The following is a 115343-nucleotide window of genomic DNA, read 5'->3' as shown; positions in this document are numbered from 1 at the left end:
ACGATCGCTCAGGCCTCCGACACCGTGACGGACGTCTCCTACTTCGGCACCCTCATGGTGCACATGGGACTGGCCGACGGAATGGTCTCGGGTGCCGCGCACACGACGGCCCACACGATCCGCCCGGCGTTCGAGATCATCAAGACGAAGCCCGGCGTGTCCGTCGTGTCGTCCGTGTTCCTCATGGCGCTCGCCGACCGCGTCCTCGTCTACGGCGACTGCGCGGTGATCCCCGATCCCACCTCCGAGCAGCTCGCGGACATCGCGATCTCATCGGCCGCCACCGCCGCGCAGTTCGGCATCGATCCGCGCGTCGCGATGCTGTCGTACTCGACGGGGGAGTCCGGCTCGGGTGCGGAGGTCGAGAAGGTCCGCGCGGCGACCGCACTCGTGCGCGAGCGTGCGCCGGAGCTCCTCGTCGAAGGGCCCATCCAGTACGACGCGGCGGCCGACGTCGCCGTCGCCGCGGCGAAGATGCCCGGCTCGCAGGTCGCGGGGCGCGCGACGGTGTTCGTCTTCCCCGATCTGAACACCGGCAACAACACGTACAAAGCGGTGCAGCGCTCGGCGGGCGCGGTGGCGATCGGCCCGGTGCTGCAGGGCCTCAACAAGCCGATCAACGACCTCTCCCGCGGAGCGCTCGTCGAGGACATCGTCAACACGATCGCGATCACCGCGATCCAGGCGCAGGGTGAACCCGCTGCGGCGTCGGAAAGTGCGGTGCACGCATGAGCGTCGTCCTCGTGGTCAACAGCGGCTCGTCCTCGTTCAAGTACCAGCTGATCGACATGCGCACCGAGACCGTGCTCGCATCCGGGCTCGTCGAGCGCATCGGCGAGCCGGTGGGGCGCTCGACGCACACGGTCGTCGCGCCGCCGGCGGACGGGGCATCGCCGACGCTGCTCGACGCGACGTACGAGCGCGAACTGCCGATCCCCGATCACACCGCCGGATTCGGCGTCATGATCGACGCCTTCGCCGAGAACGGTCCCTCACTCGCCGAAAACCCGCCGACGGCCGTCGGCCACCGCGTCGTGCACGGTGGCGCCCGCTTCTTCGAGCCGACCGTGATCACACCGCTCGTCGAGATCAACATCGACGAGCTGTCCGTCCTCGCCCCGCTGCACAACCCGGCGAACCTCGCGGGCATCGTCGCGGCGAAGAAGGCCTTCCCCGACGTCCCGCACGTCGCGGTCTTCGACACCGCCTTCCACCAGACCCTTCCGCGGGCGGCCTACACGTATGCGATCGACGCGGAGCTCGCCGCCGCGCATCGCATCCGCCGCTACGGCTTCCACGGCACCTCGCACAAGTTCGTCAGTGAGGCCGCGGCTGCCTTCGTGGGCCGGCCCCTGACCGAGCTGAAGCAGATCGTGTTCCACCTCGGCAACGGAGCCTCGGTCACCGCCATCGACGGCGGCAGCTCGGTGGAGACGTCGATGGGTCTGACACCGCTGGAGGGCCTCGTGATGGGGACCCGGTCGGGGGATGTCGACCCCGCCGTGCTCTTCCAGCTCGCCCGCCGGGCGAACATGACGATCGACGACCTCGACGACCTGCTCAACAAGCGGAGCGGCCTTCTCGGAATCGCGGGCTCTGCGGACTTCAGGGACGTCAGTGCCGCGGTGGAGCGCGGCGACGACGACGCCCTCCTCGCGTTCGAGGTCTACGTGCACCGTCTGCGCGCGTACGCCGGCGCTTACATCGCCCAGCTCGGCGGGGTCGATGTGATCTCCTTCACGGCCGGCGTGGGGGAGAACGCGCCGGTGGTGCGCGCCGCAGCTCTGGAGACCCTCGGCTTCGCGGGAATCGAGATCGACCCCGAACGCAACGGTGCGCGCGGGCGCGGCATCCGGCGCATCTCCACCGACGATTCGCAGGTGGTCGTGCTCGTCGTGCCCACGAACGAAGAGCTGGAGATCGCCCGGCAGACGCTCGTGGCCGTCGCCGGCTGAGCCCTCCGCCGCGGGCGGCGATCCGGTCACCGGGGCGGGGCGCGTCCGACTACGCTTGCACCGCGGCACGACGCGCGCCCAGCCCTCATTTCTCACCCTCGCCCGGAGGTCCTGCGTGGCTCACGACTCCCTGCCCGATCTGACCGCGTACGACGCGGTCCTGTTCGATCTCGACGGCGTGCTGACCCCGACCGCCGAAGTGCACATGCACGCGTGGCAGAGCATGTTCGAGGAGCTGTTCGCCGAGTGGGGCATCCAGCCGCCCTACACCGAGCGCGATTACTTCGATTACCTCGACGGCAAGAAGCGCTACGACGGCGTCGCGAGCCTCCTGCGCAGCCGTGACGTCGAAGTCCCGTGGGGTGACCCGTCCGACGACCCGAGCGCCGACACCGTATGCGGAATCGGCAACCGCAAGAACGAGGTGTTCTCCCGCGTCCTGCGCGCGGAAGGCATCGTCGCGTACCCCGGTTCGGTCGCGCTTCTGGACCGGCTCGATGCGGTCGGCATCCCGACCGCGGTCGTCTCGAGCTCCAAGAACGCCGAAGAGGTGCTGCGCTCGGCGGGGCTCCGGGAGCGTTTCACCGTCGTGATGGACGGCGTGATCGCCGAGCGCGACCATCTCGCCTCCAAACCCGCACCCGACGTCTTCCTCGAGGGGGCGCGCATGCTCGGCGTCGACCCCGCCCGTAGCGCGGCGATCGAGGATGCGATCAGTGGCGTGCAGTCCGCCGCAGCCGGCGGCTTCGCGCTCGTCGTGGGCGTGGATCGCGGCACCGGGCCGGACGAACTGCGCGCGGCGGGAGCCCACGTCGTCGTGGCGGATCTCGCCGAACTCGTCGGCGCCGCGTCGCACGATGCCCAGAGCTCGACCGGGGAGGGCCGGGCATGATCGACCGCGACCGGTTCCCGATCGACCCGTGGTGCCTGATCGAGAGCAGCTTCTCGCTGGATGACGTCGGGGTGACCGAGACCCTGTTCTCCGCGGGCAACGGCTACCTGGGCCTGCGCGGCAACCACATCGAGGGGCGCTTCGCCCTCGAGCACGGCACGTTCATCAACGGCTTCCACGAGACCTTCCCGATCCGCCACGCCGAGCAGGCCTACGGCTTCGCCGAGGTCGGCCAGACGATCATCAACGCCCCCGACGCGAAGATCATGCGCGTCTACGTCGACGACGAGCCGCTGTCGCTCGACGTCGCCGACGTCCGCGAGTACGAGCGCGTGCTGGACATGCGGGCGGGCGTCGTGCGCCGCCGGGTGCGCTGGACCACGCCGTCCGGCAAGGACGTCCTGATCGAGGACGACCGGCTCGTGTCGTTCGAGGAGAAGCACCTCGCGGTCCTCCGGCTCGAGGTCACGGTCCTGAACGCCGACGCGCCGGTCACGATCAACTGCCAGGTGCTGAATCGGCAGGACGGGGAGAACGTCTACGGCGGCAGCCCCAAGGCGACCAAGAAGGCGGGCTTCGACCCGCGCAAGGCCGAGCGCATCCAGGAGCGCGTCCTGCAGCCGGAGGAATACTGGCAGGACGGCCAGCGGTCGGCACTGTCGTACCGGGTGACGGAGTCGGGCATGACGATGGCCGTGGTCGCCGACCACATCATCGAGACCGACAACGAGTACAACGCCCGGACGCTCGTCGAGCCGGACATCGCGAAGAACGTCTTCCGCGTGCAGGCCAAGGCCGGCGTCCCGATCCGGATCACGAAGCTCGTGAGCTACCACACGTCCCGCGGGGTTCCCGCGCGCGAGCTCGTCGACCGCTGCCGCCGGACGCTGGATCGCGTCGAGGTCGAGGGCGTCGAGCGCCAGTACGATCGCCAGCGCGCGTGGCTCGACGGGTTCTGGGACCGCTCCGACGTCTGCATCGGCGGACACGACGACCTGCAGCAGGCCACCCGCTGGTGCCTGTACCAGCTCGCGCAGGCCGCAGCGCGTGCGGACGGACAGGGCGTCCCGGCGAAGGGTGTCACGGGCTCCGGCTACAGCGGTCACTACTTCTGGGACACCGAGATCTACGTCCTGCCGTTCCTGGCGTACACGACGCCGCTCTGGGCGCGGAACGCGATCCGGATGCGGTACCTCATGCTCCCGGCGGCGCGCCGCCGGGCGCATCAGCTCAACGAGCACGGCGTGCTGTTCCCCTGGCGCACGATCAACGGCGAAGAGGCGTCGGCGTACTACGCCGCCGGCACTGCGCAGTACCACATCAACGCCGACGTCAGTTTCGCGCTGGCCAAGTACGTCCGCGCCACGGGTGATGTGGAATTCCTCCACCGCGAAGGCGTGGACATCGCCGTGGAGACCGCGCGGCTGTGGGCGACGCTGGGGTTCTGGCGCACGAACGACAGCGACGGCGAGGAGTCCTTCCACATCCACGGCGTGACCGGGCCCGACGAATACACGACGGTCGTGAACGACAACCTGTTCACGAACGTCATGGCGCGCTTCAACCTGCGCTTCGCGGCACGAACCGTTCGCGAGATGGCCGAAGACGATCCCGAGGCGTACCGCCTCATGGTCGATCGGCTGCGCCTGGATCCGTCCGAGGCGGAGTCCTGGGACCGTGCGGCCGAGGCGATGCACATCCCGTTCAGTCCGGCGCTCGGTATCCACCCTCAGGATGCGGTGTTCCTCGAGCGCGAAGTGTGGGACCTCGAGCACACTCCGAGCGAGCAGCGACCGCTGCTTCTGCACTTCCACCCGCTCGTGATCTACCGCTACCAGGTGCTCAAGCAGGCCGATGTCGTGCTCGCGCTGTATCTGCAGGGCAATCACTTCTCCGATGAGGACAAACTCGCCGACTTCGAGTACTACGACCCGCTGACCACCGGGGATTCCACCCTTTCGGCGGTCGTGCAGGCCATCCTCGCCGCCGAGGTGGGATACCAGGATCTGGCGCTGGAGTACTTCCGCGAGTCGATCTTCGTCGACCTCGGAGACCTCCACCACAACGCCTCGGACGGTGTGCACGTCGCGTCCGCGGGAGGTGTGTGGACCGCGCTCGTCGCAGGTTTCGGTGGCATGCGCGACCACTTCGGTGAGCTGTCGTTCGACCCGCGCCTGCCGGCGGACTGGCCGGAGCTGTCGTACACGCTGCGGTGGCACGGGACGGCGCTGCGGGTGCGGCTCACGCGCGACGCGCTGAGTCTCACGGCGGGGGAGGGTGAACCGCTCGTGTTCAGCGTGCGGGGCGCGGCCTACGCGATCGGCCCCGGCGAGGAGGTCGTCGTGCCGCTCGCGGGACAGGGTCCGGTGATCCCCGGACGTCCGTCCCTCAAGCAGTTCGCCGACGTGCGCCGCGAGGACGGCACGCTGCTGTCCGCATCCGTGCCGACGGTCACCACGACGATCCCGGTGATCGGCTCGGCATCCGACGTGGAGCACGGCGCGGACGCGTGATCGGCGCAGCACCGCAGGCGACGACGGCGGCCCCCGCGATGTCGGGGGCACGCCGTAGGGTGGTGATGTGACGACCGCTCTGTACCGCCGATACCGTCCTGAGGCGTTCGGCGAGATGATCGGACAGTCGCAGGTGACCGAGCCGCTCATGACGGCTCTGCGCAGCGATCGCGTCGGGCACGCCTACTTGTTCTCCGGTCCGCGCGGCTGCGGCAAGACGACGTCGGCGCGCGTCCTGGCGCGGTGCCTGAACTGTGCGCAGGGACCGACCGATGTGCCGTGCGGCGTGTGCGAGAGCTGCGTCGAACTCGGCAGGGACGGCGGCGGTTCGCTCGATGTCGTCGAGATCGACGCCGCGAGCCACAACGGTGTCGACGACGCGCGCGATCTGCGTGAGCGCGCGGTGTTCGCCCCCGCGAGGGACCGCTTCAAGATCTTCATCCTCGATGAGGCTCACATGGTCACCCCGCAGGGCTTCAACGCCCTGCTCAAGCTCGTCGAAGAGCCGCCCGATCACGTGAAGTTCATCTTCGCCACGACCGAGCCCGAGAAGGTCATCGGCACGATCCGCTCGCGCACGCACCACTATCCGTTCCGGCTCGTTCCGCCCGCCCCGATGCTCGAGTACGTGCAGCAGCTGTGCGAGGCGGAGGGAGCGTCGGCAGAGCCGGGCGTGCTGTCGCTCGTCGTGCGGGCGGGCGGCGGGTCGCCGCGCGACACGCTGTCACTGCTCGACCAGCTGATCGCCGGCTCGGAGGGCACGGTCGTGACGTACGCGCGCGCGGTGGCCCTTCTGGGCTACACGCACGCCGAACTGCTCGACGAAGTGGTGGACGCTTTCGGCGCGGGCGATGCGGCGGCGGCCTTCACCGCCGTCGACCGCGTCGTGCAGACGGGGCAAGACCCTCGGCGCTTCGTGGACGACCTGCTCGAGCGACTGCGTGATCTCATCGTCGCCGCGGCGACCGGTCAGGGGGCCGCCGCCGTTCTGCGCGGTGTCCCCGCCGAGGACCTCGCCCGGATGCTGCGTCAGGCCGACACGTACGGCACCCTGCGCCTTTCGCGCACGGCCGACATCGTGATCTCCGCGCTCGACGAGATGACCGGCGCCACCTCCCCGCGACTTCAGCTCGAGCTCATGGTCGCCCGCGTGCTCGCGCACACGGGCGCTGACGTCGGTGCGCCTGCGGACCGGCCGGCGGCGGCTGCTCCGGTGGCGACCGCACGCGAGGCGGCGGTCGCGCCCGCGGCCTCCGCGCCGAGAGCCCCCGCGACCACAGCCGCCGCCGCACCGACAGCCGCCGCACCGACAGCCACCGCGCCGACCGCCGTCGAGTCCGGCGGCAAACCGTCCTCTCCCGTGCCCACACCTCCTCTGGCGGACCCGGGCCCCGCTGCGGCGGCGCCCGTCGCCCCGGGAACACCGGAGCCCGCGCCGGCCGCCGCCGCACCGCCGTCGGGTCCGGTCACTCTGCAGCACATGCGCGATTCCTGGCCCGAGGTGCTGGGCCGTCTGGAGGCCGCGAGCCGCTCCTCGTGGCTCCTCGCCTCGAACGCGCGCGTCGTCGATCTCGACGGCGATGTGCTCACTCTCGCTTTCCAGAGCCAGTCCGATGTCGCGAAGTTCAAGAAGCTGGCCGCCGGCTCCGGTCCCAGCGAAGACCTCCGTCAGGCGATCCTGGCCGTGCTCGGCATCCGCGTGAAGTACCTGGCCAAGCACGACGGCGGCCCGGCATCGCCGCCGCCCTCGGCACCCCCGCCGTCGGCCGGCGCGGTGCCGCCGCGCGGCCCCGCGACCGTGCCCCCGCGGCCCGTCACCGCACCCGCCGCCGGGCCCGTCACCGAATGGGCGGTCGCGACGATCCCGAGCGACGCCGACGCCCCGCCGGTCGACATGCCCGAGTCGCCCCGCGCGCTCGGACAGTTCGCGGTCGACGACGAGCCCGAAGAGGCGGGCGCCGTCCGTGCAGGGGTCGCCACGATCGCGCCGCCGCGCGAAGGCGAGGTGCTGCCCGATCGCGAGGTGGCGCCGCCCGTCGACGCCGACGACGAACCCGACGACCTGGATGCCGCTCCCGACGCGGTGCTGCCCCCCGTGGTCGCCCCGCCGCTTCCGCCTACGACCCGACCCGCGCCCGGTGCGCAGAAGTACGGCGAAGCGGTCGTCCGACAGGTGCTCGGTGCCAGGTTCGTGCGTGAAGAGCCCTACCAGCCGCCCACGAGGTTCAGCTGATGTACGACGGCATCGTCCAAGACCTGATCGACGAGTTCGGCCGGCTGCCCGGCATCGGCCCGAAGTCCGCCCAGCGCATCACGTTCCACATCCTGCAGTCACCGTCCTTCGACGTGTCGCGGCTGGCGGTGCTGCTGGGTGAAGTGCGCGACAAGGTGCGCTTCTGCGACATCTGCGGCAACGTGTCCGAGCAGGATCGGTGCAGCATCTGCCGCGACCCGCGCCGCAATCCGTCGGTGATCTGCGTGGTCGAAGACGCGAAGGACGTCGCGGCGATCGAGCGCACGCGGGAGTTCCGCGGCCTGTACCACGTGCTCGGCGGTGCGATCAGCCCCATCGCCGGGATCGGACCCGAAGATCTCCGTATCGCACAGCTCATGCAGCGCCTCGCCGACGGCACGGTGCAGGAAGTCATCCTCGCGACGAACCCGAATCTCGAGGGCGAAGCCACCGCGACCTACCTCAGCCGTCTGCTGCACACGCTCGAGATCGCCGTGACGCGCCTCGCCTCGGGGCTCCCTGTCGGCGGTGACCTCGAGTACGCCGACGAAGTCACCCTCGGTCGTGCCTTCGAAGGTCGCCGCGCCGTCTGACGACGCCGGCCCGTGAGCACCATGACGGCGACCCTGACGCGCTTCGACGGCCGCGCCTGGCTGCTCTTCTCGGCGATGGCGGTCCTCTGGGGGATGCCGTATCTGTTCATCAGCATCGCGGTCGAGTCCCTGTCGCCCCCGGCGGTCGTGGCCGGACGCACCCTCATCGGCGCCCTTCTCCTGCTGCCGTTCGCGTTGCGACGGAAGGCGCTGCGTCCGGCGTGGTCGAAGTTCGGCTGGGTGCTGGCTTTCGGGGCGATCGAGATGGCGGGCCCCTTCCTCCTGCTCGGCCACGCGGAACAGACGCTGCCGTCGGGGCTCACCGGGCTCCTCGTGGCCACCGTGCCGCTGTTCGCGGCGGTCATCGCGTTCACCGGCGGCGACCGGGCGGTGCTGCGTCCGGCCCGACTGATCGGGCTGATCGTCGGCTTCGTCGGCGTCGGCATCATCGTCGCGGGCCCCGGCCTGGCCGCCGGCGGAACGGCGGGGCTGATCGCGATCGGCGAGGTGCTGCTCGTGGCGCTGTGCTACGCGATCGCGCCGTTCATCGTCGCGCGACAGCTCAAGGGTGTCCCGGCGCTCGGCACGATCACCCTGTCCCTCGCGGCGGTCGGCGTGTTCTACCTGCCGATCGCCCTCCTCACCCAGCACGAACCGCCCACCGTCCGCAGTTCGCTCTCGCTCGTCGCCCTCGCCGTGCTGTGCACCGCGGTCGCGTTCATCGTCTTCTTCGCCCTCATCGACCGGGTGGGCCCCGCTCGCGCTCCGCTGTTCACCTACGTCAACCCCGTCGTGGCGATCCTGCTCGGCGTCCTGATCCTCGGCGAGCCGATCACGATCGGACTCGTGATCGGCTTCCCGCTCGTGATCGCCGGGTGCTGGCTCGCGGCGACCGGCGGAACGCTGCGGACCAAGCCGCCGTCCGAAGACCTGCCGCCGGTCGCGTCCGGCTGAGTTCAGCGCAGGACTTCCACCAGCGCCACCCACGACACGATGATCGCCGTGATGATCGCCAGGATGCAGCCGGCCGCACAGAAGTAGAGCGCGGCCGGATCACCGGCCACGGCCAGGACGCCCGCGGCGGCGTAGGCGGCGACGGGCAGGAAGCCGACGGCGGCCTTGACCGCCTTGGCCCGCGCGGAGGGGTTGTGATCGGCATAGATCTCGCGCGTCGCCACCACCTGGAAGACACCCGCAACGGCGGCGGCTGCCAGCAGCGCGCCCCCGAACCAGACCGCACTGATGGCGGGGACGAGCCCGAGACCCGACCCGATGATCGCCAGCACGAGCGAGGAGATTCCGGCCGCGAGGCGAGCCGTCAGCGACCGGGCCTTCACGATCTCGCCGATGTTGACGCTCGCCGCCACGATGACCAGACCCGCGAGCGCGGCAGTGCCGCCGACCATCGCGACGTTGAATTCGCTCCACAGTTCGAGTTCGTCGCCCATGGCCGCGATGCTATCGCCCTGCCGGAGGCGCCACCGCCGCCCGGCCCGTGGGCAGAGCCGGCGTGGACACATGACCGAGGCGGCATGGCCGCGTCCCTAGAATGATCCCTTGGGGCGCGGCATCCGATCGTCCGCCCGTCATCCACCCGCGTCACCGCAGTGACGCCCCCGGGAGTCTCATCGTGGCGTTGTTCGTGCAGAAGTTCGGCGGATCGTCGGTCGCCGACGCGGAGAGCATCAAGCGGGTCGCCAAGCGCATCGTCGATACGCGTCGCGCCGGTCACGACGTCGTCGTCGCGGTGAGCGCCATGGGCGATACGACCGACGAGCTCCTCGACCTCGCCGGCCAGGTGGCACCGATCCCCGCGCCGCGAGAGCTCGACATGCTCCTCTCCAGCGGCGAGCGCATCTCGATGGCGCTGCTGGCGATGGCGATCCACTCGATGGGCTTCGAGGCGCGCTCGTTCACCGGGTCTCAGGCGGGCATGATCACCGACGCGACGCACGGGGCGGCGCGCATCGTCGACGTCACCCCCGTCCGACTGCGCGAAGCACTCGACGAGGGGGCGATCGTGATCGTCGCCGGGTTCCAGGGCTTCAACCGCGACACCCGCGACATCACGACGCTCGGTCGCGGGGGGTCCGACACGACCGCCGTGGCGCTCGCCGCCGCTCTCAAGGCGGACGTCTGCGAGATCTACAGCGACGTCGACGGCATCTTCACCGCCGACCCCCGGGTCGTGCCCCGCGCGCAGAAGCTCACGCACGTCTCGAGCGAGGAGATGCTCGAGCTCGCGGCGAACGGCGCGAAGGTGCTCTACATCCGCGCCGTCGAGTACGCGCGCCGCCACGGCGTGCTGATCCACGCCAGATCCACGTTCAGCTCCGGTGAGGGGACGTGGGTGCTCGGTCCCGGAATGTCCCTGCCCGCGGGCACAGAAGGAGCAGAAATGGAAGAGCCGATCGTCGCCGGGGTCGCCACCGACCTCAGCCAGGCCAAGATCACCGTCATCGGCGTGCCCGATGTGCCCGGCAAGGCAGCCGAGATCTTCAAGATCGTCGCGAAGTCCGGGGCGAACGTCGACATGATCGTGCAGAACGTGTCCGCCGCCGCCACCGGTCGCACCGACATCTCCTTCACGCTGCCGAAGGAGGACGCCGCGCTGGCGCTGCGCGCCCTCGCCGCCGAACAGGGCGAGGTCGGTTTCGAGAGCCTCGTGCACGACGATCAGATCGGCAAGCTCTCGGTCGTCGGCGCCGGGATGCGCACGCACTCGGGTGTCTCCGCGACGCTGTTCGAAGCGCTGAGCGTCTCTGGCATCAACATCGAGATGATCTCCACGTCCGAGATCCGCATCTCGGTCGTCGTCAGCGGCGACGAGCTCGCCGAGGCGGCGCGGGTCGTGCACACCGCGTACGGCCTGGACGGGGATGCCGAGGCCGTCGTCCACGCCGGCACCGGGCGCTGAGCGCCTCGTCAAGAGGTTCTCTCCCATTCGTCCTGATCTCGTAATCTGATCGCCCGGCACTTTCCGGGGGACCGCCGTACGCTCGGTTCGTCGGAGGGGGCACGATGAGCAGAACGACGCTGTCGACGAGGGCACGCTGGCTCTGGGGGATCGGGGCCGCACTTGCGGTCTCCGCGGTCGTCGGCGGGGCACTCGTCTTCCAGCCATGGCTGCTGTTCATCGACGTGCGGGTCGACGACGAGATCCCGGCAGCCGTGGCGACGGCGACGCCGGAACCCACGCCGGCGGCGTCGGCGAGCGTGGAACCCGCGGAGCAGATCACACCTGCTCCGCCGGCGGGTCCGGTCGACCTGCTCACCGGATCCTTCATCAGCCACGAGCACACGACGTCCGGGTCCGTCCGCGTGATCGAGAACCCCGACGGCACCCGCCAGCTCGCGCTCGTGGGGCTGGAGACCTCGAACGGGCCCGACGTGCACGTGTGGCTGAGTGCGGGTCCGGTCGTGGAGGGCACCGACGGGTGGTTCACCGCCGCCGGGTACGAGCACATCGATCTCGGTCCGATCAAGGGCAATATCGGTGACCAGCTCTACGACATCCCGGCTGACGTGGATCTGACCGTGTTCCGCACCGTCGACCTGTGGTGCGTGCAGTTCTCCGTCTCCTTCGGCGCGGCGGCGCTGTCGTAACACCGGACCCGGGGCGCGGCATCCGTTTCGGGTGGCCGATAGAATCTGGATTTCACCCTCGACCCGCAAGGAACCGCCATGACCCGCATCTCCGATTCCGGACTCTCCGTCGCCGTCGTCGGCGCCACCGGCCAGGTCGGCACCGTCATGCGCGAGATCCTCGCCGAGCGGTCGTTCCCGATTCGCGAGCTCCGCCTGTTCGCCACGGCGCGCTCCGCCGGCACCGCGGTCGAGTTCGGTGGGCAGACGGTCATCATCGAAGACGTCGCCACCGCCGATCCCGCGGGCATCGACATCGCCCTGTTCTCCGCCGGGGCCACCGGCAGCCGCGCCCACGCCCCGCGCTTCGCCGAAGCGGGAGCGACAGTGATCGACAACTCCAGCGCGTGGCGCATGGACCCCGAGGTGCCCCTCGTGGTGAGCGAGGTCAACCCGCACGCGATCCGCGAGGCGCACAAGGGCATCATCGCGAATCCGAACTGCACCACGATGGCCGCGATGCCGGTGCTGAAGGTCCTGCACGAGGAGGCGGGCCTCGAGCGCCTGATCGTCAGCACCTACCAGGCCGTCAGCGGGTCCGGGATCGCCGGCGCGGAAGAGCTGCTCGGACAGGTCGAGGGGGTGCTCGCGCAGGGCGACACGCTCCGGCTCGTGCACGACGGCTCCGCGGTGGACTTCCCCCAGCCCGAGAAGTACATCGCCCCGATCGCCTTCGATGTCATCCCGTTCGCCGGCAGCCTCGTCGAGGACGGCCTGAACGAGACCGACGAGGAGAAGAAGCTCCGCAACGAGAGCCGCAAGATCCTCGAGCTCCCCGAGCTCCGCGTCGCGGGGACGTGCGTGCGCGTTCCGGTCTTCACCGGCCACTCGCTCAGCATCAACGCCGAGTTCGCCCGCGACATCACGCCCGAGCGCGCCCGTGAGGTGCTTTCGGATGCCGCCGGCGTGCGCCTCGAGGAAGTGCCCACTCCGCTGCAGGCTGCCGGCACCGACCCGAGCTATGTGGGTCGCATCCGCGCCGACCAGTCCGCTCCCGAGGGCAAGGGTCTCGTGCTGTTCATCAGCAACGACAACCTCCGCAAGGGCGCCGCGCTGAACGCCGTGCAGATCGCCGAGCTGGTCGCCGCCGGTCTCGGCGTGTCCGCCTGACGCCCGCCGTCGCATCGTCTCGGCATGCCGAGGGGATAAGAAACGCGGACTTTACGGGCGCAGGAGCGTTCGGCCGTGGCGGGCGGGGTCGGAGCGAGAACTACACTTGACGGGTGAGTGAAACCGTCGATGTCGTGCTCATCGGGGGTGGCATCATGAGTGCCACCCTGGGCACCCTCCTCTCCGAACTGCAGCCCGACTGGAAGATCGTCGTCTACGAACGGCTCTCCGACGTCGGACTGGAGAGCTCGAACGCGTGGAACAACGCCGGCACGGGCCACGCGGCCCTCTGCGAGCTGAACTACACGCCCGAGTCCTCCGACGGCACCGTCGACCCGGCCAAGGCGATCTCGATCAACGAGCAGTTCCAGCAGAGTCGTCAGTTCTGGTCCGCGCTCGTGGACGAAGGCGCCCTGGATGCGCCGTCGACGTTCATCAACTCCACGCCGCACATGACTTTCGTCCGCGGCGAGAAGGATGTCGCGTTCTTGAAGAAGCGCTACGAGGCGCTGAAGGACCAGCCCCTGTTCGCCGGCATCGAGTACTCCGAGGATTCCCGCATCATCAACCAGTGGGCCCCGTTGCTCATGCAGAAGCGCCGTGCGGGCGAGCCGTTCGCCGCGACCCGTGTGCCCGCCGGCACCGACGTCGACTTCGGCGCGCTCACCCACCAGCTCTTCGACAACCTGCGCGAGCGGGGTGCCGAGATCGTCACGAACCGCGAGGTGAAGCGCCTGAAGCGCCGGGCCGACGGCACGTGGGACATCTCGTGGCGGAACTCCATCGGTCGCACGCCCGGAAAGACCAACGCGCGCTTCGTGTTCGTCGGCGCGGGCGGCTGGGCGATCAAGCTCCTGCAGCGCTCGGGGATCCCGGAGATCAAGGGGTACGGCGTGTTCCCGATCGGCGGGCAGTGGCTCAAGACCTCGAACCCGGCGCTTGTCGCCCAGCACAAGGCGAAGGTCTACTCCCAGGCCTCGGTCGGGGCGCCGCCGATGTCGGTTCCGCACCTGGACACCCGTGTCGTCGACGGGGAGACCTCGCTCCTGTTCGGCCCGTTCGCGACCTTCAGTCCGAAGTTCCTCAAGAACGGGTCGATGCTCGACCTGTTCGCCCAGATCCGACCGAGCAACATCTTCGTGATGCTGAAGGTCGCGGTCGACAACCCGTCGCTGATCACCTACCTCGTCAGCGAGCTGCTGAAGAACCACAAGAAGAAGGTCGACAGCCTCCGCACGTTCATGCCCACCGCGAAGGACGAGGACTGGGAGCTCCTGAACGCCGGTCAGCGCGCGCAGGTCATGAAGAAAGACCCGAAGAAGGGCGGCGTGCTGCAGTTCGGCACCGAGGTCGTCACGGGCGCGGACGGCTCGATCGCCGGACTCCTGGGCGCATCGCCGGGTGCGTCGACCGCCGTGTCGATCATGCTGGGCCTCCTGCAGTCGTGCTTCCCCGATCGGATCGACGAATGGGAGCCGCGTCTGCGCGAGCTCATCCCGAGCTACGGCGAGAAGCTCAACCCGCGCCCCGAGCTCGCGCAGGAGATCCTCGCCGAGACCGCCGAGACCCTCGCACTGACCGCCTGACCCACCGTGCCCGCAGGCCCTAGGGTGGGCTCATGCGGGTGCGCGGGGGGCGCCGGTCCAGGCTGGCGGGTGCGGTGGCCGTCGCGCTCGCCCTGCTGCTCGCGGCGCCGCCCATGGCCTCCGCCGCACCGCGGACGCCCGCGGATTCCGGTCGCGCGGCATCCGTCGAGGACTTCACCTACGACTCGTTCACGGGCGAGTACTACCTCGTGCGCGGCACGGGCGGGCGCAGCGAGCTCTACACGGTGGAGACGCTCGTCGCGCGCTTCCCGGAGTTCGACCAGAACAAGGGCATCATCCGATCGATCCCGAAGGCGGACGGGGAGATCGAGCACGACACGCAGGTGCTGGACGTCACGGGTGCCGCCGGCGCCCCCATCCCGTGGTGGACCGAGCAGGACGACGACTACGTGTACGTGCTCACCGGCGACGACAGCTACGTCCGGGGCGTGCAGACCTACGTCATCACCTACACGATGAACGACGTGGTGCTGCGCTACGAGGACACCGCGGCCGACGAATTCTTCTGGGACACCGTGGGGACCGACCACGCACAGCCGTTCGGATCGGTGACCGCGCGCGTGCACGTGGGCGGGGATGCCGCATCCGGCGTGCTCGATGACCGTGCGTACTGCTACGCCGGACCGTACGGGTCGTCGGATCCGTGCGGGATCCAGCGCGTCGGCGCCGAGGCGTGGCCGGCCGAGATCGCGTCGTGGGCCGGGGCGATGGGGTCCTCGGCGGAGCCTCGGGTGTCGTTCACGGCGGCCGAGGACGACCTCGGCGCGGACGAGAACGTCTCGGTGGCGATCGGCTTCGAGCTCGGCACGTTCTCCGCCCCGGAGCCGCCGCCCTACCCCTGGTGGCTGTGGATCCTGCCGGCCCTCGCGCTCCTGTCCGGCATCGGGGGGCTTCTTTTCGTCCTGGTCATGAAGGTCGCGCTGCGCCGCAATCCGGACCGCTCGCCCGTCATCGTGCAGTACACCCCGCCACCCGACGAGTCGCCGACCCTGTCGGCCGGTGTCCTGGACGTGCCCGAGCGCGCGCTCGCCGCGCACGTCGTCGACCTCGCGGTCCGCGATGCGGTGGAAGTGCGCGCCTCCGGCGACCGTGATGATCCGGACGACTTCGAGGTCGTCCTCGTGAGCAAGGAGGGTCTGGACGCCGACGACCTGCGCGTCGTGTCCACTCTGTTCTCACGCAAGGCGGAGCCGGGCGCGGACGTCGATCTCGGCGCGTTCGCCTCTTCGCCGCCCGTGCGCGCGGTGACCTACGTCCGACGCATCGACGAGTCGACGGTGCAGCGCGGCTACCGTGCGAAGGTGCCCGGATGGGTCGCCGCCGTCCGGGGCCTGTTCCAGATCGGCGGGCTCGTGCTCGCCATCGGGATGATCTTCTTCGGAGACGGCGCGTTCGCCGTGCTCGCGCCGCTGGCGCCGCTCGGCAACGTCCTGTACATCGGGGCGATCGTGAGCGGGTTCTTCGCTTTCCTCGTGCTCCCGTTCTTCCGCCTGCCCAAATCCACGCTCACGCTCGCGGGCGGCATCCACAAGACATATCTGGACGGCATCCGCGAATACCTGCGCCTCGCGGAGGAAGATCGCCTACGCGCGGCGCAGTCGCCGCGCACGGCCGACCTGGTCTCGTCCGGACGCCGCGCCTACGGGGATGTGCCGAACGCTCCCGGGGCGGACATCGTGAACGTGTACGAGCGGCTGCTGCCGTACGCGGTCCTCTTCGGGATGGAACGAGAGTGGTCGCAGGTCATCCGCAGCGCCGTCCCCGTCGCAGCTCCCGCGACCCTCTCGCTCCTGGACGCGGTCTCGTCCCGATCGCTGTCCGAAGCGTCCTCGTCGATCGGACGGCTGGCGAGCACTCCGGTGAGCAGCTCCGGATCATCCAGCAGCTCGTCTTCGAGCTCGAGCTGGTCCTCGTTCGGCGGTTCGTCCGGAGGCGGATTCTCCGGCGGCGGGGGCGGTGGCGGCGGTTTCGGGGGTCGCTGAAGCGGCGACTACGCTCGGCACGTGGCCAAACTGTACTTCCGCTACGGTGCGATGAACTCCGGCAAGTCGTCGGCCCTCCTGCAGGCGGCGTACAACTACGAGGAGCGCGGGCAGCACGTGCTGCTGGCCAAACCCGCGATCGACACGAAGGAGTCCGACAAGATCTCCAGCCGGCTGGGGATGTCGCGGGCCGTCGATTTCCTGATCGCGCCGGATGCCGACCTGCGCGCCCTGTTCGCCGAGCACCGCGCGCGCGTACAGGCATCCGGCTCGGAGGCGCTGTTCGACGAGCAGACCTCTTTCGGCCGGCCGGTGGACGTGGCGTGCCTCCTGGTCGACGAAGCCCAGTTCCTCACCCCGGAACAGGTCGATGATCTCCTCCGGATCGTCGTCCTGGACGGGGTGCCGGTCCTGGCGTACGGCATCCGCACCGACTTCCGCACCGAGGCGTTCCCGGGATCCCGGCGACTGCTCGAGCTCGCCCACAGCCTGGAGGAGCTCAAGACGATCTGTCGGTGCGGGCGCAAGGCGATCTTCAATGCGCGCCTCGTCGGTGGCCGGTTCGTCTTCGACGGCGATCAGGTCGCGATCGACGAGCTGTCCACCGACCGGGTGACCTACGAGTCGATGTGCGCCGAGTGCTACCTGCGCGAATCGGGCGGGCGGCTGGACGGCCGCTGACGACCGGGGCCCGTCGCTAGGCTGAAGCCATGCGAGTTCTCCTTGCCGGCGGCGCCGGCTACATCGGCGCCCACACGGCGGTCTCCCTGCTGGATGCCGGTCACGATGTCGTCCTCCTCGACGACCTCTCGGGCACGAGCGCGATCGCCGCCGACCGCATCGAGACGATCACCGGCCGCACCGCTCCGCTCGTGGTCGGCGACGCGTCCGACGACGCCGTCGTGGAGGAGGTGTTCACCGCGTACGGTCCGATCGACGCGATCATCCACCTCGCCGCCTTCAAAGCCGTGGGGGAGTCCACGCAGAAGCCGCTGGAGTACTACTCCAACAACGTCGACACCACGTTCGCGCTCCTGCGCGTGGGCTTGGCGCACGGCATCCGCTCATTCGTGTTCTCCAGCACCGGCACCGTGTACTCCGACCCGGCGGACCTGCCGTTCACGGAGGAGTCGACGACGAGCATCGACCTGTCGAACGCGTACTCCAAGTCCAAGCGCATCAACGAAGTGGTCCTCGCCGACGTCGCGCGCGTGAACCCCGATCTGAACGTCACCGTGCTGCGGTACTTCAACCCGGTGGGCGCGCACCCGAGCGGCCTCATCGGGGAGGATCCGGCCGGCATCCCGAACAACCTCATGCCGTTCGTCGCCCGCGTCGCCGTCGGCAAGCTCGACCGCATCGGCGTGTTCGGGGACGACTACGACACCCCCGACGGCACCGGACTGCGCGACTACATCCACGTCGTCGACCTCGCGGAGGGTCACGTCACGGCGCTCGAGAAGGCCGAGCCGGGATACGCGGTCTACAACCTCGGCACCGGGCGTCCGGTGAGCGTGCTCGAGCTCATCGCGTCGTTCGAGAAGGCCGTCGGTCGTGAACTGCCCAAGCGGATCCTCGCCCGTCGACCCGGCGACGTCGCCGCGACCTACTGCGATCCGGCCAAAGCCGCGCGCGAGCTCGGATGGGTCTCCCGACTCACGATCGACGACTCGTGCCGCGACTACTGGAACTGGCAGTCGAAGAACCCGGACGGGTACGCGACCGTCTGACGGCTATGGCCTCCGCGGGGTGCGGCGAGGCGGCCACGGGATCAGCATCGACGTCGTGCGCCGGTAGTCGGCGTACGACGGATACTTCGCCGAAGTGATCGACTCGGTGAAGATCGTCGACCCGATGAACAGCACCGTCAGCAGCGCCGCCCCGATGATCGTCCAGTTCAGCGCACCGCCCCACACGCCCTCGCCCGCCGCGACCGCCGCGCTCGCGCCCAGCAGGTAGAAGACCCACCACTGGGCCTGTTCGAAGAAGAAGTTCGGGTGGCGGCTGAAGCGGAAGAGCCCGCCGGTGGCGAATCCCGGTTCGAGTCGGCCACCGGCGGCGGCCTTCGCCCGGTGGAAGTCCCACTGCTGCTGGTCGGCGGCGAACTCTCCGGCCAGGAAACCGAGGAACACCACCGCGAGCAGGACGTCTCCGATTCCGGGCGCACCGGGGTACTGCCAGGCCACGAGTGCGGGCATCGTGATCAGCACGAGGAGGGCGTTCTGGTACAGCACGATGAACAGCAGGTTGAAGATCTGGAACTGCCACGGCTTCATCCGTCCGCGCAGGATCGCCCAGCGGTAGTCCTCCATGCCGGTGTATCCGCCCTTGCGGGCGAAGTTGAAGGTGAGCCGGATCGCCCACGCGGAAACCAGCACGGCCATCAGGACGAGACGTCCGGATTCCTCGCCGGCGGCGATCGCGGCGCCCGCGAAGATCCAGACGTAGATCGCGGGGACGATCGACCACACGCGGTCCACCCACGATGTGTCTTTCGTGATCAGCGAGGCGATCCAGCAGAACAGACAGGAGAGCGACGCGACGACCAGCACGACGGCCAGCGGATCCATGGCCACAGCGTAGAACCGCCCGCGGGCTGGGTGTCCGCGGATCGCCGTACATGGTTGTGATGGGGATGTCTACCCATCGGAGGCGTTTCGGGGCGAGGTTAGGATGAAAAACCGTGCTGGTTGGGGCAGCACGGAACAGCAGAAGCGGCCAAGCCAGGGAGTGACCAGGGGATGAAGGCTTTGTCGTGGATGCGTGCGCGCCCCAAGGCGCTCGCGTCGGCGGCGGGCGTGACGATCGGCGCGGTGGCGATCACCACGATGGCGTTCGCCTACGAGGGATTCCCCACCACGAAGGTCGACCTCAACGACGGCGGGGTCTGGATCACCAAGACCTCCGCGATGCTCGTCGGGCATTTCAACCACGAGTCGACGGTGCTCGACGGCGGACTGCGGACGACCGGCGAGGACTACGACATCCTCCAGGATGCCGCCAACGTACTCGTGGTCGACTCGGGTGCCTCTACCCTCGCTGCGGTGGACCCGGCCCGGGTGTCGCTCGGCGATTCGGCGAAGATCCCCGGTTCGGCCAAGGTCGCCCTCGGCAATCAGACCGCCGCCGTCCTGGACCGCAAGTCCGGCGCCCTGTGGGTCGTGCCGGTGCGCGGCATCGCCGCCTTCGAGATCGAGGCGGCCGACCCGGTCGCCGATCTCGGGGCGGATGCGGATGTCACGGTCGCGAAGGACGGAACCGTCTTCGCCCTCTCCAGTGAGCGCAACGAGGTCGTCACGGTTCCGGTCGACAACGAGGGGCAGGCCGGCGAACCCTCGACGGCTTCGCTGGGCGAGCCGGCGTCGTCCGGCGGCGCGACCATCACGGCCGTCGGGACGACCCCCGTCGTGCTCGATCCGGTCGCCGGTGCGGTCATGTCACCCGGTGGGATGCGGACGGAGGTCCCGAACCTCGACGGCGCGGTTCTGCAGCAGGCCTCCGAGCAGACCGACGCCGTGGCCGTCGCGACCGGGTCCGAGCTCGTGCGGGTTCCGCTGGACGGCGCGGATCCGGTGATCGTCCCGGCGAAGGGACAGGGCGCTCCTGCGGCGCCGGTCTGGCTCCGCGGGTGCACGTACGGTGCCTGGGCGGGCTCAGGGGCGTTCCTGCGCGACTGCACCGGAACCGACAGCGACGTCTCGGCCGCGATCGAGGACGCACAGGACGTCGGAAGTCTCGTGTTCCGCGTCAACCGCGACGTGATCATCCTGAACGACGCGGTCGGCGGCGCGGCGTGGATGGCGAACGAGAGCCTCCAGCGCGTCGACAACTGGAACGATCTCACGCCGCCGGAAGGCGAGACGGAGAACGAGGACGACTCCACCGAGGAGACCGTCGAGACCACCCTGCCCGAGCGCAGCGAAGTGAATACGCCTCCCGTCGCGGAAGACGACTCGTTCGGCGTGCGCCCCGGCGCGTCGGCGCTCCTCCCGGTGATCGACAACGACAACGATCCCGACGGCGACGTGCTCGTGGCCACCGTCGCCGAGCAGAAGACCTCGATCGGCACGGTGCAGCCGATCTACAACGGCGCATCCCTGCAGATCGCGGTCGATGAGAACGCCACCGGGTCGGCGACGTTCTCCTACGAGATCGACGACGGCCGGGGCGGCACCGACACCGCCACCGTGACGCTGTCCGTGCACGAAGACGACCAGAACGCCGCGCCCACGCCCAAGCGCAAGACCTCCCTCACGGTGGAGACCGGTGGCACGGTCTCCTACAACGTGCTTCCGGACTGGATCGACCCGGACGGTGACGACATCTACCTGAAGGAAGTCGTCGCCGCCCCCGGCGACGAGGTCGATTTCAGCACCGATGGACAGCTCACCTACAAGGCGACCGCGAGCCTGCAGGGGCGCAAGGACATCCCGGTCACGGTCGCGGACGGATTCGGCGAGGTCACGACGACGACGCTCACCCTGGACGTCCGCCCGCAGGGCTCGACGAAGCCGAAGACGAATGCGGATCACGTCGTGACGCACGTCGGCGAGCAGATCACGGTCGCCCCGCTCGCGAACGACACCAGTTCCGGACGTGAACAGCTCCGGCTCGGGCGCGTCGATGAGGTACCCGGCGCGACGGTGCTGCCGGACTTCACGAACAAGACCTTCACGTTCACCGCCCCGACGGTCGGCGTGTACTACGTGCAGTACCTGGCGACCGCCGGTCCCGAGAACGGCGAGGGCATCGTCCGCATCGACGTGATCGAAGCCGCCCAGGTCGATCTGCCCCCCGTCGCGGTCCGGGACGTGGCGCTTCTGCCGACCGGCGGCGATGTGCTGATCGGTGTGCTCAACAACGACACGGACCCGGCCGGCGGCATCCTGGTCGTGCAGTCAGTGTCGATCGAGCCCGGGACCGGTGTGTCCGTCTCGGTGCTCAACCACGAGACCCTGCGCATCACCGACCAGGGCACGCTCGAGGAGCAGGTGCGGATCTCGTACCGGATCTCGAACGGCACGCAGTCCGCGGACGGCGAAGTCGTGGTCGTGCCGATCCCCGCGCCGGAGAAGATCCTCCAGCCCGTCGCGAATCCGGACACCGCGACCGTGCGAGCGGGAGACGTCGTGACCATCCCGGTCCTGGCGAACGACACCCATCCGAGCGATGACGCCCTGCATGTCGCCCCCGAGCTCATCGAGCCGTTCGTCGACCCCGAGGACGGGGAGGCGTTCGTCTCGCAGGACACCGTGCGATTCAAGGCCGGTCCCGACGCGAAGACCGTCTACCTCACATACGAGGCGGTCGATTCGCGCGAGCAGAAGGCCGCGGGCTATGTCACGGTGCAGATTCTGCCGGTCGTCGAGGAGACCAACGCCGCGCCGCGACCCCGGGACATCGTGGCGCGCGCGCTGTCGGGCACGTCGATCGACATCGCCGTGCCGCTGGACGGCATCGATGCGGATGGGGATTCCGTCGAGCTCCTGGACATCTCGTCGAGCCCGACGAAGGGTCGCATCGTCGAGGTCGCGCAGAACTACCTGACCTATGAGGCCTTCGACGGCTCGACCGGAGTGGATGTGTTCCGCTACCGCGTGCGCGACCGCCTCGGCAAAGAGGGCACCGCGACGATCCGCGTCGGCATCGCCCCGGCCGAGGAGGTCAACCAGGCCCCGTACGCGGTGAAGGATGCCGTCGTGGTGCGCCCCGGCCGCGAGATCGCGGTGCCCGTCCTGGTGAACGACTCCGACCCGGAAGGCGATGACCTCGCCCTCGTGAAGAACGGTCTCGAAGTGCCCGCGATCGACGGCCTGTCCGCCAGGGTCTCCGGTGATCGTGTGCTCGTCCAGGCGCCGGACCGGGCCGTGGAGACGTCGCTGCAGTACACCGTGAAGGACGCGCGCGGCGCGACGGCCACTGCGGTCCTGCAGATCACCGTGGACGAGAACGTGCCGCTGCAGGCGCCTGTCGCTCGCGACGATCGTCTGCGGCCCTCCGATCTCGACGCGGAGACGCTGTCCGCGGATCTGGACATCCTCGACAACGACGAAGACCCGGACGGCACGACCGACCGGCTCGGCGTCGAGGTCGGTGCGGGAGCGCGCCTCCTTCAGGACGGCAAGGTGCGGGTCACCGTGACGGACGAGCTCCAGCTCATCCGCTACACGCTGACCGACCAAGACGGTCTGCAGTCCTCCGCGTTCATCTTCGTGCCCTCCGAAGCCGGGTTGCGACCCACTCTGACCTCCACCAAGCCCATCGAGGTGCTCAGCGGAGAGACGAAGGAAGTGCCGCTGTCGAAGTACGTCACGGTCGCCGGCGGCGGCGAGGTCGTCATCACCGAGCACGCGAAGGTGAGCGCGGTCAATTCGAACGGCGCGGACCTCGTCAAGGACGAGCGCACCCTGGTCTACACGTCGGCCGACGGCTACTTCGGCCAGGACGCACTCACGTTCGAGGTCACCGACGGCTCCGGCCCGGACGACCCCGAGGGCCGCAAGGCGACGCTCAGCATCCCCATCAACGTCATCCCGCCGGACAACCAGCAGCCCTCTTTCGTCGGCGGCCAGGTGAACGTCGCTCCGGGTGAGGATGCGACCGTGCTGGACCTCGCCGCCCTGACGACGGACCCCGATCCGGAGGACAAGGGCAAGCACGAGTACACCCTGACCGGCGGTCAGGAGAAGGGCATCTCGGCGCGGGTGGACGGCGATCGTCTGCTGGTCGAGGCCTCCTCGAACGCCAAGAAGGGCGCCGCGACGACCCTCACGCTGCGCGTCTCGGACGGCGAGACGGAGCCGGTCGAGGGAACGGTGCTCGTCCAGGTCACGGCGTCCAACCGTGCGATGCCCGCGGCGAACACCGACACGCTGCCCGAGGCGGATCAGGGCAAGAGCGTCACGGTCCCTGTGCTGGCGAACGACTTCAACCCGTTCCCGGAGACGCCGCTCAAGGTCATCTCGGCTGCCGTCGAGACAGGTTCGGGCCAGGCGAGCGTGAACGGATCGGACGTCGTGGTCACCCCGTCGGCCGACTTCGTGGGAACCCTCGTCGTGCGCTACACGATCCAGGACGCGACGGAGGACCGTGATCGCGAGGCGACCGGACAGGTCGTGCTGACCGTCCAGGGCGTCCCCGAGGCGCCGGGTGCGCCGACGGTGACGAGCGTGCAGGACCGGACGGTCGTCGTCTCGTACGCCGCGGCATCCAACAACGGAGCCGAGATCACGAAGTACACCGTGCGCGCCGTCCAGGGCGGCGCGTACTCGAAGGAGTGCCAGTCGACGACCTGCACGCTGGACGGTCTCACGAACAACGTGGAATACGTGTTCCAGGTGACGGCCACGAACCGCGTCGGCGAGTCCAAGCCGTCCGGATCGTCTGCGGTCGCACGACCCGACGCGCGTCCGGACACCCCGAACCCGCCCACCCTCACGTTCGGCGACAAGTCGCTCAATGTGGCGTGGACGACGCCGACGACGCCGGGTTCGCCCGTGGAGCGCTACACGCTGGAGATCTCTCCGGCGCCGCCGTCGGGCATCACCCAGAAGGACGTGACCGGGAACTCCGTCACGTGGGAGGGGCTGGAGAACGGCGGCAACTACCAGGTCCGCGTGCAGGCCCACAACCGGGCACCCGAACCGTCGAGCTGGAGCAACTGGTCGGCGTCCGAAGTGCCCGCCGGGCCCCCGCTGGCGGGGTCCGCGCCGACGACGGCCGAACTCGCGCCCGTCGGAGACCAGGCCCAGATGCAGGTGAACTGGGCGACCCCGCCGAGCAACGGCGACGCGATCGACGGATACCAGCTCGAGGTGTGGCAGGGATCGACCCTGCAGCGGACGCTGACGCCCGGCGCCGGCGCGAACAGCCAGGCGGTCGTCGTACCGACGTCCGAGAGCGCATACACGTACCGCATCCGCGGGCACAACAAGGCGGGCTGGGGGGAGTGGAGCCCGATGTCCGCGCCGCGCCGCGGTGTCGTGGCGCCCTCCGCGCCGCGGATCGATTCCGTCACCGCCGGAGACCGCCAGCTCACCGTGGCCTTCACGCCCGGGTCGCGCGGTGGCGCGTCCACGAGCGAGGTCGCCTACCAGTACCGACTCAACGGTGGGGGTTGGGCGGGCTTCCCCGGCAACGGCGTGATCGGCGGGCTCGGAAACGGCACGGCGTACACGGTGGAGATGCGCGCCGTCGCCACGGTCGACGGCACGACGTACGCCGGCGCGGTGTCGAACGGTGTCCGCGAGACCCCGTACGGACAGCCGTTCGCGCCGGCAGCGAACGCCAGGAACCTCGGCCAGAGCGTCGAGGTCAGCTGGAACTCGGGCGGATCCGACAACGGCCGGCCGATCACGACGACGCAGATCCGGATCGACGGCGGCGGGTGGCAGGACGTCGGCGCGAACGGCTCGCGGACCGTCGGCAACGGCTACCAGCAGACGCATTCGATCGACGTGCGTGCACAGGACTCCACGGGTGCCTGGTCACCGGTCGCCTCCGCCTCGGCGCGGACGGACGACCCGCCGACGCCCCGCGCGTTCGTCACCCCGGGTGCCAGTGCGCAGGGTCAGCCGGGTTGCAGCAGCGCGTCGTGCGCCTACTTCGTCGTGAACACGCGCGACTTCAACGCCGGCACGTACAACATCGTGTGCCACTCGGACCGCGGCCAGATCAACAGCGGCTCCTCGTGGCGGCTCGACGCCAACGGCACGCAGCAGCTCGGGTGCTACTTCGGATACCCGGGAGTGAACGTCTGGGTGGAGATCAACGGCAAGGCCTACGAGAAACGCAGCTGGTAGCCGGCGCCCTTCTCCCCATCTGATTCTCGTCATCGCAGAGGAATGAACTGACATGAGCATGACCCCCGAACAGGCCGCATGGTTCCACCAGACCTTCGACCGGCTGGTGCAGAACATCGACAAAGCGGTCCAGGGCAAGCACGAGGTCGTCTCGCTGGTGCTGTCCTCGATGCTCGCGGAGGGGCACGTGCTGCTCGAGGACGCGCCCGGAACCGGCAAGACGAGCCTCGCCAAAGCGCTCGCCGCAACCGTGCAGGGCACGAGCTCCCGTATCCAGTTCACCCCCGACCTCCTGCCCTCCGACGTCACCGGCGTGACGATCTACGATCAGCAGACGCACCGGTTCGAGTTCCACAAGGGCCCGATCTTCGCTTCGATCGTGCTGGCCGACGAGATCAACCGCGCATCGCCGAAGACGCAGTCGGCACTGCTGGAGGTCATGGAGGAGTCGCGGGTCACCGTGGACGGCGTGACCCACGAGACCGGACGCCCCTTCCTCGTGATCGCGACCCAGAACCCGATCGAGCAGGCGGGGACGTACAAGCTCCCCGAGGCGCAGCTCGACCGATTCCTCATCAAGACCTCGATCGGATACCCCGACCTCGCGGTCACGGAGAGCATCCTCGCCGGTGCCTCCAACCGCAACCCGTCCGCGGGGCTGAGCGCGATCATCACGATGGGCGCGGTCGCGGACATGGCCGATCTCGCGGCGACGGTGCACGTCGACCCCGCGGTGCTGCGGTACGTCGCCCAGCTCGCCGAGGCGACGCGCAACGATCCCGCGACGCGCCTGGGCGTGTCCGTTCGCGGCTCGATCGCGATGGTCCGCATCGCGAAGGTCTGGGCGGCCGCGCACGGGCGTCACTTCGTCCTGCCCGATGACATCAAGACGCTGGCACGTCCGACGTGGCAGCACCGTCTGATGCTGGATGCCGAGGCCGAGTTCGCCGGCACGACCAGCCAGACAGTGATCGATCGCGTGCTCGACTCGGTCGCGGCTCCCCAGGCGCGAACGGCGGCCTGATGGTCGCCGAGGCACCCTCGGCGCCCGATTCGACGCGCGAGGCCGGATGGCAGGACGTCGCCGCCCTGATCGGGGTGCGCGTCCTCGCGCGCCTGCGCCTGATCACCGCCGCCGTCCGGCCTTTGGCGTGGGTGCTCATCGCGGCGTCGGCCGGCTCGTGGATCGTCGGGCAGATCGCGGGATGGTCCGAACTGACGATCGTCGCGATCGTGCTGGCCATCACGGTCGGGTTGTGCGCGCTCTTCCTGATCGGTCGCACGGCGTACGACGTGTCCCTCGACCTCGCGCGGACGCGCGTCGTCGTGGGTGAACGGGCCGTGGGCGCCCTGACCCTCGCCAACCGGGGTTCGCGGGCCATCCTGCCCTCCCGCATCGTGCTCCCCGTCGGCGCCGGTCGCGGCGAGTTCGGCATCCAGCGCCTCGCCCCCGGCGAAGAGGCGGAGGAGCTCTTCGCCATTCCGACGCAGAAGCGCGGTGTCGTGAAGGTCGGCCCCGTCAGCGTCGTGCGCGGCGATCCGCTCGGCCTCTTCGAACGCGCGCACCGCCGTGACGAGCCGGTCGACCTCTTCGTGCACCCGCGTACGGTGCTCTTCGACGGACAGTCCCTCGGTTACCTGCGCGACCTCGAGGGTCTTCCCGCCGCGGATTTGTCGCGCGACGACGTCTCGTTCCACGCCCTGCTCGAGTATCAGCCCGGCGACGACCTGCGCCACGTGCACTGGCGCTCGACGGCGCGCACCGGGACGATGATGGTCCGCCAATACGAGGAGACGCGTCGGTCGCATTTCGTGATCGGCCTCTCACGCTCCAGCGGGGATTACGACACGGCGGAGGACTTCGAGCTCGGCATCTCCGCCGCGGGCTCCATCGGACTGCGGGCGCTGCGTGACTCGCAGCGCGTGGACGTGCGGGTGCAGGGGCGAGAGCTCCCCGCCGGGACCGGCAAGCAGCTCCTCGATTCGCTCGCGGCGCTCGAGGCCAGCAAGCCGCGCGAGGGCGGCCTGGCGAACCTTGCCGGCGTCGTGTCGGCCACGATGCCGCTCGCGAGCGTCGTGGTGCTCGTCTGCGGGTCGAAGGTGCGAACCGAGGACTTGCGCCTGGCCTGCTCGCGACTGCCGTTCGGTGCCCGCGCGCTCGCCGTCGTCACGGACACCACGGCCTCCGCTCCCACGCTGCGCCGCATCGGCGAGGCTGACGTGATCACGATCGGCGCGCTCGAGCAGATCCCCGCGGCCCTGTCGAAGGTGCTCGCATGACCGACACATCAGCTGCACGCTCCGTGATCGCGCCGCGCCGGTGGATCCTGGACCTGGGAGCGACGGCGCTGCTCACCGCGACCGCATTGGTCGGCTTCTGGCCGACCTTCGCCGGGGCCTCCTTCCTTCCCGCGGCGATCGGCGGGATCCTGCTCGGCCTCGGCATCGCCGCACTCGCCGCCTGGCGCCGGTGGGGCATCCTCGTCGTGACCGGCCTCGTGATCGCCGCCTATCTCGTCTTCGGCGGTGCCCTCGCCATCCCGTCCACGACGATCCTCGGTGTCATCCCCTCATTGCAGACCCTGCAGAGCCTGGTGCTGGGCACGGTGACCGCGTGGAAGCAGATGCTCACCACGGTCGCACCGGTCGCCGCCGCCGACGGCCACCTGATCGTGCCGTTCCTCCTCGCGCTCGTGACCGCGACGGCGACGGCATCCCTCGCCCTGCGTCTGCGTCAGGTCGGGTGGGCGCTGATCCCTCCGGCGGTGCTCCTGATGCTCGTGATCGCGCTCGGCACCCCCGAGCCCGCCTTCCCGATCGTGCAGGGGATCGTGTTCGCCGTCGGTGCGACCGCCTGGCTCGCCCTGCGCCAGATCTGGGCCCCCCAGAACAGCGCCGTCTCGGTCGGTCAGGTCGATCCGGCCCGTGCGTCCCACATGCGCATGCGTCGCCTGCTCGCCGGCGCCGGTGTGCTCGCGGTCGCCGTCGGCGCGGGCGTGGCGACGAGTGCCGTCGCGGCGCCGGCGGAACCCCGCCATGTCTTCCGCGACGCGATCATCCCGCCCTTCAACGTCCGCGACTACCCCAGCCCGCTGCAGTCGTTCCGCAAGAACGTCCGCGACGACGCCTCCGACACGCTGTTCACGGTCGAGGGACTGCCGCGTGACGCGCGCATCCGCACCGCGGTCATGGACGACTACGACGGCATGGTCTACAACGTGGCCGACGGTGGCCCGACCTCGACCAGCGCCTTCACTCCGCTGCGCTCCGACATCTCACCCGATGCCGAGGGGATCCCGGTGACGCTGCGGATCGCGGTCGGCGAGTATCGCGAGGTGTGGCTCCCGGTGGCCGGAGAGCCCACCGAGATCCGCTACTCGGGCGACCGGGAAGACGAATTGCGCCGCGGCACGTACGTCAACCCGTCCACCGGAACCGCTGTGGTCACCCCGAAGCTCCGCCGCGGGGACGAATACACCGTCGACGCGGTGATCCCCACGATCCCCGATGACGACCAGCTCTCCGAGGTGGACTTCGGGAAGGTCGCGCAGCCCAAGCAGAGCAACGTGCCCGAAGAGCTCGCCGCGCTCGCGGCGGAGACCGTGGCCAGTGCGGAGTCGCCCATCGAGCAGGTCCGGGCGCTGGAGGCCTTCCTCTCCGAAGGCGGATTCTTCAGCCACGGACTCGAGGGCGAGGTGCTCTCGCGCGCCGGGCATACGTCGGAGCGGATCACGACGCTCATCGGCGGCGACCAGATGATCGGCGACGACGAGCAGTACGCCGCGGCGATGGCGCTGCTGGCCGGCGAGGTCGGCATCCCCGCCCGCGTCGTGATGGGCTACTACCCCGAGGAAGAGGACTCCGGCCAGGCGGTCTTCACCGCGACCGGTGACGACGTGCACGCGTGGGTCGAGGTGAATTTCGACGGCGTCGGCTGGCTCCCGTTCGACCCCACCCCGCCGGAGGATCAGGTCCCGAACGACCAGAACACCAAGCCCCGCACGGATCCGCAGCCGCAGGTCCTGCAGCCGCCGCCCCCGCCGCAGGAGCCGGTCGACCTGCCGCCCACGCTGCCGGAGGATCGCGAGTCCGAGGACGAGTCGATCAACCTCGCCGGCATCATCGGGACGATCCTGCTGATCGGGGCGATCTCGCTCGCGATCATCGCCCTCCTGCTGTCTCCCTTCATCCTGATCGGCGCGTGGAAGGCCGCGAAACGCCGTTCGCGACGCACCGCCGCCCGCCCGGCCGACCGCATCAGCGGCGGGTGGGAGGAACTGACCGATCGTGCAGTCGACTACGGGGCGCGCCTGGAGACGGGGGGAACGCGACCGGAGGAGGCCGCGGCCGTCGCCGTCAGCCTTGACGTCCCGCGGGTGACCGTCCTCGCCGAGCGCGCGGACGCCGAGGTGTTCGGGCCGTCGGATCCGACACCGGAGGACGTCGAGGCGTTCTGGACCGAGGTCGAGGAGATCGTCGGGTCGCTGGGCGAGCGGGCCGGGTTCTGGAAGCGCATGAAGGCCCGCCTGAGCCTGCGCTCGCTCTTGACCGGATCGGCGATCTCGTCCGGTCTGCGTGGACTCCGCGACGCCGCCACCGCGCGTGTCCGCGGCGGATCCGGCACGATCGAGGGGAAGGCCGCGAGCCAGTCGACGTCCGAGGAGAGTGAAACGCCATGACGGAGGATCCGTCCGCACCCATCGCGCCGATCTCTCGGCGCGCGATCGCGTACGTCATCGACGCGTTCATCCAGACGGCGCTGGTTTTCGTCCTCATCGGCGCGGTCATCGTGACGGCGACGGTCGTGGGCCCGCAGGGCATGCTCACGGCGCTTCTGATCGGCGGGATCATCGCCGCGCTCCTGATCCTCGGCTGGCTCGTGATCTACACCCTGATGCAGGCGGGCCGCGGCTCGATCGGCATGCGGGCACAGGGACTCCGGCTCGCCACGGCGACGGGCGACGCCCGCCTGGGGTTCGGTCGGGCTCTCCTGCGCAACATCGTGTTCTGGGCGGCGTGCGCGATCGTCGTCGGGTACTTCACCCCGCTGTTCGACGGTTCCGGCCGCTTCCAGGGGTGGCACGACAAAGCGGCAGGTGCGCTCATGCTCAACGCGAACGCGAATGCGAAGGCGAACGCGGACGTCGCCTCGGCGCAGACGGCGAAGACGGATGCTGCTCCCGCGATGACGAAGGCGGATGCCGCTGCACCGGCATCCGCGGACATCGCTCCCGCGGCGCAGGCACCCGCGACCCGCCCGGCACCGGCGCCCGCGCCCGCGCCGAGCAGCGCACCTCCGGTCGCCTCGACGGACCAGGGGGCGCTCATCGCCTTCGTCCCCGGGGTCAGCCGGAGCTCCGCAGCCCGGGAAGACGCGCCCGTGGCGCAGACGGGCGCCGACGAACTCGACGCGACCGTCCAGGCGCCGCCCGCCGCGACCGCGGCGCCGCCCGCACCGTCCCGCCCGGATCCCGCGGCGCCGTCTCCGGCCCCGGTCGCGCCGGAGCCCGACGACATCGAGGACACGCGCATCAGCATCCCGGGTCACCGACTCGTCTTCACGTGGGACGACGGCACCCGCACCTCGGTGTCGCGACGCACGATCTTCGGCCGCAACCCGACGCCCGAGGACGGGGCGGTGATCGTGTCGGTCCGGGACGAGACGCTGTCGCTGTCCAAGACGCACTTCGAGGCCGCAGCCGAGGCGTCCGGGGGATGGGTGCGCGACCGCCATTCCACGAACGGCATGACCCTGGTCCGCGACGGGCAGCGCATCGCGTGCCCGGCCGGCCAGCGCGTGACCGTCCGCCTCGGCGACGCGATCGAGATCGGCGACCGCATCGTGACGATCGGCGGTTACGCGTGAGGCCGGCGCTGGTCGTCTCGACCGGCTCCGCGACGCACGCGGGTCTGCGCCGCGCCCTGAACGAGGACGCGCACTTGGCGAGCGCGCCCGTGTTCGTGGTCGCCGACGGGATGGGCGGGCACGAGGCGGGCGAGCGCGCCAGTGCCGCAGTGATCGCGGAATTCGCGACGTCGGTGGGACGCACGTCGCTTCACCTCGACGACGTGCGTCTCGCCCTCGCGCGGGCCCGGGTCGTCGTCGAACGGCTCTCCCTCTCGGCGGACGGGCGGGCGGGCACCACCCTCAGCGGTGTGGTCATCGCAGCCGTGGACGGGATGGGGTACTGGCTCGCGGTCAACATCGGCGACTCCCGGACGTACCGGCTCGCCGACGGCGAGCTCGAGCAGATCAGCGTGGACCACTCGGTCGTCCAAGAGCTCATCGAGACCGGTGAGCTCACCCCGGAGGCAGCCCTCACCGACCGGCGCCGCAACATCATCACGCGTGCCATCGGCGCGAGCAGCACGGGGGACGCCGACTACTGGCTGTTTCCGGCGGAGCTCGGCGACCGGATCCTGGTGTGCTCGGACGGTCTGACCTCCGAGATCTCCGACGAGCGGATCCGCGCGGTGCTCTCGAGCGTGCCGGACCCGCAGGAGGCCGCCGACGTCCTCGTCGGTGAGGCGGTCGAGGCCGGCGGGCGCGACAACATCACCGTGGTCGTCGTGGACGCCGTTTCGGTCGCCTCGCGCCCGGGCACGCTTCTCGAGACCGATTCGGACATGGACATGGACACGCGTCCGCGGGAAGCCGCAGGAGGAGTTCGCTGATGCACACGACCTACCGACCGGGCCCGTGGTACCTCATCGCCCTCCCCGGTGTCCTCGTCGCCCTGCCGCCCGAGACGCCGGCGGACGTCGTGCGCACACTCTGGGACCGGATGCCGGACCAGAGGTCGCTCGCGACGGTCCTCGACGTCCTCGCCTCCCACGCGGGCGGTGACTTCGCCGCGCTTCCCCCGTTCGTCGCGGCGGTTGCGGATGGGACCGATCTGCGCATCGCGCTGCGCGGCGACGTGTCCGCGCACGTGGGCACCGCCGGGGGAGTGCAGCACTTCTCCGGCGCCGAGCTGACCACGTGGAGCGAGAGGTTCGTCGGCGGTGCCACCCGCGTGGAGATCGCACTGGGCGGGGGTGGCGACGGCATCGAGCTCCCTCTCGGGAGTGGGGTCGTCCATGCCGCGGCGGCGAGCGCGGACCTCGAGGAGTCCCGGCAGGCCGCGGCGCTCGTGGTCGCGCGCGAACCCGAGGTCGAGCGCCCTGCCGCCCGGGAGCCGGAGCGCGCGCCCGAGCCGGAGCCCGCACGTGCACCGGAGCCGGAAACCGTGCCCGAGCCCGCACCCGTGTCGGAGTCGGAGTCGGCGCCTGAGCCGGTGCCCGTCGAACCCTCCGTCCCCGACGCCACGCTCCTGCCGAGCGAGGTCACGCTTGCCCCCACGAGCGAAGACTTCGACCAGCTGTGGGGTGCGACCGTCCACTCCGCGCCGGTCGCCGGCGTCGAGCGGGCCCCCGCAGCCCCGGCATCCGCTCAGGGCGACCACGACGGTGCGACGATCTCCGTGTCCGAGCTGCGGGCGCTGCGCGAGCAGGCGCCCCCGGCGAGCGACGCGCCGACGGCGATCCTCCCGGTCGTCCCGGCGGCGAGCGGGCGCGTGCGCGTCTCCACCGGGCAGGTCGTGACGCTCGACCGCACGGTGATCATCGGTCGCCGGCCCCGAGCCGCGCGCGCCGGAGGCGCGAACCTTCCCCACCTCATCGCGGTCGACAGCCCGCAGCAGGACATCTCGCGCAGCCACCTGGAGATCCGTCCCGAGGGCGACACCGTCGTCGTGATCGACCTGCACACGACGAACGGGTCGACACTGCTGCGCAGCGGCGCCGAGCCCGTTCGCCTCCACCCGGGCGAACAGACGATCGTGCTCTCCGGCGACGTCGTGGACCTCGGTGACGGTGTCGAAGTCGTCTTCGAGGATCTGCCGTGAGCCGGCCGCCGTCCACTCCGCCGGAGCTGCCCGGCTTCCGCTATGTCGAGCCCCTGGGCACCGGCGGGTTCGCCGACGTCTTCCTTTACGAGCAGCAGATGCCACGCCGCGAAGTCGCGGTGAAGGTGCTTCTCGCCGACCGGATCTCCAGCGGCGCCGCGCAGGAGTTCGCCGACGAGGCCAACGTCATGGCGATGCTCTCCACGCACCCCGCGATCGTCACGATCTATCAGGCGGGCGTCGCGGGCGACGGCCGACCCTACCTCGTGATGGAGTACTGCCCCCGGCCGAACCTGCAGCAGCGTGCCCGCAAGGAGACGTTCTCGGTCGCCGAAGCGCTGCGCGTCGGCATCCAGGTCGCCGGGGCCGTGGAGACGGCGCATCGCGCGGGGGTGCTGCACCGCGACATCAAGCCCGCGAACATCCTCGTGACCGCGTACAACCGGCCGGCGCTCACCGACTTCGGCATCGCCTCCACGACGGGCGCGACCGGAGAGGCCGCGGGGATGTCCATTCCCTGGTCACCGCCGGAGTCCTTCGCCGAACCTCCGCAGAGCGGACCGCGCACCGATGTGTGGGCCCTCGGTGCGACGCTCTACACGCTCCTCGCCGGGCGCTCGCCCTTCGAACGGCCGGGGGAGCGCAACTCCAGCGCCGACCTGATCGAGCGGATCGAGAACGCGGCGCTGACCTCGACGGCGCGCCCCGACGTCCCGGAGAGCCTGGAACGGGTTCTCGACCGGGCGATGGCGAAGAGCCCGGACGATCGTTATCCGAGCGCCGTCGCGTTCGCGCGCGCTCTCCAGAAAGTGCAGATCGAGCTCTCCCACTCGGTGACCCCGATCGACATCGTCGATGACCACCCGCCCGCGGAAGACCTCGACGATGACGGCGACGGTCTCACGCGGGTCCGCGAGATCGTCAGCATCGACCCCGACGCGGGCTTCACCCGCCCGTCGGCGACCACGCAGCGCAAGGGCGGCCCTGCCGTCGCGGCGGATGTTCCGCGGTTCGATGCGCCGCCGGTCGCGGCGGCGGGCGACACGGGCGCGGTGGACGACGCCACGCAGATGCGGGCCCCCGCGACCCAGACGCCGGCGACCGATGACGAGCGCACTCTGCTGCGTCCGCCGCGAATCGTCGCGCCGTATCCCGCACCGCCGACCGAGAGTCCCGTGGCCGTTGCGTCCGCTCCGCCGCGCCCGACGCGGAAGGGTCTGTGGATCGCGCTGTCCGCAGCGGCCGCCGTACTGGTCGTGATCGGCGGCATCGTCGGACTGAACGTGCTGGCCTCGACGATTTCGACGCCCCCGGAGACGGTCGAGACGTCCGAGCCGCAGGATGTCGTCTCGGACTTCGTGCCGAAAGTGGCGGAGCTGACCGGATCGCGGCAGGGCGAGGTGATCGTCTTCACGTGGCTGAACCGCGACCCGCAGGAGGGTGACACGTTCATCTGGAGCCGGGTCCAGGTCTCCGGCGAGGTCGACCCGCAGCAGACGGAGGAGCCCGTGGCACAGCTCCCCGTCGCGGAAGGCACGCTGTGTGTCGACGTGATGCTGCGCCGGGACGACGGCCGCGTCTCCGAGCCCGTGCGTGGGTGCGTCGACGGATGATCTGGGACATCGCCGAGCAGAAGTCGACGATCGAGGGTCTCGATGCCGAAGGTCGACCGGATCCCGCGTACGCGCAGGCCCTTGGACTCCTGCGTGCGCCGTTCGGGCGCCGTGCACTGGCCTTCGCGGTGGATGTCGGGATCTGGGCGGTCCTTGCACTTCCCCTCCTGATCGGCGCCGTGCCGCTCGTGGCCAAGCTCGCGACCGGTGCGATCTCGCCCTACGGCTTCCTCAATCACCCGGACTTCCTCCTCGCCGCCGTGACCGCGGGCGTCTCGACGCTGCTCGGCGTGGTGTACCTCGTGGTGCAGCTGATCCTGCACGGCGTGAAGGGCGTGACGATCGGCAAGGCCGCGACCGGCATCCGCAGCGTCAACGTCCGCACCCTTGAGCGGCCCCGCGTCGGTGCGGTCTTCGTGCGCTTCGTGCTCCTGATCGCGAGCGCGATCATTCCCCTGCTGGGTCCGGCCTTCCTGCTGGTCTCGCCCACGTTCGATCCCGAGGGGCGCGGCCGGGGACTGCACGACAAGGCCACCGGAGTCTGGCTCGTCGATGTCCGACGCGGTCTGAACCCGTACGACCAGAAGCGGATGCGCGTGGCGCGCAAGGTCGTGAAGGCGGAGCCGACCCGGGGCCGCTCGGCACTGCCGTCGCTCGCGACGCCCGCGGATCCGGACGCGCAGCCCGAATACCGCCCGGCCGGTCGCGTCAGCGCCGGCGTCATCGGGATGGCCCGTCCGCACGACGCCCGCGATCGACCCGCGATCGGTCTGGCCACCGCGGCCCCGGCTGCGACACCGCTCGAGGTGCAGCCCGGCACCCCGGTGCTGGGCGGCTATCGCGAGATCGTGCAGGGACAGGAACCGACGGATGCCGCGGCACTGCCGACGGCACGGGATACGGAGTCCGCGCCGGCCGGTGCGCTCGGGTCGGACCCCGCGCCCGACTCTGTCCCCGAGCCGCCGCTCGCCCGCGAGCCGGAGCCCGAGCGTGCACCTGAGGCCGAGCGTGCACCTGAGCCCGCCCGTGCAGCGGTCTTCGGGCTCGTGTTCGACTCGGGCGAGAGGATCGCGATCGACGGCGCCGTGCTGCTCGGGCGCAACCCCGACACGGCGGATCACGCCGGGGCGCGCGCCGTCGCGCTGGCCGACGACAGCAGGTCCCTGTCCAAGACCCACCTGCTGGTGCGGTCGGTCGCGGACGGTGTGGAGATCACCGACTGCGGTTCGACGAACGGCTCGGGGTTGATCCGGGCCGGGACCGAATACGCGGTGGTCGCCGGGACACCGATCCTCACCACCGAGGGGGACTCGGTCAGACTCGGCGACCGTGTGGCCGCAGTGGTGCGGCTGTGAGCCGTCACAGACGGATGATGAACGCCGGCGCGGCCGGCAGGAGTGGGAGAGCGGCGTGAGGCTCAAACTGACGATGCGACGGCCGAGCGGAGACCCGGTCGACATCGTGATCACGGCGGACTCCACCGCGACCGCCGGTGACGTGGCGCGTCATGTCGCCGCGGCCGACCCGACACGCTCGACCCCGTTCTCGGACGAGGACGTGCTCACGCTCGCGGTCGCCCCGCCGACCGGGGACCGGCTCGTGCCGCTGCAGCCCGACGTACCGATCGGCGAGGCCGCCATCGGATCCGGATTCGCGGCATCCATCGTCAACTACGGGCCGGACTACGCCGTCGCCGACCGGCGCGAGACCGTCGGGGTGCTCGTTGCCACCGCCGGTGCGCTCGCCGGTAAGGAGTTCCCGATCGCGGCCGGCCATGCGACGCTCGGACGTGACGCCGCGAACGAGGTGGTCCTCGCCGACCCCATGGTCTCCAAACGCCACGCGCGGCTCGAGATCGGCACGCACATCGAGATCGTCGACCTGAACTCCGCCAACGGCGTTCTCGTGGACGGCGTCGCCGTGCAGCGCGTCCGCGTCGAGGAGGGCGAGCCGTTCGTGATCGGCGGCACGACCCTGGTGCTGCGCCGGGCGCGGTCCTTCGACGGTTCGGCGACGGAGGAGCCCATCATCGAACGCGGCGGCGGGCTGCTGTTCAACCGCAGCCCCCGCGTCGAGGTGCGGTATCCCGGCACGCTGTTCAAGGTGCCGCGCCTGCCTACCGAGAAGATCGGCCGACTGTTCCCCTGGCCCATCCTGATCGCCCCGATCCTCATGGGCATGGCGCTGTACGCGCTGAACGGCAACCCGCGCTCTCTCCTGCTGATCGTGATGACGCCGCTCATGGCGTTCGGCAACATCATCAACCAGTCCGCGCAGAGCAAGAAGGGCGAGAATCACGAGATCCTCCTGTTCGAGCGGCAGTACGAGCAGCTCGAGGAGGACTTCTTCCGGGGTAAGCCGGAGGAGGAGCTCGCCCGCAACGCCGAGGCGCCCCCGGTGGCAGAAGTCTTCGATCATGCGATGCGACTGGGGCCGCTCTTGTGGACACGCCGCCCGGAGCACTGGAACTTCCTCGCGTTGCGCCTGGGCAGCTGTCGCCTGCCGGCCCGCAACAGCATCGACGACGTCGACACGCCCGAGGGGCTGCCCGACTTCATCGACCGCGTCGACCGGCTGCGGGAGCGCTACGCCTTCGTGGACGACGTCCCCGTCTTCGAGACGCTCGCCGACGCGGGCTCGATCGGCATCGCCGGTCCCGAGGGGCCCGTCGCCGACACGATGCGAGGACTGGCGGTGCAGCTGTTCGGTCTGCACGCGCCGAACGACCTCGTCGCGGTCGCCTTCGCCGATTCGACGTGGACGCCCGAGCTGGACTGGCTGAAGTGGATGCCGCACACCTCGAGCGAGAAGAGCCCGTTCCGCGACCTGGCGCTCGCCGATTCCGCCCCGACGGCATCCGCACTCCTCAGCACGCTCGAGGAGTACGTGCAGCGCGCCGAGAGTGCCGGCGGTGGCGGTGAGCCCCGCGGCCCCTTCAAGGAGGACTGGAATCCGCTGCGGTACGGCACGGACGTGGCGCGGGCCGCGGCCGAGCACAAGAAGACGCCGCCGATCTCGGTCGTGGTCTTCGTCTCGGGCGACGCCCCCGTGGACCGCGGTCGGCTCACGGACGTCCTCGAGCGCGGTGCGGACCACGGCGTGCACGCGGTGTTCGTCTCACCCACCGTGGAATCCCTGCCCGCGGTCTGCCGGAGCTACATCGACGTCACCGCGGGCCTGCAGGACGCGGTCGTGGGTCTCGTCCGCAACGGCGAGAACTTCGAGCACGTGCAGGTCGAGGGCGTCTCCAACGCGTACATGCAGATGTTCGCGCGACGCCTCGCGCCCGTGGTGGACGCGAGCACGGTCGTGCACGACTCTTCCGACATCCCGACGTCGGTCATGTTCCTGCAGCTGGTCGACCCCGCGATCGCCGACGACCCGACCGTCGTGATCGAACGCTGGCGGCAGAACAACACCATCGTCGACCGTTCCCCGAACCCCCGCCCGCGACTGAAGAAAGCGGGCACCCTCCGCGCGATCATCGGTCAGGGTCCGAGCAACGCGATGGCCCTCGACCTGCGCACGCAGGGCCCGCACGCGCTCGTCGGCGGAACGACCGGTGCGGGCAAGTCGGAGTTCCTGCAGGCGTGGGTGCTCGGCATGGCCGCCGCGCACAGTCCCGACCGCGTGACGTTCCTCTTCGTCGACTACAAGGGTGGGTCGGCCTTCGCGGACTGCGTCGAGCTGCCGCACTGCGTGGGACTCGTGACCGACCTCAGCCCCCACCTCGTGCGCCGCGCGCTCACGAGCCTCCGGGCCGAGCTGCAGAACCGCGAGCACCTCCTGAACCGCAAGAAGGCGAAGGACCTGCTCGAGCTCGAGAAACGCCAGGATCCGGAGTGCCCGCCCGCGCTCGTCCTCGTGATCGACGAGTTCGCCGCGCTCGCCTCCGAAATGCCGGAGTTCGTCGACGGCGTGGTCGACATCGCCCAGCGGGGACGCTCGCTCGGCATCCATCTGATCATGGCCACCCAGCGGCCCGCCGGCGTGATCAAGGACAATCTGCGCGCCAACACGAACCTGCGCATCGCCCTGCGCATGGCGGACGAATCCGACTCGCGGGACGTGGTGGACGACGCGATCGCGGCGACATTCCCGGCGAGCGTGCCGGGGCGGGCGATCGCCAAGACCGGCCCCGGTCGCCTCGTGCCGTTCCAGTCCGCCTACGCCGGAGGCTGGACGACGGAGGACGATTCCGCCGCCGCCGAAGTGCGCGTCGCCGAACTGCGTTTCGGCGCCACGCGCGAATGGGAGCCGGAGGGCCTCGCCGAGTCGGACTCGCACGAGGAGGACCTCGGCCCGAACGACCAGAAGCGGATCGTGTCCACCCTCATCGACGCGGCCGACCGCGCGCGCCTTCAGCGGCCCCGCCGGCCGTGGCTCGATGATCTCGCACCCGTGGTGGACCTGCGCGATCTGCCGAACGAGGGCGACACCCGCATCCCGATCGCGCTCGTGGACGTGCCCGAGAAACAGCTGCAGCAAGCGGCCGTGTTCGCACCCGACCGCGACGGCTCGCTCGTGATCTACGGCACCTCCGGCTCGGGCAAGTCGACCCTGCTCAAGACGATCGGCACCGCGGCCGGCATGCGACCCGACCTCGGGCGGGTTCAGGTGTACTGCCTGGACTTCGCATCCGGAGCCCTCGGCGCGCTCGCGGCGCTGCCGCACGTGGGTTCGGTCGTCGACAGTGCGGACGTCGAGCGCATCCAGCGGCTGCTGCGCACCCTGGATGCCGAGATGGACCGTCGCGCGGCGGCCTTCTCGGCCGCGAGCGCCGCCTCGGTGCAGGAGTACCGCGAGCTGCGCGACCCGCGGATGCCGCGCATCCTGTTGCTGATCGACAACTACCCCGAGTTCAAGAAGGACTGGGAGGTCGCCCCCGGCCGCGGACCGTTCTACCGGATCTTCATGCGGATCCTCGGCGAAGGCCGCACGCTCGGGCTGCACACCGTGCTCACGGCCGACCGCGGCAACGCCGTACCCAGCGCGGTCGCCGCGAACATCTCGCGACGCGTCGTGCTGCGCATGGGCGATCCGAGCCAGTACATGCTGCTCGGAGCGCCACGTGACGTGCTGGATGAGCAGTCCGGTCCCGGACGGGCGATCGTGGACGGCCACGAGGCGCAGATCGCGGTGCTCGGCGGGACGATGAACGTCGTCGAGCAGACGAAGGCCCTCGCGGCGCTCGGTGAGCGACTGCGCACGGAGGGCGTCCGCGATCTTCCCGAGATCGGCGCGCTGCCGACCATGGTCGGTGCGGACGAGATGCCGGCGCAGGTCGACGGGATGCCGGTCTTCGGTGTCGCGGACGACACGCTGGCCGCGCACGGGTTCGAGCCGATCGGTTCGTTCGTGATCTCCGGTCCGCCGGCGTCGGGTCGCACGAACGCGCTCAAGGCTCTGATCGTCGCGATGGAGCGCTTCGACCCGCAGGTGAAGATGTACCACCTCGGCAGCAGGCGCTCCGAGCTCAAGGACTTCCGCCCGTGGGTGCGCAGCGCCACGCGGCCCGAAGACGAGAAGGAGCTCGTGACCGAGCTCGCGGAGCTCGTCGTCAGCGAGTCGCCCGGTGGACGCATCATGATCGTGGTCGAGGACATGCCCCACCTCGCGGACGGTGCGGCGGACCGGCCCATGCGGGCGCTCCTGCAGGCGATGAACGACAGCGATCATCTGCTGATCGGCGAAGCCGAGATCTCCCGCGCGAGCGGCAGCATCGGCGTGCTCGGCGAATGGAAGACCGGTCGCCAGGGGATCGTCCTCAAGCCGGACACCTACGACGGCGAGGCGATCTTCAAGACCGCATTCGGACGCGTGAAGCGCTCGGACTTCCCGGTCGGACGCGGCATCTTCGTGCAGGCGGGCCGTGCGGTGACGATGCAGATGCCGTTCGTCTCCGACACGCCGGCGATGGCGCGGGACGCCCGGCGCGCCGACGATGTGATCGCCGCGGGCGGCTGAGAGGACCGGAGCGGGTTGTTCTGCCCATCGACCGACGCCGACCGGCGCTCGTAGGGTCGGAGCGGAGGTGGCGCCGTGGACCAGACGATCCGAGCGGTAGGCAGATGAGCATCGGCAAGGCCGTGATCCGTCCGCTCAAGGACGCGCTCGATGACATGCCGGTGCACGTCCGGCAGCTGTCGGAGATGTTCCGCAAGCACGCGCAGAGGCAGAACCGCAACACCGGCGAGGTCACCGATCTCGACGCGACCCGCGTGCAGCCCCCCGACGGCCACGTGCCCGACGCGTCCCGCCCGGGTGTGGACCGTGGCGACGGCCGTGACGCGCGCGGGCGATACGCCACCGGCCAGGAGAACAAGCCCTGGGTGGACAAGGAGCAGCTCGGCCTGGCGCATTACGCGGAGGACAACGATGTCGAGGTCATCACGACGCAGGTCCGCGTCGACTATCCGGGATCGCCGCAGAACGGACGCAAGTACGACGGTCTGGTGGCCAACGGCGACGGGGAGAACACGTACGACGGGATCGAGATCAAATCGGGCGGCGCGCTGGCGAAGTATCTTCAGCCGGGCAACACCCAGTACCAGTTCGACAATGCGGTGAACGCGGGGGCGCCCGCACGCGGCACACTGGACGGCAATGAGATCCTGGTCACGAGGGTGATCATCCGGGAGGAACCATGACGACGTACGGCCCCTTTGCCGAGACCACGCCACGAGGACAGACGGGCTGGATCGATGAGCGCCGCCGGCCGATCGCCGAGCACGTGCGCGCCGTCCTCGGCAAGCTCGACGGTACGAGCAGGTTCACCTACACGCTCTGGCGCGGATCGAACCCGGAGAGCATCGTCGTCACGCGCGACGACGACGCGGAGACGTTCATCCAGGCCGCAGGCTCCGCCGAAGCGATGACGGTGGAAGCGCGACTGCGCGGTGAGGACGGCGATCACCACCTGTACACGATCGGCAGGAGGCAGGCCGCGGATGCAGGGACCGAGGAGACCGTCCTGGTGCCCATCGGGCCGGACCGCTCGGTGCGGGTTCTCCTTCGCGAGATCTTCACCGCCGACGAGGCGGCGGAGATCTTCGCCGCATTCGTACGGACCGACACGGTCCCCGACGCGTACGCGCGCCGCGAGCTGGATCTCTCGGTGGCGCAGTCCGAGCCTCGGTGATGGGCATGGGTACCCCTGCCCGTGTGCCGATTCGGGATCTTTGGCTAGCCTCGAAACACGAGAGGCCGCAGAGCCTCACCACGACGAACGCAGGAGGCGGTTCTCATGGCCGGACATGATTTCGGAGCAACGTACAGCGAGATGGAGAGTGCGGCAGCGCGCCTGCGCGATGGCCGCAGCACCGTCACCGACACCCTGAAGGAACTGCAGGGCGTCATCGACGACCTCGTCCAGGACGGCTTCAAGACCGAGAACGCCTCCGAGGCGTACTCCACCGCGTACTCCGAGCTCACGTCGTCGCTGGATGATGCGGCCGAGGCCGTGAACGACATGGCCCAGGCGCTGGACCGCATGGCGGACTCGATCCGCGACAAGGACGCCGAGCTCGCCGGCGGCTGAGTCATCGAGCTGACATCGAGGTCGTGGCGCCGGTCCGTGGACCGTCGCCACGACCTCTGTCGTGCGGGGTGCCCCGCATCGGCGCTTAGGATCGAACGGATGCGCGGAGGAGAAGAATGAGCGGCGGAGCGCCCTACTGGTACAACCTCACGACGCAGTCGGTGCAGCGCGCGGATCAGCGTCCGTCCGAGGACACGATCGGACCGTTCGACACGGCCGCGGAGGCGGAGGACTCGCCCGCGGTCCTGCTCGAGCACGCCCGCGCCTGGCTGGAGAGCGAAGAGAGCGAGCGCTTCCGCGAGATGGCCGAGGGCGACGACGGCTCCGACCTCGTCTGACCCTCTCGTCATGAGCGCACGACGCCGCATCGCGGCACCCTTGGCGGCCGCCCTCGCGCTGAGTGTGACGGCTTGCGCTCCGGCCCTCCCGGAGACCGTGGTGCCGGGTTCGGCGGTCACCGTGGGGTGGCCCTCCGCGTTCACCTCGGGGAACGCCGAAGCGGCGCCGACACCCGGCAATCTGGACATCGCGGCGATGACGCGTGCCGGATTCGGCGATCTCGTGGACGGCGAGTTCGTGGCGGACGACAGCTTCGGCACGGTCTCGATCGTCAGCGACGACCCGTTCACGGTGCGCTATGACCTGCGCGAGCCCGCCTGGTCCGACGGCATCCCGCTGGACGCCGCCGACTTGCTGCTGGGGTGGGCGGCAGCATCCGGATTCATCGACGTGACGCCGCCGGGCGCGGACGGCAACGCGACGGCGGGGGACGCTCTGCCGACGGATGCCGCGACGCAGGTTCCCCGGATCGACGAGTTCGCGCGTGCGATCGAGGTCACCTATCCGACGGCGATCGATGACTGGCAGAGCCGCCTCACCGTCGCAGTGCCCGCGCATGTCGTCGCGGCATCCGCGCTCGGTGTCGAGGATCCGATGGAGGCGAAGCAGGCGCTCATCACGGCGATCGAGCAGGATGACACCGCTGCCCTGGCATCGATCGCCGAAGTGTGGCGCGAGGGCTTCACGGTCGGCGGCAAGGTCTCCGATGGCGCGCTGATCTCGAGCGGGCCGTTCCGGGTCGACGAGGTCGCCGCCGACGCCCAGGGCCGCAGTCTCACTCTCGTCCCGAACGCCGCCTACCGGGGGGCTGCGACGCCCAAAGTCGCGAAGATCGAGCTCGTCCCCGCCGGTGCCGATCCGGTGGCCGAGGTCGGTGCCGGTGTGGACGTAGTGCAGGTCGCCCCCCTTGCCGCGAACCGCGAGGCGATCGACGACCTGGAACGCAGGGACTTCCCCGTCGACACGACCCACGACGGCACGGTGTGGACGCTCCTGCTCCGGCCCGGGGGTGTCTTCAGTGCGACGCCGGCGCGCGCGGCGTTCCTCCGCGCGATCCCGTCGGCGGCGCTCATGGAACGCGGAGCGGGCGCATGGGCGTCCGCGTACACCGCGAGCTCGGCGCTGCTCGCGGCGCCGGGAGGTCGCGCGTACGACATCATCGTCGAGGACGCCGGTTTCGCCGCCGCGCTGACCGGTGCCGACGACTCGGGCCGCGAGCGCGAAGCCGCGGGCATCGCCGCGGGGACCCCCGTGTGCATCGTCTTCGACCGCGCGGACGAGTTCGCCGCCGGAGCGTTCTCCGCCGCTCGGGATGCCGCTGCGGAAGCGGGCTGGAACTTGGGCGACTGCGGCACCGAGGACCTCGCGGGTGCGCTCGAGCAGGGTGGCTGGGATGCCGCACTCGTGCGCGTCACGATCCCGCAGACCGCCGACGAGATCGGCGCGCAATGGGGTACCGACGGGCTCGCGTCGCTGGTCGGCCTCGCGGATCCCGCGGTCGACGCACTCATCGGTCAGCTGGCGACGACGACCGATGTGTATGCCGAGCGGGATGTGCGCGCTCAGATCGAAGCGGCGATCATCCGCGACGCCGTCGCCCTGCCGATCGCGCTCAACCCGGTGATCACGGTCACGGACAAGTCGGTCGCGGGTATCGCCGCACGAGACGGTCGGGGAGCGTCACTGACCGCCGGCGCCGTGCAGTGGGAGGTCATCCCGTGAGAGCGGTGGGGTGTTCTGCCCATCGCGGGACGGAGCAGGGGTTCGTAGCGTCGAGGAAGGAGGTGCGGTCGTGGGGATGATGCTGCCGAACGAGCTCGTCTGGGTGATGGAGAAGCTCGGATTCGAGTGGCCGGACATCGACGAGGACGAAGTGCGCAAGGGCGCCGTCCTGGTGCGGAATCTGGGCCACGACCTGGAGACCGCGATCCAGGCGATCGACTCGCGGATGAACGGCGACGTGGCGGCGGCGATGAGAGGGCAGGCCGGTCCCGCGGTCGTGAGTGCCTGGAACACGAATCGGTCGCAGAACATCCAGAAGCTGGTGGACATCATGCCGCCGGCGGCCATGGCGATGGACATCGGCGCCGAAGCGATCCTCGCGCTGAAGATGAAGGTCATCGTCGATGTGACGACGACCATGATCGCGCTCGTGGCGATGCTGACGAATCCGGTCTCCGCGCTCGGCGCTGGGCCGATGCTGCTGATCAAGAAGAAGCTGCTCAACGCGGCCGTGGACATCGCGGTGGAGCAGCTGCTGAACCAGCTGTTGCCGATGGCGATCGAACCGATGTCGGAACAGCTTCCGGCGGTCGTGGATGCGATCCTCGATGCACCGATGGTCGAGGCGACGGCTGGCGACTCGGATGAGTTCTACGCCGATCTGCAAGCGCTTCAGGAGGCACAGACAGCGATGAAGCTGCACGGAGCCGACATCCAGACCGTGACGTCGACCTTTTTCGTGGAGTTCTCGGCGCTGGACTTCGGCGGTGACGTCTGATGAGTGGGATCAAGTCCGTCATCCGCGAACTGAAGGAAGCGGTCCTGAAGGGCCTCGGGCACACCAAGGACAGGCTTCCCGGGTTGGCGGACAGGCTCACCGATCAATTCGGCACGGTCCGCCGCGGCGTCGATGACGTCGACGTGTTCGAGGCACCCCCTGCGCTGACAGGCAACAGCACCGATCGAGTCGACCGCACATCGACGGAGCTGCTCTTCCGCGCCGACAATCGTCCGCCGAGCGTGATCTTCAGCGAAGGATTCCAGGTCCTGGACGCCGGCAACAACGACCTCGACCACTTCGTGCGCACCAACGCTCCATCCAACTTCGTCAGCACGTCGCGTGACGAGAATCTTTACCGTCGCTGGGGATCTGCGTGGCGGTACACCGTGGATGCCCCCGGTGGCATCGACGTCGATGCCACGATGCCCAATGGTCCGTTCGCTCCGCATCAACCGGCGCCGGAGTTCGAGATCGCGTTCCAGGGCGGGGTGCCCGCTGAGAACGTCGTCGGCGCGAACCCGGTCCGGCCGGGAGGCGACCTGGGCGAGTTCATTCCGAACCCCAATTACAGTGGTGGCAGATGACCGGCGACGACGGGAACACACAGATGACCGAACCGGCGAAGGCTCCCCCCGTGACGGACGCCCTGCGTGCACAGGCGAAAGCCAATCCCGGTACGTGGGTATACGCGATCGATCCCGGGTTCGACCCCGCGGGCACCGTGCCGCCCCACGGGATCGTCGGGGCATGGCAGTCCGACGCGCAGGGGGAATTGGGGGAAGAGTTCACCCCCAATCCCGACTACCTGCCCACGCCGCAGGCGCGCGGTTGGGCGGAGCCCTCGTCACCACTCGAGCGTGTCCTGCAGCTGGTGCTGTGCGGATACCTGCCCAACGCCAGACTCGCCGAAGAATTCGCCGCGTCCACGGTCTTCACCTACGGTCGTCCTGGCGACGGGATCTTCTTGGCGCCGGCCCAGGATGGCGGCCGGCTCGCGTACGCCTTCACGGACGCCGACAAAGCCGCAGCATCCGGCTCTTCCGATCACCAGGCCCTCACCGGCGCCGACCTCGCGGCAGCGTTGCCCGAGGGCGTGCGCATCGCGGTGAACCCAGGCGCCCACGTTTCGGCCATCGTCCTGCCGTCAGCGGTGCTCCGCTCGTGATTCAGAGTCCGCAGTCGATCCGTGTCGCCCGCGCAGGCGAACAGGCCGAAGCGGCGATCGCGTGGCGCTATGAGGAGCGCGGCTGGGTCGTGGAACTGAGCTCGCCGGCGTTCGAGACGGTGGTGGCGCGGGAGAGCGACGCGTTCGAAGCGCTGTGCCGGATCCGGCGACAGCTCGAGCCGGACGGGTGGCGTGTCGGTGTCGCCGGCGCGCTTCCGGGCGTGTGGCCGAGTGGTATGGCCCGTGACCAAGGCGGAGGCTTGACCGTCTATCGCCTTGAGCCCGGCGAACTCGCTCCGTACGTCGACACCTTCTCGCCCGTCGATCCCGCGACCGTGACCACTGTCGCGCTTCAGGAGGCTGAGGCCGATCGCGTCTGGGGTCTTTAGGGGCCGACCCGCGCAGCACGCGATGCCTACGGGGGGAGTACTCCCCATCGGACTGTCGCTGCCGCGACCGTAGGGTCGTAGGAGGAGGTGGAGCCGTGGGAATGATGCTGCCGAACGAGCTCGTCTGGGTGATGGAGAAGCTCGGGTTCGAGTGGCCGGACATCGACGAAGACGAGTTGCGTCGTGGATCGGGCATTGTGCGCGTGTTCCGCGACGATCTCGAATCGAAGATCCAGGTCATGGATCGCAAGGTCAACGGCGACCTGGCAGCCGCGATGCGCGGTCAGGCCGGTCCCGCCTATGTGGCGGCGTGGAACGCGAACCGCTCGCAGAACCTGCAGAAGCTCTTGGACATCCTGGGTCCCGTGCCGACCGGCGTCGACATCGCCGCGGATGCGGTGTTCGCGCTGAAGATGAAGGTCATCGCCGACGTGACGGCGACGATGATCACCCTCGTGGCGATGCTGACCAATCCGATCAGTGCCGTCGGTGCCGGTCCGATGCTGATCATCAAGAAGAAGCTGCTCAATGCCGCCGTCGACATCGCGATCGAGCAAGTGCTGAATCAGGTGCTGCCCATGGCGGTCGAACCTTTGGTCAACGAGCTTCCGGGCATCATCATGGCCGCGCTGGAATCGCCGATCGTGGAAGCGGTCGCCGGTGACCCGGACGAGTTCTACGCCGACCTGCAGGCGCTCGAGCAGGCGGAGGGCGAGATGGAGCAGCACGCGGCGGACGTCGAGACGCTCACCGACCGCCTGATGTCCGATCTTGCCGGCCTCAACATCGGCGGTGACTGAGATGAGTATCGGGAAGGCCGTGATCCGGCCACTCAAGGATGCCCTGGACGACATGCCGGTGCACGTCCGTCAGCTCTCCGAGATGTTCCGCAAGCACGGCCAGAAGCAGCACCGGAACACGAGCGACGTCCAGAATCTCGACTCCGCCGATGTCGTGCATCCGCTGCAGCAGGCGTGGCGGTCGGATACGGACTGGACACCGGATTCCGTGGTCAGCTGGAAGGGCGAAGCCCCCGACCCGAGCGATTACCTCGACTCCGACTACATCTCTCAGCATCTGGCGCGCTTCGACGACGGGGCGAGCCGCATCTACTTCTCGGATTCGCTGCATCGCTACGGACCGGGACAAGCCGACGGGTCGACGTTCGTCTTCCCCACCTCGGAGCTGCAGGACATCCTCGATCGGACCGGCGGACGAGCCGACGACGTCGCCGACGCTCTGGGAATCGACCGCAAATACTTCTATGGCCCGGACGGCAACCCGGTGGACGTGGAGATCCGACACTTCGATCCGAGTGAGCTCGAGAACCTCCGGATGCCGTCAGGCAACGAAGCGGGAGCGAACGAGAACTGGATCCCGGGCGGATACCTTCCGACCGGTGTCCCGGAGGCGGTCATGGATGTCCCCGGCAGCGCGACCGGCATCGGCAATCTGGACAGAGGTGGGACCGATTACAACCCCGGTCTCTGGCCGGGCACGGCGCAGAGCCTGACTCTGCACCGATGAGCGGCTTCGGTGACCCCGTGATCCGGTCGACCGCTCTCGCTCCCACGTCGGTGCAGACCGGGGCGGTGATCTCGTACAGTGCCGAGAAGCTCGTCGCGAGCGGCGAGGAGATCGTCGCCGCGATCGAGTCCCGGCTCACGCGTCCGGTGACCTCCGGTGGGGGGCGTGACGAGTGGCTGATGAGCGAGGTACCCGCCCTCTCGCGCGGGACCGCATGGATCGTGCCGCTCGCGTGGATCCCCGACGACGATGACCAGACGCTGCGCACCAGGGCCGGCGAGCTGTGGACGGCGATCCGGTCCGCGTGCGAGTACCGCCATGGTGCACAGATCGGGATCCATCTGGAGGGTGACGAGACCGCACCGACACCCTACGCGCGGGAACTCGTCCGTACGGACGCGCGGCGAGCCGACTGGTGGGAGACCGGTGATTCGGCGATCGTCCTCGTCGTGTACGGCGACCCGATCCCGGCGCCGGTCAGGCGCATGGCCGTCCATGTCGTGCCGATCGGCTGGGTGTCGCAGCGCCGACCGACGGCTGCGAAGAAGATGACGGGGCTCGATCTCGCGTGGTCCTGGCGGGACGTCATCGCGGTCGCGCGCACGGGCGGCGCGGAGGCCAGGGCTAGCCTTGCAGAAGAGGACGAGAACGAGAAGTGATGACCCCGGAGGACGTAGACGTGACCACCACCCCGCAGATCTACGGTGCGAGCGAGCTGGGCGTTCTCTCCATCACGGCACCCGGCTCCGCGCACCCGCGCGTCGAGTACGTGGGCGGCGAGATCTTCGTCGGCCTGGCGGAGGACGGCGTCGTCGTCACGCAGGGGCAGGCCGATGCGATGACGCGCCCGTTCGCCGCGGCCGTCGTCGACTCGCTGCCGACCGTCTCCTCCCTGCCTGACTCCGATGACGGCGTCGTCCTGATCCAGGACGAGGCTCTGGCGGCCGGCATCCTGATCGAGCCGGAGCGCATCGCCGAGGTGGCCCTCGCGGGTGATCCGGTCGTGTTCGCTCTGTCGCGCAGCGCGGTCGTGATCGTGGGTGCCGACGACGAGGCGGGGATCGTTCGGGTCCTCGATATCGCCGAGGCGCTGTTCGATGAGGGTGGTCCGCTCGTGAGCGCCCACCCGGTCGTTCTGATCGATGGCGCCTGGAGGCCGTTCCGCTGGAAGGAGCGTTTCGCGCAGCTCGGGCTTCGGATCGAGCGTGTCCTGCGTCTGTTCAGTGTGCGGGCATACGAAGCGCAGAGCGCGGCCCTCGCGCGCCCCGACGTCCACCTCGCCGACCCGAAGATCCACGTGAGGGAGGACGGCGTCACGCTGACCTTCGCGGCGTGGCCCAAGGGGACGGCCACCCTCCTGCCCGTGGTGGACAACGTGATGATCGCCGACCCGGCCGGTTCGGTGAGCGTCGCGACGATGCAAGAGTTCCTCAGCGCGGCAGGGGACGCGGTCGTGCGCACGGGGTTGTCCCCGATGCGCTACTTCGTTCCCGGCGCAGCTCCTCGGTGAAAGCGGCCGTCGGCGCAGACCGCGCAGGCATCGACGCGGGATGGTCGTCGGCCCACGTGGTGGATCTGCGCGCATCCGACCCTCGATGACGCGCGCGGCTGGCAGACTGTCGCCGGGGGAATGTCACGAGACCGACGTGAATGCTGAGAACCACTGTGAACAGAGCTGCTGCGAACACCGAGATGGAATCCACGGGCACCGACGCCGGAAGGCAAGCCGAAGCTGCACCCCTCCGGCTCGAGTTCGCCGGCGAGTGGATCGACGTTCCTCCCGACTCCGCGTTCATCATCGGCCGCGAAGGCGACCTCGAGATCGACGACAACCCGTACCTGCATCGCCACTTCCTCGAGCTGCAGTATCGAGACGGATTCTGGTGGCTGGCCAACGTCGGCGTTCTGCTCGCTGCGACGATCTCCAGCGCCGGGGGAGCGGTGCAGTCCTGGCTCTCGCCGGGGGCCCGGATGCCGCTCGTTTTCGAGCGCAGCGTCATCGTCTTCACCGCCGGCCCGGTCACGTATGAGCTGAGCCTGCACACGGACGAGGCGCCGTACGAGGTCTCCCGGCAGGTGCAGGCGACGATGAGCGGCGAGACGACGGTGATGCCGGCGAGCTTCACGCCGCTCCAGAAGCAGCTCATGGTGGCGCTGGCCGAGCCCATGCTGCGGCGCGAGGGAGTGAGCATGAACGAACTGCCCTCCTCGAGTGCCGCTGCGCGGCGGCTGGGCTGGACGATGACGAAGTTCAATCGGAAACTCGACAACGTCTGCGACAAGCTGGATCGGATGGGCGTACAGGGTCTCCGGGGCGGTGCGGGCAAGCTCGCCACGAATCGTCGCGCCCGGCTGGTGGAGTACGCCGTGACGTCTCAGGTCGTCACACGCGCCGATCTGCCGCTGCTGGACGATGAGTCGCTGCGAAGTCAGGTCGACTCCGACCGCGACTGACGGCGACCGAGGCGGTCTTCCGGTTGTGTGGTCTGACCATAGACGCTACTGTGGTCAGACCATAGAGAGGAGCGTCGTGCCCGAAGAAGCGCGCACCTGGCAGGTCGTCCTCGAGAAGATCGAATCCGACCTTCTCGACGGCGTCCTCGCGCCCGGTGATCGACTCCCGCCCGAGCGCGAGCTCGCCTCGACGCTCGGCGTCGGAAGATCCAGTGTGCGCGAGGCGCTTCGGGTTCTGGAGGTCATGGGCCTGCTCCGCACCGGCACCGGCTCGGGCCCGACGGCGGGAGCGATCATCATCGCGACACCGCAGGGCGGGATGTCGGCCCTCCTGCGCCTGCACGTCGCAGCGCACGGCTTCCCGCTCGACGACGTGGTGGCCACACGCCTCATCCTCGAGGCGGCGGTCGTCGAGATCCTGAGTGCCGACCGCACGAAGTCGACGCAGGCGGCGCTGGACATCGTCGACGCGATGGATGCCGATGACCTGAGTGCAGGAGAGTTCCTGGCGCTGGACGCCCGGTTGCACCTCGCCCTCGCCGAGGCGTCGGGGAACGTGGTGATCACCGCGATGATGGCGGGGCTCCGCACCTCGATCGAGACCTACGTGCAGGCGGGCGCCGCGCGCATCCCTGACTGGCCGTCCACGGCGGCTCGTCTGCGCGCCGAGCACCGCGCCATCCTCGAGGCCGTCGACAGCGCAGACGCGGCGTCGGCGCGAACCCTGATCCGCGAGCACATCTCCGGCTATTACGCCGAAGCCGGCCTGGCCCGCACCTGACGAAAGGACCACCGATGGTCAAACGCCAACTCGCCAAACCGACCGAGCTGCTCGAGCTGATGCAGTTCAAGAAGCCCGAACTGGACGGTCGGAAGCGTCGCCTCGACTCCGCGCTCACGATCCACGATCTGCGTGCGATCGCCAAGCGGCGCACTCCCAAAGCGGCGTTCGACTACACGGACGGCGCCGCCGAGGCGGAGCTCTCGCTCGCCCGGGCCCGCCAGGCGTTCGAGGACATCGAATTCCACCCCGGCATCCTCAAACCCGCCCCGGACGTCGACACGTCCGTCGAGATCCTGGGCGGCCCGTCCGCGCTGCCGTTCGGCATCGCACCGACCGGATTCACCAGGCTCATGCAGACCGAGGGAGAGAGTGCCGGGGCGTCCGCGGCCGGTGCCGCCGGCATCCCCTTCACGCTCTCCACGCTCGGCACGACCTCCATCGAGGACGTGAAGAAGGCCAACCCGCACGGGCGCAACTGGTTCCAGCTCTACGTGATGCGCGATCGGGACATCTCCTATGGGCTCGTCCGGCGCGCGGCGGCGGCGGGGTTCGACACGCTGCAGTTCACGGTGGACACCCCGGTCGCGGGTGCTCGTCTGCGTGACAAGCGAAACGGCTTCGCGATCCCGCCGCAGCTGACGGTGGGCACGATCATGAACGCGATCCCGCGGCCGTGGTGGTGGTACGACTTCCTCACGACGCCGAAACTCGAGTTCGCGTCGCTCTCGACGACCGGAGGGACCGTCGGCGAACTGCTCAACGCCGCGATGGACCCGACGATCAGCTACGACGACCTCGACGTGATCCGCAGCATGTGGCCGGGCAAGATCGTCGTCAAGGGCGTCCAGAACGTCGAGGACTCCGTCCGCTTGATCGACGCAGGTGTCGACGGCATCGTCCTGTCCAACCACGGCGGTCGGCAACTCGACCGCGCGCCGATCCCGTTCCACCTCCTGCCCCACGTCGTGCGCGAAGTGGGACGAGATGCGACGGTGATGGTCGACACCGGGATCATGAACGGGGCCGACATCGTGGCCTCGCTCGCCCTCGGCGCGAAGTTCACGCTCATCGGCCGTGCGTATCTCTACGGGCTGATGGCCGGAGGGCGCCAGGGCGTGGATCGGACGATCGCGATCCTGCGCAGTGAGATCGAGCGCACGATGCAGCTCCTCGGCGTCGCTTCGGTCGCGGAGCTCGAGCCGGGCCACGTGACCCAGCTCGCGCGCCTGGTGCCGGTGGGTCAGCCTCTCGCGGGCAGGGTCGGCGTCAACTGATCCAGGTGCTCGGCGGTGTCCTCCCAGCCCTCGACGGCCTGGCAGGGCACCCCGAGCGCGAGAACCGGATAGTCGTTGCCGTCCGGGTCGAGGCGGTCGCCGAAGAACAGCATGTCCGCGAGCTCGATGCCGGTCTGTTCGGAGAGACGGCGCATGCCGTACGCCTTGTCGATGCCGCGGTGGGTGATGTCGACGGAGGTCGATCCGCCCGAGCGGACCTCGAGGTCGGGAAGGACGGCGGCGACGGCCTCGCGGAGGGCGTTCTTCTTGCTGCCGGTGGGATCCCATGCGGTCTTGGCGTCCAGGGGCGCCCTCTGACCGAGCGCGGAGAACGTGATCTGCGATCCGCGGTCCTCGAGGATGTCCCCCCAGGTCTCTGACTCCCACAGACCGAGCCGGCGGGCCTCGCCCTCGACGGCCGCGAGTGCGCGGGCTTTCTCGTCGTCCGTCAGCGTGTGCGCGTAGACGGTCGTGATCTCGTCGTCCTCGATGCGGTAGTACTGCGTGCCGCATGTCGGCAGCAGGTGGATGTGCGAAAGCACGTCGGCGGATGCCGAGGGCAGGCGATCGACGACCTGCACGCGGAACTGCTCGAGCTGACCGCCCGAGATGATCGCCACCTCGACGCGCTCGGCCAGCGCGACCAGGAGTTCGCCGATCCGCGGATCGATCGCGCTCTTGGAGGGGGCGAGCGTGTCGTCGAGGTCGAAGGCGACGAGGCGGGGAGTCGGCATGCGGTGCTCCTGTCGTGTGTGGGGGAGGGACAGCGAAGGCTCCGTCTGCCTGGAGAAACCAGGCGGACGGAGCCTCTCTGCTGTCGGGGTGACAGGATTTGAACCTGCGGCCTCGTCGTCCCGAACGACGCGCGCTACCAAGCTGCGCCACACCCCGTGGCAACCAGTCGAGTCTACCCCGAAGCGGAGCGTGGTCCGAACCGCGGCGACTCACCGGCTGCGTGGACCCGTCCGGTGCCCGTGCCTCCGGAGCCCGAAAAGCGTTCCACCGGCGGTGAGGAGCGCGATCCCGATTCCGGAGACGGCGCCGGCCGGGACGGGAGTGCCCGTCGCGGCGAGTGCTCTCGGTGACGGCGGCGGGGGTGCCGTGCCGACGAGCGTCGTCTCGTGGGCGACGCCGCATGTCCCCCTGTGCAGGAGCGCGCCGGCGGCGTCGACGGCGCGCTCCTGCCAGTAGTACGTGCCGGCTCGGGACACCGCGGGCGACGTCACGACGTGTTCCCCCGGCTCGAGCATCACGTGCGCGTCACTCGTCCACACGAGGGCCGCGTCCACGCAGGCCTCGCTCGGCGGCACTCCGTCGGCGGCGAGGTAGACCGTCGATGTCACTGTCAGGCCACCGGGAGGGATCGGCCCTCTGACGATGATCTTGTCGCTCACCGGCTCACCCACCACCGCGGTGGCCTGCGCGAGCGACGAGACGTCGCTCCAGAGGCTGATCTGACTTGCTTCGCCGAAAGGCTCGCTCCACGAGTATCCCGGAGGCAGCGCATTGCGGACCTCACCGGTCTGGTCCTCCGCGCGGATGCGCCACACCGCGGTGTAGAACCCCGGCTCCGGCAGCTCCCACAGCGAGGACACCCGGTAGTCGGCCTCGGGTCCGGCATCCGTCGTCAGCGCGAGCGAGCCCACGCTCTGCGCACCCTCCGGGACGTGCTCCGAGAGGACGGGGGCGGAATCGGTGCGGAAGACCTCCGCGGTGGCGGTCACGGGAAGCGGCGTGCCGTCCTCCGCTCGCGGCCAATCGGCGAGCGACCCCGCGAAACGGACGTCGTCCACGAACCCGCCGCCGGTCACGTACGCCGATCCGACCTGGGTGGCGATCGTCGGTGCGAATCGTGGCACGCGGGGCGCCGCATCCGATCCGGCGACGTCGAAGCCGACCTCTCCGGCGGGCCCGGCGGTGTCCTGGCCGCCCGGCGTGGTGAAGTGGCGGACGGCGGCGACCGCGGTGAGTCGCATCCGCCCGGAGCCGCTGACGGCGTACGGGCGACCGGGGGTCGGCGGGACGGTCACGATGGGGTACTCGACGCCCGGAACGACGTCCGCAAGGGTCGGCGACCCGTTCGCCGCGAATGTGGCGCCGACGAGCGTGACGGTGCCGACCGCGGCGGTGGTGGTCGCCTCGACGAGGACCGAGCCCGTTGCCGGGTCGGCGTCGTCGGCGCGGAAGACGAGCCGACCGGATGCCGCCGCCACGCCCGCCGGGATCGACCGCGCTTCGTCGTAGTACGCGACGGCGAGTCTCTGGATCTCCGCGTCGTGCTCGGGGGCGAGGGCCGAGAACGTCCAGTGGATCGCGCCGGCCAGGGAGTCGCCTGGGTAGCCGAAGCTGTGAAGGGTCTCGTCCCAGTGCGCGATCGCCTTCACGGCCCATCCCACGGCGGCGGACTGCACGGCATCGCCGGATTGCCCGTAGACGGTGACCAGGTGGTTGATCGCGGTGAGCTGCTGCGGATTCAGGCCCGCCGCCCCCGCGCTCACCCCCTGGTCGGCGCTCGGACCCGTCGGGGCCGGGAGCCCCGGAAGGATGCAGTACGTGTGCACCCCGTCGACGAGCATCGACCCGTGCCATCCGTAGGTGGACACCGGAGCCCAGGAGCCGAAGCCCGCTCCCTGTGAGGCGGCGTGCGCGGCCGGCGCAGTGACCACCGACCCTGCGCCGGTCAGCACGAAGGCGGCCAGGAGCGCCGCGACGAGGCGGGCGAGGATGCGATGCGCAGGGGAAGCGGTGCGGCGGACGGTGGGGGACATAGCGGCTCCGATCGGTCGAACCGATCGTCGCCCGCGCCCAGCCGCGGCGGCGGGGGCTGCCGCGGATCTGTGGACGACCCGCCGGGTGAGGCGCTTGGGGAGGAGTCGCGGTCAGCGCGAGGTGAGCGTGATGAGCGACACTTCCGGACGGCACGCGAAGCGCACCGGGGCGTAGATCGAGTGTCCGATCCCGGCGCTCACGTTCAGGGGCACGATGCGTCCTCGGTGCGACCACTCGCTCAGGCCGCGCGCCTGCGGGAGGGGGATGTCGCAGTTCGCCACGAGCGCGCCGTAACCGGGCACGCGCACCTGCCCGCCGTGCGTGTGCCCCGCGAGGATCATGTCCGCGCCGAGGTCGGTGAACGAGTCCAGCACGCGCCGGTACGGCGCGTGCGTGACCCCGAGCGTCGCAGCGGCGGGGGCGATGTCGGCCTGGAGCCTCTCGAGCAGCCCGGGGAGCACACTCAGGTCATCCCATCCGCGATGGGCGTCGCTGATACCGAACGCGTCGATCCGCACGCTGGGCAGCTGCAGAGAACCCACCGTGTTGTTGAGGTCGAGCCAGCCCAGTTCGTCGGCGAGGTAGCCGTCCAGCGCCCGGGTGTCGAGGGGTTCGCTCGTGTGCTTCACCTTCGACGGTCCGGTGAAGTACAGCAGCGGATTGCGCGGGCTGGGCGCGGCGTGGTCGTTGGATCCGTGCACGAAGGCCCCCGGGATGCCGCGCAGCGGGTCCAGTGCGACTCGCAGGCCCTGCAGACCCCGCTCGTGGCCCATGTTGTCGCCGGTGTTCACGACGAGATCCGGTTGCCACGTTTCCGCGAGCGCGGCCATCCAGCTCTGCTTGCGGTGCTGCCACGGCGCCATGTGCGCGTCCGAGAGGTGCAGCAGGCGCACGGATGCGGATCCCGGCGGCAGCAGAGCGACCTCGTGTCGGCGGACGGTGAAGAGATAGCGCTCGATGCCGATGCCCCACGTCGCGGCTCCCACGCCGACCGCCCCCACCGCTCCGAGAGCGGCGAGGGCGGTCTTCACAGCGGAGGATGCCACTACGTGCACTTCGCGCGGCTGTAGTTGACCGTGATGGCCGCGTTGCGGTTCACGACGGTCCCGGCCGCAGGATTCGTGCTCGTCGCCTTGCCCTGCGGGCCCGCGGACTCGTCCTCGGTACACGTGCCGGGTTGGACGTTGCCGAAGCCGGACCCGCGCAGATCGCTCAGGGCCTTGTCGAGCTGTTTGCCGCTGACATCCGGCACCGCGAGCCCCTGGCCGTTGCTCGGGCTGATCGTGACCGTCGTCCCGCCGCTCACGCGGCCGGCGCCGGGGTTCTGCGCGGCGATGATGCCCTCGGCCTCGCCGGAGTCGACCGGGTCGCCCACATTCACGCTGAAGCCGGCGTTCTCGAGCGTCGCCGTCGCCTGATCGACGCTCATGCCGATCACGCTGGGAAGATCGCGAAGAATGACGCGGGTGAGGTTCGAGTCCGGCTCGGGGAAGTCGTCCCCCCCATAGGCGGAGTCCGCGGCCTCCTGGGTCTGACGCGCCAGGATGTAGCGGAGACCGCCGAATGGCTCGAAGACGTCGTTGAGTCCTTCGATGTTGCCGACCCACGCGGCCGTGGTGACCTTCGTGCTCGACTCGATCATCCACGTGTGGTACGTCTCGTGCGTTCCGGTCTTTCCGAGCAACGGCGTGCCGTCGTAGGGGTTCGCCTGCGACCCGGTGCCGCCGCGCTGCATGACGCCTTCGAGCGCGTAGGCGGCCGTCGCGGCGACCTTCGGGTCGAGCACCTGCGTGCACGTGCGGGCGGGTGGGGTGATCTCCACGCCGTCGGAGTCGACGACGCGGTCGATCGCCTTGGGCTGGCAGTAGATGCCGTTGTTCGCGACCGTGGCGTACGCACCCGCCATCGCGATGGGGGAGACGTTGCTGGATCCGATGATCGAGAACTGGGTGTTCACGTCGACCGGCTGGCCGGTGCTGGCGTTCGTGACACCCATCTTCGTGGCGACCTTCTCGATGTCGCACAGGTCCAACTGCTCGGCCATCGCGAAGTATCCGGAGTTCAGCGACTGCGCGGTGAACTGCATCGGCGTACCGGTGTAGCCCCCACCGCCGCCGAAGTTGCCGACGCGGTCATTCGTGGTGTTGACCCAGTCCCCGTCGCAGGAGTTGGTCATGCGCTTGATGACGCGCACCTGACCGTTCAGCGTCTCGTTGACCGAGTGCCCCTTCTCGAGCCAGTCGATCAGAGTGAACAGCTTGAACGTCGAACCGGGGTTGAAGCCGCCCGATGAGCCGTAGGTCGAGTCGCCTGCGAAGACGAGGGCGCTCTTGTTCGGATCGGATGCCGCGCTGGCGTCCTCGGCGAACTGCGTGTTCTGCGCGATGGCCAGGATGCGACCCGTCGTCGTCTCGATGCTGACGATCGTGGATCCGAGGCGCATGAAGTCGACGGACGACGGGACGTTCTCCTTCATCGCGTTCTCGGCGGCCATCTGGACGCGGAAGTCCAGTGTCGTGTAGATCTTCAGACCGCCGCGCTTGAGCGCCTTCTCGCGCTCTTCGGCCGTCGCGCCGAAAGCCGGGTCGTTCTCGACGATGTCGCGGACGTACTGGCAGAAGTAGGCCGATCCGCCCGCGGTGCTGCAGCCGGTGTCCGCCGGGCTCAGCACGGGCGTGATGGGCTCGATCGCCGCTGCGACGTACTGCTCCTGCGTGATCTTGCCATCGTCCAGCAGTCGGCTGAGGACGTACAGCTGACGCCCCTTCGTCGCGCTGTAGCCGTCGGCGGCGGCGAGCACCTGCTCGTCGGTGATCGTCCCCTCGTCGCGGAGGGTGATCAGAGCCTGGATGCTGCGCGGATCGACGTCGTCGATCGAGCCGTCCGGCGCCTTGTTGTAGGCGAGGTCGCCGTCGAAGATCGAACCGCCCGGGCGGTCGATGCGGTAGGTGTTCGGGTTCTGCACGATGCCGGCGAGCGTCGCCGCCTGCGCGACGGAGAGGTCTTTCGCGGACACGCTGAAGTACCGCTTCGCCGCGGCGTCGACGCCGTACGTGCGACCGCCGAAGTTCGCGATGTTCAGGTAGCCGAGGAGGATGTCGTTCTTGGAATACTTCTGCTCGAGCGCGATCGCGTACCGCATCTCCTGCAACTTGCGCTGAATGCCGTCGGCCCCCGCAGCGGTCGTCGCCTCCGTCCAGCAGTTCGCGAGCACCTCGTCGGTCTTCGCGCGGATCTCGTCGGCGGTCGGTGCGACGTACAGCGTCGCCGGGTCGACGGCGACGCCGTCCGCAGCTTCCGCCGTGGCCTTCTCGGCTGCGGCGACCGCGGCGTCTTCCGCCGTCGTGTTCAGCTCTGCGACGGCGTCGGCGTCGGCGTTGGACTCGCATCGCTGGATGAGGACGTTCTTGACGTACTGCTGGCTGATCGAGGATCCACCCTGCGTCTCGCCGCCACCGCGGACGTTCTGCAGGAGTGCGCGGGACGTGCCGATCAGGTCGACGCCGCCGTGCTGGTAGAAGCGCGGGTCCTCGCTGGAGAGGATCGCGTCGTACATGACCGGAGTGACCTGGTCGAAGGTGACCGGGGAGCGGTCCTGGTCGTAGAACGTGGCCAGCTCGACCTCGGACCCGTCGGCGGGGTTGATCGCCACGATCGTCGACGGAAGCATGAGCTTGTCGATGTCGAGCACGCTCGGGAGGTTGTCGAACATCGTGATCGCGTTCGTCGCGGCTGCACCCGTGAGGGCGATCGCGGGGGTCACGGTAGCGGTGATGAGGACACCCGCGGCGGCGCTCAGACCGATCAGGCCCAGCAGGCCCCCGGCCACACCGCTAGCCGTGCGTTTCTTCTCAGGCATAGGCTTGATCGTAAGGGTGCTAGCTGGGCGAACCCTTCACGGACGCGCCTGCGCACTGCGCTGCGCCCGCCATCGCACCCGACGCATCGGAGAGTCCATGACAACGTGGGAGTACCTCACCACGCCCCTGCTGATCCACAACACCGCCGCGATCCTCAACAACTGGGGCAAGCAGGGGTGGGAGCTCGTCCAGGTCGTGCCCGGCCCCGAGGGCGGGCTCGTCGCCTACCTCAAGCGGCCGAGCGGCGCGGGTTCGGCCAACGCGGGGCTGGATGCCGCGGCGCAGGCCGCCGCGCAGTTCGAAGGGACGGGTCGATGAGCGTCTCCGCCCGGCTCGCCGAGCTCGGCATCCAGTTGCCGTCCGTCGTCCCCCCCGTCGCCGCGTACGTGCCCGCGAAGGCGCACGGCGATCTGGTGTTCACCGCCGGCCAGCTGCCGATGGTGTCGGGGGCGCTTCCGGAGGCCGGCAAGGTCGGCGACGGCCCCGGACTCGTCGCGCCCGCCGACGCGCAGCGTTACGCCCGCCAGAGCGCGCTGAACGCACTGGCGGGCGCCGCCGCCGCGGTCGGAGGCGTGGACCGCCTGAGCGGCGTCGTGAAGGTCGTCGGCTTCGTCGCCTCGGTTCCGGACTTCACCGGGCAGCCGGGCGTGATCAACGGCGCGAGCGAAGTGCTCGGCGAGATCTTCGGCGACGCCGGCCGGCACGCGCGATCCGCTGTCGGCGTGCCGGTGCTTCCCCTGGACAGTCCGGTCGAGGTGGAAGTGATCTTCAGCGTCGCGGAGTGACTCCGGTGATCTCAGCGCACCTGCGCTGAGATCACCGACATCACCGCGGTGTCGGCGAGGGTCGTCGTGTCGCCGACCTCGCGGCCCTCTGCGACGTCGCGCAGCAGTCGACGCATGATCTTGCCCGACCGCGTCTTCGGGAGCTCTTCGACGATGTAGACGTCTCGGGGGCGCGCGATGGGGCCGATCTGCTCGCCGACCCAGGCCCGCAGGGACTGTGCCAGGCCGTCCGGCGAATGCGCCGCCAGATAGCTCTGCTTGATGATCACGAAGGCGGCGACCGCCTGGCCTGTCGTCTCGTCCGACGCCCCGACGACCGCGGCTTCGGCGACCGCCTCGTTCGCGACGAGGGCGGACTCGATCTCCGTGGTCGACAAGCGGTGGCCCGACACGTTCATGACGTCGTCGACGCGGCCGAGCAGCCACACGTCTCCGTCCTCGTCGAGCCGCGCGCCGTCGCCCGCGAAGTAGTAGCCCTGCGCGGCGAACTTGTCCCAGTAGGTCTCCTTGTACCGCTCCGGGTCGCCCCAGATGCCGCGCAGCATGCTCGGCCAGGGGCGGGTGATCACCAGGAGTCCGCCGTTGCCGTTGCCCACGTGCACGCCGTCGTCGTCGACGACTTCGACGGCCACGCCGGGGAGCGGCACCTGCGCGCTTCCCGGCTTCGTCTCGGTCACGCCGGGCAGTGCCGAGATCATGATCGCGCCGGTCTCGGTCTGCCACCACGTGTCCACGATCGGGGCCACCTTGCCGCCGATGACCTTGCGGTACCACATCCACGCTTCGGGGTTGATGGGCTCACCCACCGAGCCGAGAAGACGCAGGGACGAGAGATCGTACTGCTCCGGGATCGCGCGGCCGAGCTTCATGAACGAGCGGATCGCGGTCGGCGCCGTGTAGAGGATCGTGACGCCGTACTTCTGCACGATCTCCCACCACCGGCCCGGGTGCGGGGTGTCCGGTGTGCCTTCGTACAGCACTTGCGTCGCACCGTTGGCGAGCGGTCCGTACGTCACGTAGCTGTGCCCGGTGATCCAGCCGATGTCGGCCGTGCACCAGTACACGTCCGTTTCGGGGTGCAGGTCGTGCACGACCCTGTTGCTGAAGGCGGCCTGCGTCAGGTACCCGCCGGAGGTGTGCATGATGCCCTTGGGCTTTCCGGTGGTGCCCGAGGTGTAGAGGATGAACAGCGGTGTCTCAGCGGGGAACGCGCGGGCCTCGTGCTCGGCCGAGGCCTGAGGCACGACGTCGTGCCACCAGATGTCGCGGCCCTCGGTCCACTCGACGTCGTTCCCTCCGCGCCGGACCACCAGCACGTGCTCCACGCTCTCCTGCACGCCCGAGCCGTTGCGGTCGCTGAGCGCCATGTCGACGGCGGGCTTCAGAGCGCTGACCTTGCCCTTGCGGTAGCCGCCGTCGGCGGTGATCACGAGCTTCGCGCCGGCGTCGTCGATGCGCGAGCGCAGGCTGTCGGCCGAGAACCCGCCGAAGATGACCGAGTGGATCGCGCCCAGGCGTGCCACGGCGAGCATCGCTGCGATCGCCTCGGGGATCATCGGCATGTAGATCGCGACGCGGTCTCCCTCGCCGATCCCGAGGTCCTGCAGCACGTTCGCGAGCCTCTTCACCTCGTCCGTCAGCTCCGCGTACGTCACGTGGCGGGAGTCGCCGGGCTCGCCTTCCCACAGCAGCGCGACGCGCTCGCCGTTCCCGGCTTCCACGTGCCGATCGAGACAGTTGTACGCGACGTTGAGCTCGCCGTCGGCGAACCAGCTCGCGAACGGGGGGTTCGACCAGTCCAGCACCTGGGTGAACGGGGTGTGCCAGTGCAGTTCGCGGGCCTGCGCCGCCCAGAAGCCGGTGTCGTCTGCGGCTGCTTGCGCGTACAGGTCGGCGGTCGCGACGGCATCCGCGGCGAACTGCGCGGGCGGCGCGAAGCGCCTGCTCTCGGAGAGGAGGTGGTCGATCTGGCTGCTCATTGCTCGCTCCTTCGCGGGCCGTTCCGGGTACGGGCCTGCGGGACCCGTCTCTGCGTCACGGACAACCTATCGACGCGATCCCGGCCCCACTACCTCCGATAGTGGGGAGCCTCGGTCGAGCGGATGCCGCTCGGCCGTCCCGGCGATATATCGGTGAGGAGGAGATGAGAGCGTTTTGACCGGTCTGCGATTGTGCGTATGCTCATCCCCGGCCGAACTTCGATTCTGGCATTGCGGCACCCGACCCACCCCCGAAATGCGGTGTCGCGCGTGGCGGCATCCCATTCCCCCCATGGGATGCCGCCCCCTTTTCTTTCCGGCCCTGCGCGGCCGATGACCGACCGCTCCTCCCCAGGCGCCCTCCACGCTCCGATGTCCACGGATGCGCCTCCGTCGCGGGTGGCGGACGCGACGGCGACCTAGCGTCGAGCCATGTCCGAGCGATTCGTGGTCACCCCCCGCGTAGTCGCCGACGACGCCGCGCCGCCGCAGCCCGGCGCGCGACGGGCGAAGGGTGCGGCACCCGCCGTGCGCCCGGCAGCAGGGCCCCTTGCGGCGCCGCTCGAGCCGTTCGCCGCGTTCCTCGCGGACCCGACGGTGACCGACATCTTCGTCAACGGCGACTCGGGACTCTTCGTGGACCGGGGAGCCGGAGCCGAGCGCGCTCCGCACTGGCGGTCGAAGGAAGACGATGTGCGCGAACTGGCCGTCGCCCTGATCGGTCTCGGCGGCCGCCACATCGACGACGCGGCACCCGCCGTGGACGTGCGCCTCGAGGGCGGCATCCGCGTTCACGCCGTCCTCCCGCCGGTCGCCGCGGAGGGCACCGCGATCTCGATCCGCGTGCCGCGCCTGCAGCATCCCGATCTGCAGGCCTTGCAGCGGGAGGGCATGTTCGACGCCGAGACGCGAGCCCGGCTGGAGGACGCCGTCCTGACGCGGCGGAACATGCTGATCACCGGGTCGGCCGGCGCGGGCAAGACCACCCTCCTCACGGCCCTGCTCGGCTGCGTGCCGCACTCCGACCGCATCGTCACGATCGAGGACGTCGCCGAACTCGCACCGGATCACCCGCACCACGTGCGCCTGGAGGCGCGTCAGCCGAACCTCGAGGGCGCCGGAGCGGTCGGGCTGGCACGACTCGTCCGCGAGGCGCTGCGCATGCGTCCCGACCGACTGGTGGTGGGGGAGTGCCGGGGTGAAGAGGTGCGCGAACTGCTCACGGCGCTGAACACGGGGCACGACGGCGGGGCCGGGACCCTCCACGCGAACGGACTGCATGACGTCCCGGCCCGATTGGAAGCGCTCGGCGCGCTCGCGGGGCTGGGCGACATCGCCCTTGCCCGTCAGGCGTCCAGTGCGATCCACCTCGTGCTCCACGTGCAGCGCGACCCGGACGGCGTGCGCCGCCTGGTGGCTGCCGGTCGACCGGTCGTGGGGCCCGCCGGTCGTGTGGACGTCGAGGAGCTGCCGTGGTTCTCGGAATGACGGCCCGCGTAAGGGGCCTGCGTCGGAGGCGCGGTGGCCCCGGCGCTGGTGCGGGCGGGATCCCCGACACCGTGCTGCGGCTCGCGGTCCTCCTCCAGGCAGGTGTCACGCCGGAACGGGCGTGGGGATATCTCGCCGACACGGGCGACATCGCGGCCGGACGCATCCGCGACGCGCACACACGCGGCACGCCTCTCGCCCACGCGATCGCCGCTGCCGACGACGAGCCCGCGGGCCCGACCCGCAGACGGCGTCCCCCGCCGTCCGAGGCGACGGCACCCGTCGCCTGGCGTGACATCGCCGCGGCGTGGCAGGTGGCCGCTGCGGTCGGCGCGCCGATGGCGGAGAGCCTGCGCGCGCTCGCGGCGGCGCTGCGGGACGCGGCCGAGGCCGCCGACGACGTCCGGGTCGCTCTCGCGGAGCCGGCAGGGACGGCACGACTCATGGCGTGGCTCCCGCTCGTCGCAATCGTGCTGGGAGTCGCGCTCGGGTTCGACACGATGGGCACGCTCATCGGCAGTCCGGGCGGCATCGCGTGCCTCCTGCTCGGTGCGGCGTTGATCTTCGCGTCGCACCGGTGGAACGCAGCGCTGGTCCGACGAGCCCGACCACAAGGGGGCATTCCCGGCCTCCAGGCGGAGCTGCTCGCCGTCGCGCTCAGCGGGGGTGTGTCGATCGATCGGGCCCGCCGCCTCGTGCACGAAGCGACGGACGCGCCGTCGGATGCCGAGACCGACAGGGTCCTGATGCTCTCGCGGACCGCGGGCGTCCCGGCGGTCGAACTACTCCGCGCCGCGTCGACGCTCGCCCGGCACCGCGCGCGGGTCGAGGGGAGGCTCCGGGCCGCGCGTCTGTCGACGGCCCTCTTGTTGCCGCTCGGCGTCTGCACGCTGCCGGCGTTCCTGCTGCTGGGAGTGGCTCCCATGCTTCTCAGCGTCATGACGACGATGCCGTCGCCGGTCTGAGTCGCGCCCCATCCGTGTCCGGTCCCAAGGAAAGGAATCCCATGTCCCCGCACTCCGCCACACGCGCCGTGCCGCGGCTCACCCGCCGTCGCGCGCTCCGTCTCTACTACCACCGCGGCGCGGCGCCCTCGGACGAGACGGGCGCGGCCACCGCCGAATACGCGATCGCCACGATGGCGGCCGTGGCCTTCGCCGGGCTCCTGGTGGTGATCATGCGCAGCGACGAGGTGCGCGGCATCCTCACCGATCTGGTTCGACGCGCCCTCACCGTCGCATGACGGGCCGCGGACTCGGCGAGCGCGGGTCCGTGGTCGCCGAGTTCGCGATCGCGCTCCCCGCCGTGGTGCTCGTCCTCCTCTTCGGCGCCGGTGCGGTGAGCGCGAGCGGCATGTCGGTGCGGTTGCAGGATGCGGCGTCCGATGCGGCACGGATCGTCGCGCGAGGTGAGCCGGACGCGCGGGCGGCGCAGGTCATGCAGTCCGCCGTCGCCGGGTCGACGACCGGCGTCGAGCGAGTCGGAGACGTGGTCTGCGTCACGGCGAGCGCGGTGGCGCCGGTGATCGCGCTCACCCTCACGGCGCGGGCGTGCGCCCTCGCGGGTGGCCTCTGATGGCCGGTGCGATGCTCTCGCTCGGCGTGCTGGCGTGCGCCGCGACCCTGGTGGTCGGGGGATGCGGTGTCGGTGCGGCGGCCACGTTCTCGCAGCGACTCGCCGGGGCGGCGGACGCCGCCGCGCTCGCGGCCGCCGACACCGCATCCGGCGCTGCGGCCGGAGTGCCGTGCGCGCGCGCCGCGGAGATCGCCGCGACGATGGGCGCGACGCTCACGCGCTGCGATCTCGACGAGCTCGTAGCCACCGTGACGGTGTCGGCGGTCTTCGCACGGGTCTCGGCTTCGGCATCCGCCCGCGCAGGCCCAGCGCCGGGCTAGCCGTCGCGGACGGCTCCGTGGGGCGGAGCACAAGTTTTGTGTGTGTATGGTGTGCAACGACGAAAGGACGCCCCCGTTGGCTACAGGCAAGAAGCTCGTCATCGTCGAGTCACCGACGAAGATGAAGTCGATCCAGGGCTACCTCGGCGACGACTACGAGGTGCTCAGCTCGGTCGGACACATTCGCGATCTCGCGAGCAAGAAGGACATCCCGGCTGAGAAGAAGACCGCGTACGGCAAGTACTCGATCGACATCGACAACGACTTCGACCCCTATTACGTGGTCAACGACCGCAAGACCAAGACGGTCGCCGAGCTCAAACGCGCGCTCAAGGGCGCCGATGAGGTCCTGCTCGCGACAGATGAGGACCGCGAGGGCGAGGCGATCGCCTGGCATCTGCTCGAGGTGCTCAAGCCCAAGGTCCCCGTGCACCGCATGGTGTTCCACGAGATCACGAAGGACGCGATCCGGGCGGCGGTGGACAACACCCGGGAACTCGATCTCGCCCTCGTCGACGCCCAGGAGACCCGCCGGGTCCTGGACCGCCTCTACGGCTGGGATGTCTCGCCGGTCCTCTGGCGTAAGGTCGGCAGCGGCCGCGAGGGTGCCGCGCTGAGCGCCGGTCGCGTCCAGTCCGCCGCGACCAGGATGGTCGTCGAACGCGAACGCGAGCGCATGGCGTTCGTCTCGGCCGGCTACTGGGACGTCGAAGCGCTCGCGGGCAAAGCCGGCGAGTCGTTCACGACGCGCCTCGCCCGCGTCGACGGTGCACCGCTCGCGCGCGGTGGGGATTTCGACGACCGCGGCGAGCTGAAGAAGGTCGTCGTCGTCCTCGACGAGGCTCAGGCCCGCGCGCTTGCAGCCGCCGTCGAGAAGGTCGGCGAAGCCCTCGTCACCGCGCTGGAGTCCAAGCCCGGAACCCGCAGCCCGCGGGCGCCCTTCACGACCTCCACCCTCCAGCAGGAGGCCGGCCGCAAGCTCTCCATGAGTGCGAAGCACGCGATGAGCGTCGCGCAGCGCCTCTACGAGAAGGGCTTCATCACCTATATGCGCACCGACTCGGTCGCGCTGAGCACGCAGGCGATCCGCGCGGCGCGCGAACAGGCCGTGGCGCTCTACGGCGAGAAAGCGGTCCCGCTGAACCCGCGGGTGTACCGCAGCAACAGCAAGAACGCGCAGGAGGCGCACGAGGCGATCCGCCCCTCCGGTGAGCAGTTCCGCACTCCCGCCTCGGTGTCCGCGGAGCTCGACCGCGACGAGCAGCGCATGTACGACCTGATCTGGAAGCGGACGATCGCCAGCCAGATGTCGGACGCGAAGTACGAGACGACGACAGTGACGCTCGCCGTCGACGCACCGGTGGACGGAAAGGCGCAGCGCGCCGAGTTCACGGCATCCGGCACCGTCTACACCTTCAAGGGCTTCCTGGAGGCCTACGAAGAGGGGCGCGACGAGAAGCGCAGCGACGCGGACAAGGCCGACGACCAGTCGCTGCCGGTCCTGGCGGTCGGCGACACGCTGCGCATGAAGGACGTCGAGCCCAAGGGGCACTCGACCTCGCCGAAGCCCCGCTACACCGAGGCGAGCCTGGTCAAGGCGCTCGAGGAGAAGGGCATCGGCCGGCCGTCGACGTTCGCGAGCATCATCGACGTGATCCTCGACCGCGGCTACGTCACCAAGCGCGGGCAGGCGCTCGTGCCCAGCTGGCTCGCGTTCAGCGTCGTGCGCCTCCTCGAGGAGCACTTCGCCGACCTCGTCGACTACGACTTCACCGCGGCGCTCGAGGACGACCTCGATGCGATCGCCCGCGGAGAGCAGCAGCGCACGGCGTGGCTCAAGGAGTTCTACTTCGGCTCGGACGCGCACCCCGGCCTGCGCAACATCGTCGAGAATCTCGGCGAGATCGACGCGCGCGAGTTGAACGCGACCCGCATCAGCGACACCGTGACGCTGCGCTTCGGCAAATACGGTCCGTACCTGGACGTCGTGGACCCCGCGGCCCCGGACGCCCCGCCCCGACGGGTCAACATCCCCGAAGACCTCGCGCCCGACGAACTGACCCCCGAGCGCGCCCAGGAGCTGATCGACGCGCCGGTCGCGGGCAATCGCGTCCTCGGCGAGAACCCCGAGAACGGCAAGCTCGTGATCGTGAAGGACGGCCGCTTCGGTCCGTACATCGAGGAGACCGAACCCGAGGACCCCACGGCGGTGGACGAGAGCACCGGGGAGATCGTCGAGGAGGCGCCGAAGAAGAAGACCGCGGCGCGGGGCGCGAAGAAGGATGCCGCACCCAAGCCTCGGACCGCGTCGCTGTTCAAGTCCATGTCGGTGGACACGATCGACCTGGAGACGGCGCTCCGACTCCTCGAACTGCCGCGCACCGTCGGCACCGACCCCGAGTCGGGCGAGGTCATCACCGCGCAGAACGGGCGATACGGGCCGTACTTGAAGAAGGGCACGGACTCCCGGACGCTGGACTCCGAGCAGCAGATCTTCGACATCTCGCTCGAGCAGGCGCTCGCGATCTACGCGCTGCCGAAGTACGGAGCGCGCCGGGCGTCGGCGGCGCTCGCCGAATTCGACAACGACCCGGTCAGCGGCAAGCCCATCCGGGTGAAGGACGGCCGTTTCGGCGCGTACGTCACCGACGGAGAGACGAACGTCACGATTCCGCGTGGTCAGACCGTCGCCGACATCACGTACGAGATCGCCGTGCAGATGATCGCCGACAAGCGCGCGAAGGGGCCCGCTCCCAAGCGGACCACGACGCGCAAGACGACCGCTCGCAAGGCGCCGGCGAAGAAGTGACGGACGGCCGCGGACTGTTCATCACGCTCGAGGGCGGCGACGGGGCGGGTAAGACCACCCAATCCGCGCTCCTGGAGGAGTGGCTCCGCGCGCGCGGGCGCACGGTCGTGCGCACACGGGAGCCGGGCGGCACCGAGGTCGGCGTCCTCATCCGCGACATCGTGCTGCACCATCGCGGCGAGATCGCGGCGCGTGCGGAGGCGCTGCTCTACGCCGCAGATCGCGCCCATCACATCGAGCACCTCGTCCGCCCGGCTCTCGAGCGGGGCGCCGTGGTGATCCAGGACCGCTACCTCGATTCTTCCGTCGCCTACCAGGGCGCCGGCCGAGTCCTCGGGCGCGACGAAGTCCGTGAGCTCTCCCTGTGGGCGACGGAGGGGCTGCTTCCCGATCTCACCGTGCTGCTCGATCTCGATCCGACCGCGGCGCGCGAGCGGCTGGATGCCGACGACAAGCCCTTCGATCGCCTCGAGGCCGAGGCCTCGGCGTTCCACGACCGCGTACGGGCCGAGTTCCTGGCGCTCGCCGCAGCCGAACCCGGGCGGTTCCTCGTCCTGGACGCGTCGCGCTCACCGGCCGACCTCGCCACGGACATCCAGGGCCGCGTGCAGGCGCTGTGGGACGCCCGCGAGCGCGGCGGCACCGTCGGCGGCGCCGATTAGGCTGGGGCGATGAGCAGCAGTGCGGTCGTCGACGCCTCTGCGGCCATCCCCGCCGAGCTGCCGTGGGGTGCCGTGTGGGGGCAGGACGACGCCGTCGCGACGCTGCGGGAGGCGGCATCCGACCCGGCGTCGATGACGCACGCCTGGCTCATCACCGGGCCGCCCGGATCCGGCCGTTCCACCCTCGCCTACGCGTTCGCCGCGGCGCTGATCGCGGAAGACGGTGACGAGTCCGCGATGCGGCAGGTGCTGGCGGGCACGCACCCGGACATGACCGCACTGCGCACCGAAGGCGTCATCATCTCCATCAAGGACGCCCGGTCCCTCGTCGAGCGGTCCTACTTCAGCCCCTCGCTCGGTCGATACCGCGTGATCGTGATGGAGGACGCCGATCGCATGGTCGAGCGGACCTCCAACGTTCTGCTCAAGGCTCTCGAAGAGCCGCCCGAGCGCACGGTCTGGTTGCTGTGCGCTCCGAGCGAGGCGGATCTGCTCCCGACGATCCGCTCACGAGTGCGCACGCTGCGGCTGCGTGAGCCCGACGTCGCCGACGTCGCACGGCTCATCACCCAGCGCACCGGTGCCGACCCGGTCATCGCCGAGCAGGCCGCGCGTCACGCTCAGCGCCATATCGGCATGGCGCAGCGGCTGGCGACGGATGACGCCGCCCGCGCGCGGCGTGATGCCATGCTCCGCGGCGTCCTCGCGGTGCGGAGCGTCGGCGATGCGGTCGAGGTCGCCGGGCGTGTGGTCGCCGCGGCCACGGACGACGCGAAGGCCCTCACCGCCGAGCGAGACGAGGCCGAGCGGGCCTCGCTCCTGCGCACGCTCGGAATCGCGGAGGGCGCCGCGGTGCCCCCTTCGGTCCGCTCGCAGCTGAGCGCGCTCGAGGATGATCAGAAGCGTCGTGCGACCCGCAGTCTTCGCGACGGCATCGACCGCGTGCTGACGGACCTGCAGTCGATGTTCCGCGACGTCGTGATGTTGCAGTTCGGCAGAGGCGGCGCCGGCGGATCCGAGCTGATCAACCGTGAACTCGATGCCGAGCTCCGCGCCCTCGCCGCGGCGTGGCCCACCGACCGCACCTTGACCGTTCTCGACCGGATCGCCGAAACACGTCGCAACCTCGAGCAGAACGTCGCCCCCACCCTCGCCCTCGAAAGCATGCTCGTCACCGTCGCGAGCGGGAGGACCCCGTGAACACCAGCATCCCCTCCGTCCCCTTCCGGTCTTCGCGACGCACCCGACGCGTGCTCGCGGTGCTGGCGGGCGTCGTCACCGCTTCGCTCGCGCTCTCGGGTTGTCTGTACTCGCTGATCCCCGAGTCCCGCCCCACCTCGACCGCGAGTCTGCCGCCGGACACCGACGGCGTCGCGGACGATCTGCTGCCCTTCTACGAGCAGGAGCTGGCGTGGTCGGCGTGCGGGGCGTTCGAGTGCACGACCGTCACGGCGCCGCTGGACTGGGAGAACCCCGCGACCGGTGAGATCGAGCTGTCCGTCATCCGGCAGCGGGCCGACTCCGGCGAGGCGATCGGCTCGCTCCTGACCAACCCCGGCGGTCCGGGCGCGAGCGGTGTCGGGCTGATCCGCGACAGCATCGACTACGCCGTCGGTTCCGCCCTGCAGGAGAAGTACGACGTGATCGGGTTCGACCCGCGCGGCGTGGGGGAGTCCACGGCCGTGACGTGCCTGGATGCCGCGGCCATGGACTCCTACCTGTTCGACATCCCGGCCGACCCGCGTGGTTCGGACGCGTGGACGGCGGACCGCGACGAGCAGAATGCGCAGTTCGCCGCCGCGTGCGAAGCCAACAGCGACGGCATCCTGCCTTTCATCACGACCGAGAACGCCGCCCGCGACATGGACCTGCTGCGGGCGGTGCTCGGCGACAAGAAGCTCAACTACCTCGGGTACTCGTATGGCACCTTCCTCGGGGCGACGTACGCGAAGCTGTACCCCGAACGGGTCGGCCGCCTCGTGCTGGACGGCGCGATCGACCCCGCGATCCCTGGCAGCGACGTCAGCACGATCCAGGCGATCGGGTTCGAGAACGCCCTGCGCGCGTATATGGCCGACTGTCTGACGCAGTCCGACTGCCCGTTCAGCGGGACGGTCGACGAGGGTATGGCCGATCTCGGCACTCTGCTCGCAAGCGTCGATCAGTCACCGCTGCCGGCCTCCGACGGCCGTCAGCTCGGGGCCGACTCGCTTCTGACCGGAATCATCGCGGCGCTGTACTCGCAGGACAGCTGGCCCTATTTGACCAGCGCCCTCAGCGAGGCGCTGCAGGGCAACCCGGACGTCGCGCTCCAGCTCGCCGACTTCTACTACAACCGGCAGGACGGCGCCTACCTGGACAACTCGACCGAGGCGTTCCGGGCGTACAACTGCATGGACTATCCGCTGGAGGATTCCGAGGCGGCGAAGGCCGCGAGCGACGCCCGCATCGCGGCCGAGGCGCCGACGGTCGCCCCGTACTGGTCCGGGCCTGACCCCTGCGCGGTGTGGCCGTACCCGCCGACCGGCACCCGCGGCGCGATCACGGCCGACGGGGCCGCCCCGATCGTGGTGATCGGCACCACGAACGACCCGGCGACGCCGTACGAGTGGGCGGTCTCCCTTGCCGACCAGCTGAGCTCGGGCGTCCTCATCACGCGCGTGGGTGAGGGTCACACCGGATACAACAAGGGCAACGCGTGTGTGGACGACGCGGTCGAGGCATATCTGCTCGAGGGAACAGTTCCGCAGGACGGGCTGCGCTGCGAGTGAGCGGGGGCCGCGCGTTCGCGAGGGCGCCGCGGACACTGTAGGATTGCTGATCGTGCATCGCGCAAGCGGCGCGCGCCACCTTAGCTCAGTCGGCAGAGCATCTCACTCGTAATGAGAAGGTCGAGAGTTCGATTCTCTCAGGTGGCTCCACACGTTTTCCGCAGGTCGCGCCGGCGACCATGAGTCACGAGGGTCGCCGACGGACAGGGGTGGATCACCGCCATGGGCCCAGCGCTGGACGCGGTCATCGAGATCTTCACGTGGATCGGGTTCGGCGCAGGCGCCTTCCTCGCCGGCGTCGCACTCGTTGCCTATCTGTTCGACGGAACGTGGGTCCCGGTGCGTGCGGTGGTGGAGTCGACCGATCACGGAAAGGTCGTCCGCTGGTTCGATGAGGCGGGCGGTGTCAACGAGGCTCCGTTGAACCACGAGCAGCTCGCTGCCGTCGGCGATGCCTCGATGTACGACATCTTCGCGCGCCGCGGCTGGAACAACCGGATGCGGCTCACCCAGCGCTCGCCCCTCGTACGTGCGCTCGCCCTGCTCGCCGCGGGCCTCATCGGCCTCGGCACGATCGCCCTGATCCTGTCCGGCGTGCTCCTGTTCGCGCGCGGCTGAGTCCGCGCGGTCGTACGCTCGGAGGATGAGCAGAGCGCTTTTCATCGTCGACGTCCAGAACGACTTCACCGAGCGGGGCGCGCTCGGTGTGACCGGCGGCGACGAGGTCGCGGAGCGCATCAGCACGTACCTGGCCGCGCACTCCGCTGACTACGAGATCGTCGTGGCCTCGCGGGACTGGCACGACGGCGACAACGACAACGGCGGTCATTTCTCGCCCGCGCCGGACTTCGTCGACACGTGGCCGGTGCACTGCGTCGCGGACACGTACGGCGCCGCCTATGACGACGTCTTCGATACCACCGCGGTCACGCACCACCTGAAGAAGGGGCAGGGAAAGCCTGCCTACTCGTTGTTCGAGGGGGTGTCGGATGACGGGAACACCGCTGCCGCGCTGCTCGACGAGTACGGCATCCGCGACATCGACGTCGTGGGACTCGCGACCGATTACTGCGTCCGCGCCTCTGCGCTGGACGCGCTCGCGCACGGCCGTCGGGTGCGCGTGTTCACCGACCTGGTCGCCGGGGTGCATCCCGAGTCGAGCGCCGCCGCGCTCGCGGAGATCGAGTCGGCCGGGGCCGAGGTCGTAGGGTCCGGCGGCTGAGGTCGTGGGGTCCGGCGGCTGAGCGTTCACCCCCGCTGGAGCGAAGTAGGCTGGACGGGCGGGCCTCTAGCTCAGTCGGTAGAGCATCGGACTTTTAATCCGCGGGTCGTGGGTTCGAGCCCCACGGGGCCCACAAGCAGTGAGGGACGCCGCGCCAGCGGCGTCCCTCACTGCTTTTTGGCCGCCTGTCGTCGAGAGTCCACCGCGGGGACGAGCCCCACGGGGCCCTTAACGGAAAAGAGGGGACGTCACCGCGGTGACGTCCCCTCTCCCTGGTCGAAACGACCGCCGGCACCACCTCGCAGGCGCCGGCGGTCGTCCCGCCCCCAGGGGCCTGACGAAGAGCGTCAGGCGTCTGTGGTCACTGAGCCGGGGGCATCAGCACCGTGTCGATGAGGTACACGGTCGCGTTGGCGGTCTGGACGCCACCGCAGATCACGGCGGACTGGCCGTTGACGACGATGTCGTCGCCGCTGCCGGTGACCTCGAGGTCGGCGCCGTTCACGGTGGCGTGCGTGCCGTCGATCTCGTCGGGCGCGATCTGGCCGGGAACCACGTGGTACGTCAGGATCGACGTCAGCAGCGTGCTGTCGGTCTTGAGCGTCTCGATCGTCGCGGGGTCGATCTTCGCGAACGCGTCGTCGACCGGGGCGAACACGGTGAACTCGTCACCGTTCAGGGTGTCGACGAGGTTGACGTCGGGGTTCAGCTGACCGGAGACGGCCGCGACGAGCGTCTTCAGCAGCGGGTTGTTCGATGCGGCGGTGGCCACCGGGTCGACAGCCATGCCCGCGACCGAACCGGCGCCGTCCGGCACTGCCTCGGCGTAGGCGGCGCAACCGGGGCCGACCAGGTTGGCGGCCGGATCCATCGTCGCCTCGGGCGCCATGGTCTCCTCTGCCGCCGGCGGGGCGGTGGTCTCTTCCGTGGTCGAACCGCTCGACATGGGCGAACATGCGCTCAGGGCGATTGCTGCGGCGACGGCCAGGGGTCCGAGCAGATACAGCTTCTTGCGGGACATCTTGTCCTCCTCGTTACAGCGGTTCCGGGCGGAACCGCGCTGCTAGTGGTGCTGTGGGCCGACCGAGTCGGTGATCCTGGTCGATCCGGCCTACACAGGGTCTTCGGGGCCCTGCCGCGATCGGATGGGAACTTTTTCGGGATCGTTTCTCGAGTGCGGCATCCGGGCACGTGTCAACCGTCGCGTCGCGTGCGCTCGCGCGCGCGGTACTAAGGCATGCTGGGACGTGTGGTGATCGATGGCGTGGAAGTCCCCGAAGACGCAGCAGACGGCGTCGATCATGCCGGCGAGCTGCTGCAGCGCATCGCCGGCGGGGATCAGGCGGCCTTCGCTCGCCTGTACGACATGCTCTCGCCCCGCGCCTTCGGCCTCATCCTCCGCGTCCTGGTCGACCGTTCGCAGAGCGAGGAAGTCCTCCAGGAGGTCTTCCTCGAGATCTGGCAATCCGCCGCGCGCTTCGCTCCGAACAGAGGTCAGGGAAGATCGTGGGTTCTCACGATCGCACACCGGAGAGCGGTGGACCGCGTGCGGTCCGCGCAGTCCAGTGCCGATCGTGATGTACGCGTGGGCTTCCGCGATATGGACGTCGCCCATGACGGCGTCTCGGAAGAGGTCGAGTTGAGGATCGAGGGGCAGCGGGTGTCACAGGCACTGGCCGCTCTGCCGGATCCTCAGCGGGAAGCCATCACCCTCGCATATTTCGGGGGCTACAGTCAGAGCGAGATCGCGGCACTTGTGGGGGCGCCGCTGGGGACGATCAAGACGAGGATGCGGGACGGTCTGTCCCGCCTTCGGGTGGAGATGGGGGTGACATCGTGAACGAGAAGGACTTCGCCGAGCTGGCGGCCGGTGCCGCCCTGCACGCGTTGTCGCCCGAAGACCGTGCCGTCTTCGAGGCGGCGCGGGAACAGCATCCGGAGTGGGAGCATCACGTGTCGACGGATGCCGCAACAGCAGCGCTGCTGGCGGACCAGGTCGTCGAGGTGGCACCGCCACCCGATCTGCGTGCCGCCTTGCTGGCTCAGATCGCCGCGACCGCACAGCCGGAAGCCGAGCTCGCACCGGCCGGTGCGACCGCTGTCAAGGCCCGGCGCTGGGGTGCGCGGGCGTGGTTCGCGCTGGCGGCCTCCCTCGCGCTGCTCGTCGGCGTCGGCTGGGGTGCGGTTTTCGTGGGCGACATGCTGGCGACGCCGGCGTCGGTGGTCGCACTGAACCAGATCGAGTCCGCGCCGGACGCGCAGTCCGAGACCGTCGCACTCGCCGACGGCGGCGAAGCCACCGCGCACTGGTCGGAGTCGGTGGGCAAGACCGTCCTGGTCACCGACGGGCTGCCCGAGATCTCCGACGACCAGACGTACGAGCTCTGGTTCGTGCGCGACGGCAGTGCGATCCCCGCCGGTCTCTTCGCGAGCGACGACGGAACGGCCACGGCGCTCCTGGACGGAGCGGTCGAGTCCGGTGACGTGATCGCCGTGACGATCGAGCCGGCCGGCGGTTCGCCGACGGGTCAGCCGACGTCGGATCCGATCCTCGCGATCCAGACCGCCTGAGCCCCCTCCGATCCCGGCGGGTAGCCTTGATCAGGTGAGCGATCAGTCGAGGGAGTTCCACAAACCTGTTCGGCGTCCAGCGGAACTCTTCGATCGGCGCTTCGCCGCGGAGGACCCGGCGGAGGTCTCCCGGGTCGCCCATTCGACAGCCGCGGCGCTGCTCGCGCGGGCGCGCCAGGATCCCGACGGCGAGGTCGTGGACCGGCTCGTGGCCTTCACCGCGCAGTACGGAATCGACGACATCGCCGAGCTGTGGTCGCGGTCACCGGCGCGTTCGCTGCCCGGCACCCTCTGGCGCCTTTATCTCGTGCAGCTCATGATCCACGACGACCCCCAGACGGCGGCGCTGCTGTACGAACGCGGCCGCGTCGAGATCACCTCCGTCGACCCGGTCGTCGCGGGCGCACCGACCCCGGCCGGTCCGGACGAGCTGGTGCAGCTCGTGGACACGATCCTGCGCGGGCTCTTCCAAGGGGACTTCGCCGTCGCCCTGGATCGCGCCGCGGCATTCTGCCGTGTGGAGGCATCCGGGGCGACGCACCTGGCCGACGACTACGACCGCACCGAACCCGACCGTGCGGCGGCGCTGACGACCCGCGCGCTCCGCCTGGCCGATTACGCGACGGATCTGACCGCGTGCGCCGCGCTGTGGCGACGTCAGTCCCTGACCTGACCGCGGACCGAGCCCGGACACGTAAGTGCCGGGCCGCAGAACGCCTCTCGGCGCGAGGCCGCTCTCGGCGGCAGAAGATGGAGCCCGGGGTTACTGCGGCCCGGCTGTTCCAGTGTAACCGAGGGGCGACGGCGGGCATTCCCGGATGCCGTCTGGATAGGCTCGGAGGATGGCCTGGCACCTGGCGCTCGTGATCGAACCCGCGGCATCCGACGACAGCCGCACGGACTTCTCCGCGACGTTCCGCGCGGTGGATCCGTCATCGCCGGTGCTGCCGCTCGGCGAGCTGAGCGCGCAGCGGGGCGACGGGGTCTTCGAGTCTCTGGGAGTCGTCGGGTCCCATCCCCAGGAGGTGGACGCGCACCTTCGACGGCTCGCGCGATCGGCGGAGCTCTGCGATCTTCCCGCGCCGCACGCGGAGCAGTGGCGGCAGGCGATCGAGCGGGTGGCCCGCGGCTGCGGACCGGGGGAGAGCGTCATCAAGCTCATCCTGAGCCGCGGGATCGAACACGGAGCGGGTCCGACGGCATGGGTCACTGCGGCGCCGGCGGCCGATTTCACGGCGGCGCGCCAGGAGGGGATCCGGATCGCGACCCTCGACCGCGGCTACGACAGCGGCGCGCCCCTGCGTGCGCCCTGGCTGCTGCAGAGTGCGAAGACCCTCTCGTACGCGGTCAACATGGCGGCCATCCGTGAGGCGAAGCGCCGAGGCGCGGACGATGCGCTGTTCGTCACCTCCGACGGCGTGGTGCTCGAGGCGCCGACGGCCTCACTCATCGCGCGCATCGACGGCGTGTTCGTCACGCCGACGCCGGCGGGCGGCATCCTTCCGGGAACCACGCAGGCGAGCATCTTCTCGTGGCTGCGGAGCGAAGGCGGCTCCACCGCCTCGCGCGAGGTGACCGCCGCGGATCTGGGACGAGCGGATGCCGCGTGGCTGGTGTCCTCCGTGCGTCTGGCCGCGCCGATCCGTGAGATCGACGGTGTGCGCCTCCCGGTGGATCTCGATCTCACCCCGCGGCTCAACGACTATCTGCTCAGCCCGCGCGACTGATCCGCGCTGCGGATCACCCGAAGCGACCGGAGACGTAGTCCTCGGTCGCCTGGACGCTCGGGGTCGTGAAGATCGAGCGGGTGTCGTCGTACTCGATGAGCTTGCCCGGCTTGCCGGTGCCGGCGATGTTGAAGAACGCCGTCTTGTCGCTCACCCGCGACGCCTGCTGCATGTTGTGCGTGACGATCACGACGGTGTAGTCGTTCTTCAGCTCGCCGATGAGTTCCTCGATCGCGTACGTCGAGATCGGGTCCAGGGCCGAGCACGGCTCGTCCATCAGGATCACCTCGGGCGACACGGCGATCGCGCGAGCGATGCACAGACGCTGCTGCTGCCCGCCGGAGAGCCCCGAACCGGGCTTGTCGAGGCGGTCCTTCACCTCGTTCCAGAGGTTCGCGCCCTGCAGCGACTTCTCCACGAGTGCGTCCGCGTCGGACTTCGACAGGCGCTTGTTGTTGAGCTTGACCCCTGCCAGCACATTCTCCTTGATCGACATCGTCGGGAACGGGTTGGGGCGCTGGAACACCATGCCCACCTGACGGCGCACCAGGACGGGGTCGACGTTCGGACCGTAGAGGTCGTCGCCGTCCAGCAGAACCTTGCCTTCGACGCGAGCCCGCGGGATGACCTCGTGCATGCGGTTGAGGGTGCGTAGGAACGTCGACTTGCCGCAGCCCGACGGGCCGATGAACGCGGTCACGCTGCGCGGCTCGATGTCCAGCGACACACCTTCGACGGCCAGGAAGTCGCCGTAGTAGACGTTCAGATCGCTTACTTCGATGCTCTTGGACACGATTCCTCTTGATTCGATTCGGGTGGGAGGCCGCTCAGCGGCCGAGCTTGGGGGAGAAGACCTTCGCGACCAGACGTGCCACGAGGTTCAGGGCCATGACGATCAGGATCAGCACGAGCGCCGCGCCCCAGGCGCGGTCGATGTAGGCCTGTGCGGGAATGCCCTGGTTCATGTACTGCGTGTAGGCGAAGACCGGGAGGGTCATCATGCGACCCTCGAACAGGTTGTAGTTCATCGAGGTCGCCACACCGGCCGTGAGCAGCAGCGGCGCCGTCTCGCCGATCACGCGGGAGATCGACAGCATGACGCCGGTCGTGATGCCGGCGATCGCGGTCGGCAGCACGACCTTGAGGATCGTGAGCCACTTGGGCACGCCGAGCGCGTAGGCGGCCTCGCGCAGCTCGTTGGGCACGAGCCGCAGCATCTCTTCGCTCGAGCGGACCACCACGGGGATCATGAGGACCGACAGCGCGATCGCGCCCATGATGCCGAGGCGGATGCCGGGCCCGAGGAACAGCGCGAACAGCGCGTACGCGAACAGGCCTGCGACGATCGAGGGGATGCCGGTCATGACGTCCACGAGGAACGTGATGCCGCGCGCGAGGCGCTTGCCGTCGCCGTATTCGACGAGGTAGATCGCGGTGAAGATGCCGATCGGGATCGAGATGACCGCCGCGGCGAGCGTGATCAGGAGCGTCCCGACGATCGCGTGCAGGATGCCGCCGCCCTCGCCCACGACATTGCGCATCGAGTTCGAGAAGAACTCCGCGGAGAAGGCGGCGACGCCGTTGACGACGACGGTGTACGCGACCGAGACGAGCGGCACCATCGCGATGAGGAAGGCGACGCTCACGATGCCGGTCACGAGCCGGTCGACGGCCTTGCGGCTGCCCTCGACGATCGAGGAGATCACGGTGATGAGCACGAGGTAGCCGATCGCGGACACGATCGCCCAGCCGGCGAAGCTGAACTCCGTCTCGCCGGCGACGGCGAGCATCGCGAACACCAGGGCGACCGCGGCGGCGGTCAGACCCAGGAGTCCCCACGGTGCCCACCGCGGGAGGCGGCCGCTCGTGAGTGACACCGAGGAGTGCGGCGCGACGGGTCGAGGGGCCGCCGTCTCGGGAACAGGAGGGGTCTGCGTCGTCGTCATGTCAGTTGGCTCCCGAGAATTCCTTGCGGCGGCTGACGATCCAGCGCGCGAGCGCGTTGACGGCGAAGGTGACGATGAACAGGATCAGACCGGTCGCGATCAGCACGTTGATGTTCGTGCCGTACGCCTCGGGGAACGTGAGGGCGATGTTCGCCGGGATCGTCGAGGGGTTGCGGGCGGTGAAGAGCTGGAAGGTGATCACGCCGGAGGCGGAGAGCACCATCGCGACGGCCATCGTCTCGCCGAGCGCGCGGCCGAGTCCGAGCATGGATGCCGAGACGATGCCGCTGCGGGCGAACGGGAAGACGGCCATGCGCACCATCTCCCAGCGGGTCGCCCCGAGCGCAAGAGCGGCTTCTTCGTGGAGGACGGGGGTCTGCAGGAAGATCTCCCGGCAGATCGCGGTGATGATCGGGACGACCATGACCGCGAGCACGATCGCGGCGGTGAAGATCGTGCGGCCGGTGGCCGAGACCGGACCGCCGAACAGCGGGAACCACCCGGCGTTCTCCACCAGCCAGGCGTAGACGGGCTGGACCGCCGGGGCGAGGACGAGGATGCCCCACAGGCCGAAGACGACGGAGGGGACCGCGGCCAGCAGGTCGACGATGTAGCCGAGCGTCTGGGCGAGCCGGCGCGGTGCGTAGTGCGAGATGAAGAGCGCGACGCAGACGGCGAGGGGGACCGCCATGATCAGCGCCAGGATGGAGGCCCAGACCGTGCCGAAGGCGAGCGGCCAGACGTAGTCCCAGAAGTTCGTCGTGATGATCGACGCGTCTTCGTTCGTGGCCGTGACGCCGGGGATGGACTGCACGAAAAGGAAGATCGCTACCGCCGCGAGCGTCACCAGGATCATGGATCCGGCGAACAGCGCGGTGCGGGAGAACCAACGGTCGCCGGCTCGCTGCACGGTTCGGGCAGGCCGCGCGGTGGTGGTCGTCATGAGGTCCCGTTCGTGGTGGGAGGGGTGGGGAGGAATGCCCGGCCCGGCGGAGGATCCGCCGGGCCGGGCGGGAGGATCAGTCCGTGACGATCAGGTCGATCGCTGCGGTGATCTGCTCGCGCAGGGCGTCGGAGATCGGCGCACTGCCGGCCGCGGCGGCCGCGGCGTCCTGGCCCTCGGCGGACGCGGCGTACGAGAGGTACGCCTTGACGACCGGGGCGACCGCGGCGTCGTTGTACTGCTCGCACGCGATGCTGTAGCTGATGAGGATCAGCGGGTAGGCGCCGGCCTCGGTGGTCGTGCGGTCGATCTTGATCGCGAGGTCACCGGCGCCGCGACCCTCTTCCATGGTCGAGACGTCGGCGGCCTTGGCCGCGCCCTCGGGCGAGTATGCGACGTACTCGTCGCCGACCTTGATCGCCACGGTGCCGAGGTCGCCGGCGCGCGAGGCGTCGGCGTAGCCGATCGTGCCCTGTCCGCCCTCGACAGCGGCGACGACACCGGAGGTGCCCTGCGCCGACTCGGGGGTGACGGCGGTCGCCGGCCACTCCTCGACCGAACCGAACGTCCAGATGCTCTCGGCGTTCGCCGACAGGTAGTCGGTGAAGTTGCCGGTGGTGCCCGACTTGTCCGAGCGCACGACGGGGGTGATCGCGGTCGCGGGGAGCGTCGCGTCCGGGTTCTGGTCGGCGATCGCCGGGTCGTTCCACGTCGTGATCTCGCCGGCGAAGATCTTCGCGAGCGTCTCGGCGTCCAGGTCGAGCGAGTCGACTCCGTCGAGGTTGAAGATCACGGCGATCGGGGAGATGTAGAGGGGCAGCTCGACGATGTCGGTCCCCTCGACGCACGCGGCGAACGTGCTGTCCGCGATCTCGTCGCTCTTGAACGCACGGTCCGAGCCCGCGAACTGGATCGCGCCGGCGATGAAGGAGTCGCGACCGGCGCCGGAGCCTGCCGGGTCGTACGTGATCGTGACGTCGGGGTTGGCCTCCTGGACGCCGGCCGTCCAGGTCTGGACGGCGACTTCCTGCGAGGTGGCGCCGCCACCGGCGATCTCGCCCGAGATGGCGGGACCGGCGGATTCGGACGGGGTGGTCGACCCGCCTTCGTTTGCGGCGCAGCCGGCGAGGGCGAGGGCCGCGATGGCGGCGACAGCGCCCACCTGGGCGATGCGGGAGATTCTCACTGTGTGAATCCTTCACGTGTCAGGGATGTGAGCCCGGTGCAGGGCCCGCACTGACCGTAGGCGCGGGTTCTTAAGAGAGTGCGCTCGGATGGTGAACGGAAGGTGAACGGCGAGGATGTATTCGGGCGCATCGGATGCGCCGGGCGTCAGACCTTCGGCGCGTGCGTCTCGATCGCCACGATCCCCGAGCCCGGATTGTTCACGGAGAGATGCACCACGGAGAACGCCGCAGGCTCCAACGCCGACGCGCTGCCGAGGTAGGAGCCGCGCAGGGTCCCCGTGGCCATCGCGATCTCCGTGAGGATCTCGGGCAGTACCGGGCCGTGGCTGCACAGGACGACGGGCTTGCGCGCGCGCACGCGCTGTCCGACGATCGTGCGGGCGTCCGAAGTGCCTTCCTCCCACGCGTCCTGACTGATGAGCGCCGTCTTCTCGATCTTCCGCCCGAGCGCGGCCGAGATCGGGGCGACGGTCTTGACGCACCGGGTCGCGGGGCTGGAGATGATCTTGCGGGCACCGAAGGCGAGCAGGGGACCGACGATCGCGTTGGCCTGCTTCTTGCCACGTCCGGTGAGCGGTCGCGCGGCGTCCGCGGCGTCCCACTCCTCCCGGGGGAGCGCTTTCGCGTGGCGGAGCACGATGAGCGGGAACGTCTGCAGCACGCCTTCGTCGACGAGCCGGGCGAAGTGCTCGAGGATCTCCACGTCCACCGGATAGCTCAGGCGCCCGGCCGCCTTCTTCAGCGGCACCCACTCGAGGGCGGCGATCTCCTTGTTGGGCACGAACGCGGACGCCCGGATGGCGGCGTCCGTGGCCTCGGCCGCCCAGTAGTGCACGATCTTCTGCCGCTTGTTCGGCATCCGGTATCGAGAGACGCCGACCGGTACACCCAGGCTCACCCGGATGCCGGTCTCCTCGAAGATCTCACGGCTCGCGGTCTCCGCGAGCATCTCTCCGGGGTCGACCTTGCCTTTGGGGAGCGTGACGTCGCGGTACTGGGTGCGGTGGATCAGCAGCACGAGGAGCTTGTCGTCGACGACGCGCCACAGCACCCCACCCGCCGCGTAGACGGCGGTCTCGGTCATCGCACCGCCCGCGAGCGGCGGCGACGCTGCACCGCGGCCATCGTCCGATCCTGGATGTCCACGAGCGGCTTGCCGTCGGCGTCGACGCTGTGACGCGTCCACTCGCCTTCCGAGCCGAGCCACCACGAGCTCGTGCCGTCACTCATCGCGAGGTCGAACAGCTCGGAGAGCTCGGTGAGGTGGGTCGGGGCGACGACGCGCACGAGCGCCTCGACCCGGCGATCGAGGTTGCGGTGCATCATGTCGGCGCTGCCGATGTAGACCTGCGGATCGCCGTCGTTGTCGAACATGAAGATGCGCGAGTGCTCGAGGTAGCGGCCGAGGATGCTGCGCACCCTGATGTTCTCACTCACCCCGGGAACACCCGGCTTGAGGGAGCAGATGCCGCGGACCCAGACCTCGACCGGAACGCCGGCCTGGCTGGCACGGTACAGCGCGTCGATGATCTGCTCGTCGACCATCGAATTCACCTTGATGCGGATGCGGGCGGGCTTGCCGTCCAGCGCGTTGCGGCGCTCCTTGTCGATCAGGCGCAGGAGCCCCTTGCGCAAGTGGAGGGGAGCGACCAGCAGGCGCTTGAACTTCTTCTCGATCGCGTAGCCGCTCAGCTCGTTGAACAGACGGGTCAGGTCGCGCCCCACCTGGTCGTCGACCGTGAAGAGGCCGAAGTCCTCGTAGATGCGGCTCGTCTTGGGGTTGTAGTTGCCCGTGCCCACGTGGCTGTAATGGCGGAGCAGGCCGTCCTCTTCGCGGATGACGAGCGCGAGCTTGCAGTGGGTCTTCAGCCCGACGAGACCGTAGACGACGTGGACGCCGGCTTTCTCGAGCTTGCGGGCCCAGACGATGTTGTTGGCTTCATCGAACCGTGCTTTCACCTCGACGAGGGCCAGCACCTGCTTGCCCGCCTCGGCGGCGTCGATGAGCGCCTGCACGATCGGGCTGTCGCCCGAGGTCCGATACAGGGTCTGCTTGATGGCCAGGACGTGGGGATCCTTCGCCGCCTGCTCGAGGAACGCCTGCACGCTCGTCGCGAACGACTCGTAGGGGTGGTGGACGAGGACGTCCGCACGACGGATCGCGCTGAAGATGTCCGAGCGGCCGTTCTGCTCACGGGGCTGGAAGGCGAGTGCCGTCGTCGGGACGTGCGAGGGGTAGTGCAGGTCGGGTCGGTCGATCTTGGCGAGGTCGAACAGTCCGCGCAGGTCGAGCGATCCGGGCAGCCGGTAGACCTCCTGAGCGGTGATGTCGAGCTCGCTGATGAGGAGGTCGAGCGTCACGTCGTCCATATCGTCGCCCACCTCGAGGCGGATCGGAGGGCCGAACCGGCGCCGCAGCAGCTCGGCCTCCAGCGCCTGGATCAGGTTCTCGGTCTCGTCCTCCTCGATCACGACGTCCTCGTTGCGGGTGAGGCGGAACGCGTGGTGGTCGAGGATCTCCATGCCGGGGAACAGATCCTCCAGGTGGTTGGAGATCAGCTCCTCGAGCGGCAGGTAGCGGACGGTGTCGCCGTGCCGCGAGACGTCCACGAAGCGGGGCATCATGGGCGGCACCTTCAGACGGGCGAACTCCTGGCGTCCGGTCTTGGCGTTGCGGATACGGATCGCGAGGTTCAGCGACAGGCCCGAGATGTAGGGGAAGGGATGCGCCGGGTCGACCGCGAGCGGCATGAGCACGGGGAAGACCTGCCCTTGGAAGTACTCCGAGACCCGGCCCCGCTCCTCGTCGGTGAGCTGATCCCACGAGATGACCTCGATACCGGCATCCGCCAGCGCCGGCCTGACCTGCGACGTCCACGCGTCCGCGTGCCGCAGCTGCAGGGCGTGCGCGTCGGCGGAGATGTCGGCGAGTACGTCCTGCGGGGAGCGGCCGACGTTGGTCGGCACGGCGAGGCCGGTGAGGATGCGGCGCTTGAGGCCTGCGACGCGCACCATGAAGAATTCGTCGAGATTGCTGGCGAAGATCGCGAGGAAGTTCGCCCGCTCCAGCACCGGAAGGGTCGGATCCTCGGCGAGCTCGAGGACGCGCTGGTTGAAGGCGAGCCAGCTGAGTTCGCGGTCGAGGTACCGGTTGTCCGGCAGCTCGGCGTCGGCGACCTCGGACAGGTCGAAGTCGTCGTCGTCCGCGTCGCCGAGGCCCGCGTCGAGCACGTCGTGTTCGATCATTCCCACATCATTGCAGGCGGGGGTGACGCGCGTGTGAACGGCTGCTACGCGCCGGTGCGTTCTCGCGGCGCGGGCAGCTGGTCCTCTTCGTACACGTTGAACCGGTAGCCGACGTTGCGGACCGTGCCGATCAGCTGCTCGAGGTCGCCGAGCTTGGCGCGGAGTCGTCGCACGTGGACATCGACGGTGCGCGTGCCGCCGAAGTAGTCGTATCCCCAGACCTCGCTCAGCAGCTGCTCGCGCGTGAACACCCGCGAGGGGTGCGTGGCGAAGAAGTGCAGGAGCTGGAACTCCTTGTACGTCAGGTCCAAGGGCTTGCCGTGGACCTTCGCCGAGTAGGACGACTCGTCGATCGTGATGCCCGAGGTCTGGATGCGCGTGGAGACGGCGTCCTTCGTCATGCGCCCGATCGCGAGGCGGATGCGAGCGTCGACCTCCGCAGGCCCCGCGGTCACGAGGATGACGTCGTCCACGCCCCAATCGGTGGACACGGCCGTGAGGCCGCCCTCGGTCACCACGAGCAGGAGCGGGGCGTCGAGGCCGGTCGTGTTGAGGATTTTGCACAGCGACTTGGCGCCGACCAGATCCAGGCGCGCGTCGACGAAGATGATCTCGGCGCTGGGCGCGTTCACGAGCTGAGCAGGTTCGGCGGGGATCTGCCGCACGCGGTGGCTGAGCAGTTCGAGCGAAGGCAGCACGGGCCCGCCGCCGGGAGCCGAGCTCAGAACGAGAAGCTGTGCCAAAACGCCGTCCTTCCGGCGCAGGGAGCGCCGCCGTCGGTCCAGTTTAGAGCGCTCGGCGGTCTCGGACGGATTCTGCGGGCGACACCGGGTGCGGATCGGTGTCGTCGTGCGCGAGAATGAACCCGTGGCCACCCCCGAACTCGCTCCTCGTCGCACCTTCGGCGGCGTGATCGCCGTGTGGGTGATCGCCGCGCTCCTCGGGGTCGCGATCGGGATCTTCGTGCCCGAGCCGTGGCGAGCCGCGTGGCTGACCGTCGGACTCGGCGGGTGCGTCGTGCTCGCGTTCGCGATCCAATTGTGGTTCGGGCGTTCGCAGGGCTTCACCGAGCGGGTCGCGGCGAGCACGCTCGGGGCGCTCCTCACCATGGGCGTCATCAGCCTGGGCTTCGGCTTGGCGGCGGTCGTTCCCGGATAGACTGACGGTCATGGATCTCGTTGCGCTCGAACTGTTCTTCGTCGGGCTTCTCGCGCTCGCGTCCCTCGCGATCGTGTTCGTCTCCGGCGTCGTGATCAAGAACCTCTACCGCGGCCAGCGCTGACGGCGGCACGGTCGTGTTCGATCTGCCGACAGACCTGCCCGCCGACCTCGCACCGCTGTCCTGGCTCATCGGAGTCTGGGAGGGCACCGGTGTGATCGACTACGAGATCGAGGACCATCGGTTCGCCGGCGAGTTCCTCCATCGCGTGAGCTTCAGCCATGACGGCGGCTCGGCGCTGAACTACTCCGCGAGCGCGTGGCTGCTGCAAGACCCCGCCGAGGGCGATACCGAGCGCGGGCGGATCCCGCTGGTCTCCGAGATGGGCTACTGGCGGTTGTCGCGCGCCGCATCCGATGCCGACGCGGGTCCTGGTCTGCTGCCGGCCCGCACCGCCCCGGTCTCGCGCTCCGCCGACGACGTCGAGAAGCTCCGCAACGCTGAAGGCGGATTCGACATCGAGGCTTCGATCGTCCACTCGGACGGCATCAGCGAGCTGTATCTCGGATCCATCCGCGGCCCCCGGATCGACCTGGCCACGGACGCGGTCGTACGCACTGCCGGCACGAAGGTCTACGCTGCGGCAACCCGCATGTACGGTCTCGTCGACGCGCATCTGCTCTGGGCGTGGGACATCGCCGCGTACGGTCGCGAACTGTCCTCGCACGCGTCCGCACGCCTGGCGCGGGTGCAGTGATGGCCGACGCCTACGCCCGCGTTCCCGGCGCCGTGCTCGACGAGACGGGACTGCGTCACCTCGGAAACCCGCTCGGCGAGCAGCGCGCCCTGGCCGTCGGGCGCGCGATCGCTCCGCTGTCGGATCGACGCGTGCTCTCCGTCTCCGGCGAGGACCGGCTCACGTGGCTCGACTCGCTCTCGTCGCAGGCGCTGGCCCGCCTGTCGCCAGGGGAGAGCACCGAGCTGCTCGTCCTCGACCCCCACGGCCACGTCGAGCATGCGGCATCCGTTCTCGACGACGGCAGCACGACGTGGCTGATCGCCGACCGTGATGACGCCGAGGGACTGCTGGCCTGGCTCGTGCGGATGCGCTTCCGTCTGCGCGTCGATCCGCAGGACCGCAGCGCCGATTTCGCGGTGTTCGGCGGGACGGCGGAGGCCGTGTCCGCGCTCGCCGTCGCGACTCCGGACGCCGTGCCGCTCGTCTGGCGCGATCCCTGGCCGGCCGTGGGCGCCGGGGGCCACGCGTACGCGGTGCCCGCCGCGCATCCCGGCAGCGACCGGGACTGGGCGGAGGCGATCGTGCCGCGCGCCGAAGAGGAGACGATCGCGGATGCCGCTGCCGCAGGCGACCTGACGCTCGCCGGGACGGACGCCGCCGAAGCGCTGCGGATCGCGGCCTGGCGTCCGCGGTGGGCGGGCGAAGTGGACGCGCGGCTGCTGCCGCACGAAGTGGATTGGCTCCGCACGGCGGTGCACCTGGAGAAGGGCTGCTACCGCGGCCAGGAGACGGTCGCCAAGGTGCACAATCTCGGGCACCCGCCGCGCCGGGTCGTGGCGCTGCAGCTGGACGGCAGCGATTCGGTGCTGCCTGCCCGCGGCGACGACGTGCTCGTGGACGGTTCCGTCGTCGGGGCGATCACCTCCGCCGCTCGTCACTACGAGGAGGGTCCGATCGCGCTCGCGGTCGTGCGGCGCAACACTCCGGTCGGCGCCGAGCTCATCGTCCGCACCGCCGAGGGCGACGTCGTCGGGGCGCAGGAAGTGATCGTGCCGCCTGAGGCCGGGGCGACGGCGAACGTGCCGCGTCTTCCCCGGCTCGGCCGCCGAGCCGGCTGACGGGACGATGAGCGAGGCCGCCGAGCCGACCACGACGGCGATCGCGACCGGGTGGCGACGCCGGCTCGACCCACGCCGGGGACTGCGGCGCGTCGGGGGATCGTCGATCGCGATCCTGCAGATCGTCGTGGCTGCGACGGGGGCGTACGCGTTCGCGGCGTATGTGCTGGGTCACCCGGCGCCGCTCCTCGCAGCGACCGTGTGCGTCTCCAGCCTCGGACTCGTGCGTGACGCTCGCCCGCGGCGCGTGCTCGAGACGGTCCTGGGCATGCTGGTCGGCATCCTGGTCGCCGAAGTGCTCCTTCTCGTCGCCGGTTCCGGCTGGTGGCAGCTCGCCCTGGCTCTGGGCCTCACCCTCGTCGTCGCCCGGTTCCTCTCCGCACAGGCGAGCTTCGCGATCGCCGCGGCGATCCAGGCGCTCATCGTGATGGTGATCCCGGCGAACACCCCGTTCCAGCGGCTCATCGACGGGGTCGTCGGCGGGATCGCGGCGCTCGTCGTGACCGCCCTCATCCCGCGCACGCTTCAGCGGGAGGAGCTGCGCACGGCAGCTGCGGTGTTCGCCGCAGTCGAGTCGGCGACGCGGACGATGGCGCAGGCCCTGCGGCGCGGTGATCGGATGCGGGCCGAGCGCGGACTCGAGAAGGCCCGCGCCCTGCAGCCTCTCGTGGATGCCTGGGCCACGTCGTTGGATTCCGCGATCGCGATAGCCAAGATCTCGCCGTTCCTCCGCCGTCATCGGTCCGAGCTCGAGCGCCACGACCGGGTGCGGCAGTCCATGGACCTCGTGACCCGCAACCTGCGCGTGATCGCGCGGCGGGTGGTGTACCTCTGTGAGGACGGCGCCCCGCGACCGATCGACGCCGACGTCCTCACCGAGCTCGCGCGCGGGGCTGAGCTCATCGCGCAGTCTCTGTCCGACATCTCCGCCGAGCCGGTCGCGCGCGAGGCCGTGAGGGCCGTCGCGGTCCGACTCGACCCGGCGGCGATCCTGCCGGACGGATCGGCGGGCGAGCTGAACTTCATCGCGGCGCTGCGTCCCCTCGCGGTCGACCTCCTCACGGCGACCGGGATGCCCGGCGCCGAGGCGCGGGCCTGCGTGCCCCGCATCTGAGCAGGCGGCGCTCAGCGCGGCGCGACCGCCTGCCACGGAACGGTGAGTTCGCCCAGGCGCCACCGTCCGCGCGCCTGCACGGGCACGCCGCGATCACGCAGGGCGCCGAGCGCCGCCTCCCAGCGCTGCACGGGACCGAACGGCGCGAGGCCGGCCGCGCGCTCCCATTCCCGCTCGAGCTCGACCAGCAGATCGTGGATCCGCTCGCCCGGGACGTTGCGGTGGATGAGCGCCTTCGGCAGACGTTCCGCGGCGATCGCGGGCGACTCGAGCCCCGTCAGGCGCAGCGACACCGTGAGCGTCTGGGGCTGCCCGTCCCGGTGGATCCCGACCCACGTGCAGACTCGGCCGAGCTCGTCGCACGTGCCCTCCACGAGCAGGCCGCCGGGCTGCAGGCGTGCCGCCATCCGCTGCCACGCCGCCCCTACATCCGCTTCGTCGTACTGCCGGAGCACGTTCATCGCCCGGATGACCGACGGGCGGCGGGGGACGGGGACTTCGAACCCGCCGAGCGCGAAGTCGACCCGGGCATCGGGGGCGAAGCGCGTGCCGCCCGCGCGGACCGCGGAAAGCTGCTCACGCGCCCGCAAGACCCGCGCCGGGTCGATCTCCAGCCCGATCACCTCGACGTCGGGGCGCGTGCGATGCAGGCGCGCGGACAGCTCGAGGGCCGTGACGGCGCTCGCCCCGAATCCCAGGTCGACCACGAGCGGGTCCGTCGTCCGCCGCAGCGCCGGATGACGTGCGATCCAGCGATCCACGCGTCGCAGGCGATTCGTGCCGGTGGTACCGCGCGTGATCTGCCCGACAGGGGCGCGGCCCGAACCCATCAGGCCATGATGGCAGGCTCCCCGCCGTCCGGGGGACGGCAGGCCGCTCGCTATCATGGGGGCCATGACCGCGCCCTACACGCTGATCCTCCTCCGCCACGGCCAGAGCGTCTGGAACGAGCTCAACCTCTTCACCGGATGGGTCGATGTCCGGCTCTCCGAGAAGGGCAAGGCCGAAGCGACCCGCGGTGGTGAGCTGCTCGCCGAGGCCGGCATCCTGCCCGACGTCCTGCACACGTCGGTCCTCAGCCGCGCGATCCAGACGGCGAACCTCGCTCTGGACGCCGCCGACCGGCTCTGGATCCCGGTCAAGCGCACCTGGCGCCTGAACGAGCGTCACTACGGCGCGCTGCAGGGCAAGGACAAGGCTCAGACGCTCGAGGAGTTCGGTCCCGAGCAGTTCATGCTGTGGCGCCGCTCGTTCGACGTCCCGCCGCCGCCGCTCGACGACGACTCCGAGTTCAGCCAGGTCCACGATCCGCGCTACGCGGGAATCGACGGCGAAGTGCCCCGCACGGAGTCGCTCAAGCTCGTGATCGACCGCTTCCTGCCCTACTGGGAGAGCGACATCGTCCCGGATCTGCGCGCAGGCAAGACCGTCCTCGTGACGGCGCACGGCAACTCGCTGCGGGGCCTGGTGAAGCACCTGGACGGCATCAGCGACGCCGACATCGCCGAGCTCAACATCCCCACCGGCATCCCGCTCGTCTACCGTCTGGGCGAGGACCTCGCGCCGCTCGGCCCGGGCGAATACCTCGACCCCGAAGCCGCCGCAGCCGGCGCCGCGGCCGTCGCGAGCCAGGGCAAGAAGTAACCCGCGCTCAACACGAGGAGAGCGGATGCCGATCCTCGGCATCCGCTCTCCTCGTGTGCGTCGCGCCTCAGGGCGCGACGATGTCGATCGTGCCCGTCTCGACGGTCCAGTCGCCGGTGGACAGGTAGACGACCTTCTTCGCCACGGAAACCGCGTGGTCGGCGAACCGCTCGTGGTAGCGGCTCGCGAGCGTCGCGTCGACAGTGGCGGAGGCCTCGCCCTGCCAGGTGTCGCTGAGCACCTTCTCGAACACGCTCACGTGCAGGTCGTCGAGCTTGTCGTCGTCGTTGCGGATCTCCTCGGCCAGGATCGGGTCCTCCGTGCGCAGCAGCTCGGTGAGCTTGCGCGCGACGGCGACGTCGAGCTCGCCCATCTTGGTGAAGGTGGACTTGAGCCCCTTCGGGATCGCCCGCTCGGGGAACCGCATGCGCGTCAGCTGGGCGATGTGCTCGGCGATGTCGCCCATGCGCTCGAGCGACGCGCTGATGCGCAGCGCGCTCACGACGATGCGGAGGTCGCGGGCCACGGGCTGCTGGCGGGCGAGGATCTCGATCGCGAGCTCGTCGAGCTCGACCGCCTTCTCGTCGATCACGGCGTCGGCCTCGATGACCTCTTCGGCCAGGGCGACGTCGCTGGAGCTGAACGCGCGCGTCGCCTTGTCGATGGCGATCGTGACGAGCTCGGCGATCTCGACCAGACGTCCTTGGACGTCCTCGAGGGACTGATGGAAGACTTCGCGCATCGCAGCACCTTTCGTTCCGCAGCAGGCACACGCCTCGCGACCTGGCGATCATCGCCACCGAAGGTTAACGAACGGTGCCGCGCGAGTGAATAGTATCCGGACGCCCCCGCCCGGGCGCACGGGTCGGCCGAGGACGGAGCACGCCGCCGTCTATCGTGGAGCCATGGATTCGACGCAGCTCGCGCTGCTCGCCCTTCTGCTCGGGGCGGTCATCGGCGGCTCGGTGTCCACCGGCATCGTGATCGCACTGCGCGCCCGTGACCGGGCCCAGCACGAGACGTCATCGGCGATCCCCGTCGGGATCGGCGAGGTGATGCAGGGCATGGAGGATGCCGCCGTGGTGGTCGACACCTCCTCGACCGTGCTCGCCGCCTCGACCGCGGCGATCCCCTTCCACCTCGGCGAAGGCGACGTCGTGCCGTCCGACGAACTGCGCGCGATCGCGCGCAGGGCCCGCGCCGAGGAGGCCGTGATCACCGCGACGCTGCGACTGCAGCGCGGTGCACCGCCCGCGGAGCCGCGCCTCGTGGTGGTGCGCGCCTCGCGGATCTCACCGCGACTGACCCTGCTCGTCCTGAAGGACATCACCGAGCGCGAGCGGGTGGAGCAGATGCGGCGCGACTTCGTCGCGAACACGAGTCATGAGCTGAAGACCCCGGTGGGTGCCGTCAGCCTGCTGTCGGAGGCGATCGAATCCGCTGCGGACGACCCCGATCAGGTTCGGCACTTCGCCGGGCGACTGCAGGCCGAAGCCGCCCGGCTCGCGCTGCTCACGTCGCGCATCATGAATCTCTCCCGCCTGCAGGCGGCGGACGAGTTCACGGACGAACGAGAGGTCGCCGTCGACGAGGTCGTCGCGGCCGCCGCCGACGCGCACGCCATCCAGGCGGACGCGGCCGGCGTCCGTATCGACCGCGGAGGGGACCGGGGGCTGTACGTGCGCGGAGATGCGCAGGTGCTCGGTGAGGCGATCGGCAACCTCGTCGCGAACGCGATCGCCTACTCGCCTCGCGGGTCTCACGTGGGGATCGGCGTGAAGGGCGTCGACGGCGTCGTGGAGATCGCCGTCACGGATCGCGGCATCGGCATCTCCGAAGCAGATCAGGAGCGCGTCTTCGAGCGCTTCTACCGCGCCGACCAGGCCCGGTCGCGCCGCACGGGCGGCAGCGGTCTGGGGCTCGCGATCGTCAAGCACGCCGTGCAGCGACACGGGGGCGAAGTGCGGCTGTGGTCGCGTCCCGGGCGGGGGTCGACGTTCACGATCCGGCTGCCGCTCATCGATCCGCCCGCAGACCAGGTCGCGCCGCCCCGTCGCCGCGCGAAGAGGAAGAAGAAGGCACCGGCGACGCCCGCCGCGCCTCCCACGAACGGAGCCACCGTATGACACGCGTCCTGATCGTCGAGGACGAGCCCGACCTTGCCGACCCGCTCGCCTACCTGCTGCGCAGAGAGGGCTACGAGGTCGAGATCGCCGAGGACGGGCCTGCCGCGCTCAGTGCCTTCCGCGAGCGCGGTGCGGACATCCTGCTGCTGGATCTCATGCTTCCCGGCATGCCGGGGACCGAGGTGTGCCGGCAGATCCGTGCGACCTCGCGCGTGCCGATCATCATGCTGACGGCGAAGGACTCCGAAGTGGACATCGTCGTCGGCCTCGAACTCGGAGCAGACGACTACGTCACCAAGCCGTACTCTTCACGGGAGCTGCTGGCGCGCATGCGCGCCGTGCTGCGACGCCTCGCCGACACCGAGACCGACCTGGCGGACCACGTCCTGGACGGCGGTCGCGTGGTTCTGGACATCGACCGCCACACCGTCGCGGTGAACGGCCGGGAGATCAACATGCCGCTCAAGGAGTTCGAGCTCCTCGAAGTCCTCATGCGCAACGCCGGCCGGGTGCTGACGCGCGGGCAGCTGATCGACCGGGTGTGGGGGACGGACTACTTCGGCGACACCAAGACGCTCGACGTCCACATCAAGCGGATCCGCTCACGCATCGAGGAGCACCCGAGCGAGCCGACCATGCTCATGACCGTGCGCGGGCTCGGCTACCGCTTCGAGGGGTGATGGCCCGCGGGGGCGCGCCCTGAATCAGGGGAGCAGGTCGCCGTAGTACGGCAGTGCGCCGTCCAGGACGGGCACGTCGAAGAGGATGCCCTCGCCGTCCCCGGACTGGAAATACATCGGGAGGTTCGCGCCGGGCTTGGTGTCGATGCCCTCCAGCGGCAGCGGATCGGTCTCGGCGGTGCCGAGGCTCACCGTGCTCAGGGCCGGGACGCGGATCTCCTCCGACGACTTCGACGACCCCTCGCCCCACTCGATGTTCAGCGTGTGGGGGTCGTTCGTCGCGTTCACGATCGCGGCGACGAGGTTGCCGTCGACACCCTCTTCATCGCTGACGATGAGCACATTGCGCACCTGCAGCGGACCGGAGTCGGGGATGTTCACGCCGTCCGACGGGGAGTAGGGGATCGTGGTCGCCTGCGTGGACAGCAGAGCACAGCCACTGGTTCCCAGAACCACGAGGGTGCTCAGGGCGAGCGACGCGATAAGGCGCGATTTCACGGATCCTCCTGGGCCGGACGACGACATCTCTAGCATTCTAGGGGTGCGTCGTCGGTGCCGTGGAGCGGGCGTCGGCGGGGCGGGCGGCGAACCTTACCGCATCTGCGCCTGTGGTATCCTGGAGGTTGCCGAAAGGACATAACTCCATGCTTTTTGAGGTTGGCGAAACGGTCGTCTACCCCCACCACGGGGCCGCGACGATCATCGAGGTCAAGGACCGGGTCATCAAGGGTGAGACCAAGAAATATCTGAAGCTCAACGTCACCCAGGGTGATCTCATCATCGAAGTCCCCGCGGAGAATGTCGACCTCGTCGGCGTCCGCGACGTCATCGGCAAAGAGGGCCTGGACCGCGTCTTCGAGGTGCTGCGGGCACCGTTCACCGAAGAGCCGACCAACTGGTCGCGCCGCTACAAGGCGAATCTCGAGAAGCTCGCGTCCGGCGATGTGATCAAGGTGAGCGAGGTCGTGCGCGACCTGTGGCGCCGTGACCAGGACCGCGGTCTCTCGGCCGGAGAGAAGCGCATGCTCGCCAAGGCGAAGCAGATCCTCATCTCCGAGCTCGCGCTGGCCGAGAAGACCGACGAGGAGAAGGCCGGCGCGATCCTCGACGAGGTTCTCGCGAGCTGATCGCGCGATAGCGTGAGGGCGTGAGCATCACGCCCGTTCCGCGCATCGCGGTCATCGTCGTCGCGGCCGGTTCCGGCACCCGTCTGGGTGCGGATCTTCCGAAGGCGTTCGTCGGCATCGACGAGCACTCGATGCTGCGGCATGCCCTGACCCGCGTGCTCGAGGGCCCGTCCGCGCAGATCGTGGTGGTCGCCCCCAGCGGCCACGAGGGGGATGCCATCACCGATGTCCTCGCCGCGGCGGGCGATCGTCGTGAGCTGGTGAGTGTCGTCACGGGCGGGTCCACCCGTCAGGCCTCGGTCGCGGCCGGTCTGGACGCGCTGTGGGGAGACGTCGAGATCGTGCTCGTGCACGATGCCGCGCGCGCTCTCGCGCCCGCACCCGTGTTCGAACGGGTGATCGAGGCGATCGAGTCCGGCAGCGACGGAGCCATCCCTGTGCTGCCCGTGATCGACACGATCAAGCGGGTCGACGGCGGCCGGATCGTCGCGGCCGTGGACCGATCCGAGCTCTCCGCCGCACAGACCCCGCAGGCCTTCCGCCGCGACGTCCTCGTCGCGGCCTACGCGACGGCGGCGGAGGACTTCACGGACGACGCCGCGCTGGTCGCCGCCGCGGGGCACACCGTCGCAGTCGTCGACGGCGACGCGCTCTCGTTCAAGATCACCACCCCCGCTGACCTCGACCGCGCCCGATCGCTCGTGGCGCGGCATCCGCTCGGCGCGTCGCACGCGCACCTGGAGAACCCCTTCCCGGTTCCCCGCGTCGGCGTCGGGACCGACGTGCACGGCTTCGGAGGGGACGGGGAGCTCTGGCTCGCGGGCCTGCACTGGCCGGGTGAGCCGGCGCTGTCGGGTCACTCCGACGGGGATGCCGTCGCGCACGCGATCGTCGACGCGCTGCTGTCCGCCGCGGGACTCGGCGACATCGGACTGCACTTCGGAACCGACCACCCCGAGTACGCCGGGGCCCACGCCGACGCGTTCCTCTCCCGGACGGTCGGTCTCCTCGGCGAAGCCGGCTGGCGCGTCGGCAACGTCGCCGTGCAAGTGCAGGCGAACCGTCCGAGGATGTCCGCCCGGCGTGCCGAGGCGGAGGCGGCCCTGTCCACAGCCCTGGGCGGCGCCGCGGTGTCGCTGTCGGCGACGACGACGGACGGGCTGGGATTCACCGGTCGCGGGGAGGGCGTCGCCGCGTTCGCGACGGCGCTGATCGTCCGCGCCTGAGCGGGGTCAGAGCGTCAGGGTCATGAAGACCGAGTACGGGTCTTCGCGGTAGTCCGCGAACGGTCCGCACGGCGTGAACCCCTCGCTGAGGTAGAGCCTTCGTGCCGCCTCGAACTCCGCCGGGCTGCCGGTCTCCAGCCAGAGCGTCTTCATGCCACGATCGCGCGCGGCCGCGACGATGTGGCGCAGAAGCGCCCGGCCCACGCCCTGTCCGAGGAACGCATCGGTCACCCGCATGGATTTGATCTCGCCGCGCTCGGCGTCGAGCGTCTTGAGCGCGCCGATCCCCGCGAGGCGATCGTCTCGCCAGGCGGACCAGAACGTGATCGACGGATGCCGCAGCCCGTCGATGTCGAGAGCGTGCACGCTCTCGGGCGGTGAGCTGTCGTGCATGCCGTCCAGATGCGCGGCGATCAGGGCGCGGGTCGCGTCGCCGGACAGATCGTCCACGCGGATCTGCAACGGCGACACGTCAGGCCTCCACGGCGAACGGCTTCGGATCCCGTGCTCGCGAGCCCCAGGCCAGCAGTGCCAGGCCGGCGCCGAGGACGATGAGCCCGGCGATCGCGAGGACGGAGAGGCGTTCGCCGAGGACGACGATGCCCAGAAGGGCGGCGGTGAGCGGCTCGCCGAGGGTGAGCGTCGCGGCGGTCGCGGCGGTGAGCCCGCTCAGGCCCCATGTGAACATCACATAGGCGACCGAGATCGTGCCCAGGCCCAGCCACAGCGCCATCACCACCCCCGCGGTCGTGCCGAGCCAGGAGACGTCGACGAACGGCAGGAAGAACGCGAAGATGACCGCGGAGCTCGCGCCCATCGCGCCGACGACCGTGAAGGGATCCCACCCGGCATCCAGCAGCCGTCGCTGCGCGTTCGCGATCACGGCGAACGACGCTCCCGCGCCCACCGAGCCGAGGAGCCCGATCGGGTCGGTGCCGCCCACGCCGCCCGCTTCGCCGCCGAAGCCGAGCAGGATGACACCGAGCGTCGCGAGGCCGGTCGCGAGCATCCACGTCGGCGACGGCACCCGCCGGGTGAGCGCCCATTCCAGAAGACCCGCGAGGATCGGCGCGGAGCCGAGCGCGACGACGGTGCCGACCGCGACACCGTTGCGGGCCGTGCCGAGGAAGAACAGCGGCTGATACAGCGCCAGGCACGCCCCGGTGAGCACCATGAGGCCGAGAGCGCCGGTTGTCAGGCGGGGCGCGGGCGCGGCATCCGTCCGTCGGCGATGGCGCCAGGCGAGCGTGAACGCGATCAGCGCGAGGCCGGTGCCGCCGATCACCATCCGCATGACGCCGATCGAGAGCGGAGTCGTGCCCTCCGGTCCGAGCGCCTGGGACGTGCCGGTGGTGCCGAACAGCAGCGCGGCGGCGAGGACGGCGAACACGTGCAGCACCCTCCAGTTCTATCGTGAAGCGACCCCTGTGCCGACCGGGGCATGCCCAGGCCCCGCCGGTAGGCTGGTGCGGTGACACCCGGTACCCGGCCCGTGCGGCTCTACGACACCAAGACGCAGGCGTTGCGCGACTTCGTGCCGATGGACCCCTCGAACGTCACGGTCTACGTGTGCGGCCCGACCGTGCAGTCCGGCCCGCACATCGGGCACCTGCGCGGCGCATTGAGCTTCGACCTCCTGCGCCGGTGGCTCGCGCACCGATTCGGGCGCGTCACGTTCGTCCGCAACGTCACCGACATCGACGACAAGGTGCTCGCGAACGCGACCGACAGTGAGCCCTGGTGGGCGCTGGCCTATCGCATGGAGCAGGAGTTCACCCGCGCCTACTCTGCGATCGGGATCCTCCCGCCGACGTACGAGCCGCGCGCCACCGCCTCGATCCCGCAGATGCAGGAGCTCATCACGCGGCTGATCGACGCCGGCCACGCCTACGCCGCACAGGGCGACGTGTACTTCGACGTCCGCTCGTGGGGCGGGTACGGCGTCCTCACGCGCCAATCGCTCGACGCGATGGAGCCGGCGGCGGATGCCGACCCCCGCGGTAAGCGCGACCCACGCGACTTCGCCCTGTGGAAGGGTGCGAAGGACGACGAGCCCGACAGTGCGAGGTGGGAATCGCCGTGGGGACCCGGGCGGCCCGGCTGGCACATCGAGTGCTCGGCGATGTCGCGGCGCTACCTGGGCGCGGAGTTCGACATCCACGGCGGGGGGCTGGACCTGCGCTTCCCCCATCACGAGAACGAACTCGCGCAGTCCACCGCCGCGGGCGACCCGTTCGCGCGCTACTGGGTGCACAACGGTCTCGTGACCGTCGGCGACCAGAAGATGTCGAAATCGCTCGGCAACTTCCTGCTCGCCCACGACGTGCTCGCCGCGCGCGACCCGCTCGTCGTGCGCTACGCGCTCGCCGCAGCCCACTACCGCTCGAGCCTGGACCTCTCCGGCTCCTCCTTCGACGAGGCCGAAGCAGCCCTCGGACGCATCCGCGCGTTCCTCGAGCGTGCGGTGCGCGCCCTGCAGGACGAGTCCGAGGACGTCCGCATCGACGCCGCGGTTCCGGAGCGCTTCGCCATCGCGATGGACGACGACCTGGGGGTGCCGCAGGCGCTGGCCGTGCTGCACGAGACGGTGCGTGCCGGCAACACCGCGCTGGACGACCGCGACCTCGACGCCGTGCGGACGGCGTTCGCCGACGTCGCCGTGATGACCGGCATCCTCGGGATCGACCCGCTGGATGCCACGTGGAACGCCCCGCAGGGGGCTGAGGCTCTCGCGCTCGACGCGCTCGTGCAGAGCCTGATCGGGCAGCGCGCCGCCGCTCGGGCGGACAAGGACTGGGCTGCGGCCGATCGCATCCGCGACGCGCTGACAGCTGCGGGCATCACGCTCGAAGACACGAACGATCAGACCCATTGGAGTATTCATGGCCGGTAAGCCGGGGCGCCCAGGCGCCAGCAAGGGCAAGAAGGGCCCCACGAAGGGCACGGGCGGCAAGAACAAGCGCTCGCTCGAAGGTCGGGGACCCACGCCGAAGGCCGAGGACCGCGCGTGGCACCCGGCGGGCAAGCGCAAGGCCGCGGCCGAGCGCTATGCCGCCGCCGGGGGCAAGGGCAAGCCGGCCGGCCAGCCGCAGTCCCGGCCGCGCGCGGCGAAGAAGGACGACGACACCGAGGTGGTCACCGGACGCAATTCCGTGCTGGAAGCCCTGCGCGCGAAGATCCCCGCGACGGCGTTCTACATCGCGCAGCGCGTGGAGATGGATGACCGCGTGAAGGAGATGCTCTCGATCGCCACGCATCGCGGCATCCCCGTCATGGAGGTGACCCGCCCCGAGCTCGACCGCATGGCGGGCTTCGACGGCGTGCACCAGGGGGTCGCCCTCAAGGTGCCGCCGTACGAGTACGCCCACCCGCAGGATCTCCTGGAGCAGGTGATCGACCAGGGCCGCACGCCGCTGTTCGTGGCGCTGGACGGCATCACGGATCCCCGCAACCTCGGGGCGATCATCCGCTCGACCGGAGCCTTCGGCGGGAACGGCGTCATCCTCCCGCAGCGACGGTCCGCGAGCGTGAACAGCGCGGCATGGAAGACGAGCGCCGGGGCTGCCGCGCGCATCCCCGTCGCGATCGCTCCGAACCTGACCTCCACGCTCAAGGAGTTCAAGAAGCAGGGCGTGTTCGTCCTGGGACTGGACGGCGGGGGAGACGTCTCGCTTCCCGCTCTGCAGCTGGCCGATCGCCCGGTCGTGATCGTCGTCGGCTCGGAGGGCAAGGGGCTCTCGCGGCTCGTCGGCGAGACGTGCGACCAGATCGTGTCGATCCCGATCGACGCGGCCACCGAGTCGCTCAACGCAGGGATCGCCGCGTCGGTCGCGCTGTACCAGGTGTCCACGCTCCGGGCCGCCCGCGCGGAGTGAGACGTCGCGCTGCATTCGAGGGAATGAATCGCGCGGCGGTGCGCTTGCTCTCCTCAACCCCGTCGAAAGGAACAGCATGACCCGTATCGCCGTCATCGGAGGAACCGGCTACGCCGGTAGCCACATCGTCACCGAGGCGGTGCGTCGCGGGCACACCGCGGTCTCCGTCGCCCGCTCCGTTCCGGCCGAGCGCGTCGAGCACGCCACGTACATCGAGGGCACGCTGCTGGACGTCCCGGGTCTCGTGGCAGAGCTCGAGGGCGTCGATGTCGTGATCTCGACCGTGCCGGCGCGCGGGGACATGCTGGGCAAGGTCCGCGAGGGCGTCGCCGAGCTGGTCGCGGCACTGCCGCCGACCGTGCGCATCGGCGTCGTGGGCGGTGCCGGGGGCAGCCTCGTCGCCCCCGGCGGCGAGCGTGTGATCGACCAGCCGTCCTTCACCGAGGAGTACAAGCCCGAGGCGCTCGAGGCGATCGACATCCTCGAGGATCTGCAGCGCAACGACCACGGACACGACTGGTTCTACATCCACCCCGCCGGCGGCTTCGGCGCATGGAACCCGGGGGAGCGCACCGGGACGTACCGCGACGGCGGCGAAGTGATCGTCACCGACGCCGAGGGCGAGTCCTACATCTCCGGGCCGGACTTCGCGGTCGCAGTCCTCGACGAGATCGAGAACCCGAAGCACTCCCGCGAGCGCTTCACCGTCGGCTACTGATCTGAGGTCGCGCCGGTGAGCGCCGGCGCGACCGAGGGTCCCGGCTCGAGTTCTCCGCGCTCGACAGCGCGGGCGAGGCGCACGATCTCGGCGTTGACCGGGGTCGGGACCCCCAGGCGCGCGCCCTCGGCGGCGATCAGTCCGTTGATGTCCTCCGCTTCGCTGCGGCGGCCCTTGCTCCAGTCCTGCAGGACCGTCGTCGTCGCTCCCGCGACGACGAACCGGTCGTACAGGATGTCCAACATGCGATCCACGACCTCATCGGACTCGGTGAGGTCGGAGTCTTCGAGACCGAAGATCGGCAGCATCCGATGACCGCGTGCTCGCCCCACGGCGAGCGCCTCGCGGCCGGCATCCCGCATCGTCGCCCGCATGCCCGGCACCCCGATCGCGTCGAGCATGGGGGCGCCCAGCAGCGCGGTGGGCACGAGCACCGACGCGTTGCTGACGAGCTTCATCCACTTCGCCGAGGCGATGTCCGCGAACCGCGCGACCGTTCCCGCGTGCGCAAGAAGGTCGGCGACCCGATCTCCGCGCGCCCCCGCGTCGACGGCGAACCACGAACGCGGCGGCGGGGTGTGCCGGTGAACGACGCCAGGCTCGGTCATCGTCGCCGACACCTCGATCACGGTGCCGACCGTGCGATGCTCGCCGACCGCTCGCGCGACGGCATCGGTGGTCAGTCCATTCTGGACGGCCGCGACCACGCCGTCCGGCGCGAGCGCCGAGCCGATGAGCTCCGCCGCCCATCGCGTGTCATAGGCCTTCATCACGATGAGGACGACGTCGAACGGATGCCGCTCCTCGGCGACCTGGCACAGGTGCAGCGTCCGCGGATGCACGGTGCGGGCGCCGTGCGGCTGGATGATGGTGAGCCCGTCCGCACGGATCGCCTCGACGTGCGCCGGCCACTGCTCGACGAGCGTGACGTCGACGCCGGCATCGACGAGGTCCGCGCCGATCGAGGAGCCGTTCGCGCCGGATCCGAGGACGGCGACGCGGGGTGCGGTCATGAAGCGCTCCTAGAGTATTCGTTTACACGACGGTGCGAAATGTCGAGATTCATCCGCGATCTATTCACAGACATCTTGATTTTCGCGGCGTGACGAGTGAGAGTGTAAACCAAAACTGAACAGTCTCAATGAGGAGAACACATGAACGCACCAGCACCCCACCACGATCAGTTCGCCGAAGACCGGCCGTTCGTCTTCCGCGGCGCCACCGTGATCACGATGGACTCCGCGGGCGTCCTGGAGGACGCCGATGTCCTGGTGATCGGCTCGGACATCGCCGCCGTCGGCCAGGACCTGGAGGTCCCCGAGGGGACGCTCGAGATCGACGCGAGCGGCGGCATCATCACCCCGGGATTCATCGACACTCATCGCCACATGTGGCAGACGGCCCTGCGCGGCTACGGCGGCGACTGGGCGCTGAGCCAGTACTTCGTCTTCTATTACTTGAACTGGGGACAGGTCTTCCGACCGGAGGACATCTACGCCGGCAATCTGCTCAGCGCGCTCGAGTCCGTGGACACCGGGGTGACGACCACGCTGGACTGGTCGCACGGGTTGCGCACGCCGGAGTACGGCGAGGCGGCACTCCAGGCCTTCCGGGAGATCCCGGGACGTTTCGTGCTCGGCTACGGCAACTATCTCGGCGCTCCGTGGGAATGGGCGAACAGTCCCGAGTTCCGCGACTTCGTGACGAAGAACTTCAATGCGCCGAACGACATGCTCGGTCTTCAGCTGGCCTTCGACGTGCCCGGCGCGCCGGAGTTCCCCGAACGCGGCGCGTTCGAGGCGGCACGGGAGCTCGGACTGCGCGTCACCACGCATGCCGGCGTCTGGGGCGCGACGACGGACACCGCGATCACTCAGATGTACGACGCGGGCTTCATGACGCCGGAGATCTGCTACGTGCACTCGAGTTCGCTCAACCCGCAGAGCTATCAGAAGATCGCTGCGACCGGCGGCACGGTCTCGGTCGCCACGGAGTCGGAGCAGAGCGCAGGACAGGGCTACCCGTCGAGCTGGGCGATCCGCAAATACGGGATCCCCGCGTCGCTGTCGATGGACACGAGCGTGTGGTGGAGCGCGGACTTCTTCTCCGCGATGCGCGCGACACTCAGCGCCGACCGGTCACGCGACCACCTCGAGGCCCAGGCGCGCGGTGAGACGATCGTGGCGAATCGCCTCCGCGCCGAGGATGTGCTGCACATGGCGACGATGGGCGGGGCGAAATCCCTCGGCATGGAGGACACGATCGGCTCGATCACCCCAGGCAAGCGCGCCGACCTCGTGCTCATCAAGAACGACGAGTCCCCGGCGATGACGCCGATCCTGCACCCCTACGCGCACGTCGTCTACCAGGCGGGCACGGCGGATGTGCACTCGGTCGTCGTGAACGGCCGCGTGGTGAAGTATCAGGGCGCCCGCATCGGGCTGCCGTTGGCACCGATCCGCGACACGGTGGCGGCATCCGTCGAGTACGTCCGCTCGCAGCTGGGCGAACAGGCCTGGCAGGACGGCATGCACCCCGAGCTCGCCCCCGACGAGGAGATCGAGAACCCGTACAAGTACACCGAGGGCGACGCGCACGTCGTCGCGCAGGGCAGCGAATGACGGCGGATGCGGCGCCCGCGCGAACGGCGATCCTCCACGTCGCGCTGTTCCAGTGGAAGCCGGAGGTGACGGCGGGGGACGTCGAGGCGCTCGTCGCCGCGTTGGAGACGATGGCGGCGGGGATCCCCGAGATCCGCGCGTATCGGTGTGGGGCGAACCTGCGCCTGCGTCCGAGCCCGGCGGACTTCGCCGTCGTGGCCCTCGTGGACGACGAGGCGGGGCTTGCGGCCTACCTCGATGCGCCGTCACACGCCCAGGTCTACGCCGAGCACCTCACCGCGATGGTGCTCTCTCGCCAGGCCGCCCAGATCGAGGTTCCCGCGGGGACGAGTCTGTGAGCGGGCACCCGCTCACGACGACCGCCGCGGTGCTCTACGGGCCGGACGACCTCCGCGTGGAGTCTCGGCCGGTCCGTTCTCCGGGTCCGGGAGAAGTCCTCGTCCGGGTCGCGGTATGCGGCGTGTGCGGTTCCGATGCGACGGAGTACTCGCGCGGACCGGTACTCACCGTCCTCCCCGTCACGCTCGGTCACGAGTTCGCCGGCACGGTCGAGGCCGTGGGAGAGGGCGTGGACCTGCCGATCGGCGCCGCCGTCGTGTGCGGCGCGGGCATCTCCTGCGGCCGGTGCAAGTCGTGCCGCGCGGGGCGCACGAACCTGTGCCGGGTGTACCGGACCGCGGGGCTTCAGGTCGACGGGGGGCTGGCCGGATTCGCCACCGTGCCCGCCTCGACGCTGTGGGACGTCTCGACGCTCGACGGCGGTGCGAGCCTCGCCGCCGACACCCTCGGGCTCGCGCAGCCGATGGCGATCGCCGTACACGCCGTCGCGCGCAGCGGGCTGAGTCGGGGGCAGGATGCCGTCATCGTCGGCATCGGCGGCATCGGCGCGTTCATCGTCCACGCCGCCGCGGCGACGGGAGCACGCGTCCTGGCTGTGGACCGCAGCTCCGAGCGGCTGGATCTCGCTCGGTCGCTCGGAGCCACCGCGGTCCTCGAGACCGGCGGCACGAGTATCCGCGACACACTGTCGAGCCTCGGCTGGGAGGCCGACGTCCTGTTCGAAGTGAGCGGCTCGACGGCGGGACTCGAGGCCGTGCTCGCGGCGGCCGACCCCGGTGCGACCATCGTCCCGGTCGGCATCCAGCGCGGTGACGTGCCGGTTCCGCTGGGTGCGTGGACCCTTCGGGAGTACACGATCGTCGGCACCGTCGCGCACGCGATCGCCGACGACCTGCCCCGCGCCGTGGAGCTGCTCGCGGCGCGCGAGGACTGGACGGACATCGCCGCTGAGGTGCTGCCGCTGTCCCATGTCGCGGAGGGCGCTCTGCGGCCCATGCTCGACGGGGCATCGCGTCAGGTCAAGACGCTGATCGATCCGTGGGCGGATCAACCACGGCCCGCGGATCACGCGCGCCGCACAGGCTGATCAGGCGAGGTCGTCCAACGCCCGCAGCACGTCCACCGCGGAGCCCATCGAACCGGGCGGCGCGACATTGGCACCGTCCGCTGCGGGCATCGTCTGGTTGTGCTCTCGCCGGCCCACCACGAACCAGATCCCGCGAGCGATGCGCTCCGTGCGGTTGGAGTACAGGTGAGGTCTCACTGAATCGAAGTGCAGGCTGTCACCGCCGCGCAGCGTGTACGTGTCGAAGTCGATCTGAACGGTCAGCTCGCCCTCGAGCATGTAGGCGTACTCGACGCCCGCGTGCCGCATGAGCTTGCCCTCGATCGAGCTGGATGCTCCCGGTTCGTACGTGACGAGGATCGCGTCCGCCGGACCGGCACCCGAAGCCAGGCGCTCCCAGCGCACCCCGTTCTCCATCTCCAGGACGGCGTTGTCCTCGCCACGCTGAACCGGGATCCCACCGGATGCCGGGCGAAGCGGTGCGGGATCGGCCAGGTCGGGCTGCGCGGGTGCCGGCGCCGCGGTCACACCGAGGAGCTCGTCGATCGAGATGCCCAGGTGCGTCACCAGCGCATACAGGGTCGACACGGACGGCTGGGTCTTGCCGGTCTCGACCTGGGAGATCAGGCTTGCGGAGACTCCGAGCGCTCCGGCGACGCTGCGCAGGCTCATGCCCTGCTGCATCCGGGCGATCCGCAGGCGCGATCCGATGTCTTCGGCGACCACGGCGCCCCCTCTCCCGAAAGACTCGATCATCCTCGTGAACCCGAAGCGAGGCTGTGATGGGCAACGCTACCGCGCACGGCGGGCCACCGGTGTACGCCTCGCCTGTACACGACCGACCGGGGCCCGCGTGCGGGTGCCTCAGATCCGGGCGCCGACATCGAGGAGGAGCTCCCGGTTGGCTGCCCCGCGCGGCAGTCGTCCGTCCTCGATCGCACGGGCGAGTGCCACGACGTGCGCGTTGAACGGGGCGGCGGCGCCCGCCCGCTCCAGGACGTCCACCACGAGACCGTTCACCTCGGCGTACTCGGCATGCCGTGACTTCATCCAGTCGTGCAGCACGGTGGTCTTCGTATCCGGCAGGGAGTAGCTCGAGAGCACTTTGCCCAACAGATCCTGCGCGTACTGGTCGGGCTCCGTGACGTGCTCGGCGTCCAGGCCGAAGATCGGCACGAGGTGGGAGCCGTCCGCGAGCGCAGCGCGCGCAGCTTCCTTGCCGCACTCGACCATGAACTCGTGCACTCCGGGGAGGAGGACGGCATCCGCGAGCGCGGCGTCCAGGATCGCGGAGGGGACGAGTTCGCCGGCGTTCGCGACGAGCTTCATCCACTTCGCCGAGCGGATGTCGTCGGTGATCGCGACGGTTCCCGCGTGCGAGAGAACCCGCTGCACCTCCGCCTCCCGGCCACGCGCCGCATCGTCGACCGCGCCGACGGCGAACCACGACCCGCTCACCGGCGTCTGCCGTGTCACGATGCCGGGTTCGAACATGTTCGAGGCCATCTCGATGACGGCGCCCATCGCGCGGTGGGGACCGACCGCGGCGGCGATGTCGTCCTGCGACATGCCGTTCTGCAGACCGACCACGAGTCCGTCCTCGGCGACATACGGCGCGATCAGCTCGCAAGCCCACCGCGTGTCGTAGGCCTTGACGGCCACGAAGACGATGTCGAACCTCGAGCGCAGCGTCGCCACCTCGCACAGGTGCACGGCGCGCACCGGGGTGATCAAGGTCTCGGTGGGGAGGCGCACTTCGATGCCGCGGGCCCTCATGGCCTCCACGTGTGCGGGCCACTGCTCGATGAACGTCACATCCAGTCCCGCCCGCAGCATGCTCGTGCCGATGCCGGCCCCCTGAGCACCGGAGCCCAGTATCGCGATCTTCAGCTCGTCGCCCGGTCTGTCCATCGGTGTCCTCCTTGACACAGGATTGCAAAGTGTGCGCTTTCACTGTACACAAGAGGCGGTGCTGGACAAATGTGTTCAGTCCAGAGTGACGGGTGGAAGCCCGGACGCACACGTGAAGGAGCGGTATGCGTATTCTCATCCGCGGCGTGGCCGCCGCGACCGTCGATGACTCCCTCGGAGATCTCGAGCGGACCGACATCCTGATCGACGGTGCGCTGATCGCGGCGATCGCGCCGGACATCTCCGCCGACGTCGACGAGGTGATCGACGGGTCCGGGATGATCGCCATGCCCGGAATGGTGGACACGCACCGGCACACGTGGCAGACGGCGCTGCGCGGCATCCTCGCGGACGGCAACATCCCCGACTACCTGCGCGGCATCCGCCTGCAGATGGCGCCGCGGTACCGTCCTGAGGACATGTATGCGGGCAACTACGTGGGGGCCCTGGATGCGCTGAACAGCGGAGTGACCACCCTCGTGGACTACTGCCACAACATCCTCGACCCCGATTGCGCGCACGCCGCCGTCGGCGGGCTGCGGGATGCCGGCATCCGTGCCCTGTATGCCCACGGTCTCACGCCGATCCTCACGAACACGTGGAGTCAGTCGCGCGGCGGGGCCCGCGACGGCGGCGATCCCGCCGCCCTGCACACCCGCGCGCAGCTCGCGCGGGAGATCCGTGACGCGTATTTCGCGAGTGACGACCAGCTTCTGCGGTTCGGCATCGCCCCGCAGGAGCTCGCGATCGCACCGGCTGCGGACGTCGCGCGCGAATTCGCGCTCGCGCGCGAACTCGGTGCGCGCATCACGATGCACGCGAACCAGGTGATGGTCCGTCAGCTCTTCGAAGACGTGGAGGTGCTGCACCGCGAGCGCCTGCTCGCGGACGATCTCCTCCTCGTGCACTGCACGTTCAACACCGCTCACGAATGGGAGCTGCTGGAGGGGACCGGCGTGACGGTGTCCGTGTGCGCGGAGACCGAGATGCAGATGGGCATGGGCTACCCCGCGATCTCCGAAACCACGCGCCACACCCCCGGCCCCAGCCTCGGGATCGACTGCGTGAGCGGCAACAGCGGTGACATGCTCTCCCACGCGCGCCTCGTCCTCCAGGCATCGCGCTACCGCGCCGACGAGCCCGAGTATGCGCAGTGGCGCGCACCTCAGGTGATGGCGTGGTCCACGCGGGACGCCCTGCGCTGGGCGACGATCAACGGCGCACGGGCGGCCGGGGTCGATCATCTCGTCGGCTCGCTCACGGTCGGCAAGCGCGCGGACATCGTCCTCGTGGACATGAGCGGTGTGAGTCAGGCCGGGTGGAACCGCCAGGATCCCACCGGTGCGCTCATCTCACAGGGAAACGCAGGCTGCGTGCACACCGTGCTCGTGGACGGATCGATCGTCAAGCGGAACGGGCGCCTGGCCGGCGTGGACGACCGCGCAGCCGTCCGGCTGCTCGAGGAATCCCACGACCACCTGTACGGCCAGATGCACGACCACGGTGGCTTCATTCCGCAGCCGCCGATCGACATCCCCCTGTATCGCGAGCGCGCCTAGGGCGGTCATCGGCTCCTAGCTGCAGTCTCGCTGCACGGGTCGTCGAGATTCGGCGTCAAAGTGATAACAAATACTTGACGCGTACAGTCACACTTTCTAGGATCAACACACATCGAACGGGCGTCCGCGACGTGACGCCCGCTGACAAAGGAGTCGACGAACACATGGGCGGTACGCGCACCCTCCTCCGTGGCGGCACGGTGATCACGGCGGCACAGCCGGGCGAGGTCCTGTCGGAGACGGACATCATGATCGCGGCCGACGGCACGATCGAGGCGATCGGAGTCGACCTCGATCCCACCGGCGCGGACGTCGTGGACGTGGCCGGGCGCATCGTGCACCCGGGCTTCGTCGACACGCATCGTCACACGTGGCAGTCGATCGTGCGGAACATGGCGTCGGACTGGTCGCTCACCGAATACCTCGCGGGGCTCCACACCGGCCTGAGCAAGCACTTCCGCCCCGAGGACACCTACATCGGCAATCATCTGGGCGCGCTGGAAGCACTCGATTCCGGCATCACGACGCTCGTGGACTGGTCGCACAATCTCGCCACTCCAGATCACGCCGACGCGGCGATCGCGGCGCTCCAGGACACCGGGATGCGCGCGGTCTTCGCCCACGGCGGGGGAGCCGAGCAGTGGGGCGTCCTGCCTTCGGCCAATCCGCATCCGGAAGACGCCCGGCGCGTGCGCGACCAGTACTTCACCTCGGACGACCAGCTCGTGACGATGGCGCTCGCCCTGCGCGGACCGCAGTTCACGACCCCGGAGGTCAACCGCACCGACTTCGCGCTGGCCCACGACCTGGACCTCCGGGTCACGGTCCACGTCGGTGACGGATACTGGGGCAAGTCGGGTCCGATCCGCAAGCTCGCCGAGGACGGGCTGCTCTCGGACCGCACGACGTACGTCCACTGCTGCACGCTCGGCGATGACGAGCTGAAGATGATCGCCGACAGCGGCGGCACCGCGTCTGTCGCGCCCGATGTCGAGATGCAGATGGGACACGGGTTCCCGGCGACCGGCAGACTCCTGCGCGCCGGCATCCGTCCGACATTCTCGATCGACGTGTGCAGCTCGAACGGCGGCGACATGTTCGCGACGATGCGCACCGCGATCGGCATGCAGCGCGCCCTGGACAACGCACCCAGCGTCGACACCGGCGAGGTGCTGGAGCGGATCAGCCTCACGTGCGCCGATGTCGTCCGCTTCGCGACGATCGACGGTGCGAACGCGGCGGGTCTCGGTTCGCGCACGGGTTCGCTCGAAGTGGGCAAGGCCGCCGACATCGTGGTGCTCGACGACCAATCGCTCGCCCTGACGCCGCTGAACAACCCGCTCGGCAGCCTCGTGTACTCCGCACACCCGGGCCTGGTCCGCGACGTCTTCGTCCAAGGCGTCCGCGTCAAGCGCGACGGCAAGCTCGTCGGGGTCGACCTGGCCAAGATCAAGGCGGACGCTGCGGCGTCGCGCGACTACCTCCTCGGGCAGATGCCCGAAGCGCGGGTCGACGGCACATGGCACCCCGTGCTGGCGACCTCATGACCTCCACGCCGACCGCGCAGCGGCGGGGTCCACTCGACCACGCGCCGATCGTACCGATGGTGCTGTCCTGGCCCGGATCGCGCGCATTCATCGCTGTGCTCGCGCTGTTCCTCGTCAGCCCTCTCATCGCGCCCGGGAGCATCGGTCCCACCGCGATCGTTTCCATGCTGCCGTTCGCCGCTCTCATGGCGATCGTCGCGATCGGGCAGACCCTCGTGATCCAGCAAGGCGGGCTCGACCTCTCGATCCCCGGAGCCGTCACTCTCGGTGCCCTCATCGTCGCGCGGTTCGGCGCGGAGGATGCGCTCGGACTGCCGGTCGCGATCCTGGTCGCGGTCGTCGGAACCGCGCTCTTCGGGCTGCTCAGCGGTCTGGTGATCACCCTGTTCGCGCTGCCGCCGCTCGTGGTGACGATCGCGATGAATGCGCTCATGGTCGGCACCGTCCAGGCGCTCTCCGGCGGGTTCGCAGGGCAGAGCCCCGAGGCGCTCAGCCAGTTCGCGCTGGGACGGTGGTTCGGCATCCCGGTTCTCGTCTACTTCGCCGTCGCGCTGGTGGTCCTCACCCATGTCGTGGTCAAGATGACGCGCGCGGGGCGGCGATTCGAGCTCGTGGGCGAGAACCCGCGCAGCGCGGCCAACATCGGGATCGGGACCCGCGGCTACACGATCGCGGCCTACGTCCTCTCCAGTGCGCTCGCCGCAGTGGGCGGAATCCTCCTCGCCGGTCTCCTGCGCAATCCGACGCTGACCGCGGGCGATGACTACCTGCTGCCCTCGATCGCGGCGGTGGTGCTCGGTGGAACCGCCCTCACCGGCGGACGCGGCAGCATCGTGGGCACCGCGCTGGGAGCGCTGTTCCTGGCTCAGCTCAGCCAGCTCGTGCAGACCTTCACGCAGGCCACGGCCGTGCAGAACATCGTCCAGGCGCTCATCATCGGCGTCGGAATCGTCGCGCAGCTGCAGCTGGGCGGAACAACGTCGCGCATCCGTGGCTTGGTGCGCGGACGAACGGGGGCAGGGACCCCCGCACCCGAGTGATCCCTAGCCGGACTCTCACACAACACACAGAACTCGAAGGAGAGTTGTCAATGAAGAACACAGCAACACTGCGGCGCACTGCCGTCGCGGCGCTCGCGCTCAGCGCGTTGATCCTGGCGGGCTGTTCCTCGACGAACAGCACGGGCGGAACGAGCACCGAGGGGACCGGCGAGACGGCGAACAACCTCGAGGCCGACATCGCCGCGGGAAGCGTCGGGACGGTCGACCAGTTCATCGAGATGTCCGACGTGTGCGCGGACGACGCGAAGGACATGACCGTCGGCGTGGTCGACGGCTACGGCACCAACACGTGGTCCAAGACCGTCCTCGCCGAGATCGAGAGCGAAGCGGCCAAGTGCCCGGCGATCACGAGCGTCGAGTTCGTCGCGGGCCGCGGCGACCTCGAGGCCACGACCTCGGGCATCACGTCGCTGGCGGCGAAGGGCACCGACATCATCCTCGTGATCCCGGATGCCGGGCCCGGCGAGGCGCACCTGCCGGCGATCCGCCAGGCGACGCAGGCGGGCTCGATTGTGATCAACTTCGCCTCCGACCCGCAGGGGGAGGCGGGTGTGGACTACCTCGACTACACCGACCAGATCCCGCAGTTCGTCGGCAAGTCCAAGGCGCAGTGGATCGTCGACCAGCTGGGCGACGAGGGCGGCAACGTCGTGTTCTTCGGCGGACCCGCCGGGGCGCTCGTGTCGACGCAGGAGTTCGAGGGCGCGAAGGAGGTCTTCGACGCGAACCCGCAGATCACTCTCGTGAACGAGGAGCCCATCACCACGAACTGGGACCCGGCGCAGGCGCAGCAGGCGATGGCGGGCGTGCTGGCTCAGGGCACCCCGATCGACGCGGTGATCGCCGACTACGGCGCATCCGCCTCGGGTGTCATCCGCGCGTACGAGGCCGCCGGTCAGCCGCTTCCGGTGATCTCCACGACGGACGACAACTCCCTGAGCTGCGGCTTCAGCGCACTCAAGTCGGCCAACCCCGACTACGAGCTGTCCACGGTGTCCTCGCGCACCTGGATCGGTCGCGTCGCACTGCGCAAGGCGGTCGCCGCCTTCCAGGGCGGCAGCGACCAGGAGCCGTCGCTGTACGAGCTCGCGCTCTACGAGGACTCCACCGGCACGACCGATGGAGCCATCACCCCGGACGAGGCGTGCCTGCCCGACGCCCCGTCGGACGCGACCCCGTCCACGCTGCTGACCGCCGATGAGATCAAGGAGCTGTTCGGCTGATGAATGCCCTTCCCACGACGGTCACGTCGGCGCTCACGCTGACCGGCATCACGAAGACGTACCCGGGCGTGAAGGCCCTGGACGACGTCACGGTCGATGTCGCCGCCGGCCGCGTCCACGCCGTTCTCGGTGAGAACGGCGCGGGAAAGTCGACCCTCGTGGGGATCGCCGCCGGGTCGGTGGTGCCGGATGCCGGCATCATCGGCCTCGGCGGGCGGTCGTACGACCGCATCCAGCCCCGCGAAGCCCGCGAAGCGGGCCTCGCGATCGTCTACCAGACTCCCGCCCTCGCGCCGTCCCTCAGCGTCGTGGATGCGGTGATGCTGCTTCTGCCGGATTCGAAGCGCCCCTCGCGACGGACGGCGAGCTCCTGGCTGGCCGACCATTTCGCAGCGCTCCAGCTGCAGATCGACCCCAATGCGGTCGTCTCCTCGCTCTCCCTTCGGGAGGCCCACCTGGTCGAGATCGCGGCGGCACTGGCATCGGATCCGAGCGTGCTCGTCCTGGACGAACCCACCGAGGCGCTCGGGCCCGAAGAGACGGCCTGGCTGTTCGACCAGGTGCACGCACTGGTCGAGCGCGGCGTCGCGATCATCTACATCACCCACCGCATCCCCGAGGTGATCGAGATCGCCTCCGATCTGAGCGTCCTGCGGGACGGCCGGGTCGTCGGCCGCGGACAGGTCGCGGACTTCACCGCCGACCAGATCGTCGAGCTCATCATCGGCAGGTCCCTGGAGACGACGTTCCCCGACAAGGCACCCCTGCCGAAAGCGGGAACGGTCCCCGCCCTCGAGGTGCTGGAGCTGACCGGTCCGGGCTACGAACGCGTCTCGTTCGCCGCTCACCCCGGCCAGATCATCGGTCTGGCCGGCGTCGAGGGCAACGGCCAGCGCGCGGTGCTTCGCGGCATCGCGGGCAGCGGGGCCACCGGCGGAAAGGTGCTGATCGGTGGCGAGGAGATCTCTGTGCGGTCGCTGCGCGCCGCCTCGAACTCCGGCATCGCCTTCCTCCCGGGGGACCGGCTCGGCGAGGCCATGTTCGGAAAGATGTCGATCCGTGAGAACACGGTCGCTCCGGCGCTCTCGCTCGCGATGCCGTTCGGATTCGTCAACCGCCGCCGCGAGTACGCGCTGACCCGCGAGGGCATCGCCGGGCTCGCCGTCAAGACGCCGCACCTCGAGGTGCCCGTGAGCGCCCTGTCGGGGGGAAGCCAGCAGAAGGTGCTGCTCGCTCGGGGGCGCCTCGGCAATCCGCGCGTGCTGCTCGTCGAGGATCCGACGCAGGGTGTCGATGCCGGGGCGCGCGTCGAGATCTACGCGTTCCTCCGCGACATGGCGGCGTCGGGCGTCGCGGTCGTGGTGCTCTCCACCGACGCCGTCGAACTCGAGGGACTGTGCGACCGCGTCGTCGTGTTCTCCCGCGGCCGCGTCCAGGCCAGCCTGAGCGGCGACGAGGTCGACGAGCGCGCGATCACCGGCGCCGCGGTGCTCTCGCACGAGACGGCGAACGTCGATGTCGCGAAGGTTGCACGTCGGCGACGGCGTTCTCCCCTCGCCGGCGAAGGTCAGGCGGCGATCCTCCTGGGGCTCGCCGTCGCTCTGTCGATCGTCGCGTCCTTCGTCTCCTCGGCCTTCCTCAGCCCGTTGAGCATCAGTCAGCTTCTGGCGGCGTCCGCTGTGCTCATCCTCGTGGGGCTCGCGCAGCTGGTGGTCGTGATCACGGGCGGCATCGACCTCAGCGTGGGCTCGGTCGTCGCGCTCTCCGCGGTGATCGTGTCGTTCTTCGCGCAGCAGGACATCGGCTTCTTCGCGCTCGGCGCGTTGCTGGCCCTGCTCGCCGGCGCACTGGTGGGTCTCGTGAACGGTCTGCTCGTGACCCGACTGAGCCTGCCGCCCGTGATCGCCACGCTCGTCACCTCGATCGCCGTCCTCGGCATCGCGCAGGTCCTCCGGCCCTTCCCCGGCGGATCCGCCGACGGCGGTCTGCTGACGACCCTCGGTCTCGCTGTGGCCGGCATCCCGATCGTGCTCGCGATCGCCGTCGCGGTCGCCGTCGCGCTGTGGTTCGTGATCCAGCGGACCGGCCCCGGGCGCGGGCTGCGCGCCGCCGGTTCGGATCCGGTCAAGGCGAATCGCATGGGTGTGCGGGTGCCCGCGACCCGCCTGTACGCGGCGATCACCGCCGGGGTGCTGGCGGCGATGGCCGGCCTCGTCGTCTACTCCCGGTCGGGGATCGGCGACGCGAACGCCGCGCAGGCGCTGACCCTGACCTCGGTGACGGCGGTCGTGATCGCCGGAGCCAGCATCTTCGGGGGGTCCGGCTCCGCGCTCGCCGTCGCCGCTGCGGGAATCCTTCTGCAGACTGTGACCAGCGCGCTCTCCTTCCTTTCGGTGGGATTGTCGTGGCAGTACTGGATCCAGGGCGCCTTCGTCCTGTTCGCCGCGATCGTGCCGATCACGATCGCGCTCATCCGCAACGACCGCGCGCGTCTGGGCCGGCTGCGCGCCGGCTGAGCCCCCTGGACCAGAACGTCAGAGAGGACATCATGAAGAACACCGGAACGACCGGCATGAACGCCGTCGACTGGGAGGCGCGCGTCGATTTCGACCGCCTGCGCTCCGACCGCCTGCGGCGCCTCCGGGCCGAGCTCGACCGCTCCGAGCTCGGCGCGGTGCTCGCGTTCGACTTCTCCAACATCCGCTACATGACCGCGACCCACATCGGCACGTGGGCCATGGACAAGCTCATCCGCTTCAGCCTGCTGACCCGCAACAGCGACCCGATCTCGTGGGATTTCGGTTCCGCGGCCAAGCATCACGCGCTGTACAACCCGTGGCTGGACGTCACGACGGCGGAGATGGATGCCGACCCGAACGCGCCGCACGAGAACGCCCCGCGTCCGCGGCTCGAGCGCGGCGCCCGCGCGGGCATCTCGACCCTGCGCGGCGCCTTCACCCCCGACGCGGGCATCGCGGAGGGCGTCGCGAAGAAGATCAAGCGCGAGCTGGAGAAATTCGGCCTCGCGGATCAGCCGCTCGGCGTCGACGTGATCGAGCTGCCGATCCTGTTCGCGCTGCAGCAGGAGGGCATCCGGGTCGTGGACGGCCAGCAGGTCTTCATGGAGGCGCGACGGATCAAGACCGGTGACGAGATCCGGCTTCTCACGCAGGCGGCGTCGATGGTGGACGCCGCGTACGAGGAGCTCTACCGGTTCCTGCGTCCCGGCGTCCGCGAGAACGAAGCGGTCGGGGTGGTCGCCAAGACCCTCTACGACCTCGGCTCGGAGTATGTCGAAGGCGTGAACGCGATCTCGGGCGAGCGCTGCTCGCCGCATCCCCACGTGTTCAGCGACCGCCTGATCCGTCCGGGAGATCCGGCGTTCTTCGACATCCTGCACTCGTTCAACGGCTACCGCACGTGCTACTACCGCACGTTCGCCGTGGGCTCGGCGAGCTCGGCACAGCGCGACGCGTACACGCGGGCGCGAGAGTACATGGACCGCGCGATCGCGCTCGTGAAGCCCGGGGCGACCACTGCCGACATCGTCTCGGTCTGGCCGACCGCGCAGGAGTTCGGCTTCGCCGACGAAGAAGCCGCGTTCGCACTGCAGTACGGACACGGTGTCGGTCTGTCGATCTGGGAGAAGCCGATCTTCTCGCGCCTGGTGTCGCTGGATCACCCCGAAGTCATCCAGGAGGGCATGGTGTTCGCGCTGGAGACCTACTGGCCGTCGGCGGATGGATGGGGCGCCGCCCGGATCGAAGAAGAAGTCGTCGTCACCGCGGACGGGTGCGAGGTCATCACCAAGTTCCCGGCTGAAGA

The 115343-nt window shown here is 69.7% G+C and carries 101 protein-coding genes and 3 tRNA genes (2 of these 104 cut by a window edge); 80 read left to right on the top strand and 24 right to left on the bottom strand.

Annotation, left to right across the window (positions count from 1 at the left end):
- The 7 genes from pta to ABD197_RS13190 all read left to right on the top strand — a co-directional run.
- Positions 1–732: the final stretch of a phosphate acetyltransferase gene (gene pta, locus ABD197_RS13220; protein WP_344055276.1), read on the top strand. It extends 1437 nt beyond the left edge of the window; 732 of the gene's 2169 nt are visible here — the last part of the coding sequence; its start codon lies beyond the left edge, outside the window; the stop codon is at positions 730–732.
- Positions 729–1955: an acetate/propionate family kinase gene (locus ABD197_RS13215; RefSeq protein WP_344055275.1), complete on the top strand. Its 1227-nt coding sequence runs from the start codon at positions 729–731 to the stop codon at positions 1953–1955. The genes pta and ABD197_RS13215 overlap by 4 nt, the downstream gene beginning before the upstream one ends.
- A 115-nt stretch (positions 1956–2070) precedes the next feature.
- Entirely contained in the window at positions 2071–2847 is a 777-nt protein-coding gene (locus ABD197_RS13210; protein ID WP_344055273.1) for an HAD family hydrolase, read from the top strand.
- Positions 2844–5360 carry a glycoside hydrolase family 65 protein gene (locus ABD197_RS13205; protein WP_344055271.1) on the top strand — a complete coding sequence of 839 codons (2517 nt, stop codon included), beginning with the start codon at positions 2844–2846 and terminating at the stop codon, positions 5358–5360. The genes ABD197_RS13210 and ABD197_RS13205 overlap by 4 nt, the downstream gene beginning before the upstream one ends.
- 67 nt (positions 5361–5427) lie before the next feature.
- A complete protein-coding gene (locus ABD197_RS13200; protein ID WP_344055269.1) occupies positions 5428–7593 on the top strand; it encodes a DNA polymerase III subunit gamma and tau in 2166 nt (721 codons plus the stop codon).
- Positions 7593–8186 carry a recombination mediator RecR gene (recR, locus tag ABD197_RS13195; RefSeq protein WP_344055267.1) on the top strand — a complete coding sequence of 198 codons (594 nt, stop codon included), beginning with the start codon at positions 7593–7595 and terminating at the stop codon, positions 8184–8186. The genes ABD197_RS13200 and recR overlap by 1 nt, the downstream gene beginning before the upstream one ends.
- A gap of 21 nt (positions 8187–8207) precedes the next feature.
- Entirely contained in the window at positions 8208–9140 is a 933-nt protein-coding gene (locus ABD197_RS13190) for a DMT family transporter (RefSeq protein WP_344055865.1), read from the top strand.
- Between the two features lie 2 nt (positions 9141–9142).
- On the opposite strand, the gene ABD197_RS13185 is transcribed toward ABD197_RS13190, so the two are convergent.
- Positions 9143–9634: a hypothetical protein gene (locus tag ABD197_RS13185; protein ID WP_344055265.1), complete on the bottom strand. Its 492-nt coding sequence runs from the start codon at positions 9632–9634 to the stop codon at positions 9143–9145.
- 182 nt (positions 9635–9816) lie between these two features.
- Between ABD197_RS13185 and ABD197_RS13180 the strand changes: the two genes are divergently transcribed.
- The 7 genes from ABD197_RS13180 to galE all read left to right on the top strand — a co-directional run bounded on the left by ABD197_RS13180 (position 9817) and on the right by galE (position 18260).
- Positions 9817–11103, top strand: coding sequence for an aspartate kinase (locus ABD197_RS13180; protein ID WP_344055864.1), 1287 nt, complete (start codon positions 9817–9819; stop codon positions 11101–11103).
- Between the two features lie 104 nt (positions 11104–11207).
- Positions 11208–11792 carry a DM13 domain-containing protein gene (locus ABD197_RS13175; RefSeq protein WP_344055263.1) on the top strand — a complete coding sequence of 195 codons (585 nt, stop codon included), beginning with the start codon at positions 11208–11210 and terminating at the stop codon, positions 11790–11792.
- Between the two features lie 78 nt (positions 11793–11870).
- Entirely contained in the window at positions 11871–12941 is a 1071-nt protein-coding gene (locus ABD197_RS13170; RefSeq protein WP_344055261.1) for an aspartate-semialdehyde dehydrogenase, read from the top strand.
- A gap of 113 nt (positions 12942–13054) precedes the next feature.
- Positions 13055–14527 (top strand): malate:quinone oxidoreductase, encoded by a 1473-nt coding sequence (locus tag ABD197_RS13165; protein ID WP_344055259.1) that lies wholly within the window; start codon positions 13055–13057, stop codon positions 14525–14527.
- 32 nt (positions 14528–14559) lie between these two features.
- Positions 14560–16530: a DUF2207 family protein gene (locus ABD197_RS13160; protein WP_344055257.1), complete on the top strand. Its 1971-nt coding sequence runs from the start codon at positions 14560–14562 to the stop codon at positions 16528–16530.
- A 21-nt stretch (positions 16531–16551) separates the two neighbouring features.
- Positions 16552–17211, top strand: coding sequence for a thymidine kinase (locus tag ABD197_RS13155; RefSeq protein WP_344055255.1), 660 nt, complete (start codon positions 16552–16554; stop codon positions 17209–17211).
- A gap of 29 nt (positions 17212–17240) precedes the next feature.
- Positions 17241–18260 (top strand): UDP-glucose 4-epimerase GalE, encoded by a 1020-nt coding sequence (gene galE, locus ABD197_RS13150; protein WP_344055253.1) that lies wholly within the window; start codon positions 17241–17243, stop codon positions 18258–18260.
- Positions 18261–18263: 3 nt separating this feature from the next.
- Here galE and ABD197_RS13145 read toward each other — a convergent pair whose 3' ends face one another.
- Positions 18264–19100, bottom strand: coding sequence for a DUF1295 domain-containing protein (locus ABD197_RS13145; RefSeq protein ID WP_344055251.1), 837 nt, complete (start codon positions 19098–19100; stop codon positions 18264–18266).
- Between the two features lie 189 nt (positions 19101–19289).
- On the opposite strand from ABD197_RS13145, the gene ABD197_RS13140 reads away from it, so the two are divergent.
- From ABD197_RS13140 to ABD197_RS13015, 26 genes are all read left to right on the top strand, one after another.
- The gene (locus tag ABD197_RS13140) at positions 19290–25331 is read left to right on the top strand and encodes an Ig-like domain-containing protein (protein ID WP_344055249.1); all 6042 of its coding nucleotides are present in this window, start codon (positions 19290–19292) and stop codon (positions 25329–25331) included.
- 52 nt (positions 25332–25383) lie between these two features.
- Complete coding sequence (locus ABD197_RS13135; RefSeq protein WP_344055247.1) at positions 25384–26355, top strand: AAA family ATPase; 972 nt, start codon at positions 25384–25386, stop codon at positions 26353–26355.
- Positions 26355–27611 carry a DUF58 domain-containing protein gene (locus ABD197_RS13130; RefSeq protein ID WP_344055245.1) on the top strand — a complete coding sequence of 419 codons (1257 nt, stop codon included), beginning with the start codon at positions 26355–26357 and terminating at the stop codon, positions 27609–27611. The genes ABD197_RS13135 and ABD197_RS13130 overlap by 1 nt, the downstream gene beginning before the upstream one ends.
- Complete coding sequence (locus tag ABD197_RS13125) at positions 27608–30010, top strand: transglutaminase TgpA family protein (protein ID WP_344055243.1); 2403 nt, start codon at positions 27608–27610, stop codon at positions 30008–30010. The genes ABD197_RS13130 and ABD197_RS13125 overlap by 4 nt, the downstream gene beginning before the upstream one ends.
- Complete coding sequence (locus ABD197_RS13120; protein WP_344055241.1) at positions 30007–31197, top strand: RDD family protein; 1191 nt, start codon at positions 30007–30009, stop codon at positions 31195–31197. The genes ABD197_RS13125 and ABD197_RS13120 overlap by 4 nt, the downstream gene beginning before the upstream one ends.
- Complete coding sequence (locus ABD197_RS13115; protein ID WP_344055239.1) at positions 31194–32006, top strand: PP2C family protein-serine/threonine phosphatase; 813 nt, start codon at positions 31194–31196, stop codon at positions 32004–32006. Before ABD197_RS13120 ends, ABD197_RS13115 begins: the two co-directional genes overlap by 4 nt.
- Positions 32006–33217 (top strand): FHA domain-containing protein, encoded by a 1212-nt coding sequence (locus ABD197_RS13110; protein WP_344055237.1) that lies wholly within the window; start codon positions 32006–32008, stop codon positions 33215–33217. Before ABD197_RS13115 ends, ABD197_RS13110 begins: the two co-directional genes overlap by 1 nt.
- On the top strand, positions 33214–34830 hold the full coding sequence (locus ABD197_RS13105) for a serine/threonine-protein kinase (protein WP_344055235.1): 1617 nt from the start codon (positions 33214–33216) through the stop codon (positions 34828–34830). Before ABD197_RS13110 ends, ABD197_RS13105 begins: the two co-directional genes overlap by 4 nt.
- Positions 34827–36185, top strand: coding sequence for an RDD family protein (locus tag ABD197_RS13100; RefSeq protein WP_344055233.1), 1359 nt, complete (start codon positions 34827–34829; stop codon positions 36183–36185). The genes ABD197_RS13105 and ABD197_RS13100 overlap by 4 nt, the downstream gene beginning before the upstream one ends.
- A gap of 55 nt (positions 36186–36240) precedes the next feature.
- On the top strand, positions 36241–40797 hold the full coding sequence (locus tag ABD197_RS13095; protein ID WP_344055231.1) for a type VII secretion EssC family protein: 4557 nt from the start codon (positions 36241–36243) through the stop codon (positions 40795–40797).
- Positions 40798–40901: 104 nt separating this feature from the next.
- Entirely contained in the window at positions 40902–41480 is a 579-nt protein-coding gene (locus tag ABD197_RS13090; protein WP_344055229.1) for a hypothetical protein, read from the top strand.
- Positions 41477–41971, top strand: coding sequence for a hypothetical protein (locus ABD197_RS13085; RefSeq protein ID WP_344055227.1), 495 nt, complete (start codon positions 41477–41479; stop codon positions 41969–41971). The genes ABD197_RS13090 and ABD197_RS13085 overlap by 4 nt, the downstream gene beginning before the upstream one ends.
- Positions 41972–42076: 105 nt before the next feature.
- On the top strand, positions 42077–42370 hold the full coding sequence (locus tag ABD197_RS13080; protein ID WP_344055225.1) for a WXG100 family type VII secretion target: 294 nt from the start codon (positions 42077–42079) through the stop codon (positions 42368–42370).
- A gap of 116 nt (positions 42371–42486) precedes the next feature.
- Positions 42487–42708 (top strand): hypothetical protein, encoded by a 222-nt coding sequence (locus ABD197_RS13075; protein WP_344055223.1) that lies wholly within the window; start codon positions 42487–42489, stop codon positions 42706–42708.
- A gap of 10 nt (positions 42709–42718) precedes the next feature.
- Positions 42719–44431: an ABC transporter substrate-binding protein gene (locus ABD197_RS13070; RefSeq protein ID WP_344055221.1), complete on the top strand. Its 1713-nt coding sequence runs from the start codon at positions 42719–42721 to the stop codon at positions 44429–44431.
- A 76-nt stretch (positions 44432–44507) separates the two neighbouring features.
- Positions 44508–45209, top strand: coding sequence for a WXG100-like domain-containing protein (locus ABD197_RS13065; protein WP_344055863.1), 702 nt, complete (start codon positions 44508–44510; stop codon positions 45207–45209).
- Entirely contained in the window at positions 45209–45796 is a 588-nt protein-coding gene (locus ABD197_RS13060) for a scabin-related ADP-ribosyltransferase (RefSeq protein ID WP_344055219.1), read from the top strand. Before ABD197_RS13065 ends, ABD197_RS13060 begins: the two co-directional genes overlap by 1 nt.
- 50 nt (positions 45797–45846) lie before the next feature.
- On the top strand, positions 45847–46377 hold the full coding sequence (locus tag ABD197_RS13055; RefSeq protein WP_344055218.1) for a type VII secretion system-associated protein: 531 nt from the start codon (positions 45847–45849) through the stop codon (positions 46375–46377).
- A complete protein-coding gene (locus tag ABD197_RS13050) occupies positions 46374–46766 on the top strand; it encodes a hypothetical protein (RefSeq protein ID WP_344055217.1) in 393 nt (130 codons plus the stop codon). The genes ABD197_RS13055 and ABD197_RS13050 overlap by 4 nt, the downstream gene beginning before the upstream one ends.
- Positions 46767–46867: 101 nt before the next feature.
- The gene (locus ABD197_RS13045; RefSeq protein ID WP_344055862.1) at positions 46868–47566 is read left to right on the top strand and encodes a WXG100-like domain-containing protein; all 699 of its coding nucleotides are present in this window, start codon (positions 46868–46870) and stop codon (positions 47564–47566) included.
- A gap of 1 nt (position 47567) precedes the next feature.
- Positions 47568–48293 (top strand): hypothetical protein, encoded by a 726-nt coding sequence (locus ABD197_RS13040; RefSeq protein ID WP_344055861.1) that lies wholly within the window; start codon positions 47568–47570, stop codon positions 48291–48293.
- On the top strand, positions 48290–48952 hold the full coding sequence (locus ABD197_RS13035; protein WP_344055215.1) for a hypothetical protein: 663 nt from the start codon (positions 48290–48292) through the stop codon (positions 48950–48952). Before ABD197_RS13040 ends, ABD197_RS13035 begins: the two co-directional genes overlap by 4 nt.
- A gap of 20 nt (positions 48953–48972) precedes the next feature.
- A complete protein-coding gene (locus tag ABD197_RS13030) occupies positions 48973–49803 on the top strand; it encodes a hypothetical protein (RefSeq protein ID WP_344055213.1) in 831 nt (276 codons plus the stop codon).
- Between the two features lie 182 nt (positions 49804–49985).
- Positions 49986–50747, top strand: coding sequence for an FHA domain-containing protein (locus ABD197_RS13025; RefSeq protein WP_344055860.1), 762 nt, complete (start codon positions 49986–49988; stop codon positions 50745–50747).
- Between the two features lie 76 nt (positions 50748–50823).
- Complete coding sequence (locus tag ABD197_RS13020; protein ID WP_344055211.1) at positions 50824–51528, top strand: FadR/GntR family transcriptional regulator; 705 nt, start codon at positions 50824–50826, stop codon at positions 51526–51528.
- 14 nt (positions 51529–51542) lie between these two features.
- Entirely contained in the window at positions 51543–52805 is a 1263-nt protein-coding gene (locus tag ABD197_RS13015) for an alpha-hydroxy acid oxidase (protein ID WP_344055209.1), read from the top strand.
- On the opposite strand, the gene ABD197_RS13010 is transcribed toward ABD197_RS13015, so the two are convergent.
- From ABD197_RS13010 to ABD197_RS12990, 5 genes are all read right to left on the bottom strand, one after another.
- On the bottom strand, positions 52772–53539 hold the full coding sequence (locus ABD197_RS13010; protein ID WP_344055207.1) for an HAD-IIB family hydrolase: 768 nt from the start codon (positions 53537–53539) through the stop codon (positions 52772–52774). The genes ABD197_RS13015 and ABD197_RS13010 overlap by 34 nt on opposite strands.
- A gap of 83 nt (positions 53540–53622) precedes the next feature.
- Positions 53623–53696 (bottom strand) — tRNA-Pro (locus tag ABD197_RS13005).
- Positions 53697–53749: 53 nt separating this feature from the next.
- Entirely contained in the window at positions 53750–55573 is a 1824-nt protein-coding gene (locus ABD197_RS13000; RefSeq protein ID WP_344055205.1) for a hypothetical protein, read from the bottom strand.
- A 111-nt stretch (positions 55574–55684) separates the two neighbouring features.
- A complete protein-coding gene (locus ABD197_RS12995; protein WP_344055203.1) occupies positions 55685–56605 on the bottom strand; it encodes a metallophosphoesterase in 921 nt (306 codons plus the stop codon).
- Positions 56606–56619: 14 nt separating this feature from the next.
- On the bottom strand, positions 56620–59433 hold the full coding sequence (locus tag ABD197_RS12990; RefSeq protein WP_344055201.1) for a transglycosylase domain-containing protein: 2814 nt from the start codon (positions 59431–59433) through the stop codon (positions 56620–56622).
- Positions 59434–59530: 97 nt separating this feature from the next.
- On the opposite strand from ABD197_RS12990, the gene sp36 reads away from it, so the two are divergent.
- Both sp36 and ABD197_RS12980 read left to right on the top strand, forming a co-directional pair.
- Complete coding sequence (gene sp36, locus ABD197_RS12985) at positions 59531–59752, top strand: Sp36 family protein (RefSeq protein WP_344055199.1); 222 nt, start codon at positions 59531–59533, stop codon at positions 59750–59752.
- Positions 59749–60219 carry a RidA family protein gene (locus tag ABD197_RS12980; RefSeq protein ID WP_344055197.1) on the top strand — a complete coding sequence of 157 codons (471 nt, stop codon included), beginning with the start codon at positions 59749–59751 and terminating at the stop codon, positions 60217–60219. The genes sp36 and ABD197_RS12980 overlap by 4 nt, the downstream gene beginning before the upstream one ends.
- A gap of 11 nt (positions 60220–60230) precedes the next feature.
- Here ABD197_RS12980 and acs read toward each other — a convergent pair whose 3' ends face one another.
- Complete coding sequence (acs, locus tag ABD197_RS12975) at positions 60231–62198, bottom strand: acetate--CoA ligase (protein WP_344055195.1); 1968 nt, start codon at positions 62196–62198, stop codon at positions 60231–60233.
- 432 nt (positions 62199–62630) lie between these two features.
- On the opposite strand from acs, the gene ABD197_RS12970 reads away from it, so the two are divergent.
- The 13 genes from ABD197_RS12970 to ABD197_RS12910 all read left to right on the top strand — a co-directional run bounded on the left by ABD197_RS12970 (position 62631) and on the right by ABD197_RS12910 (position 73178).
- The gene (locus ABD197_RS12970) at positions 62631–63686 is read left to right on the top strand and encodes a TadA family conjugal transfer-associated ATPase (protein ID WP_344055193.1); all 1056 of its coding nucleotides are present in this window, start codon (positions 62631–62633) and stop codon (positions 63684–63686) included.
- Positions 63671–64651, top strand: coding sequence for a type II secretion system F family protein (locus ABD197_RS12965; RefSeq protein WP_344055191.1), 981 nt, complete (start codon positions 63671–63673; stop codon positions 64649–64651). Before ABD197_RS12970 ends, ABD197_RS12965 begins: the two co-directional genes overlap by 16 nt.
- Before the next feature lie 41 nt (positions 64652–64692).
- On the top strand, positions 64693–64929 hold the full coding sequence (locus ABD197_RS12960) for a DUF4244 domain-containing protein (RefSeq protein ID WP_344055189.1): 237 nt from the start codon (positions 64693–64695) through the stop codon (positions 64927–64929).
- Entirely contained in the window at positions 64926–65261 is a 336-nt protein-coding gene (locus ABD197_RS12955; RefSeq protein ID WP_344055187.1) for a TadE family type IV pilus minor pilin, read from the top strand. Before ABD197_RS12960 ends, ABD197_RS12955 begins: the two co-directional genes overlap by 4 nt.
- On the top strand, positions 65261–65581 hold the full coding sequence (locus ABD197_RS12950; protein WP_344055185.1) for a helicase: 321 nt from the start codon (positions 65261–65263) through the stop codon (positions 65579–65581). Before ABD197_RS12955 ends, ABD197_RS12950 begins: the two co-directional genes overlap by 1 nt.
- Positions 65582–65657: 76 nt before the next feature.
- Positions 65658–68390, top strand: coding sequence for a type I DNA topoisomerase (gene topA / locus ABD197_RS12945; RefSeq protein WP_425561017.1), 2733 nt, complete (start codon positions 65658–65660; stop codon positions 68388–68390).
- Positions 68387–69052 carry a dTMP kinase gene (tmk, locus tag ABD197_RS12940; RefSeq protein ID WP_344055183.1) on the top strand — a complete coding sequence of 222 codons (666 nt, stop codon included), beginning with the start codon at positions 68387–68389 and terminating at the stop codon, positions 69050–69052. The genes topA and tmk overlap by 4 nt, the downstream gene beginning before the upstream one ends.
- Positions 69053–69061: 9 nt before the next feature.
- A complete protein-coding gene (locus ABD197_RS12935) occupies positions 69062–70252 on the top strand; it encodes a DNA polymerase III subunit delta' (protein WP_344055181.1) in 1191 nt (396 codons plus the stop codon).
- On the top strand, positions 70249–71823 hold the full coding sequence (locus ABD197_RS12930) for an alpha/beta hydrolase (protein WP_344055179.1): 1575 nt from the start codon (positions 70249–70251) through the stop codon (positions 71821–71823). The genes ABD197_RS12935 and ABD197_RS12930 overlap by 4 nt, the downstream gene beginning before the upstream one ends.
- A gap of 74 nt (positions 71824–71897) precedes the next feature.
- A tRNA-Thr gene (locus ABD197_RS12925) sits at positions 71898–71973 on the top strand.
- Between the two features lie 72 nt (positions 71974–72045).
- The gene (locus tag ABD197_RS12920) at positions 72046–72441 is read left to right on the top strand and encodes a hypothetical protein (RefSeq protein ID WP_344055177.1); all 396 of its coding nucleotides are present in this window, start codon (positions 72046–72048) and stop codon (positions 72439–72441) included.
- Between the two features lie 25 nt (positions 72442–72466).
- Positions 72467–73045 carry an isochorismatase family protein gene (locus ABD197_RS12915; RefSeq protein WP_344055175.1) on the top strand — a complete coding sequence of 193 codons (579 nt, stop codon included), beginning with the start codon at positions 72467–72469 and terminating at the stop codon, positions 73043–73045.
- 60 nt (positions 73046–73105) lie between these two features.
- Positions 73106–73178 (top strand) — tRNA-Lys (locus ABD197_RS12910).
- A 228-nt stretch (positions 73179–73406) separates the two neighbouring features.
- On the opposite strand, the gene ABD197_RS12905 is transcribed toward ABD197_RS12910, so the two are convergent.
- Positions 73407–74066, bottom strand: coding sequence for a fasciclin domain-containing protein (locus ABD197_RS12905; RefSeq protein WP_344055174.1), 660 nt, complete (start codon positions 74064–74066; stop codon positions 73407–73409).
- Positions 74067–74282: 216 nt separating this feature from the next.
- Between ABD197_RS12905 and sigK the strand changes: the two genes are divergently transcribed.
- The 4 genes from sigK to ABD197_RS12885 all read left to right on the top strand — a co-directional run bounded on the left by sigK (position 74283) and on the right by ABD197_RS12885 (position 77343).
- Complete coding sequence (sigK, locus tag ABD197_RS12900; protein ID WP_344055172.1) at positions 74283–74885, top strand: ECF RNA polymerase sigma factor SigK; 603 nt, start codon at positions 74283–74285, stop codon at positions 74883–74885.
- Positions 74882–75616, top strand: coding sequence for an anti-sigma factor (locus tag ABD197_RS12895; protein ID WP_344055170.1), 735 nt, complete (start codon positions 74882–74884; stop codon positions 75614–75616). The genes sigK and ABD197_RS12895 overlap by 4 nt, the downstream gene beginning before the upstream one ends.
- A 34-nt stretch (positions 75617–75650) precedes the next feature.
- Positions 75651–76289: a DNA-directed RNA polymerase subunit beta gene (locus ABD197_RS12890; RefSeq protein ID WP_344055168.1), complete on the top strand. Its 639-nt coding sequence runs from the start codon at positions 75651–75653 to the stop codon at positions 76287–76289.
- 169 nt (positions 76290–76458) lie between these two features.
- A complete protein-coding gene (locus ABD197_RS12885) occupies positions 76459–77343 on the top strand; it encodes an aminodeoxychorismate lyase (protein WP_344055166.1) in 885 nt (294 codons plus the stop codon).
- Between the two features lie 13 nt (positions 77344–77356).
- Here ABD197_RS12885 and pstB read toward each other — a convergent pair whose 3' ends face one another.
- From pstB to ABD197_RS12850, 7 genes are all read right to left on the bottom strand, one after another.
- The gene (gene pstB, locus ABD197_RS12880; protein ID WP_344055164.1) at positions 77357–78136 is read right to left on the bottom strand and encodes a phosphate ABC transporter ATP-binding protein PstB; all 780 of its coding nucleotides are present in this window, start codon (positions 78134–78136) and stop codon (positions 77357–77359) included.
- 34 nt (positions 78137–78170) lie between these two features.
- A complete protein-coding gene (gene pstA / locus ABD197_RS12875; protein ID WP_344055162.1) occupies positions 78171–79289 on the bottom strand; it encodes a phosphate ABC transporter permease PstA in 1119 nt (372 codons plus the stop codon).
- A gap of 1 nt (position 79290) precedes the next feature.
- A complete protein-coding gene (gene pstC / locus ABD197_RS12870) occupies positions 79291–80232 on the bottom strand; it encodes a phosphate ABC transporter permease subunit PstC (RefSeq protein WP_344055160.1) in 942 nt (313 codons plus the stop codon).
- Positions 80233–80308: 76 nt separating this feature from the next.
- Positions 80309–81418, bottom strand: a complete 1110-nt coding sequence (pstS, locus tag ABD197_RS12865; RefSeq protein ID WP_344055158.1) for a phosphate ABC transporter substrate-binding protein PstS — start codon at positions 81416–81418, stop codon at positions 80309–80311.
- Between the two features lie 146 nt (positions 81419–81564).
- Positions 81565–82503 (bottom strand): NUDIX hydrolase, encoded by a 939-nt coding sequence (locus ABD197_RS12860; RefSeq protein WP_344055157.1) that lies wholly within the window; start codon positions 82501–82503, stop codon positions 81565–81567.
- Positions 82500–84665, bottom strand: a complete 2166-nt coding sequence (locus ABD197_RS12855) for an RNA degradosome polyphosphate kinase (RefSeq protein ID WP_344055155.1) — start codon at positions 84663–84665, stop codon at positions 82500–82502. The genes ABD197_RS12860 and ABD197_RS12855 overlap by 4 nt, the downstream gene beginning before the upstream one ends.
- Positions 84666–84709: 44 nt before the next feature.
- Positions 84710–85408, bottom strand: a complete 699-nt coding sequence (locus ABD197_RS12850) for a response regulator transcription factor (protein ID WP_344055153.1) — start codon at positions 85406–85408, stop codon at positions 84710–84712.
- 124 nt (positions 85409–85532) lie between these two features.
- On the opposite strand from ABD197_RS12850, the gene ABD197_RS12845 reads away from it, so the two are divergent.
- From ABD197_RS12845 to ABD197_RS12830, 4 genes are all read left to right on the top strand, one after another.
- Positions 85533–85823, top strand: coding sequence for a hypothetical protein (locus tag ABD197_RS12845; protein WP_344055151.1), 291 nt, complete (start codon positions 85533–85535; stop codon positions 85821–85823).
- A 137-nt stretch (positions 85824–85960) separates the two neighbouring features.
- On the top strand, positions 85961–86581 hold the full coding sequence (locus ABD197_RS12840; protein ID WP_344055149.1) for a nitrobindin family protein: 621 nt from the start codon (positions 85961–85963) through the stop codon (positions 86579–86581).
- Positions 86581–87681, top strand: coding sequence for a CAF17-like 4Fe-4S cluster assembly/insertion protein YgfZ (ygfZ, locus tag ABD197_RS12835; protein WP_344055147.1), 1101 nt, complete (start codon positions 86581–86583; stop codon positions 87679–87681). The genes ABD197_RS12840 and ygfZ overlap by 1 nt, the downstream gene beginning before the upstream one ends.
- Positions 87682–87688: 7 nt before the next feature.
- Entirely contained in the window at positions 87689–88795 is a 1107-nt protein-coding gene (locus ABD197_RS12830; protein ID WP_344055145.1) for an FUSC family protein, read from the top strand.
- 11 nt (positions 88796–88806) lie between these two features.
- Here ABD197_RS12830 and ABD197_RS12825 read toward each other — a convergent pair whose 3' ends face one another.
- A complete protein-coding gene (locus ABD197_RS12825; RefSeq protein ID WP_344055143.1) occupies positions 88807–89625 on the bottom strand; it encodes a class I SAM-dependent methyltransferase in 819 nt (272 codons plus the stop codon).
- 64 nt (positions 89626–89689) lie between these two features.
- Here ABD197_RS12825 and ABD197_RS12820 point away from each other — a divergent pair, with 64 nt between their 5' ends.
- Positions 89690–90439: a phosphoglyceromutase gene (locus tag ABD197_RS12820; protein WP_344055141.1), complete on the top strand. Its 750-nt coding sequence runs from the start codon at positions 89690–89692 to the stop codon at positions 90437–90439.
- A 67-nt stretch (positions 90440–90506) separates the two neighbouring features.
- On the opposite strand, the gene phoU is transcribed toward ABD197_RS12820, so the two are convergent.
- Positions 90507–91181: a phosphate signaling complex protein PhoU gene (gene phoU, locus ABD197_RS12815; RefSeq protein ID WP_344055139.1), complete on the bottom strand. Its 675-nt coding sequence runs from the start codon at positions 91179–91181 to the stop codon at positions 90507–90509.
- Between the two features lie 163 nt (positions 91182–91344).
- Between phoU and ABD197_RS12810 the strand changes: the two genes are divergently transcribed.
- Positions 91345–92565 (top strand): sensor histidine kinase, encoded by a 1221-nt coding sequence (locus ABD197_RS12810; protein ID WP_344055137.1) that lies wholly within the window; start codon positions 91345–91347, stop codon positions 92563–92565.
- A complete protein-coding gene (locus ABD197_RS12805) occupies positions 92562–93245 on the top strand; it encodes a response regulator (protein WP_344055135.1) in 684 nt (227 codons plus the stop codon). Before ABD197_RS12810 ends, ABD197_RS12805 begins: the two co-directional genes overlap by 4 nt.
- Before the next feature lie 24 nt (positions 93246–93269).
- Here the strand turns inward: ABD197_RS12805 and ABD197_RS12800 are convergent, their stop codons facing one another.
- Positions 93270–93743 (bottom strand): DNA modification methylase, encoded by a 474-nt coding sequence (locus ABD197_RS12800; protein ID WP_344055133.1) that lies wholly within the window; start codon positions 93741–93743, stop codon positions 93270–93272.
- A gap of 146 nt (positions 93744–93889) precedes the next feature.
- Between ABD197_RS12800 and ABD197_RS12795 the strand changes: the two genes are divergently transcribed.
- Entirely contained in the window at positions 93890–94372 is a 483-nt protein-coding gene (locus tag ABD197_RS12795) for a CarD family transcriptional regulator (RefSeq protein ID WP_344055131.1), read from the top strand.
- A 20-nt stretch (positions 94373–94392) separates the two neighbouring features.
- The gene (ispD, locus tag ABD197_RS12790) at positions 94393–95598 is read left to right on the top strand and encodes a 2-C-methyl-D-erythritol 4-phosphate cytidylyltransferase (protein WP_344055129.1); all 1206 of its coding nucleotides are present in this window, start codon (positions 94393–94395) and stop codon (positions 95596–95598) included.
- 6 nt (positions 95599–95604) lie between these two features.
- On the opposite strand, the gene ABD197_RS12785 is transcribed toward ispD, so the two are convergent.
- Together ABD197_RS12785 and ABD197_RS12780 are read right to left on the bottom strand one after the other, a co-directional pair.
- A complete protein-coding gene (locus ABD197_RS12785) occupies positions 95605–96069 on the bottom strand; it encodes a GNAT family N-acetyltransferase (RefSeq protein ID WP_425561016.1) in 465 nt (154 codons plus the stop codon).
- A 1-nt stretch (position 96070) separates the two neighbouring features.
- Positions 96071–96997: a DMT family transporter gene (locus ABD197_RS12780; protein ID WP_344055127.1), complete on the bottom strand. Its 927-nt coding sequence runs from the start codon at positions 96995–96997 to the stop codon at positions 96071–96073.
- A gap of 72 nt (positions 96998–97069) precedes the next feature.
- On the opposite strand from ABD197_RS12780, the gene cysS reads away from it, so the two are divergent.
- The 3 genes from cysS to ABD197_RS12765 all read left to right on the top strand — a co-directional run bounded on the left by cysS (position 97070) and on the right by ABD197_RS12765 (position 100191).
- Positions 97070–98491 carry a cysteine--tRNA ligase gene (gene cysS / locus ABD197_RS12775; RefSeq protein ID WP_344055125.1) on the top strand — a complete coding sequence of 474 codons (1422 nt, stop codon included), beginning with the start codon at positions 97070–97072 and terminating at the stop codon, positions 98489–98491.
- The gene (gene rlmB, locus ABD197_RS12770) at positions 98481–99473 is read left to right on the top strand and encodes a 23S rRNA (guanosine(2251)-2'-O)-methyltransferase RlmB (RefSeq protein WP_344055123.1); all 993 of its coding nucleotides are present in this window, start codon (positions 98481–98483) and stop codon (positions 99471–99473) included. The genes cysS and rlmB overlap by 11 nt, the downstream gene beginning before the upstream one ends.
- Before the next feature lie 76 nt (positions 99474–99549).
- Positions 99550–100191 (top strand): NAD(P)-dependent oxidoreductase, encoded by a 642-nt coding sequence (locus ABD197_RS12765; protein ID WP_344055122.1) that lies wholly within the window; start codon positions 99550–99552, stop codon positions 100189–100191.
- Here the strand turns inward: ABD197_RS12765 and ABD197_RS12760 are convergent.
- Positions 100185–101204, bottom strand: coding sequence for a ketopantoate reductase family protein (locus ABD197_RS12760; protein ID WP_344055120.1), 1020 nt, complete (start codon positions 101202–101204; stop codon positions 100185–100187). The two genes, ABD197_RS12765 and ABD197_RS12760, sit on opposite strands and share 7 nt — an antisense overlap.
- 141 nt (positions 101205–101345) lie before the next feature.
- On the opposite strand from ABD197_RS12760, the gene ABD197_RS12755 reads away from it, so the two are divergent.
- The 3 genes from ABD197_RS12755 to ABD197_RS12745 are packed head-to-tail and all read left to right on the top strand — an operon-like array spanning position 101346 to position 104238.
- Positions 101346–102812, top strand: coding sequence for an amidohydrolase family protein (locus ABD197_RS12755; RefSeq protein WP_344055117.1), 1467 nt, complete (start codon positions 101346–101348; stop codon positions 102810–102812).
- Positions 102809–103150, top strand: coding sequence for a Dabb family protein (locus ABD197_RS12750; RefSeq protein ID WP_344055115.1), 342 nt, complete (start codon positions 102809–102811; stop codon positions 103148–103150). The genes ABD197_RS12755 and ABD197_RS12750 overlap by 4 nt, the downstream gene beginning before the upstream one ends.
- Complete coding sequence (locus ABD197_RS12745) at positions 103147–104238, top strand: zinc-dependent alcohol dehydrogenase (protein WP_344055113.1); 1092 nt, start codon at positions 103147–103149, stop codon at positions 104236–104238. The genes ABD197_RS12750 and ABD197_RS12745 overlap by 4 nt, the downstream gene beginning before the upstream one ends.
- Here the strand turns inward: ABD197_RS12745 and ABD197_RS12740 are convergent, their stop codons facing one another.
- Both ABD197_RS12740 and ABD197_RS12735 read right to left on the bottom strand, forming a co-directional pair.
- Positions 104239–104943 carry a helix-turn-helix domain-containing protein gene (locus ABD197_RS12740; RefSeq protein WP_344055111.1) on the bottom strand — a complete coding sequence of 235 codons (705 nt, stop codon included), beginning with the start codon at positions 104941–104943 and terminating at the stop codon, positions 104239–104241.
- Between the two features lie 138 nt (positions 104944–105081).
- Positions 105082–106128, bottom strand: coding sequence for a ketopantoate reductase family protein (locus ABD197_RS12735; RefSeq protein ID WP_344055109.1), 1047 nt, complete (start codon positions 106126–106128; stop codon positions 105082–105084).
- Between the two features lie 125 nt (positions 106129–106253).
- Here ABD197_RS12735 and ABD197_RS12730 point away from each other — a divergent pair, with 125 nt between their 5' ends.
- The 6 genes from ABD197_RS12730 to ABD197_RS12705 all read left to right on the top strand — a co-directional run.
- Positions 106254–107687 (top strand): amidohydrolase family protein, encoded by a 1434-nt coding sequence (locus ABD197_RS12730; RefSeq protein WP_344055107.1) that lies wholly within the window; start codon positions 106254–106256, stop codon positions 107685–107687.
- Between the two features lie 164 nt (positions 107688–107851).
- Complete coding sequence (locus ABD197_RS12725; RefSeq protein WP_344055105.1) at positions 107852–109234, top strand: amidohydrolase family protein; 1383 nt, start codon at positions 107852–107854, stop codon at positions 109232–109234.
- A complete protein-coding gene (locus tag ABD197_RS12720; protein ID WP_344055103.1) occupies positions 109231–110274 on the top strand; it encodes an ABC transporter permease in 1044 nt (347 codons plus the stop codon). The genes ABD197_RS12725 and ABD197_RS12720 overlap by 4 nt, the downstream gene beginning before the upstream one ends.
- Before the next feature lie 50 nt (positions 110275–110324).
- Positions 110325–111518 carry a substrate-binding domain-containing protein gene (locus tag ABD197_RS12715; protein WP_344055101.1) on the top strand — a complete coding sequence of 398 codons (1194 nt, stop codon included), beginning with the start codon at positions 110325–110327 and terminating at the stop codon, positions 111516–111518.
- On the top strand, positions 111518–114034 hold the full coding sequence (locus ABD197_RS12710; RefSeq protein ID WP_344055099.1) for an ATP-binding cassette domain-containing protein: 2517 nt from the start codon (positions 111518–111520) through the stop codon (positions 114032–114034). Before ABD197_RS12715 ends, ABD197_RS12710 begins: the two co-directional genes overlap by 1 nt.
- Before the next feature lie 32 nt (positions 114035–114066).
- Positions 114067–115343, top strand: the 5' portion of a protein-coding gene (locus ABD197_RS12705) for a M24 family metallopeptidase (RefSeq protein WP_344055097.1). The gene runs 106 nt beyond the window's last position; only the first 1277 of its 1383 coding nucleotides appear in the window; it begins with the start codon at positions 114067–114069; its stop codon lies off the right edge, out of view.

This window comes from Microbacterium lacus, assembly GCF_039531105.1.
GTDB classification, from domain to species: domain Bacteria; phylum Actinomycetota; class Actinomycetes; order Actinomycetales; family Microbacteriaceae; genus Microbacterium; species Microbacterium lacus.
This window is presented reverse-complemented; position numbering and strand designations above follow the sequence as displayed.

Excerpts from the sequence above, each read along its gene's own strand:
- ABD197_RS12715 (WP_344055101.1), top strand. The coding sequence starts at position 110,325 with ATGAAGAACACAGCAACACTGCGGCGCACTGCCGTCGCGGCGCTCGCG.
- ABD197_RS13190 (WP_344055865.1), top strand. The coding sequence starts at position 8,208 with ATGACGGCGACCCTGACGCGCTTCGACGGCCGCGCCTGGCTGCTCTTC.
- ABD197_RS12915 (WP_344055175.1), top strand. The coding sequence starts at position 72,467 with ATGAGCAGAGCGCTTTTCATCGTCGACGTCCAGAACGACTTCACCGAG.
- ABD197_RS13120 (WP_344055241.1), top strand. The coding sequence starts at position 30,007 with ATGACGGAGGATCCGTCCGCACCCATCGCGCCGATCTCTCGGCGCGCG.
- ABD197_RS13125 (WP_344055243.1), top strand. The coding sequence starts at position 27,608 with ATGACCGACACATCAGCTGCACGCTCCGTGATCGCGCCGCGCCGGTGG.
- ABD197_RS12810 (WP_344055137.1), top strand. The coding sequence starts at position 91,345 with ATGGATTCGACGCAGCTCGCGCTGCTCGCCCTTCTGCTCGGGGCGGTC.
- pstA (WP_344055162.1), bottom strand. The coding sequence starts at position 79,289 with ATGACGACGACGCAGACCCCTCCTGTTCCCGAGACGGCGGCCCCTCGA.
- ABD197_RS13175 (WP_344055263.1), top strand. The coding sequence starts at position 11,208 with ATGAGCAGAACGACGCTGTCGACGAGGGCACGCTGGCTCTGGGGGATC.
- ABD197_RS13045 (WP_344055862.1), top strand. The coding sequence starts at position 46,868 with ATGATGCTGCCGAACGAGCTCGTCTGGGTGATGGAGAAGCTCGGGTTC.
- ABD197_RS12855 (WP_344055155.1), bottom strand. The coding sequence starts at position 84,665 with ATGATCGAACACGACGTGCTCGACGCGGGCCTCGGCGACGCGGACGAC.
- ABD197_RS13000 (WP_344055205.1), bottom strand. The coding sequence starts at position 55,573 with ATGTCCCCCACCGTCCGCCGCACCGCTTCCCCTGCGCATCGCATCCTC.
- ABD197_RS13070 (WP_344055221.1), top strand. The coding sequence starts at position 42,719 with ATGAGCGCACGACGCCGCATCGCGGCACCCTTGGCGGCCGCCCTCGCG.
- sp36 (WP_344055199.1), top strand. The coding sequence starts at position 59,531 with ATGACAACGTGGGAGTACCTCACCACGCCCCTGCTGATCCACAACACC.
- ABD197_RS12885 (WP_344055166.1), top strand. The coding sequence starts at position 76,459 with ATGGCCTGGCACCTGGCGCTCGTGATCGAACCCGCGGCATCCGACGAC.
- ABD197_RS13185 (WP_344055265.1), bottom strand. The coding sequence starts at position 9,634 with ATGGGCGACGAACTCGAACTGTGGAGCGAATTCAACGTCGCGATGGTC.
- ABD197_RS12970 (WP_344055193.1), top strand. The coding sequence starts at position 62,631 with ATGTCCGAGCGATTCGTGGTCACCCCCCGCGTAGTCGCCGACGACGCC.
- ABD197_RS13060 (WP_344055219.1), top strand. The coding sequence starts at position 45,209 with ATGAGTGGGATCAAGTCCGTCATCCGCGAACTGAAGGAAGCGGTCCTG.
- ABD197_RS12735 (WP_344055109.1), bottom strand. The coding sequence starts at position 106,128 with ATGGACAGACCGGGCGACGAGCTGAAGATCGCGATACTGGGCTCCGGT.
- rlmB (WP_344055123.1), top strand. The coding sequence starts at position 98,481 with ATGGCCGGTAAGCCGGGGCGCCCAGGCGCCAGCAAGGGCAAGAAGGGC.
- ABD197_RS12765 (WP_344055122.1), top strand. The coding sequence starts at position 99,550 with ATGACCCGTATCGCCGTCATCGGAGGAACCGGCTACGCCGGTAGCCAC.
- ABD197_RS12820 (WP_344055141.1), top strand. The coding sequence starts at position 89,690 with ATGACCGCGCCCTACACGCTGATCCTCCTCCGCCACGGCCAGAGCGTC.
- ABD197_RS13160 (WP_344055257.1), top strand. The coding sequence starts at position 14,560 with ATGCGGGTGCGCGGGGGGCGCCGGTCCAGGCTGGCGGGTGCGGTGGCC.
- ABD197_RS12755 (WP_344055117.1), top strand. The coding sequence starts at position 101,346 with ATGAACGCACCAGCACCCCACCACGATCAGTTCGCCGAAGACCGGCCG.
- ABD197_RS13010 (WP_344055207.1), bottom strand. The coding sequence starts at position 53,539 with ATGCCGACTCCCCGCCTCGTCGCCTTCGACCTCGACGACACGCTCGCC.
- ABD197_RS13075 (WP_344055223.1), top strand. The coding sequence starts at position 42,487 with ATGAGCGGCGGAGCGCCCTACTGGTACAACCTCACGACGCAGTCGGTG.
- sigK (WP_344055172.1), top strand. The coding sequence starts at position 74,283 with ATGCTGGGACGTGTGGTGATCGATGGCGTGGAAGTCCCCGAAGACGCA.
- ABD197_RS13140 (WP_344055249.1), top strand. The coding sequence starts at position 19,290 with ATGCGTGCGCGCCCCAAGGCGCTCGCGTCGGCGGCGGGCGTGACGATC.
- ABD197_RS12730 (WP_344055107.1), top strand. The coding sequence starts at position 106,254 with ATGCGTATTCTCATCCGCGGCGTGGCCGCCGCGACCGTCGATGACTCC.
- ABD197_RS13215 (WP_344055275.1), top strand. The coding sequence starts at position 729 with ATGAGCGTCGTCCTCGTGGTCAACAGCGGCTCGTCCTCGTTCAAGTAC.
- ABD197_RS13205 (WP_344055271.1), top strand. The coding sequence starts at position 2,844 with ATGATCGACCGCGACCGGTTCCCGATCGACCCGTGGTGCCTGATCGAG.
- ABD197_RS12950 (WP_344055185.1), top strand. The coding sequence starts at position 65,261 with ATGGCCGGTGCGATGCTCTCGCTCGGCGTGCTGGCGTGCGCCGCGACC.
- pstC (WP_344055160.1), bottom strand. The coding sequence starts at position 80,232 with ATGACGACCACCACCGCGCGGCCTGCCCGAACCGTGCAGCGAGCCGGC.
- ABD197_RS13015 (WP_344055209.1), top strand. The coding sequence starts at position 51,543 with ATGGTCAAACGCCAACTCGCCAAACCGACCGAGCTGCTCGAGCTGATG.
- ABD197_RS12920 (WP_344055177.1), top strand. The coding sequence starts at position 72,046 with ATGGGCCCAGCGCTGGACGCGGTCATCGAGATCTTCACGTGGATCGGG.
- ABD197_RS12720 (WP_344055103.1), top strand. The coding sequence starts at position 109,231 with ATGACCTCCACGCCGACCGCGCAGCGGCGGGGTCCACTCGACCACGCG.
- ABD197_RS13035 (WP_344055215.1), top strand. The coding sequence starts at position 48,290 with ATGAGCGGCTTCGGTGACCCCGTGATCCGGTCGACCGCTCTCGCTCCC.
- ABD197_RS12825 (WP_344055143.1), bottom strand. The coding sequence starts at position 89,625 with ATGGGTTCGGGCCGCGCCCCTGTCGGGCAGATCACGCGCGGTACCACC.
- ABD197_RS13085 (WP_344055227.1), top strand. The coding sequence starts at position 41,477 with ATGACGACGTACGGCCCCTTTGCCGAGACCACGCCACGAGGACAGACG.
- ABD197_RS12725 (WP_344055105.1), top strand. The coding sequence starts at position 107,852 with ATGGGCGGTACGCGCACCCTCCTCCGTGGCGGCACGGTGATCACGGCG.
- ABD197_RS13130 (WP_344055245.1), top strand. The coding sequence starts at position 26,355 with ATGGTCGCCGAGGCACCCTCGGCGCCCGATTCGACGCGCGAGGCCGGA.
- ABD197_RS13065 (WP_344055863.1), top strand. The coding sequence starts at position 44,508 with ATGATGCTGCCGAACGAGCTCGTCTGGGTGATGGAGAAGCTCGGATTC.
- ABD197_RS13100 (WP_344055233.1), top strand. The coding sequence starts at position 34,827 with ATGATCTGGGACATCGCCGAGCAGAAGTCGACGATCGAGGGTCTCGAT.
- ABD197_RS12990 (WP_344055201.1), bottom strand. The coding sequence starts at position 59,433 with ATGCCTGAGAAGAAACGCACGGCTAGCGGTGTGGCCGGGGGCCTGCTG.
- ABD197_RS12960 (WP_344055189.1), top strand. The coding sequence starts at position 64,693 with ATGTCCCCGCACTCCGCCACACGCGCCGTGCCGCGGCTCACCCGCCGT.
- ABD197_RS12750 (WP_344055115.1), top strand. The coding sequence starts at position 102,809 with ATGACGGCGGATGCGGCGCCCGCGCGAACGGCGATCCTCCACGTCGCG.
- ABD197_RS13170 (WP_344055261.1), top strand. The coding sequence starts at position 11,871 with ATGACCCGCATCTCCGATTCCGGACTCTCCGTCGCCGTCGTCGGCGCC.
- ABD197_RS12710 (WP_344055099.1), top strand. The coding sequence starts at position 111,518 with ATGAATGCCCTTCCCACGACGGTCACGTCGGCGCTCACGCTGACCGGC.
- acs (WP_344055195.1), bottom strand. The coding sequence starts at position 62,198 with ATGAGCAGCCAGATCGACCACCTCCTCTCCGAGAGCAGGCGCTTCGCG.
- ABD197_RS13080 (WP_344055225.1), top strand. The coding sequence starts at position 42,077 with ATGGCCGGACATGATTTCGGAGCAACGTACAGCGAGATGGAGAGTGCG.
- ABD197_RS12860 (WP_344055157.1), bottom strand. The coding sequence starts at position 82,503 with ATGACCGAGACCGCCGTCTACGCGGCGGGTGGGGTGCTGTGGCGCGTC.
- galE (WP_344055253.1), top strand. The coding sequence starts at position 17,241 with ATGCGAGTTCTCCTTGCCGGCGGCGCCGGCTACATCGGCGCCCACACG.
- recR (WP_344055267.1), top strand. The coding sequence starts at position 7,593 with ATGTACGACGGCATCGTCCAAGACCTGATCGACGAGTTCGGCCGGCTG.
- ABD197_RS13135 (WP_344055247.1), top strand. The coding sequence starts at position 25,384 with ATGAGCATGACCCCCGAACAGGCCGCATGGTTCCACCAGACCTTCGAC.
- ygfZ (WP_344055147.1), top strand. The coding sequence starts at position 86,581 with ATGGCCGACGCCTACGCCCGCGTTCCCGGCGCCGTGCTCGACGAGACG.
- ABD197_RS12830 (WP_344055145.1), top strand. The coding sequence starts at position 87,689 with ATGAGCGAGGCCGCCGAGCCGACCACGACGGCGATCGCGACCGGGTGG.
- phoU (WP_344055139.1), bottom strand. The coding sequence starts at position 91,181 with ATGCGCGAAGTCTTCCATCAGTCCCTCGAGGACGTCCAAGGACGTCTG.
- ABD197_RS12795 (WP_344055131.1), top strand. The coding sequence starts at position 93,890 with ATGCTTTTTGAGGTTGGCGAAACGGTCGTCTACCCCCACCACGGGGCC.
- ABD197_RS13090 (WP_344055229.1), top strand. The coding sequence starts at position 40,902 with ATGAGCATCGGCAAGGCCGTGATCCGTCCGCTCAAGGACGCGCTCGAT.
- ABD197_RS12805 (WP_344055135.1), top strand. The coding sequence starts at position 92,562 with ATGACACGCGTCCTGATCGTCGAGGACGAGCCCGACCTTGCCGACCCG.
- ABD197_RS12905 (WP_344055174.1), bottom strand. The coding sequence starts at position 74,066 with ATGTCCCGCAAGAAGCTGTATCTGCTCGGACCCCTGGCCGTCGCCGCA.
- ABD197_RS13145 (WP_344055251.1), bottom strand. The coding sequence starts at position 19,100 with ATGGATCCGCTGGCCGTCGTGCTGGTCGTCGCGTCGCTCTCCTGTCTG.
- ABD197_RS12955 (WP_344055187.1), top strand. The coding sequence starts at position 64,926 with ATGACGGGCCGCGGACTCGGCGAGCGCGGGTCCGTGGTCGCCGAGTTC.
- ABD197_RS12760 (WP_344055120.1), bottom strand. The coding sequence starts at position 101,204 with ATGACCGCACCCCGCGTCGCCGTCCTCGGATCCGGCGCGAACGGCTCC.
- ABD197_RS13025 (WP_344055860.1), top strand. The coding sequence starts at position 49,986 with ATGGAATCCACGGGCACCGACGCCGGAAGGCAAGCCGAAGCTGCACCC.
- ABD197_RS13110 (WP_344055237.1), top strand. The coding sequence starts at position 32,006 with ATGCACACGACCTACCGACCGGGCCCGTGGTACCTCATCGCCCTCCCC.
- ABD197_RS12935 (WP_344055181.1), top strand. The coding sequence starts at position 69,062 with ATGAGCAGCAGTGCGGTCGTCGACGCCTCTGCGGCCATCCCCGCCGAG.
- ABD197_RS13040 (WP_344055861.1), top strand. The coding sequence starts at position 47,568 with ATGAGTATCGGGAAGGCCGTGATCCGGCCACTCAAGGATGCCCTGGAC.
- ABD197_RS12980 (WP_344055197.1), top strand. The coding sequence starts at position 59,749 with ATGAGCGTCTCCGCCCGGCTCGCCGAGCTCGGCATCCAGTTGCCGTCC.